At 61.6% G+C, this 115,343-nt stretch carries 99 protein-coding genes and 1 pseudogene (2 of these 100 only partly in view); 55 read left to right on the forward strand and 45 right to left on the reverse strand.

Going from position 1 to position 115,343, the window contains the following annotated elements:
* The 4 genes from NWI_RS04705 to NWI_RS04720 form a co-directional block, all read right to left on the reverse strand.
* Positions 1–1,836 carry the 5' portion of an AAA family ATPase gene (locus NWI_RS04705; protein WP_011314210.1) on the reverse strand. The gene continues 786 nt to the left of window position 1, outside the view, so only the first 1,836 of its 2,622 coding nucleotides appear in the window; it begins with the start codon at positions 1,834–1,836; its stop codon lies off the left edge, out of view.
* Positions 1,833–2,957, reverse strand: coding sequence for a metallophosphoesterase family protein (locus NWI_RS04710; protein ID WP_011314211.1), 1,125 nt, complete (start codon positions 2,955–2,957; stop codon positions 1,833–1,835). Before NWI_RS04710 ends, NWI_RS04705 begins: the two co-directional genes overlap by 4 nt.
* Before the next feature lie 2 nt (positions 2,958–2,959).
* Positions 2,960–8,968 (reverse strand): DUF3320 domain-containing protein, encoded by a 6,009-nt coding sequence (locus tag NWI_RS04715; protein WP_011314212.1) that lies wholly within the window; start codon positions 8,966–8,968, stop codon positions 2,960–2,962.
* A 263-nt stretch (positions 8,969–9,231) separates the two neighbouring features.
* Positions 9,232–9,507, reverse strand: a complete 276-nt coding sequence (locus NWI_RS04720; RefSeq protein WP_011314213.1) for a metal-sensitive transcriptional regulator — start codon at positions 9,505–9,507, stop codon at positions 9,232–9,234.
* A gap of 54 nt (positions 9,508–9,561) precedes the next feature.
* Here NWI_RS04720 and NWI_RS04725 point away from each other — a divergent pair, with 54 nt between their 5' ends.
* Positions 9,562–12,057 carry a heavy metal translocating P-type ATPase gene (locus NWI_RS04725; RefSeq protein ID WP_011314214.1) on the forward strand — a complete coding sequence of 832 codons (2,496 nt, stop codon included), beginning with the start codon at positions 9,562–9,564 and terminating at the stop codon, positions 12,055–12,057.
* A 57-nt stretch (positions 12,058–12,114) separates the two neighbouring features.
* Here NWI_RS04725 and NWI_RS04730 read toward each other — a convergent pair whose 3' ends face one another.
* A complete protein-coding gene (locus NWI_RS04730; protein WP_011314215.1) occupies positions 12,115–12,552 on the reverse strand; it encodes a DUF2147 domain-containing protein in 438 nt (145 codons plus the stop codon).
* A 532-nt stretch (positions 12,553–13,084) separates the two neighbouring features.
* On the opposite strand from NWI_RS04730, the gene NWI_RS04735 reads away from it, so the two are divergent.
* From NWI_RS04735 to NWI_RS04775, 7 genes are all read left to right on the forward strand, one after another.
* A complete protein-coding gene (locus tag NWI_RS04735) occupies positions 13,085–13,690 on the forward strand; it encodes a superoxide dismutase (RefSeq protein ID WP_011314216.1) in 606 nt (201 codons plus the stop codon).
* A 360-nt stretch (positions 13,691–14,050) separates the two neighbouring features.
* Positions 14,051–14,806 (forward strand): metal ABC transporter ATP-binding protein, encoded by a 756-nt coding sequence (locus tag NWI_RS04745; protein ID WP_011314217.1) that lies wholly within the window; start codon positions 14,051–14,053, stop codon positions 14,804–14,806.
* Positions 14,807–14,812: 6 nt separating this feature from the next.
* Positions 14,813–15,682, forward strand: coding sequence for a metal ABC transporter permease (locus NWI_RS04750; RefSeq protein ID WP_011314218.1), 870 nt, complete (start codon positions 14,813–14,815; stop codon positions 15,680–15,682).
* A 10-nt stretch (positions 15,683–15,692) separates the two neighbouring features.
* Complete coding sequence (locus NWI_RS04755) at positions 15,693–16,619, forward strand: metal ABC transporter solute-binding protein, Zn/Mn family (protein WP_041345387.1); 927 nt, start codon at positions 15,693–15,695, stop codon at positions 16,617–16,619.
* Between the two features lie 124 nt (positions 16,620–16,743).
* The gene (locus NWI_RS04760) at positions 16,744–17,796 is read left to right on the forward strand and encodes a CobW family GTP-binding protein (RefSeq protein WP_011314220.1); all 1,053 of its coding nucleotides are present in this window, start codon (positions 16,744–16,746) and stop codon (positions 17,794–17,796) included.
* Positions 17,796–18,809: a WD40 repeat domain-containing protein gene (locus tag NWI_RS04765; protein WP_011314221.1), complete on the forward strand. Its 1,014-nt coding sequence runs from the start codon at positions 17,796–17,798 to the stop codon at positions 18,807–18,809. The genes NWI_RS04760 and NWI_RS04765 overlap by 1 nt, the downstream gene beginning before the upstream one ends.
* Before the next feature lie 222 nt (positions 18,810–19,031).
* Entirely contained in the window at positions 19,032–19,391 is a 360-nt protein-coding gene (locus NWI_RS04775; RefSeq protein ID WP_187148013.1) for a hypothetical protein, read from the forward strand.
* Positions 19,392–19,751: 360 nt separating this feature from the next.
* Here the strand turns inward: NWI_RS04775 and NWI_RS04780 are convergent, their stop codons facing one another.
* The 5 genes from NWI_RS04780 to NWI_RS04800 all read right to left on the reverse strand — a co-directional run bounded on the left by NWI_RS04780 (position 19,752) and on the right by NWI_RS04800 (position 25,354).
* Entirely contained in the window at positions 19,752–21,188 is a 1,437-nt protein-coding gene (locus NWI_RS04780) for a homospermidine synthase (RefSeq protein WP_011314224.1), read from the reverse strand.
* 551 nt (positions 21,189–21,739) lie between these two features.
* On the reverse strand, positions 21,740–22,195 hold the full coding sequence (gene rnk / locus NWI_RS04785; RefSeq protein ID WP_011314225.1) for a nucleoside diphosphate kinase regulator: 456 nt from the start codon (positions 22,193–22,195) through the stop codon (positions 21,740–21,742).
* A gap of 348 nt (positions 22,196–22,543) precedes the next feature.
* Positions 22,544–23,143 carry a GNAT family N-acetyltransferase gene (locus NWI_RS04790; protein WP_011314226.1) on the reverse strand — a complete coding sequence of 200 codons (600 nt, stop codon included), beginning with the start codon at positions 23,141–23,143 and terminating at the stop codon, positions 22,544–22,546.
* A gap of 134 nt (positions 23,144–23,277) precedes the next feature.
* Positions 23,278–24,420 carry a type III PLP-dependent enzyme gene (locus tag NWI_RS04795; protein WP_011314227.1) on the reverse strand — a complete coding sequence of 381 codons (1,143 nt, stop codon included), beginning with the start codon at positions 24,418–24,420 and terminating at the stop codon, positions 23,278–23,280.
* 673 nt (positions 24,421–25,093) lie between these two features.
* On the reverse strand, positions 25,094–25,354 hold the full coding sequence (locus NWI_RS04800) for a hypothetical protein (protein ID WP_011314228.1): 261 nt from the start codon (positions 25,352–25,354) through the stop codon (positions 25,094–25,096).
* A 184-nt stretch (positions 25,355–25,538) separates the two neighbouring features.
* Between NWI_RS04800 and NWI_RS04805 the strand changes: the two genes are divergently transcribed.
* Positions 25,539–27,617 carry a M3 family metallopeptidase gene (locus NWI_RS04805; protein ID WP_011314229.1) on the forward strand — a complete coding sequence of 693 codons (2,079 nt, stop codon included), beginning with the start codon at positions 25,539–25,541 and terminating at the stop codon, positions 27,615–27,617.
* A 151-nt stretch (positions 27,618–27,768) separates the two neighbouring features.
* Here the strand turns inward: NWI_RS04805 and NWI_RS04810 are convergent, their stop codons facing one another.
* On the reverse strand, positions 27,769–28,167 hold the full coding sequence (locus NWI_RS04810) for an MAPEG family protein (RefSeq protein ID WP_011314230.1): 399 nt from the start codon (positions 28,165–28,167) through the stop codon (positions 27,769–27,771).
* A gap of 87 nt (positions 28,168–28,254) precedes the next feature.
* On the opposite strand from NWI_RS04810, the gene hemH reads away from it, so the two are divergent.
* From hemH to NWI_RS04825, 3 genes are all read left to right on the forward strand, one after another.
* Positions 28,255–29,292 (forward strand): ferrochelatase, encoded by a 1,038-nt coding sequence (hemH, locus tag NWI_RS04815; protein ID WP_041345393.1) that lies wholly within the window; start codon positions 28,255–28,257, stop codon positions 29,290–29,292.
* A gap of 219 nt (positions 29,293–29,511) precedes the next feature.
* Positions 29,512–30,510 (forward strand): SPFH domain-containing protein, encoded by a 999-nt coding sequence (locus NWI_RS04820; protein ID WP_011314232.1) that lies wholly within the window; start codon positions 29,512–29,514, stop codon positions 30,508–30,510.
* A gap of 23 nt (positions 30,511–30,533) precedes the next feature.
* Complete coding sequence (locus NWI_RS04825) at positions 30,534–30,980, forward strand: NfeD family protein (RefSeq protein ID WP_011314233.1); 447 nt, start codon at positions 30,534–30,536, stop codon at positions 30,978–30,980.
* 16 nt (positions 30,981–30,996) lie between these two features.
* Here the strand turns inward: NWI_RS04825 and NWI_RS04830 are convergent, their stop codons facing one another.
* On the reverse strand, positions 30,997–32,010 hold the full coding sequence (locus NWI_RS04830; protein WP_041344792.1) for a KpsF/GutQ family sugar-phosphate isomerase: 1,014 nt from the start codon (positions 32,008–32,010) through the stop codon (positions 30,997–30,999).
* A 292-nt stretch (positions 32,011–32,302) separates the two neighbouring features.
* On the opposite strand from NWI_RS04830, the gene NWI_RS04835 reads away from it, so the two are divergent.
* Entirely contained in the window at positions 32,303–33,994 is a 1,692-nt protein-coding gene (locus NWI_RS04835; RefSeq protein ID WP_011314235.1) for an outer membrane beta-barrel protein, read from the forward strand.
* Positions 33,995–34,060: 66 nt separating this feature from the next.
* On the opposite strand, the gene NWI_RS04840 is transcribed toward NWI_RS04835, so the two are convergent.
* From NWI_RS04840 to NWI_RS04850, 3 genes are all read right to left on the reverse strand, one after another.
* Positions 34,061–34,624, reverse strand: coding sequence for a DUF2478 domain-containing protein (locus NWI_RS04840; protein ID WP_011314236.1), 564 nt, complete (start codon positions 34,622–34,624; stop codon positions 34,061–34,063).
* A 259-nt stretch (positions 34,625–34,883) separates the two neighbouring features.
* Positions 34,884–35,288: a winged helix-turn-helix domain-containing protein gene (locus NWI_RS04845; RefSeq protein ID WP_011314237.1), complete on the reverse strand. Its 405-nt coding sequence runs from the start codon at positions 35,286–35,288 to the stop codon at positions 34,884–34,886.
* Positions 35,289–35,355: 67 nt separating this feature from the next.
* Positions 35,356–37,893, reverse strand: coding sequence for a DUF3772 domain-containing protein (locus tag NWI_RS04850; RefSeq protein WP_011314238.1), 2,538 nt, complete (start codon positions 37,891–37,893; stop codon positions 35,356–35,358).
* A 479-nt stretch (positions 37,894–38,372) separates the two neighbouring features.
* Between NWI_RS04850 and NWI_RS04855 the strand changes: the two genes are divergently transcribed.
* From NWI_RS04855 to NWI_RS04890, 8 genes are all read left to right on the forward strand, one after another.
* Entirely contained in the window at positions 38,373–38,648 is a 276-nt protein-coding gene (locus NWI_RS04855; RefSeq protein ID WP_011314239.1) for a hypothetical protein, read from the forward strand.
* 128 nt (positions 38,649–38,776) lie between these two features.
* Positions 38,777–40,006, forward strand: a complete 1,230-nt coding sequence (locus tag NWI_RS04860) for an acyl-CoA dehydrogenase family protein (protein WP_011314240.1) — start codon at positions 38,777–38,779, stop codon at positions 40,004–40,006.
* 8 nt (positions 40,007–40,014) lie between these two features.
* Complete coding sequence (locus NWI_RS04865) at positions 40,015–40,557, forward strand: flavin reductase family protein (protein WP_011314241.1); 543 nt, start codon at positions 40,015–40,017, stop codon at positions 40,555–40,557.
* Between the two features lie 164 nt (positions 40,558–40,721).
* On the forward strand, positions 40,722–41,942 hold the full coding sequence (locus tag NWI_RS04870; protein WP_011314242.1) for a citrate transporter: 1,221 nt from the start codon (positions 40,722–40,724) through the stop codon (positions 41,940–41,942).
* Positions 41,943–42,115: 173 nt separating this feature from the next.
* Positions 42,116–43,168 carry a hypothetical protein gene (locus NWI_RS04875; RefSeq protein WP_011314243.1) on the forward strand — a complete coding sequence of 351 codons (1,053 nt, stop codon included), beginning with the start codon at positions 42,116–42,118 and terminating at the stop codon, positions 43,166–43,168.
* Positions 43,169–43,534: 366 nt separating this feature from the next.
* The gene (locus NWI_RS04880) at positions 43,535–45,664 is read left to right on the forward strand and encodes a TonB-dependent receptor plug domain-containing protein (RefSeq protein WP_244374985.1); all 2,130 of its coding nucleotides are present in this window, start codon (positions 43,535–43,537) and stop codon (positions 45,662–45,664) included.
* A gap of 185 nt (positions 45,665–45,849) precedes the next feature.
* On the forward strand, positions 45,850–46,383 hold the full coding sequence (locus NWI_RS04885) for a hypothetical protein (RefSeq protein WP_011314245.1): 534 nt from the start codon (positions 45,850–45,852) through the stop codon (positions 46,381–46,383).
* Positions 46,384–46,387: 4 nt separating this feature from the next.
* Positions 46,388–47,392 carry a cytochrome-c peroxidase gene (locus NWI_RS04890; RefSeq protein WP_041344796.1) on the forward strand — a complete coding sequence of 335 codons (1,005 nt, stop codon included), beginning with the start codon at positions 46,388–46,390 and terminating at the stop codon, positions 47,390–47,392.
* Positions 47,393–47,558: 166 nt separating this feature from the next.
* Here NWI_RS04890 and NWI_RS04895 read toward each other — a convergent pair whose 3' ends face one another.
* Positions 47,559–47,999, reverse strand: coding sequence for a hypothetical protein (locus NWI_RS04895; RefSeq protein WP_011314247.1), 441 nt, complete (start codon positions 47,997–47,999; stop codon positions 47,559–47,561).
* 158 nt (positions 48,000–48,157) lie between these two features.
* Between NWI_RS04895 and NWI_RS04900 the strand changes: the two genes are divergently transcribed.
* The 5 genes from NWI_RS04900 to NWI_RS04920 all read left to right on the forward strand — a co-directional run bounded on the left by NWI_RS04900 (position 48,158) and on the right by NWI_RS04920 (position 55,429).
* Positions 48,158–49,675, forward strand: coding sequence for a protein adenylyltransferase SelO (locus NWI_RS04900; protein ID WP_011314248.1), 1,518 nt, complete (start codon positions 48,158–48,160; stop codon positions 49,673–49,675).
* Between the two features lie 205 nt (positions 49,676–49,880).
* Positions 49,881–52,727 (forward strand): malto-oligosyltrehalose synthase, encoded by a 2,847-nt coding sequence (treY, locus tag NWI_RS04905; RefSeq protein WP_011314249.1) that lies wholly within the window; start codon positions 49,881–49,883, stop codon positions 52,725–52,727.
* Between the two features lie 160 nt (positions 52,728–52,887).
* Positions 52,888–53,109, forward strand: coding sequence for a hypothetical protein (locus NWI_RS04910; RefSeq protein WP_011314250.1), 222 nt, complete (start codon positions 52,888–52,890; stop codon positions 53,107–53,109).
* Positions 53,110–53,773: 664 nt separating this feature from the next.
* A complete protein-coding gene (locus NWI_RS04915) occupies positions 53,774–54,583 on the forward strand; it encodes a uridine monophosphate kinase (RefSeq protein ID WP_011314252.1) in 810 nt (269 codons plus the stop codon).
* Positions 54,584–54,595: 12 nt separating this feature from the next.
* Positions 54,596–55,429, forward strand: coding sequence for a molybdenum storage protein subunit alpha (locus tag NWI_RS04920; protein WP_011314253.1), 834 nt, complete (start codon positions 54,596–54,598; stop codon positions 55,427–55,429).
* 91 nt (positions 55,430–55,520) lie between these two features.
* Here the strand turns inward: NWI_RS04920 and pabB are convergent, their stop codons facing one another.
* Positions 55,521–57,638: an aminodeoxychorismate synthase component I gene (gene pabB / locus NWI_RS04925; protein ID WP_011314254.1), complete on the reverse strand. Its 2,118-nt coding sequence runs from the start codon at positions 57,636–57,638 to the stop codon at positions 55,521–55,523.
* A 323-nt stretch (positions 57,639–57,961) separates the two neighbouring features.
* Here pabB and NWI_RS04930 point away from each other — a divergent pair, with 323 nt between their 5' ends.
* Positions 57,962–58,756 carry a universal stress protein gene (locus NWI_RS04930; RefSeq protein ID WP_011314255.1) on the forward strand — a complete coding sequence of 265 codons (795 nt, stop codon included), beginning with the start codon at positions 57,962–57,964 and terminating at the stop codon, positions 58,754–58,756.
* A gap of 203 nt (positions 58,757–58,959) precedes the next feature.
* On the opposite strand, the gene cas2 is transcribed toward NWI_RS04930, so the two are convergent.
* Positions 58,960–59,265, reverse strand: a complete 306-nt coding sequence (gene cas2, locus NWI_RS04935) for a CRISPR-associated endonuclease Cas2 (RefSeq protein ID WP_011314256.1) — start codon at positions 59,263–59,265, stop codon at positions 58,960–58,962.
* A 59-nt stretch (positions 59,266–59,324) separates the two neighbouring features.
* A complete protein-coding gene (locus tag NWI_RS17865) occupies positions 59,325–59,468 on the reverse strand; it encodes a hypothetical protein (RefSeq protein ID WP_187148014.1) in 144 nt (47 codons plus the stop codon).
* Positions 59,469–59,615: 147 nt separating this feature from the next.
* On the opposite strand from NWI_RS17865, the gene NWI_RS16735 reads away from it, so the two are divergent.
* A protein-coding gene (locus NWI_RS16735) for an IS630 family transposase (RefSeq protein WP_148203782.1) occupies positions 59,616–60,552 on the forward strand; the annotation gives its coding sequence in 2 pieces (ribosomal slippage) (positions 59,616–59,951 and positions 59,953–60,552; 936 coding nt in all).
* A gap of 2 nt (positions 60,553–60,554) precedes the next feature.
* On the opposite strand, the gene cas1 is transcribed toward NWI_RS16735, so the two are convergent.
* From cas1 to NWI_RS04965, 4 genes are all read right to left on the reverse strand, one after another.
* Entirely contained in the window at positions 60,555–61,271 is a 717-nt protein-coding gene (gene cas1, locus NWI_RS04945) for a type II CRISPR-associated endonuclease Cas1 (RefSeq protein ID WP_011314258.1), read from the reverse strand.
* 205 nt (positions 61,272–61,476) lie between these two features.
* Positions 61,477–61,761, reverse strand: coding sequence for a hypothetical protein (locus NWI_RS04950; protein ID WP_011314259.1), 285 nt, complete (start codon positions 61,759–61,761; stop codon positions 61,477–61,479).
* A 742-nt stretch (positions 61,762–62,503) separates the two neighbouring features.
* On the reverse strand, positions 62,504–63,532 hold the full coding sequence (locus NWI_RS04960) for a LuxR C-terminal-related transcriptional regulator (RefSeq protein ID WP_011314260.1): 1,029 nt from the start codon (positions 63,530–63,532) through the stop codon (positions 62,504–62,506).
* Positions 63,533–63,745: 213 nt separating this feature from the next.
* The gene (locus tag NWI_RS04965; protein ID WP_011314261.1) at positions 63,746–64,285 is read right to left on the reverse strand and encodes a hypothetical protein; all 540 of its coding nucleotides are present in this window, start codon (positions 64,283–64,285) and stop codon (positions 63,746–63,748) included.
* 186 nt (positions 64,286–64,471) lie between these two features.
* Here NWI_RS04965 and NWI_RS04970 point away from each other — a divergent pair, with 186 nt between their 5' ends.
* The 6 genes from NWI_RS04970 to NWI_RS04995 all read left to right on the forward strand — a co-directional run bounded on the left by NWI_RS04970 (position 64,472) and on the right by NWI_RS04995 (position 73,240).
* Complete coding sequence (locus NWI_RS04970) at positions 64,472–65,056, forward strand: hypothetical protein (RefSeq protein ID WP_011314262.1); 585 nt, start codon at positions 64,472–64,474, stop codon at positions 65,054–65,056.
* A gap of 198 nt (positions 65,057–65,254) precedes the next feature.
* Positions 65,255–66,175, forward strand: a complete 921-nt coding sequence (locus NWI_RS04975; RefSeq protein WP_244374986.1) for a hypothetical protein — start codon at positions 65,255–65,257, stop codon at positions 66,173–66,175.
* Positions 66,176–66,307: 132 nt separating this feature from the next.
* Positions 66,308–68,230, forward strand: a complete 1,923-nt coding sequence (locus NWI_RS04980) for a hypothetical protein (RefSeq protein ID WP_011314264.1) — start codon at positions 66,308–66,310, stop codon at positions 68,228–68,230.
* 44 nt (positions 68,231–68,274) lie between these two features.
* A complete protein-coding gene (locus tag NWI_RS04985; RefSeq protein ID WP_011314265.1) occupies positions 68,275–70,281 on the forward strand; it encodes a type I secretion system permease/ATPase in 2,007 nt (668 codons plus the stop codon).
* A 37-nt stretch (positions 70,282–70,318) separates the two neighbouring features.
* A complete protein-coding gene (locus tag NWI_RS04990; RefSeq protein ID WP_011314266.1) occupies positions 70,319–71,662 on the forward strand; it encodes an HlyD family type I secretion periplasmic adaptor subunit in 1,344 nt (447 codons plus the stop codon).
* Between the two features lie 57 nt (positions 71,663–71,719).
* Positions 71,720–73,240 (forward strand): GNAT family N-acetyltransferase, encoded by a 1,521-nt coding sequence (locus tag NWI_RS04995; RefSeq protein ID WP_011314267.1) that lies wholly within the window; start codon positions 71,720–71,722, stop codon positions 73,238–73,240.
* 241 nt (positions 73,241–73,481) lie between these two features.
* Here the strand turns inward: NWI_RS04995 and narH are convergent, their stop codons facing one another.
* The 4 genes from narH to NWI_RS05020 all read right to left on the reverse strand — a co-directional run bounded on the left by narH (position 73,482) and on the right by NWI_RS05020 (position 78,386).
* Complete coding sequence (gene narH / locus NWI_RS05000; protein WP_011314268.1) at positions 73,482–75,023, reverse strand: nitrate reductase subunit beta; 1,542 nt, start codon at positions 75,021–75,023, stop codon at positions 73,482–73,484.
* A gap of 299 nt (positions 75,024–75,322) precedes the next feature.
* Complete coding sequence (locus NWI_RS05010) at positions 75,323–76,105, reverse strand: hypothetical protein (protein WP_011314269.1); 783 nt, start codon at positions 76,103–76,105, stop codon at positions 75,323–75,325.
* Between the two features lie 254 nt (positions 76,106–76,359).
* Positions 76,360–76,734 (reverse strand): hypothetical protein, encoded by a 375-nt coding sequence (locus NWI_RS17490; RefSeq protein WP_148203783.1) that lies wholly within the window; start codon positions 76,732–76,734, stop codon positions 76,360–76,362.
* 107 nt (positions 76,735–76,841) lie between these two features.
* Positions 76,842–78,386 carry a tyrosinase family protein gene (locus tag NWI_RS05020; RefSeq protein ID WP_011314271.1) on the reverse strand — a complete coding sequence of 515 codons (1,545 nt, stop codon included), beginning with the start codon at positions 78,384–78,386 and terminating at the stop codon, positions 76,842–76,844.
* Positions 78,387–78,650: 264 nt separating this feature from the next.
* Here NWI_RS05020 and NWI_RS17495 point away from each other — a divergent pair, with 264 nt between their 5' ends.
* Complete coding sequence (locus tag NWI_RS17495; RefSeq protein ID WP_011314272.1) at positions 78,651–79,361, forward strand: hypothetical protein; 711 nt, start codon at positions 78,651–78,653, stop codon at positions 79,359–79,361.
* Between the two features lie 191 nt (positions 79,362–79,552).
* On the opposite strand, the gene NWI_RS05030 is transcribed toward NWI_RS17495, so the two are convergent.
* Positions 79,553–79,783: a hypothetical protein gene (locus NWI_RS05030; protein ID WP_011314273.1), complete on the reverse strand. Its 231-nt coding sequence runs from the start codon at positions 79,781–79,783 to the stop codon at positions 79,553–79,555.
* Positions 79,784–80,182: 399 nt separating this feature from the next.
* On the opposite strand from NWI_RS05030, the gene msrA reads away from it, so the two are divergent.
* Positions 80,183–80,722, forward strand: a complete 540-nt coding sequence (gene msrA / locus NWI_RS05035; protein ID WP_011314274.1) for a peptide-methionine (S)-S-oxide reductase MsrA — start codon at positions 80,183–80,185, stop codon at positions 80,720–80,722.
* 110 nt (positions 80,723–80,832) lie between these two features.
* Positions 80,833–81,590: pseudogene (locus NWI_RS16740) on the forward strand (IS5 family transposase).
* A 116-nt stretch (positions 81,591–81,706) separates the two neighbouring features.
* Here NWI_RS16740 and mobA read toward each other — a convergent pair.
* Positions 81,707–82,363 (reverse strand): molybdenum cofactor guanylyltransferase MobA, encoded by a 657-nt coding sequence (gene mobA / locus NWI_RS05050; RefSeq protein ID WP_011314276.1) that lies wholly within the window; start codon positions 82,361–82,363, stop codon positions 81,707–81,709.
* A gap of 129 nt (positions 82,364–82,492) precedes the next feature.
* Between mobA and NWI_RS05055 the strand changes: the two genes are divergently transcribed.
* A complete protein-coding gene (locus NWI_RS05055) occupies positions 82,493–82,798 on the forward strand; it encodes a sulfurtransferase TusA family protein (protein ID WP_011314277.1) in 306 nt (101 codons plus the stop codon).
* A gap of 189 nt (positions 82,799–82,987) precedes the next feature.
* Here the strand turns inward: NWI_RS05055 and NWI_RS16745 are convergent.
* From NWI_RS16745 to NWI_RS05080, 4 genes are all read right to left on the reverse strand, one after another.
* A protein-coding gene (locus NWI_RS16745; protein ID WP_148203782.1) for an IS630 family transposase occupies positions 82,988–83,924 on the reverse strand; the annotation gives its coding sequence in 2 pieces (ribosomal slippage) (positions 82,988–83,587 and positions 83,589–83,924; 936 coding nt in all).
* A gap of 88 nt (positions 83,925–84,012) precedes the next feature.
* Positions 84,013–84,990: a uroporphyrinogen decarboxylase gene (gene hemE, locus NWI_RS05070; protein WP_011314278.1), complete on the reverse strand. Its 978-nt coding sequence runs from the start codon at positions 84,988–84,990 to the stop codon at positions 84,013–84,015.
* A 237-nt stretch (positions 84,991–85,227) separates the two neighbouring features.
* A complete protein-coding gene (gene wrbA / locus NWI_RS05075) occupies positions 85,228–85,827 on the reverse strand; it encodes an NAD(P)H:quinone oxidoreductase (protein WP_011314279.1) in 600 nt (199 codons plus the stop codon).
* Positions 85,828–85,901: 74 nt separating this feature from the next.
* Complete coding sequence (locus NWI_RS05080) at positions 85,902–86,600, reverse strand: pirin family protein (RefSeq protein ID WP_011314280.1); 699 nt, start codon at positions 86,598–86,600, stop codon at positions 85,902–85,904.
* 162 nt (positions 86,601–86,762) lie between these two features.
* On the opposite strand from NWI_RS05080, the gene NWI_RS05085 reads away from it, so the two are divergent.
* Positions 86,763–87,677, forward strand: a complete 915-nt coding sequence (locus NWI_RS05085; RefSeq protein ID WP_011314281.1) for a LysR family transcriptional regulator — start codon at positions 86,763–86,765, stop codon at positions 87,675–87,677.
* Positions 87,678–87,886: 209 nt separating this feature from the next.
* Positions 87,887–88,171 carry a hypothetical protein gene (locus NWI_RS05090; protein WP_011314282.1) on the forward strand — a complete coding sequence of 95 codons (285 nt, stop codon included), beginning with the start codon at positions 87,887–87,889 and terminating at the stop codon, positions 88,169–88,171.
* Between the two features lie 30 nt (positions 88,172–88,201).
* Here the strand turns inward: NWI_RS05090 and NWI_RS05095 are convergent, their stop codons facing one another.
* Positions 88,202–89,416, reverse strand: a complete 1,215-nt coding sequence (locus tag NWI_RS05095; protein ID WP_011314283.1) for an EAL domain-containing response regulator — start codon at positions 89,414–89,416, stop codon at positions 88,202–88,204.
* Between the two features lie 337 nt (positions 89,417–89,753).
* Here NWI_RS05095 and ykgO point away from each other — a divergent pair, with 337 nt between their 5' ends.
* Together ykgO and NWI_RS05100 are read left to right on the forward strand one after the other, a co-directional pair.
* Positions 89,754–89,879 (forward strand): type B 50S ribosomal protein L36, encoded by a 126-nt coding sequence (ykgO, locus tag NWI_RS16750; protein WP_011314284.1) that lies wholly within the window; start codon positions 89,754–89,756, stop codon positions 89,877–89,879.
* Between the two features lie 330 nt (positions 89,880–90,209).
* Positions 90,210–90,875 carry a tetratricopeptide repeat protein gene (locus tag NWI_RS05100; protein ID WP_011314285.1) on the forward strand — a complete coding sequence of 222 codons (666 nt, stop codon included), beginning with the start codon at positions 90,210–90,212 and terminating at the stop codon, positions 90,873–90,875.
* 271 nt (positions 90,876–91,146) lie between these two features.
* Here the strand turns inward: NWI_RS05100 and NWI_RS17870 are convergent, their stop codons facing one another.
* The 3 genes from NWI_RS17870 to NWI_RS05110 form a co-directional block, all read right to left on the reverse strand.
* Positions 91,147–91,308, reverse strand: coding sequence for a hypothetical protein (locus NWI_RS17870; RefSeq protein WP_187148015.1), 162 nt, complete (start codon positions 91,306–91,308; stop codon positions 91,147–91,149).
* 360 nt (positions 91,309–91,668) lie between these two features.
* Positions 91,669–93,105: a pyruvate kinase gene (gene pyk, locus NWI_RS05105; protein ID WP_011314287.1), complete on the reverse strand. Its 1,437-nt coding sequence runs from the start codon at positions 93,103–93,105 to the stop codon at positions 91,669–91,671.
* Entirely contained in the window at positions 93,102–93,686 is a 585-nt protein-coding gene (locus NWI_RS05110) for a DUF1036 domain-containing protein (protein WP_011314288.1), read from the reverse strand. The genes pyk and NWI_RS05110 overlap by 4 nt, the downstream gene beginning before the upstream one ends.
* 182 nt (positions 93,687–93,868) lie before the next feature.
* On the opposite strand from NWI_RS05110, the gene NWI_RS05115 reads away from it, so the two are divergent.
* Positions 93,869–94,171, forward strand: a complete 303-nt coding sequence (locus NWI_RS05115; RefSeq protein ID WP_011314289.1) for a DUF1244 domain-containing protein — start codon at positions 93,869–93,871, stop codon at positions 94,169–94,171.
* 172 nt (positions 94,172–94,343) lie between these two features.
* Positions 94,344–94,613 (forward strand): DUF2312 domain-containing protein, encoded by a 270-nt coding sequence (locus NWI_RS05120; protein ID WP_011314290.1) that lies wholly within the window; start codon positions 94,344–94,346, stop codon positions 94,611–94,613.
* 298 nt (positions 94,614–94,911) lie between these two features.
* Here NWI_RS05120 and NWI_RS05125 read toward each other — a convergent pair whose 3' ends face one another.
* From NWI_RS05125 to NWI_RS05135, 3 genes are all read right to left on the reverse strand, one after another.
* Positions 94,912–96,501, reverse strand: a complete 1,590-nt coding sequence (locus tag NWI_RS05125) for a DUF882 domain-containing protein (RefSeq protein ID WP_011314291.1) — start codon at positions 96,499–96,501, stop codon at positions 94,912–94,914.
* Between the two features lie 277 nt (positions 96,502–96,778).
* On the reverse strand, positions 96,779–99,214 hold the full coding sequence (locus tag NWI_RS05130; RefSeq protein ID WP_011314292.1) for a L,D-transpeptidase family protein: 2,436 nt from the start codon (positions 99,212–99,214) through the stop codon (positions 96,779–96,781).
* 292 nt (positions 99,215–99,506) lie between these two features.
* Entirely contained in the window at positions 99,507–101,003 is a 1,497-nt protein-coding gene (locus tag NWI_RS05135; protein WP_011314293.1) for a sigma-54-dependent transcriptional regulator, read from the reverse strand.
* A gap of 179 nt (positions 101,004–101,182) precedes the next feature.
* Here NWI_RS05135 and NWI_RS05140 point away from each other — a divergent pair, with 179 nt between their 5' ends.
* From NWI_RS05140 to NWI_RS05160, 6 genes are all read left to right on the forward strand, one after another.
* Positions 101,183–103,060 carry a M3 family oligoendopeptidase gene (locus tag NWI_RS05140; protein ID WP_011314294.1) on the forward strand — a complete coding sequence of 626 codons (1,878 nt, stop codon included), beginning with the start codon at positions 101,183–101,185 and terminating at the stop codon, positions 103,058–103,060.
* A gap of 399 nt (positions 103,061–103,459) precedes the next feature.
* Entirely contained in the window at positions 103,460–103,612 is a 153-nt protein-coding gene (locus NWI_RS16755; RefSeq protein ID WP_011314295.1) for an aa3-type cytochrome c oxidase subunit IV, read from the forward strand.
* 95 nt (positions 103,613–103,707) lie between these two features.
* Positions 103,708–104,838: a Re/Si-specific NAD(P)(+) transhydrogenase subunit alpha gene (locus NWI_RS05145; RefSeq protein WP_011314296.1), complete on the forward strand. Its 1,131-nt coding sequence runs from the start codon at positions 103,708–103,710 to the stop codon at positions 104,836–104,838.
* Between the two features lie 117 nt (positions 104,839–104,955).
* Positions 104,956–105,273 (forward strand): proton-translocating transhydrogenase family protein, encoded by a 318-nt coding sequence (locus NWI_RS05150; protein ID WP_011314297.1) that lies wholly within the window; start codon positions 104,956–104,958, stop codon positions 105,271–105,273.
* Positions 105,274–105,431: 158 nt separating this feature from the next.
* A complete protein-coding gene (locus NWI_RS05155) occupies positions 105,432–106,829 on the forward strand; it encodes an NAD(P)(+) transhydrogenase (Re/Si-specific) subunit beta (RefSeq protein WP_011314298.1) in 1,398 nt (465 codons plus the stop codon).
* Positions 106,830–106,858: 29 nt separating this feature from the next.
* Positions 106,859–107,326, forward strand: a complete 468-nt coding sequence (locus tag NWI_RS05160) for a DUF3606 domain-containing protein (RefSeq protein WP_011314299.1) — start codon at positions 106,859–106,861, stop codon at positions 107,324–107,326.
* Between the two features lie 363 nt (positions 107,327–107,689).
* On the opposite strand, the gene rpsU is transcribed toward NWI_RS05160, so the two are convergent.
* Entirely contained in the window at positions 107,690–107,977 is a 288-nt protein-coding gene (rpsU, locus tag NWI_RS05165; protein ID WP_009799172.1) for a 30S ribosomal protein S21, read from the reverse strand.
* A 264-nt stretch (positions 107,978–108,241) separates the two neighbouring features.
* Here rpsU and aqpZ point away from each other — a divergent pair, with 264 nt between their 5' ends.
* The gene (gene aqpZ / locus NWI_RS05170) at positions 108,242–108,958 is read left to right on the forward strand and encodes an aquaporin Z (protein WP_011314300.1); all 717 of its coding nucleotides are present in this window, start codon (positions 108,242–108,244) and stop codon (positions 108,956–108,958) included.
* A gap of 113 nt (positions 108,959–109,071) precedes the next feature.
* Here the strand turns inward: aqpZ and NWI_RS05175 are convergent, their stop codons facing one another.
* The 3 genes from NWI_RS05175 to NWI_RS16760 all read right to left on the reverse strand — a co-directional run bounded on the left by NWI_RS05175 (position 109,072) and on the right by NWI_RS16760 (position 111,064).
* The gene (locus NWI_RS05175) at positions 109,072–110,184 is read right to left on the reverse strand and encodes a 5-(carboxyamino)imidazole ribonucleotide synthase (RefSeq protein ID WP_011314301.1); all 1,113 of its coding nucleotides are present in this window, start codon (positions 110,182–110,184) and stop codon (positions 109,072–109,074) included.
* Positions 110,181–110,669: a 5-(carboxyamino)imidazole ribonucleotide mutase gene (purE, locus tag NWI_RS05180; RefSeq protein ID WP_011314302.1), complete on the reverse strand. Its 489-nt coding sequence runs from the start codon at positions 110,667–110,669 to the stop codon at positions 110,181–110,183. The genes NWI_RS05175 and purE overlap by 4 nt, the downstream gene beginning before the upstream one ends.
* A 188-nt stretch (positions 110,670–110,857) precedes the next feature.
* On the reverse strand, positions 110,858–111,064 hold the full coding sequence (locus NWI_RS16760) for a YdcH family protein (RefSeq protein WP_081431762.1): 207 nt from the start codon (positions 111,062–111,064) through the stop codon (positions 110,858–110,860).
* Positions 111,065–111,299: 235 nt separating this feature from the next.
* On the opposite strand from NWI_RS16760, the gene NWI_RS16765 reads away from it, so the two are divergent.
* Positions 111,300–111,485: a YdcH family protein gene (locus NWI_RS16765; protein ID WP_011314304.1), complete on the forward strand. Its 186-nt coding sequence runs from the start codon at positions 111,300–111,302 to the stop codon at positions 111,483–111,485.
* Between the two features lie 108 nt (positions 111,486–111,593).
* On the opposite strand, the gene NWI_RS05195 is transcribed toward NWI_RS16765, so the two are convergent.
* Positions 111,594–112,700, reverse strand: coding sequence for an NAD(P)/FAD-dependent oxidoreductase (locus NWI_RS05195; RefSeq protein WP_011314305.1), 1,107 nt, complete (start codon positions 112,698–112,700; stop codon positions 111,594–111,596).
* A 432-nt stretch (positions 112,701–113,132) separates the two neighbouring features.
* Here NWI_RS05195 and NWI_RS05200 point away from each other — a divergent pair, with 432 nt between their 5' ends.
* The 3 genes in view from NWI_RS05200 to NWI_RS05210 are tightly spaced (each overlapping or abutting the next) and all read left to right on the forward strand, a layout consistent with a single transcriptional unit that may run on beyond the window.
* A complete protein-coding gene (locus NWI_RS05200; protein ID WP_011314306.1) occupies positions 113,133–114,281 on the forward strand; it encodes an ABC transporter ATP-binding protein in 1,149 nt (382 codons plus the stop codon).
* The gene (locus tag NWI_RS05205) at positions 114,278–115,192 is read left to right on the forward strand and encodes an ABC transporter permease (RefSeq protein ID WP_011314307.1); all 915 of its coding nucleotides are present in this window, start codon (positions 114,278–114,280) and stop codon (positions 115,190–115,192) included. Before NWI_RS05200 ends, NWI_RS05205 begins: the two co-directional genes overlap by 4 nt.
* A protein-coding gene (locus tag NWI_RS05210; RefSeq protein ID WP_187148016.1) for an ABC transporter permease crosses the window boundary here: on the forward strand, positions 115,192–115,343 show its 5' end (the start). It continues 667 nt past the right edge of the window; 152 of the gene's 819 nt are visible here — the first part of the coding sequence; its start codon is at positions 115,192–115,194; its stop codon lies beyond the right edge, outside the window. Before NWI_RS05205 ends, NWI_RS05210 begins: the two co-directional genes overlap by 1 nt.

Here is a 115,343-nt window from a genome sequence, read left to right on the forward strand (position 1 = left end):
TGAATCGATCTGCGCCTGCTCGGCATTCAGCTTCGCCAGCTTCGTTTCGGCTGCGACAAAGGCTTCCTCGGCTCTGCCGCGCAGCGGCTCGGTCTCTCGCAGGGCCAGCCGGGCGGCCTTCAGCCGTTCCCCGGCTTCGGCCAGAGTCGCCCGAACCTGCGCCGGGTCCGCTTTCAGTTCGAGATCCCCGGAATCGACCGCGCTTTGTGCGGCGACGTCCTCCCGCAGCCTTGTCAAGCCATCCGGCGCAAGCTGGGATAGCCGGCCTCGCAATTCGCGCAGCTCTGCGTCCATCTTTTGGGCCTCGACTTGCCGCTTCCGTGCGGCGGCAAGGTCGTCAACACCCATTGAAGATAGGAGCGTGCGCCGCTCTGCCTGGGCTCGTTCAAGGCGACCATCGCTCAAGGACGGCCGGTTCGATCGCAGCGTTACCGTGCCGATTCCTGGAATCGTAAGCCGCGCCTGTCCGTCATAGGTGCGCTCCTGCCTGTCCGACAGCGGATCGCCATTCATCGTCACGAGACCGATCGCATCCGGCTGATAGTCGACGGCAACGGAAGGACGTGCGGCTTCCTCGACGGCGTGAAGCTTTGCGATCTCGATTTCGAGATCCTGAAGCTCGTCCACGGCGTTCGATGGCAGTTTGAGAAGCGAAAGTTCTGCTTCGCCGCGTTCCAGCTCTTCACGGGTTGCTTCCGCGCTGGCGAGTTGATCCTTGAGTTGGGCGAGGCGCTCGAATGCTTCGCGCGCTCTCAACGCCGCGTCCAGGCGCGCGAGCAGGTCGCGCGTCTCCCTCTCGCCAGCCTCCGCCGCCTCAGACTCTGCCGTTGCCTTTGCGATCGCCTCGCGGGCCTCACGACGGTTTTCCACGGCCCGGCGGCGTCGATCTTCAGCCGCAAGCCGCTCTTGACGCAACTCCCTTGCTGTTTCCATAGCGGTGCGGAAGGCCAGAAGCTCTTTCTCTGCAACGCCCCGGCGCTCGAGCGCAAGCCTGAGTTCGGCTTCGGCCGTCCTCAGCTTCTCGCGTTGGGACTTGGCGGCGTCGAAGGCGGCTTGCGCCGCCTCCACGGCCTTGCGTCGTTGCTGCCTGTCGTCGGCCCTGTCGAGTTCGGCAAGGCTCTTTGTGGCCGAGGCGCGTTGATCCAGCGCCTCGCGCAGGGCCGCGACTTCGTCCGAAAGCTCTTTTTCGTCTGCGATCAGTTTGTCACGCTCGTCAAGGGCGGATGCGTATCGCCCGCCGGCCTTGGGCCTGCCGGTGGCGGTGACCAGTTCCGAAAGAGCCTGTTGCGTGGCGGAAAGGATCTCGGTCATGCGCCGCCCGCCGGTGACTTCCTCGACCTCGCCTTGCACGGATTCGAGCAGGGAGCGGCGAACTTCGCGTTCTCCGTCGTCGGATTTGCTGCGTCTTTCGATCGCGGTCACCCCCTGGCGCACCCAGAGAAGCCCCGCCGGACCGGCGGTGCCTCCCTTGACCAGGTTGGCGATGAAATTCTCCGCTTCGTCCGCCTGCGCCACCAGTTGCCCCGTGGCGAGATCGGTCACCCGCGCGGACCGGCCGACGAAATACTGCTTCGTAATGCGGAAACGGCCTTCGCCGGTCGCGATATCGGCCTGGACCAGCGGACTGCCGCCGCTATAGGGCCTGAGGGTCCTGACATCGCCGGAAGCGCTCGAATGCGGCTGGAAGAACAGTGCATGCAGCGCCTCGAAACTCGTCGACTTGCCGAATTCGTTGGCGGCGCAGAGCACATTGACGCCGTCGTCGATCCCCTCGATGGCGACACCGCGGCCGGCGAAGCGCTTCACGTTGAACAGGCGCAGCGCCGAGATCTTCATGACGCGACCACCTGCGCATAGGAATAGAGACGGGCGAGGGCGGCGCGCGCGGTCTCGCGCTCGGTGGCGGAACGGCTTTCATCTCCGGCTTCGGCCAGCAGCGCGTTCGCGGCTTCACGAAGCGCTCCGGCGCGATCGATCCGGTCGAGGTCTTCCACCTCGCATTCCGTCACAAGGCCAGCCTCGTCAAGCTCCAGGAAGGAAAAATCCGGCGTCGCGCTTTCGATGGCGCGCGTCAGCGCCGCGCGTGCCGGCAGGCGGCTGCGGCCCGTCGCCATGACGCGCGCGAGTGTCTGTCGGCGGAGCCGCGCCTCCGGCAACAGCGCCTGCAGCGCCGACGCGGGATCTTCTCCGTCGAGCACATGCAGTTTCAGCGTGCGCCAGGCGAAGCCGGCCGTGGCCAGCGGCGTCACCTCGGGCAGGGCGGAGGGGCCGGCGATGCTGACCAGCGAGGCTTCGCCGGGATGGTCATGCTTGAACCGGTCCGGCTCGGGCGTACCGCTGTAGCGGGTGCGCGGGCCGACCTCCATCGCGCCGTGCCAGTCGCCGAGCGCCAGATAGGCGAGGCCGGCGCGCCGGGCCCGGTCCGGCGCGATCACGTCGGACGCGACCGCCTCCTCGGAAAAACTCTGGATCGCGCCGTGGGCGAGGCCGAGGCGGATGGTGCCTTCCGGCGTCGCCTCGCTGTCCATCCATTCAGTGAGATCGCGGCCGGGACGGCGCGTCGTGCAGGGCGCGGGCAGGAGCACGACATCCGCCGCCAGTTCGATCGGGCGTGGCTCCACCGCGAGAATGATGTTGTCGGGCGCTTCCGCTCCCAGCGTGGTCCAGAGCTGCGTCGCCTGCAGCGAATCGTGGTTGCCGGGCAGGATCACCCATCGGATCGGGGCGTGATGCGCCATTTCGGTCAGCGCCTGACGGCGGACATCCGAAGCGGGCGTCTCGGTATCGAACACATCGCCCGCGAGCAGGATCGTGGCCGCGCTTTGCTCGCGTGCATGTTGCGCGAGCCGGCCGATCACCGCATGCCGCGCCTCACGCAGCCGGCTCGGCAGGTCGCCGGAGAAGTTGCCAAAGCGCTTGCCGAGATGCAGGTCGCTCGAATGGATGAAACGGAACATACCTATCCGGATGGCTGAACGGTCGTGATATGCTGGCGGGCTCTTGTGATCGCTTCGTCGAGGCGGGCGCGGGATACCGCCGCAAGGCGTTCGACGCCGAGGAGACGCGCCAGATAGCGCACGGGGTCCGTGTCGTCCAGCAGGTCAGGATTGTCGAGCGCCACGGAGGCCAGTTCGGCAAGTGGAATATCCGCGACCGCCCTCCGCGCATCCTCGTCGACTGGCTGCCGATAGGCCAGAACGTCGACCACGGCTCCCTTTTTCCAGATGAACTCGCCGCTCGATTCGTGCGTCGTGTCGTAACCGCGCAGGTGCAGATCGATCTGCTCCCTGATGCGCCCGCCTGTGCGCAGCCAGCCATACGCCCGTGAAATTCTTTTGGCGAGAATGTCCGTGCGCAAAGGGCTTTCGGTTTCGATGACGGCCTCGATCATGCCTCGCAGCGTGTCGCGATAGCCGAATTCGAAGAACTGATCCGGATCCGCTTTGAAGCTGGAGAGATCGGTGACGTGGTATTGCCGTTTGTCCGGAATGTCGGCCGGCATCGGATGAACATCCGGTTGCGCCGTGGTCGCTTTGACCTTGCAAGACTCTGCCGGCGACTCCACCGATACGCGTTCGGTTTCAGCGGGCGCCGGAGGCGGCATCACCTCGTCAACGATGGCTGCGGCCTCGTCGTCGCGAATCTCGTCGATCCCCTCCACGTTGTGTCCCATGTCCCAATGGGTCGCGATCTCTTCCTGCTCGGCGGCGCGGCGCGCTCGGCTTTGGTCCAGCAGGCTTGTGAGGCCGGCGTGCAACCGCCCGGCGCAGCCCGCGGCATCGAACCACCAGTCCGTCGACCACACGCGGAGGATATTCCAGCCCAGCCCTCTCAACACTTGCTCACGAACCTTGTCGCGGTCCCTTGCGGTGGCCGATCCGTGATAGGTGGCGCCGTCACATTCAACGCCTGCGAGATAGGCTCCGGCCAGATCAGGATGGCGAATGCCGAGGTCGATGCGAAAGCCGGAAATCCCGACCTGCGGCACGACCATCCAGCCGCGTCGCTCCAGTTGTGCAGCGACCGCTTCCTCGAAGGGGGAATCGAAGCCGCCGACAGACCCGTCATCCTGGGCGGGCAGGGCGATCGCGCCGCGTTCGGCGTAGTTGAGGAATGTCTTGAGGTGCTGCACGGCGATCGCCTTGGTCCGGGACGTGTCGATCTGGTCGGCCGTGAAGCCCGAAAACACGATGAGTTCCTGCCGCGCGCGGGTCACGGCGACGTTGAGGCGCCGCTCGCCGCCGTCGCGGTTGAGCGCGCCGAAATCCATCTTGAGTATGCCGGCGGCATCCTTCCAGAAAGTGATCGAGAAAAGGATCACGTCCCGCTCGTCGCCCTGCACGTTTTCGAGATTCTTGACGATGGCCGGCTCGACCCGCTCCTCGGCAAAGAACCACTCAATCTCGGCATCGTCACGGCGCGCGGCATCGAGACGATCGAGAATCAGCGACTGCTGCTGTGCGTTGAATGTGATCACGCCGAGCGTCGGCCGCTCTTTTTCGGGAAGCCTCAGCCAGGCCTTCATGCGCGCCACGGCTTCCTTGACGACCGCTTCGGCCTCGATCTTGTTGGTCCGGCTCTTGCCGCGGTCGTAGACACCATGCGGCACCTTGCGCAGTTGCACCGCCCGGTCTTCGACGGACGGCGAGGGAAAGGTCACCAGGCGGTTCTGGTAATAGTGATGGTTTGAGAAGGCGATCAGGGATTCGCTTCGGCTGCGATAATGCCATCTCAAATCGCGGACCGGTATGCCGGCGGCTTTGGCCTCGTCGAGAATGCTCTCCAGATCCTTCTCGTAGTCGGCGATCTCCTCGTCGTCATCTTCGTTGCGTCCAAAGAAGTTTGTCGGCGGCAACTGCTTGGGGTCGCCGACGATGATGGTCTGGCGCGCTCGCGCGATGGCGCCAACCGCGTCCCAGGTCGTGATCTGCGAGGCCTCGTCGAAGATCACGACGTCAAAGAGCGCCTGATTGGGCGGAAGATACTGTGCGATGGAGAGCGGCGACATCAGCATGCAGGGCGCGAGCCGGGAAAAGCTCTGCGGCATCCTGCCGATCATGTCGCGTATAGACTGGCTGGGGCGCTGCAACTCCATCTGGTGGCGGAGCAGCCCGAGCTCGGAATTGCGCGGGACGCTCTGCACGGGCGGCAAACCATGCGCGATCGCGCCGATCACGCGACGGGTGGCGTGCGCGCGCACGAGATCGTCGATCTCACGGAATTCCTTGATGGTGTTCTCGTGCTGGAAACGCCGGAAATTCCGCAGGACCGGATCGGCATCGAGAACTTTGGGAAGCCACCACCGGGCATAACCGAGGCGAAACGCAACGCGCGCTTCACCGGGCCGGACCTCTCCCTTCTCGATCCGCTCGACCAGCGAAGCAAGGCTGGACGCCAGCGCCCGGCTCCTGACGCGGCACCAGGCCGCCCAGTCGCGCAACAGATGCTGCGTGTTCGCGAGGGCCGCAAGTTTCTCCCGCACTGTCGAGAGGTCGCTTCCGTTCTGTCCGGGCTGAATGTCGCGGCCCGACAGGTCCGAGAAACGCCGGCCCGCGCTCTCCAGGCCCTGGATTGCAGCGAGAAGCCTGTCCCCGGCTCGCCGCACCCTGTCGTCTTCCGCCGCGCCGCGCAGGCAGGCGGCGACGGAGCGGCCGATCGAACGAAGGTCGTCTTGCTCTATATTCGGCAAGCACAAGGCATCCCGAAGCTCCCGCGCAAGTTCAATGATGTTCGCGACCGATTCAAGATCGGTGTCCAGACCATTGACCGGCAACGGCTTCGTCACCAGCAGGTTTTCGTCGATTGCCGAAAGGCATTTCTTCATGCGCCGGAGCAACGGAAGATCCCTTTCAGGATCGGCGGTGCCACCGGCGGCATAGGCTTGCAGCAGCTTCTGGATCTTGCGCTTGCCGAGCATCGCGCCGGGCCAGAAGGAAGCATTTGCCTCACGCCACTGCCGCTGCAAGTCCGCCGGGTCGAGATCGCGAATGGCGGAGGCGCCATAGGAAGCGCTGAGGCCTCGCTCCGCTTCGCGGTAATCGCTGATGGACCTGCCTAAACCGTCTAATGCTTGGGCGCACAGGGCAAACTCCCGATCGGAAGCGATCGTGATGTCGCGGTCGCGACTTTTCTGAAGTGCCGTTGCAAGGGCCGCCAGATCCTGAAGCTCGGTTTGTGACAGCCGTTCCCGAGGCTTCAGACCAAGGACGGCGGCATAGCCTTCGAACGAACTGGCCAGCAGATCGATCGCGTTCCGCAGGGATGTTGCCGCCGTCAGCAGGCTGTCCTGCCAGCCCGAGCTCCAGTCGGCGACGTCGACGAGATCCAGCGACGGCTGCCGTTCGATCGACGCGAAGACAAGGCCGAGTTCGGCGGCGAGTTCTTCAAGATCGCGCAGAGTCTGCGCGTCATGAGCATCCCGTTCCGGCCATGAAAAGGCCGGCGCCGGAGCGTCCGCGGCATTGAGCGCGATTCCCAGCGCATGATAGGGCGTCCATCCGTTCGGATAGCGCTTGTGCAGGGCTTCGACATAAGCATTCAGCTCGTCGCGGCGCAGTCGAAGACGCTCGTTGATCTCCACCCATTCGGACGCATCGGTTCGGCCTCCATGCTCCCAGGCCGCCTTGAGCTGTCCGAGGAAATGCCTGCGGTCAGCCTTGTTCGAGTGCAATTCGATGCAGTGATTTCCGAGGCCATGTTCGCGCAGCCGTCGATAGACGACGTCGAGCGCGGCGGTCTTTTCGGCCACGAACAGCACCGTCTTTCCGACCGCGAGGCAGTTCGCGATCATGTTGGCGATGGTCTGGCTCTTGCCCGTGCCGGGCGGGCCGACGATGACGAAATCGCGTCCCTCGGCCGCCGCGAGGCTCGCCGCCGTCTGCGACGAATCCGCGGGAAGAAGGCAGATGATGTTCGCCGGCGCATAAACGCGATCGAGCTCGCGTTCGTCGGGGAATGTCGTTTGTCCGTCGCCTTCCGAAAAGGCCTGCTCAGGCGTGTCGATCAGGTGGCGGACCACCCGGTTCTCGCGAAGCGCCTCGGTGCGTTCGACCAGATCCTTCCACATGAGGAATTTCGCAAAGGAGAAGGTCGACAAAGCCGTCTCGTCGACCACCTCCATGCCCGGCACATCGCGGATGGCCTGGCGCATCATGGCGAGAAGGCGCGGCACATCCACACCGTTATCGTCGAGCGGCAGGTCGCCGCCGAACTGGGGGAGCGTCAGGTCGAAAACCCGCTCCAGGAATTGCAGCAGGGTCGCGTTGAAGCGTGGCTCATCCTCATGGAAGCGAATGGTGAAACGCGAACTCGCGCTGCGGCGTTCGAGCTTCACCGGGACCAGCAGAAGCGGCGCGCGATAGCTGCGCTCATCTTCCGGCTTCTTCTTCCAGCGCAGGAAACCGACGGCGAGAAAGAGAGTGTTCGCTCCACCTTCGGCAAAATCGTTGCGGACCTGCCGATAGAGATCGATCAGCCGCGCCTCGAGTTGTTGCGCCTCCAGCGGTGAGGGAAGCTCGTCCCTGAGCAGCGCTTCGGCCGCGAAGCCGCGCTGAAGATCGCGTCCGTGAACCTCACGATAGATCGTCGCGTCGCGTTCGCCGAGCGGGTTCTGCTCCGGCAACGATATGATCCGGATGGCGGCGCCGTTCGCGAGCCGGTCTTCAAGATAGGCGATATCGGTGCAGAGAAACGGGATCGTCTTCTTAGTGTCCGGAAAATTGAGAAGCCGGTTGCGGAGGGTCAGGTCGAGCAGCTTCTTCTGCCAGCGGTCGATGCGGCCGGCGGCGGTGGTCGGCTTCACCTCGATCGCTTCGACCGGCAGCTCGCCGAAAGTCGGGGCTGCGGGAAGCGGTAGAGCCGGGACGGGAGCCGTATCGTCATCGACGGTACTATCCGCGATCGGCTCATGCGAGGCGAGCGGCGTGATTCCACCGCTTCGGGATCGCCTGATGTCGATCGCCGCGACAAAAGCGTGGGCTTCTTCCTCCGCGAGACGGCGATCCAGCGCCTGCTGCGCACTGTCGAAGGTCGAAGCAGGGCGATGGGTCACGCCGGTGGTCTCGAAGACGACCAGTTCGCGCGACGCCAGCGCCTTGCGAACCTCCATCTGGTCGGTCTCGATCGCCTGGGCGAAGGTCCTTTTGGTCAACCACACGCCGGCTGCCGCGTGTCCACGGAACATCAGGATGACCGGGTGCAATCCGGCGGCTTCCAGCGCGGCGGCGAAAAGCAGCGTGGTGTCGAGGCAGGTCGCCAGCCGTTGCTCGGCGATCGTGCCGGGACGCCGGATCTTCTGGCCAAGGTTCTCAAAGCTCGCGGGTGGCTCGGCATAGTGCAGCCCCATCCCGGCAATCGCTGAATAGGCGGCCGCCGTCAGCATATAGGCACGCTTGGGGTCCTGCGATTGGTACCCATCCAGTCCGCTCGGATGGCCATGCGCGGCAAGCCGTTCCGCCGCGGCCAGCAGGATCGGGGCCACAGCCGGGTCGTTCGGCATCGCGAAGGCCGGCAGCAGTTGCGCCATATCGGCGACGCCGCCCCATTCATCACGCGCAAGCAGCCTGACGGGAAGGCGCCGCTCGTCAAGGACCTCTTCTCTCAAGGAAAGGCGTAGCGTGATCTCGCCGCGTTCCGCCTCGTTGAGACCCGCAAGATAACCGGCATCCAGTTCGACCTTCCGGTCGCTCAAGGGAATCTTGTCCCCGGGCAGCAGCCGATCGATGGTCCACGTTTTCGGTCTCAGAAACGAAGGCGAAGAGGACAGGTCAAGCGTGCAGTTCTCGAAATGCCGGTCGCTTACGTTCTCGATCAGCAGGGATCGGATAACCGGAATCGCATTCTGGTAGGATGCGTATGTAAAGCTGGCTGCGACATCCGCAACGATTACAGGGGCCTTGGTATCTTCCGCAGTATCCTCCGCAACATCGACCCCGACATCTTGTCGATCATCGCAATTTGCGCTGTGCATTGGCGTGCCCCCCTGAAGGAGCCTAGCCAGATTTGGCGTGCTTAAGAAGTCCCATTATCATTCGTACGTAGAATCGCTGGGGAAGGCCGTGTGCGGCATCCGTCGCTGCCGCGCCAGAGCATGATCCCGACCCGGAGGGCCGCGCCAGCGCAAAGTGAGAACCGGTTCTCGGAAAAGATCATGCTCAAACAAAAAGATACGTGGCGAGTCTGATGTAACGTGGTTGAATCGGATTCAACGCAGTTGAAACAGGCTCCAGCCCGCTACCGGCTCGCCCGTTCGATGACGGCCATCAGCTCGGATATCTTGCGTCGCTGATCGGTCTTGTTGCCGCTGGTGATCGCGTGCTCGACGCAATGCGCGACATGATCCTTCAGCACTTCTTCCTCGACGCGCCGGAGCGCGGCGCGGACCGCCGATATCTGCGTCACGATGTCGATACAATAACGGTCTTCTTCCACCATCCGGGACAGTCCGCGAACCTGGCCTTCGATCCGGCTGAGGCGCTTGCGGCAGGATATCTTGATATTGTCGCGCATGCCGGATATATACCCCCACAGGGTATGTACCGCAAGAGGACTGCGGAGGTCCGGATGAACACAGCAGGGCGACCAGGGTCCAAAAGCGGGAACGGCTGCGGCTGCTCCGGGGAAAAGCAGGCTGCATCACCCGCCGCTGCATCGCCCGAGTCCAGCTGCTGCGGCGACAGGGAAGCGACTCATGACCACCATGCGCATGACCACGACTCGGATAACCATCACGAGCAGCACCACGGTCATGCCGATGCGATGACCGATGGAAAAGCTGTCGATCCGGTCTGCGGCATGACGGTCGATCCGCGGACCAGCAAGCATCGCTTCGATTATCAGGATACGACGTATCACTTCTGCTGCGCCGGCTGCCGGACCAAGTTCGCCGCCGCGCCGCGGTCCTATCTCGACAAGTCCAGGGCGCCGCCGCCGGCGGACCTGCCGGAAGGCACGATCTACATTTGCCCGATGGATCCGGAGGTTCGCCAGGTTGGCCCCGGCGCCTGTCCGATCTGCGGCATGGCGCTGGAGCCCGAGCTTGTGTCGCTGGACGACGCGCCCAACCCTGAACTCGCAAATATGTCGCGCCGGTTCTGGATCGGGTTGATTCTCGCGCTGCCTGTAATCACGCTGGACATGGGCGCGCATATCGCCGGAGCGCACGGCTGGATAGATCAAACGCTGTCGAACTGGATTCAACTGGCGTTCGCGACGCCGGTGGTGTTCTGGGCCGGCTGGCCTTTTTTCGTACGCGGCTGGCAATCGCTGACGACGCGCAACCTGAACATGTTCACGCTGATCGCGATGGGTACCGGTGTGGCTTATCTCTACAGCCTTGCCGCCACCATGACGCCTGCGATTTTCCCGCCCGCCTTTCGCGGGGCTGATGGCGCGGTCGCGGTGTATTTCGAGGCGGCGGCTGTCATCACGATCCTGGTGCTGCTCGGGCAGGTGCTTGAGTTGCGCGCGCGCGAGGCAACTTCCGGCGCTATCAAGGCGCTGCTTGATCTTGCGCCGAAGACCGCGCGCCGGGTCGATGAGCAAGGCGCGGACCACGACGTGGCGCTCGGCGAGGTGGCTGTCGGCGACCGGCTCCGGGTTCGTCCCGGTGAGAAGGTGGCGGTGGACGGCCTGATCATCGAGGGGCGCTCCTCCCTCGATGAATCGATGGTGACCGGTGAATCCATGCCGGTTGCCAGGGAAGCGGGCTCAAAAGTGATCGCCGGCGCCATCAACCGGTCCGGCAGTTTCATCATGCGGGCGGAGAAGGTCGGACGCGACACGCTGTTGTCGCGGATCGTGCAGATGGTGGCGCAGGCGCAGCGGTCCCGCGCTCCGATCCAGCGGCTGGCCGATCGGGTGGCTGGCTGGTTCGTGCCCGCCGTCATCGCCGCGGCCGTCGTGGCGTTTGCGGTCTGGTCCTTCGTCGGCCCCGAGCCGCGCCTGGCCTTCGGCCTGGTCGCCGCGGTGAGCGTGCTGATCATCGCCTGCCCATGCGCGCTCGGGCTCGCCACGCCGATGTCGATCATGGTGGGCGTCGGACGCGGCGCGCAGGCCGGTGTGCTGATCAGGAACGCCGAAGCGCTCGAGCGCATGGAGAAAGTCGACACGCTGGTGGTCGACAAGACCGGCACCCTGACCGAGGGCAAGCCCAAGGTTGTCGCCGTCGAGGCTGTGGAAGGTATCGAAAAAGATGATCTGCTGCGCCTTGCCGCAACCGTCGAGCGATCCAGCGAGCATCCGCTGGCGGACGCCATCGTAGCCGCGGCGACGGAGCGCGGTCTGGCGCTGGGCGAGGTGCAGGAGTTCGATGCTCCGGCCGGAAAGGGCGTGATCGGAAAGGTCGCGGGAAAGACCGTGCTGGTCGGCTCGGCCGCGTTTCTCGAATCCCGGAATGTCGCTGTTCGGGACATGGCCCCATTAGCCGATGACCTGCGCGATGACGGAGCCACCGTCGTCAATGTCGCGTTTGACGGCAGGCTGGCAGGTCTGCTCGCGATCGCTGATCCCGTGAAAGCCTCAACGCGAGCGGCCCTGAAAGCGCTGGCGGGCGACGGCATCAGGGTCATCATGCTGACCGGCGACAACCGCACCACCGCTAACGCGATCGCCAGGCAGCTTGGTATTGCCGATGTCGAGGCCGATGTTCTTCCCGAACAGAAGAGCGCCGTCGTCGCCCGGCTTCAGAATGAGGGGCGCGTCGTGGCGATGGCTGGAGACGGCATCAATGATGCGCCGGCGCTGGCCGCCGCCGATGTCGGAATCGCCATGGGCACCGGGACCGATATCGCCATGGAGAGCGCCGGCGTGACGCTGCTCGGCGGAGATCTGACGGGCCTGGTTCGCGCCCGCCGCCTTTCCGAGGCGACCATGCGCAATATCCGGCAGAATCTGTTCTTTGCTTTTATGTACAATGCCGCCGGGATTCCGATCGCGGCCGGTGTGCTCTATCCGGTCTTTGGCCTACTGCTATCGCCGATCGTGGCCGCCGCCGCCATGGCGTTGTCGTCGGTAAGCGTCGTCGGCAACGCGTTGCGGCTGCGCGCCACGCGACTGTGAAGACGAGAGACTGTGAAGACGAGAGACCGGGAAGACGAGAGACCGGCGACTTGTTCTTCAGCGGCGAGACCGCGTCCAGACCTCTCCGCTGCACAGCGCGCCGACGCAGCCTTCCACGCGCAGCGCGCCGGGGCCCGCGACGGAGACGTTGCTGGCATAGGTATTGCCATCATCGGCATTGTAGATCGATCCTGACCATTTGTTGGGACCGGTCGGCGACATGCCCCGGAACAGCGGCAGTCCGATCATCGGTCGCCTGGACAGTGCGGGATTGTGATTTTTATCGTCGACGGCGGGTCTTCCTGTCGCGGGATCGATCGGGTTGCGCAACCAGACGATGACGCCGCAAAGGCCGCCGCCGCATCTGCTGACGCGAACCTTGGCGTCACCCGCTTGTGTCAACCAGACGCCGGTGGGGTCGGCCGCTGTCTGTGCGTCGGCGACGGATAACATGGCGGCAAGAACTGCAATAACAAATCCGGATCGCACGAGCATGATAACCACCTCCAGAGCCCCCAGATCACGATGGTTTTGGATCGAATTAATCCAAAGCCATCGTGATCGATTCCAATATTTTGAGACGCGGGATGCGGGCGAAAACCGCCACACACACTTTTCCTCATCCCGCTCTATAGCGTTTTCGAGCGTTCATGTCCTCGGGCTGACCCGAGAATGGTGACTGTTCGCGTGAAGAAAACGCATCAAAACAGTCATAGAGCCGCGCTTCTGATTCAATCAGAAGCGGAAAGGCTCCAGGGTGCATAACAAAAAAACCGCGTCATGCAACATCATATGTGCGGCGGTAGCCTGGTTATGTCGGGGGAGCCATGTGGGCTTCCGCGACCGGAAAGCATGCGGCAGCGAGCCGCGCGTCTTATGAATAGGAAGTCTGCAACAGCGGCATACCCGGCGTTGACCCTTCTCAAGTTATGGTATGTAACGGCAGGTGTCGTACTGGCGACGGAAACCCCTGACCGGGTTTCGCCGGGGCCCCTTACAAACTCCCAACAATTCGGACAAACAACCCATGACCTTTACGCTTCCGAACCTGCCATATTCCCATGACGCGCTCGCGCCCCATATGTCCAAGGAAACCTTGGAATATCATCATGATAAGCACCATCAGGCTTACGTGACCAACGGTAATAACGCGATCAAGGGGACCGAGTTCGAGGGCAAGTCGCTCGAGGATATCGTGAGAAGCTCGTACGGCAAGAGCGCGTCCGTGGGCGTGTTCAACAACGCCGGCCAGCACTACAATCACCTGCATTTCTGGAACTGGATGAAGCCCAACGGCGGCGGCGACAAGCTTCCCGGTCGCCTCGAGAAGAAGATCATCGAGGATTTCGGCAGCCTAGAGAAATTCAAAGCTGATTTCGCCGCAGCCGGCGCCGGACAGTTCGGTTCGGGCTGGGCATGGCTTCAGGTGAAGAACGGCAAGCTGGAAGTATCCAAGACTCCGAACGCCGAAAACCCGCTGATTCACAACGCGACCCCCATTCTCGGCTGCGACGTCTGGGAGCACTCCTACTACATCGACTATCGCAACCGCCGTCCGGACTATCTCAAGGCGTTCCTCGATCATCTCGTGAACTGGGATTACGTGGATCAACTTTACTCCAAGGTCGCCTGACCGGCGGTCAGGTCGACTCCTGGAAGGACTCCAGAAGGCGGCACGGCGGTGCCGCCTTTTTTGCGCGCGTGTGATTCCCGAAGCCATTGTCTTGTTCACTGGACATCTGTGATGTTATAATATAACGGTCGTGACAATCTGAGTTCGGAAAGCGTTTCAGGTGCTGCATTCTCACTCTCGCGTCCAGGATCAAGCTCACGAAGATGGACATTCGAACGGACATGCCCATACGCTGTCCTCGCCGCATCCGGCCCAGGCAGTACCATGGTCGATCCTGCGGATGGCGCTGGCTGTGCGCGTGGGAACGGCGCTTGCGGTCAGCGTCGTGCTTTGGGCCGCCGTATTGCTGACAACCGTGGGATGGTAGCGCAACTGCAATTTCGTGACGTCACGCTGGGCTATGAGCGGCATCCGGCCGTGCACCACCTGAGCGGGGAGGTCGCGTCCGGCGCGCTGCTGGCGGTGGTCGGGCCGAACGGCGCGGGCAAATCGACTCTGTTTCGCGGCATCACGGGCATCCTCAAACCGCTGGCCGGATCGATCGCCCTGGGCGACCTCGACATTCGTGACATCGCTTATTTGCCACAGAGCGCGGAGATCGATCGCAGCTTTCCGATTTCGGTGTTTGATTTCACCGGCTCCGGGTTGTGGCGAACCACCGGGGCGTTCGGCCGACTCGGCAGGCATGAATGTCGGCGGATCGCGGAAGCTCTCGCGGCTGTCGGCCTCAACGGATTCGAAAACCGTTCCATCGGCACGTTGTCCGGCGGGCAGATGCAGCGCATGCTCTTCGCCCGGGTGCTGTTGCAGGATGCCGGCGTGATCGTCCTGGATGAGCCGTTCAACGCCATTGACGCCAAGACCTCGGACGATTTGCTCGCTCTGGTGCGGCGCTGGCACGAGGAGAAGCGCACCGTGCTGGCGGCGCTGCACGACATGGAAATGGTGCGCGCGAATTTTCCGGAGACGTTGCTGCTGGCGCGCGGCGCGGTGGCGTGGGGCCCGACCGGGCAGGTGTTGACGGCCGGCAACCTGTCGCGAGCCCGGCAGATGTGCGAAGCTTTCGACGATAGCGCTGCCGCTTGCGCGGTCCGCGTTCCGCCGCGCGTGGCCTGAGGCATCATGATCTACGACGCGCTGGTCGCCCCCTTCGCCGATTTCGAATTCATGCGCCGCGCGCTGGCGGCGGCGGCGGCTCTCGCGCTCGGGGCCGCGCCGATCGGCGTGTTCCTGATGTTGAGGGGGATGAGTCTTGTCGGCGATGCGATGGCGCATGCGATCCTGCCGGGAGCGGCGGTCGGTTTCCTGCTGTCGGGCCTCAATCTGTTCGCGATGACCGTTGGCGGATTAATCGCCGGATTCGCGGTGGCGATTCTGGCGGGGGTGGTGTCGCGCGTCACCGAACTGAAAGAAGACTCGTCGCTGGCGACCTTCTATCTCGCCTCGCTGGCGCTGGGCGTCACCATCGTGTCGGTCAAGGGCACCAACATCGATCTGCTTCATGTGCTGTTCGGCAACATCCTTGCGATGGACGACCAGACACTCATGGTCATCGCGATCAACGCCACCGTGACTCTTGTGGTGCTCGCGGTGATCTACCGCCCGCTGGTGTTCGAATGCGTCGATCCACTGTTTCTGCGCACGGTGAGCCGCGCCGGCGCGCCGGCGCACCTGGCGTTTCTTGGACTGGTCGTCGTGAACCTCGTCAACGGCTTCCATGCGATGGGCACCTTGCTGGCGGTCGGGTTGATGATCCTGCCGGCGGGCATCGCGCGATTCTGGTCGCGCGACATCACCGGCATGATGATGATCGCCGTGGTCAGCGCGCTTTTGTCCGGTTACGCCGGACTGGTGTTGTCGTTTCACAGCAAGGTGCCTTCTGGACCGGCGATCATTCTGGTCGCGTCGGTATTCTATGTCCTGTCTGTGCTGTTCGGGCGCGCCGGCGGGATTGTTCGACGGTTTTTTCCCGCGCCCCATCTCGAAGCGTAGAGTGGAGGTCATGGTGCGGTATGGTTCCGTCATATGGGTGATCGCGATCCTGTTGGCCGCGCTTGCGCCCGCCAGCGCCCAGGAGACCGCCGAAGACCGCGCCGACGAGCGGATCGTCGTGGTCGCGAGTTTCTCGATTCTCGGCGATTTCGCGCAGGCCGTCGGAGGCGCGCGAACCGACGTTACGACGCTGGTCGGAACGGATGGCGACGCGCATGTGTTCACGCCGACGCCAGCGGATGCCAGGAAGGTCGCGGCCGCGAGGCTGGTCATCGTCAACGGCCTCGGCCTCGAAGGCTGGTTGCCGCGGCTGGTGCAGGCATCGGGCGGTCATGCGGCGATCGTCGTCGCGGCCACGGGTGTGCCATTGCGCGGGGCCGAGGCTGGTCAAACGCTGCGCGGTGAAGATTCGGCGGATCCTCATGCCTGGCAGTCCGTCGCCAATGCCAAAATTTACGTCGCCAATATTCGGGACGCGCTGATCGCGGCCGACCCCGCGGGCGAGGCGGTCTATCGCGGCAACGCCGCCGACTATCTCGCGAAACTGGACGCGCTGGATCGGGAGGTTCGCGAGGGCGTGGCCCGGATTCCACCGGAGCGTCGCAAGGTGATCTCGACCCATGATGCCTTCGGCTATTTCGAGGCGGCTTATGGCATCGCTTTCATTGCTCCGCAGGGCGTATCGACCGATAGTGAGGCGAGCGCGCGCGATATCGCCGCCACGATCACGCAGATCCGGACCGCGAAAATCCCGGCCGTGTTTCTGGAAGACCTCGGCGATCCGCGGCTGATCCGTCAGATCGCCACTGAGGCCGGGGCCCGAGTGGGTGGCACGCTCTATTCCGACAGTTTGAGCGATGAAAAGGGTGACGCCCCCACTTACATTGCCATGGTCCGGCATAATATAAAGGCATTGACGAGCGCGCTGGCGGAATAGTCGCGCCTTCTGCCTTTCCCCGCAGGAAGGATCGCGAGGCGGCTCTTGTGGTCGCCGAACGCCGCATGTGCTATTGAATCCTCATTCTCTCCGCGAGGAGAGCAAAACAGCCCCGAGTTCATTGATGTCTGATGTAAACGCCTCCGCCTCGACGAAAATCCCCGTAACCGTGCTGACAGGCTATCTCGGCGCCGGCAAGACCACGCTTTTGAACCGCATCCTGTCGGAAAATCACGGCAAGAAGTATGCCGTGATCGTCAACGAATTCGGCGAGGTCGGCATCGACAACGACCTGATCATCGGCGCCGACGAGGAAGTGTTCGAAATGAACAACGGCTGCGTGTGCTGCACAGTGCGCGGCGACCTGGTGCGTATTCTCGAAGGACTGATGAAGCGCAAGGGCAAGTTCGACGCCATCATCGTGGAGACCACGGGCCTAGCCGATCCGGCCCCGGTGGCGCAGACGTTCTTCGTCGACGAGGATGTGCAGAACAATGCGCGCCTCGATGCGGTGGTGACGGTGGCCGACGCCAAGTGGCTGAGCGAGCGGCTGAAGGATGCGCCCGAGGCGAAGAACCAGATCGCCTTCGCCGACGTCATCGTCCTGAACAAGACCGATCTGGTGTCGCAGCCCGAACTGGCCGAGGTGGAAGCGCGGATTCGCGGCATCAATCCCTACGCGAAACTGCACCGCACCGAGCGCTGCCAGGTGGCGCTCTCGGATGTTCTGGAACGCGGCGCGTTCGATCTCGACCGCATCCTCGAGATCGAGCCGGATTTCCTCGAGAATGACGGCCACGATCATGACCACCACGATCATCACGGTCACGATCATCACGACCATGATCATGGCCACGGCCCGAAGCACTATCACGATGAGGAGATGCAGTCGCTGTCGCTGCGTTCGGACAAGCCGCTCGATCAGGAAAAGTTCATGCCGTGGCTGCAGGAGCTTCTGGCGGCGGAGGGACAGAAGATTCTGCGCTCGAAGGGACTCATGGCGTTCAGCGGCGATGACGATCGCTACGTGTTTCAGGGCGTTCATATGATGCTGGAGGGCAGCCGCCAGCGTGCATGGAAGCCTGACGAGAAGCGGGAAAGCCGTCTCGTCTTCATTGGCCGCGAATTGCCGGAAGCCTTGATCCGCGAAGGCTTCCAGAACTGCATCGCCGCGTGATGAAAGACACCGCTCCGAAGCAGCACGCCATGGCCTCGATCGGCGAGCGCGTGCGTCCCGTCACCATCGGCTCGCCGGTGGCAGCTCTTCACTTCATCGGCGATCGCGCCGCATTCGTCGGCGACGAGGAAACCGTCACGCTGGTTTCCGGCGATGGCGAGAAGGCCGCGGTGACCGTCCATGGCGGCGCGATCCTGTCGGCGGTATCCGACGGCAAGCGGATCGTCACCGGCGGCGACGACGGCAAGGTCGTCGCGCTCGACATGAAGGGCGAGAGTTCGGTTCTTGTGACCGACGCGAAACGCCGCTGGATCGACAATATCGCGGTCCATCCCGATGGCACGCTCGCATGGTCCGCCGGCAAGACCGCATATGTGCGCGGGATCAAAGGTGAGGAAAAGTCGATCGACGCTCCGTCGAGCGTCGGCGGACTCGCGTTCGCGCCGAAGGGCATGCGGCTCGCGCTGGCGCACTACAACGGCGTGTCGCTGTGGTTTCCGAACATGAAGGCTGCGCCGGAGCGGCTGGAATGGGCCGGCTCGCATCTCGGCGTCACGTTCAGTCCCGACGGCAGGTTCCTCATCACCTCCATGCATGAGCCGGCGCTGCACGGCTGGCGGCTGGTTGACGTCCAACATATGCAAATGACCGGCTATCCCAGCCGGGTGAAGTCGCTATCCTGGGGCATGGGTGGCAAACTGCTGGCGACTTCCGGCGCGGACCGGGTCGTGGTGTGGCCGTTCGCCAGCAAGGACGGTCCGATGGACAAGGAGCCGGCGATGCTGGCGCCCTTGCAAGCCCGCGTCACCGCGGTCGCTTGCCATCCGACTCAGGATTTCCTTGCGGCCGGATACGAGAACGGCACCATCTTGATGGTGCGGCTCACCAACGGCGCCAAGGTTGTGGTTCGCCGTGAGGGCGAGGCGTCTGTCGCCGCGCTGGCGTGGAATGCGAATGGCTCGATGCTGGCGTTCGCCCTGCAGAACGGAGACGCGGGGCTGGTCGATCTTTAGATAGGGTCTCCGCTTCTGATGGAATCAGAAGCGAGGTTCCTTGATCTCGATTTGACCTGACGCGGCATCTTCCGGCGAACTGATCCATCGTCGGTCACGACCGAGGATATGCTTTTGCTCGAAAGCTTTCCTCGAAAATCCGGAGTGCTGCTCCTGAAGGGCTTGAGAAGGAACTTTGCCGGCTTCGAGCTGTTGATCTCTTGAAGATTGACGGAGGGACTTATGGCGGCCAACAAACGCAGCGGCGATACCAGGGACAACAATAAAGCAAGAACGGGCCTGTCGGCCGCGCTGATTGTCGCGACCGCTATGATCATCTCCGGTCTCTCGCTGTCGTTTCTCTCGCTGTCGTTCGCACAGGATTCGATGGTGATCGCGCAGGCGACGCAGCCGCATACCTCGCCTGTCCCCTCCGGCAAACAGGATGGACCGGCCGAATCCAAGCCGGGGGGCACCCGCCCGACCACACCCGCGCCGGAACCCGCACGGCCCGATGCTGATGACGCGAGGCGCGCAAATCCTGAACCGGCGCTGCCGCCCGCGCCGCCGGAGAAGGTCGCTCCACCGATCAAGGGCCATTAGGATCAAGGGCCATTAGAGCATTTTCCGGCTAAGTGGATACCGGTTCGCCGCAAGAAAATGCGACCAGACAACCATTTCCAGAGCATGGTCCGGTTCAGCTTGATCGGACCATGCTCTAGAGCCTCGCTTCTAATGGAATTTAGAGGCGAGGCTCCATGATCTTTTCCTGACGCGTTTTCTTCCAGCGAACAGGTCATTCTCGGGTCAAGCCCGCGGACATGCTTCGCTCGAAAATGCTGTAGAATACTTTCCGCGTCTGATCGTGTCAGAAGCGGAAAGGGATGTTGAGCGGAATGAGGACAAGCGCGGCGCGGACTTTCCCTAAGAATATGGGAGTCGGATCTCCGCGTCTCTCTCGGATCATCGAACCAGAACGTTCCTGAACTGCCACGGATCGGATGTGTCGATGTCCTCCGGAAAGAGTCCGGGACGATCGGTCAGCGGTGTCCAGTCGGTGTAATAGCCTTTCACAGGACCGAGATAGGGACGCTGGATTTCCAGACAGCGGCGGAAGTCCATTTCGTCGGCCTCGACGATGCCGGCTTCCGGATTTTCCAGCGCCCAGACCATGCCGGCCAGCACCGCTGATGACACCTGCAGGCCGGTGGCGTTCTGATATGGCGCAACGCGGCGGGTTTCCTCGATCGAAAGCTGCGAGCCGTACCAGTAGGCGTTCTTGCCGTGGCCGTAGATCAGCACGCCGAGCTCGTCGATGCCGTCGACGATTTCGGTTTCCTCCAGAATGTGAAACTTCGGCTGCGCCTTGCCTTCCGCGCCGAACATCTCGTGCAGCGACAGCACGGCGTCGTTGGCGGGATGATAGGCGTAGTGGCAGGTCGGACGATAGATCACGCTCTGGCCGTCGCGAACGGTGAGGTAGTCGGCGATCGAGATCGCTTCGTTGTGGGTGACCAGAAAGCCGTACTGCGCTCCCGGCGTCGGACACCATGTGCGCACGCGGGTATTGGCTCCTGGTTGCAGCAGATAGATCGCGGCCTGACATCCGGTGTCGTGCTTGCGGCCGTTTTCCGGCATCCACTTTTCATGGGTGCCCCAGCCGAGTTCGGAAGGTTGCAGGCCTTCCGAAACGAATCCTTCCACCGACCAGGTGTTGACGAACACGTTCATCGGCTTCGGCGTCCTGGCGCGCTGGGTGTCGCGCTCGGCGATGTGGATGCCCTTGACGCCGAGCTTGTGCGCGAGCTGAGCCCAGCCCTCGCGGCTCTTCGGTTCGTTGAACTCGGTGCCGGTATCGCGCGCGATGTCGAGCAGCGCCTGCTTCACGAACCAGGAGACCATGCCGGGGTTGGCGCCGCAGGTTGAAACCGCGGTGGTGCCGCCTTCGCTCTTCCGCTTGGCTGCGAGCAACGTTTCGCGCAGCGCGTAATTGGAACGCTTTTCGGGGCCGGCGCTCTTGTCGAAATAAAACCCGAGCCACGGCTCGACCACGGTGTCGATGTAGAGGGATCCGATCTCGCGGCACATGGTCATGAGATCGACCGAACCGGTGTCGACCGAGAGGTTGACGCAGAAGCCCCGGCCGCCGCCTTCCGTCAGCAGCGGAACGAGGACGTCACGATAGTTGTCGCGGGTGATGGCTTGCCTGATGAATTTGACGCCGTGTTTTTTTGCCAGCGTGTCATCCGCATGAGGATCGATGATGACAAAGCGCGCTATATCGAACTCGAAATGCTTCTCGATCAGCGGAAGGGCGCCTTTTCCGATCGAACCGAATCCGATCATGACGATCGGCCCGGTGATGCGTGCGTGCACGGATGAAGCATTCGACGACATCATATATCTCCAAAGTTGTCGGGGAATTACAGCTCGGACAAGCAACCGCTGACTACCCCAGAACGATAAAACGCCGATGAAATCAAGATCTGCAGCGCTTGTTTTGAAAGGATAAGAAGTGACGCTCTTGTATCGGCGGGTTTTCTTGATGCGAACCGGGGTTCGCTTTGCGTGAAAGTGCTATGATGCGCTGTCGCGCTTCACTCTCCCGTCATACGACATGATCAGGCGCGTGCGCGCAAGCGAGGCCGGTGGATGTTTTGGTTTGCAGCGTGGCAGGGCCGATTCCAGATCGATACCGCAACTTAAGGTGTGTTTCGATCACGCAGGTATTGCCTGTTTCAAACCGATGATGGGGTGAGCATTGATCGCCTGATTTTCATAACGCAGCGCGCCTGTATCCACGGTGCGGAGACAGGCGCATCGAGCGTTTTCGAGCGAAGCATGTCCTCGGGCTTGACCCGAGGACGACCGGTTCGCGTGAAGAAAACGCGTCAGAACAATATCGTAGAGCCCCGCTTCTGATTCAATCAGAAGCGGAAAGGCTCTGGCTGCTACTTGCGCTCCGGCCTCGGCCAGTACGACCAGACAGCGATCACGGTCAGCGAGCGCCATCCGCCGGAGGGAGTTTGAAACTCGATGCTCTGCCCCGCGGACAGGCCGATAAGGGCCGCGCCGATGGGAGAGAGAATCGAGATCTTGCCAGCATCGACATCGGCGTCCTCCGGATAAACCAGAGTGACCCTCCGCTTCTGGCCGCTGACGTCGTCTATGAACGTCACCTCGGACTGCATCGTCACGAGATTGACTTTCCACCGCTGGTCCCTGGTATCGTCAAGGAGGGAACCATCGGCGGGAATGATCTCGGCGCGGTCAATTTCACGAGCGAGAAATTCGGCCGTCGCCGGATATTTTTCTATCGCAGCCTCGGCAAGGTGCCGCAAGCGGTCGATATCGTGCGCGCTGATGGCGATGGCCGGGAGGTGTGTCTTCTTCAGATTATCGAGCATGTCTTTCACCGCGGGTTAGCCCTGGCGAGCGATCGCTCGTTGAGCGATCACCGGCGAGGGCGGCACAACCCGCGATGACAAGGCGTCGCGCGATGTGCCAAAGAAACAATGGTCAGTTGGAAGTGAGATCGAATTTGATAAACCCCGGACGGTACGGACGCGCGTCCGTCCGGGTCACCATCCTGCTTTGAGGTGACCGGCGCGCAGCAACAAACGGCTATTGCGAGCATTCGACATCATCATCTGAAGGTAGGATGACCCGCGCGGAAGTCAATGCTCCAGCATCTGGAACAGCTTCCCCTGCCTGCCGCGTCCGCTCTCAAGACAAATTTCCTCTGCCGCCGCTGTTCAAGCCGCGCGCGGCATCGGCCGCGCAACTTCCTGGCCGTGATGCCGCCGTGCTCTCGATACCCGAGCGCCCGTCGGTACGATCAGGCCAGAGGTGCCTTCAAGCGCAGCCTCGCGTAACTCGACCGCCAGCAGCCGGTCGCGTTCGAACGGGCCGGGCAGGAGAAGGTTGGCGCTTCTCACCGCCGAGAAGCCGAAGCGCGCGTAGTAAGGCGCGTCGCCGAGCAGGATGACCGCGCCATGGCCGCGCGCCTGCGCAAGTTGGAGCGCGCGCTTCATCAATGCGGCGCCGACCCCGAGCTTGCGCTGGGACGCTGCGACCGCGAGAGGGCCGAGCGCCAGCGCAGGCACGCCCCCGGCGCTGACGTGCCAAAGCCGCACGGTTCCGATCAGCTTGCGTTCGGCAACCGCGGCCAACGCCAGGCCTTCGGCCGGTTTCCGTCCGTCACGCAGCCGCTGGCAGGTCCGCGCAAAGCGGCCGGTGCCGAAGCTTGCATCGAGCAACGCTTCGCGCGCGGCGACATCGGAAGCACGTTCGGCGCGGATCGCGAAGGGAGAAATCCCGCAGCGGGTGTCGATTGTTTCGAGAACAGCATTCATGGCGCATCATCCCCCTCCGGCAACTCGATCAGTCGCACGGCGTGTCATCAGCCAGGATTGTGACAGGGAGGAAGCCGGCGAACCGGCTTCCGGCTCTCTTCCAGCTCACCGCGAACGGGGAGGAAGAGCTTGCGTCAGATGTGATACGTCCTCAACGGCGGAAAGCCGTTGAAGGCCACCGACGAGTAGGTTGACGTATAAGCGCCGGTGCCCTCGATCAGCAGCTTGTCGCCGATCTCGAGCGTGACCGGCAGCGGATACGGCTGCTTCTCGTAGAGCACGTCGGCCGAGTCGCAGGTCGGGCCGGCCAGCACGCAGGGCGTCATCTCGGCGCCGTCGTGTGGCGTCCTGATCGCGTAGCGGATGGACTCGTCCATGGTCTCCGCGAGGCCGCCGAACTTGCCGATGTCGAGATAGACCCAGCGGCTCTCTTCGTTGTCGCTCTTCCTGGAGATCAGAACGACTTCCGCCTCGATCACGCCGGCGTTGCCGACCATGCCGCGGCCCGGCTCGATGATGGTCTCCGGGATCTGATTGCCGAAGTGCTTGCGCAGCGCGCGGAAGATCGACCGGCCGTACTGCACGACCGGCGGAACGTCCTTCAGGTACCTCGTCGGAAAACCCCCGCCCATGTTGACCATGGTCAGGTTGATTCCACGTTCGGCGCAGTCGCGGAACACTTGCGAGACCATCGCCAGGGCACGATCCCAGGCTTTCACCTTGCGCTGCTGCGAACCGACATGGAACGAAATGCCGATCGGCTCGAGGCTGAGGCGCTTGGCGAGGTCGAGCACCTCGACCGCCATTTCCGGGTCGCAGCCGAACTTGCGCGACAGCGGCCACTCGGCGCCCGCGCAGTCGTAGAGGATGCGGCAGAACACCTTCGCTCCCGGCGCGGCGCGGGCGATCTTCTCGACTTCCGCATGGCAGTCCACGGCGAACAGGCGAATGCCGAGCGCGTAGGCGCGCGCGATATCGCGCTCCTTCTTGATGGTGTTGCCGAAGGAGATGCGGTCCGGCGTCGCGCCGGCGGCAAGCGCCATTTCAATCTCGGCGACGGTCGCGGTGTCGAAGCACGAACCGAGCGAGGCAAGCAGGCTCAGCACCTCGGGCGCGGGGTTCGCCTTCACGGCGTAGAACACGCGCGAGTCCGGCAACGCCTTCGCGAAGGCCTGATAGTTGTCGCGCACGATGTCGAGATCGACCACGAGGCAGGGCTCGGTGTCGTTGCCTTTGTTGCGGCGGTCGCGCAGGAATTCCCGAATGCGTTCGGTCATAGCACCCTCCAAACGGTCCAGCGACGGACTCGCTCAAAATGACGTCGGACTGAACGTTCCGGAGCCGTCGCACGATGGAGACGCGACGACGCCTTGCGTTCAGATCAACTGTGCTGCCGTGGATTGGTTGGGATGAATCCCGCCCGCACACCTGGCAATGAAGGACAAGCCTTTTCAGTAGCCCGCGCCGGCGGTGGAAGGCCGGTAGAGACCAAAAAAGCCCGATCCGTCGTTGCTTTAAGTCGCGTCCCCCGTTGAGAGCGGGGTGCGCCGGTTCGCCTCCGGCTGCCAGTCACGGTTGCAAGAAGTAAAGCGCCTTCATTGGCATCCCTGGAGAGAGATGCTGGCCTCTCATCTTCAATCGATTTGAGTCTCGATCGATCTGAGCGACCCTCGGCTGCTTCACCCTTGGCGGCTGTCCGGCCTCTTGTCCGGATACCTACCGACTGACACACGACCACAGGCACGTGCGAAATTGGGCAGTAGCGGAGATAAGTCTTTTGGCCCGGCTTCGCAACAACTTTCTTCGAGCGAGGCGCGGTTTCTCCACGCCGTTGTCGATATGTCGCAATCGCGCGCCGATGATGAACGAGAGTTTAAAATTGTTTTAATGAAACGGCCGGTGACGCGCGCACGAAGAATGCAGGTTAGCCCTGCGCCGCAGCGGTTTGTCTCAGGCGCGCCGTATGAAGGGTTCAATGCGCTGAGCGGCGCGTATGAAATTGATCATGACGAACACGCCTATGACGAACAGCACCGCTTGCAGGATGTGACTTTCCATTTCGCTCAGTCCGAACAGGATCGCGAGCGCCCAGCCGCCGGCGAACGCCGCGCCGAAGACTTCCGCGCCAATCAGGATCGCCGCCGAAATGACGGTGATGACGCTGGGCCAGGCGATCTTGCGCGAGGCGGAAGAGGCAGGTTGAGAACTCATGTCCAGGGATTCCGTTCGTCCAAGTATTCGTTCGTCCAAGTATCCGGTTGAGGGCGGCAATCTCTCTGAAAATGCCGGTCGCGGCAAGCGTCAAAGGCACCAAAGGGTTCTGTCGCGTGTTATAAGTTCCAGTGCCGCTGGATCGCGGCAAAAATGTGCAGCAGCGGGCGAAAGCAAAAATATTATGTCAGACACGTCTCAATCGTCGCCTGTCGTTTCCGGCTCCGGTACGGACAACCCGCTGCTGATGCCGTGGCGGACGCCTTTCCAGGCCCCGCCGTTCGGGGAGATCGCGCCTGACCACTTCCTGCCCGCCTTTGAGCGAGCGTTCATCGATCATGCCGCCGAGATCGCCGCCATCGCCCATGATCCGTCGGCGCCGGACTTCGCCAACACCATCACCGCGCTGGAACGCTGCGGCAGGCTGCTCGCGAAGGTCTCGGCCGTGTTTTACAATCTGGTGTCGGCGCACTCCAATCCGGCGCTGCTCGAGATCGACAAGGATGTCTCCTCGCGCATGGCGCGGCACTGGAATCCGATCCTGATGAACGCGGTGTTGTTCGGCCGCGTCGCGCAGCTCCACGAGAATCGCGCAACGCTCGGACTGACCGCCGAACAGTCCCGGCTGCTGGAACGCACCTACACGCGCTTCCACCGGGCCGGCGCGGGTCTCGACGAGACCGCGAAGGCGCGGATGGCCACGATCAACGAACGGTTGGCCGATCTCGGCACCACCTTCGGCCATCATCTCCTCGGCGACGAGCAGGAGTGGTTCCTCGAACTCGGCGAGGACGACATGGACGGCCTGCCGGACAGCTTCGTTGCCGCGGCGCGCGCCGCGGCGGAGGAGCGCGCGCTGCCCGGCAAGGCCATCGTGACCACCTCGCGCTCATCAGTGGAGACCTTTCTCAAGAGCTCGCGCCGCCGCGATCTGCGCGAGAAGGTTTACAAGGCGTTCACCGCCCGCGGCGACAACGGCAACGCCAACGACAACAACGCGGCCATCGTGGAGATCCTCGCGCTTCGCGAGGAGGCTGCACGGCTTCTGGGCTATCCCGCTTTCGCCGCCTATCGTCTGGAAGACTCGATGGCCAAGACGCCGGAAGCCGCGCGCGGCCTGCTGGAGCGGGTGTGGACGCCGGCCCGCGCGCGGGCGCTCGCCGATCGCGATGCCTTGCAGGGGCTGATCGCGGAGGAGGGCGGCAACTTCACCCTCGCGCCCTGGGACTGGCGCTACTACGCCGAAAAACTGCGGCAGATCCGTGCCGATTTCGACGACGCGGCGATCAAGCCGTATCTGACGCTGGAGGGGATGATCGCCGCGGCCTTCGACTGCGCGCACCGGCTGTTCGGACTCACCTTCTCCGAGCGCAAGGACATCCCGGTCTGGCATCCGGACGTCCGCGTCTTTGAGGTGAAGGATGAGGCCGGCGCGCATCGGGCGCTGTTCTACGGCGACTACTTCGCCCGCGCATCGAAACGGTCCGGCGCATGGATGACCTCGCTGCGCGACCAGCAGACGCTCGACGGTGAGATCGCGCCGCTGGTCGTGAACGTCTGCAATTTCGCCAAAGGCGCGGACGGCCAGCCCGCGCTGCTGTCTCCGGACGATGCGCGCACGCTGTTCCATGAGTTCGGACATGGTCTGCACGGCATGCTGTCGAACGTCACCTATCCTTCGTTGTCGGGGACCAGCGTGTTTACCGATTTCGTCGAACTGCCCTCGCAACTCTACGAGCACTGGCAGGAACAGCCGCAGGTGCTGCGACAGTTCGCAAGGCACTACCAGACCGGAGAACCGCCGCCGGACGATCTGCTGGAGCGTTTCCTTGCGGCGCGACAGTTCAACCAGGGTTTCGCCACCGTCGAATTCGTCGCTTCGGCGCTGATGGATCTGGAATTTCACAGCCAACCCGCCGCGGCGATCCGCGATGTCAGGGCTTTCGAACGCGCCACCATGGGAAAGATCGGGATGCCGGCGGAAATCGCGATGCGGCACCGGCCGACTCAGTTCGGCCACATCTTCTCCGGCGATCACTATGCGGCCGGCTATTACAGCTACATGTGGTCGGAGGTGATGGACGCCGATGCGTTCGGGGCTTTCGAGGAGACCGGCGATATTTTCGATCCGGAGACCGCAAGGCGGCTGCACGATGATATTTACTCGTCGGGCGGATCGCGCGATCCGGAAGAAGCCTACATCGCCTTCCGCGGCCGCGGGCCGAAGCCGGAGGCGCTGTTGCGGCGACGTGGATTGCTATAGCGTTTTCGAGCGAAGTGGAAACCGGTTCGCGTGAAGAAACGCGTCAGAACAAGATCATAGAGCCTCGCTTCTGATTCCATCAGAAGCGAAAAGGCTCTAGAAACGCCGTAGGCGGCGTAGAGGAGTTGACGGCTCCCTTTCTCCTCGCGTGTCAGGAAGGCAGCCAGTGCCGGATCGCGGGCAGGAAGAAGATCGTGGTGTTGATGGCGAAGCCGACGCCCCAGAGGATCGACCTCAGCGTCGGACGGTCGCCGATATAGGTCACGACATAGGCGGCGCGGACGATCAGGTAAAGGATGGCCAGTTCGTCGATCAGACGCTGGGGCGCGTCACGAAACTCCGCGAGCAGAACGGCGGCGGCAAAAAAAGGAAAGGCTTCGATGCCGTTCAGATGCGCTCCGAGCGCGCGGGCACGCAGCGGGTCGCCGTAGAATTCGGGATCGCGCGGTCGGGCGTTGTCGAAGCGTGGTAACCTCAGCGCCTTGAACGGCACGATCGTCAGCAGGTACAGAATAACCGCACCGAAGACACACCATTCAGCGATCGTCATCGCAACTCCCTCAGCCCCCGGTTCGCAAACCTATCGGCAGATGCACGGGCTTGACAAGAACGGACCGGCGCGCGAAGCCAGATGGACATGACTGTCGCCATTCCTATCGACAAGGCTGGAACCGCGGCGTGCGCGCCGCGCGAGCGCGTCGGCGTTCTGCTCGTCAATCTTGGCACCCCGGATACGGCCGATGCTCGCGGCGTGCGGGTGTATCTGAAGGAGTTTCTGTCGGATCCGCGCGTCATCGAGAAGCAGAGCCTGGGCTGGAAGCTGGTGCTGAACGGCATCATCCTGAACACCCGTCCGCGCCGCAAGGCGCTCGATTACCTGAAGATCTGGAATACCGAGCTCGACGAGTCACCGCTCAAGACGATCACCCGCTCGCAGTCGGACAAGCTTACCGCCGCGCTTGAAGGTCACGACCATGTCGTCGTCGATTGGGCGATGCGCTATGGCAATCCGTCGATGCAATCGCGTATCGCGGCGATGGCGGCTCAGGGCTGCGACAGGCTGCTGGTGGTGCCGCTCTATCCGCAATACTCTGCGACGACATCCGCCACGGTATGTGACGAGGCATTTCGCATTCTCAGCGAGATGCGTGCGCAGCCGACGTTGCGGGTGACGCCGCCCTACTACGACGATCCCGATTATATCGATGCGCTGGCGGTTTCGATCGAGACTCATCTCGCCTCGCTGTCGTTCACGCCCGAGATCATCATGGCGTCGTTCCACGGCATGCCGCAGGCCTATGTCGCCAAGGGCGATCCGTATCAGGGGCATTGCGTCGCGACCACCGAGGCGTTGCGCAAGCGGATGGGGCTTGATGCGTCGAAGCTGATGCTGACGTTCCAGTCGCGCTTCGGCTTCGATGAGTGGTTGCAGCCCTACACCGACAAGACCGTCGAGAAACTCGCGAAGGACGGCGTGAAGCGTCTCGCTGTCGTCACCCCCGGATTCTCCGCCGATTGCTTGGAGACGCTGGAGGAAATCGCGCAGGAAAACGCGCATATCTTCCGCCAGAACGGGGGCGAGGAGTTCACCGCGATACCATGCCTGAACGATAGCGATCCCGGCATGGACGTGATCCGAAAGCTGGTGCTGCGCGAGCTTCAGGGCTGGATTTAGGCGGACTTCCTTTTAGCTATTCTAGAGCATTCGCGCTTTTTGTTGAATCAGAAGCGAAAGCTCCAGGTTTTTGCCAGATTCTCTGCGCGTTTTGCTTTCGGTCGATCGAACCTTACATGTTCCGGTGGCGACTAACCGGCAGTTCACAATCTTGCATTATGCGGATGGCGGCGAGCGCATGGCGTTCCTGAAGGGATGGCGCCTCGCAGGGAGAGTTTTATGACCGGGTTCGATATTTTTGCGATTGCTGTTGTGGGACTCGTGATCCTGACGCTGCTGGCCGGCGTCAAGACCGTGCCGCAAGGCCACGACTGGACCATCGAACGGTTTGGCAAGTACACGCGAACGCTCGGTCCTGGCCTCAATCTCATCATTCCCTATATCGACCGCGTCGGCCGCAAGATGAACATGATGGAGCAGGTGATCGAAATTCCCCAGCAGGAGGTCATCACCAAGGACAACGCGACTGTCACGGTGGACGGCGTCGCCTTCTATCAGGTGTTCGATGCGGCCAAGGCGAGCTACGAGGTGGCGAACCTCACCCAATCCATCGTGACCCTGACAATGACCAATATCCGTTCGGTCATGGGCTCGATGGACCTCGACCAGGTGCTGTCGCATCGTGACGAAATCAACGAGCGGCTGCTTCGCGTCGTGGACGCCGCGGTGACTCCGTGGGGTTTGAAGGTCAACCGTATCGAGATCAAGGACATCGTGCCGCCTGCCGACCTCGTGCAGGCGATGGGCCGCCAGATGAAGGCCGAGCGCGAAAAACGCGCCGACATCCTTCAGGCCGAAGGCCAGCGCCAGTCGGCCATTCTTAAGGCCGAGGGCCAGAAGCAGTCGCAGATTCTCGAAGCCGAAGGCCGAAAGGAGGCCGCTTTCCGTGATGCCGAGGCGCGCGAACGGTCAGCGGAAGCCGAGGCCGAGGCGACGCGCATGGTGAGCGAGGCGATCGCGAAGGGCGATGTGGCGTCCCTCAACTACTTTATTGCTGACAAGTACATCAAGGCGTTCGGGCAGCTCGCAAACTCGCCGAACCAGAAGGTCGTGATGCTGCCGATGGAGGCCACCAGCATGCTGGCGTCGCTGGCGGGCATCGGCGAGATCGCCAAAGCCACCTTCGGCGACAGCACGGCGCCAGCTTCTGCCGCGCGACGGGGAGCGGTGCCGAATGCCGGTTCAAAGGTGCCGCCGCCGGTGCCGCCGCAGGGATAGATCATCGGGCGAGGGAGGGTTTTATGATCGACCTGTTGGCGTCGCTGGGAAACTGGAACTGGCTGATCCTGGGTCTCGTTCTGGTGGGTCTTGAACTGCTGACGCCGGGTGTCTTCCTGTTCTGGCTCGGACTGGCGGCATTTCTGGTCGGCGCGCTGTCGTTCGTGGTGGATCCGACGTGGCAAACGCAACTCCTGATGTTTGCCGTGTTCGCGGCCGCTGCGGTGCCGTTATGGCGTCGGATGGCGCGTCGGGAGTCGAGCGGCGCCGCCAGCCCGTTCCTCAACCGGCGCGCCGAAGCGTTGGTTGGCCGCGTGTTCACGCTGGAGAGGCCGATCGTGGACGGGACGGGCACGGTGCGGATCGACGACACGATCTGGCGGGTCGCGGGACCGGATGCGCCAGCGGGGAGCCGGGTGAAAGTCGTGAAGGCGGACGGCGCGAGCCTCACCGTGGCCACGGAGCCGTAGCAGGCTTGAACGCCGGTCAGGCCACGCCCGCGCGCAGCAGGTCGTGCAGATGCACGATGCCGACCGGCTTTTTCCCCTCGGTCACGATCAGCGCCGTGATTTTCGACGAGTTGAGGATTTCGAGCGCTTCGCCCGCCAGAAGGTCGCGTCCGATCGTCTTCGGATGGGGCGTCATGACATCGTCGACGCGGGCCGTCATCAGATCGGGCCTCATGTGACGGCGCAGATCGCCGTCGGTGACGATCCCGACCAGATTTCCCTGGCCGTCAGTGACGCCGACGCAACCGAATCCCTTTGACGTCATCTCGACCAGCGCCTCCGACATCTTCGTCCCGAGCGGCTTCAAGGGGATGGCGTCGCCGCTGTGCATGAGGTCACGGGTGTATTTCAACAGCGCGCCGAGCTTGCCTCCGGGGTGCAGCACGCTGAAGTCGACCGAAGTGAAGCCGCGGCCCTCCAGCAACGCGATCGCGAGTCCATCGCCGAGCGCGAGTTGCATCAGCGAGGATGTGGTCGGCGCGAGGTTGTGCGGGCAGGCTTCGCGCGCCTTGGGCTGCACCAGCGCGACATCGGCGGCCTTGCCCAGCGTGGAGTCGCGCTCGGCGGTCATGGCGATCAGGGGGATGCGAAAGCGTTTGGCGTAGGTGATGAGATTCTTCATCTCCGGCTGCTCGCCCGACCAGGACAGCGCCATGATGACATCATCGGCGGTGATCATGCCAAGATCGCCATGACTGGCTTCCGCGGCGTGGACGAAGAACGCGGGCGTTCCGGTCGAGGCGAAAGTCGCGGCGATCTTGCGGCCGATGTGGCCGGACTTGCCGAGACCGGTGACGATCAGCCGCCCCTTGGCGTTGCGGATCAGGTCCGTTGCGGCCGCGAATGCGAGGCCGAGATCGGATTTGAGCGCCGCGGCAAGCGCCGACACGCCGCCAGCCTCCGCCTCGAAGGTCCGCAACGCGGACTCGATCGCGATGTTGGCCTGATCGATCATGGCGGATGTCACCGTGCCTGATTTGAATGAGGTCATGCTGGTTCCAGCTATAGCGTTTTCGAGCGAGGTGAATACCGGTCCGCGTGAAGAAAGCGCGTGAAATCAAGATCCGAGAGCCTCGCTTCTTGTCTGTCGGAAGCTGAAAGGCTGGGGACGCGAAGCAATGCTCCGTCCGAGCGCTGTGCTTAGCACGCCTGCTTGTGCGATGCGATGCAACTCCGCGTCCTCAACGGCCCGTTAACCATAATTGTTTTAACTCCATTAACGATGGCGCACCCGCGTCGGGCGGGTACCACAAGTGTATATTTTTCTTGGAGTTTTCGGGATCGTGTCTTCCGGTCCAGCGACGGGCTTTTGCCGGAGCGTACCGATCTGGCGCGCGGTTTTGGCGTGCCTCGCTTTCATCGGTCCGGGATGCGCGACTGCCGGGGCGCAGACGCTGAGCGGCGACCAGATCACGCCGCTTCGGGGCGGACTGTTTCAGCCGCGGGAGTCTTCCTTGCGCCGGTCTGGTGAGCCCGCTGGCGATGTGGCGTCGGTATCCTCCACCATGGCTCCCTCCCGCATCGGCAGGACTCCCACCTACGACATCCCGGCCGCGACCGGCGCGGCCGACACGGGGTATGATTCGCTCAATCGCCGGCGCAAGGAGAAGAAACTTTATCCCGGCGCGCCGAAACCGAAGCAGCCGCCGGGGCCGGGCAACTTCGTCCCCGTTCCACCGCCCCCGCCGCTATCGGTCCCGCCGTCATCGACCGCCCATACGACGCCGATTGCTCCGGCGATGGCCGGAAGGGTCGAGGGGCAGCCAGCGCGCCGCCGCCTGAAGCGCGATGACGATCCGTTCGGCGCCGCGGGCAATTATGTCGGCAGTTTTTTCGTGAAGTCCGCGGTGGAGTTGTGGGGCGGCTACAATACCAATCCCGGTCGATTCAATCAGCCGAAGGGATCGGCGTTCTATATGGTCGCGCCGGAATTCGTGGCGGCGTCGGATTGGACGCGGCACTCCCTCCTCGTCGATCTGCGCGGATCGTTCACCGGTTTCGACAGAACCTTTCCGCTGGGGGCAGATAATCCGCCTCAGTCGGTCATCTCGGTGCCGACGGTGGTGGATCGGCCTGATTTCCTCGGCAGGGCAGTTGGACGTCTCGACGTCAGGCGCGATACCCGCATCAATTCGGAACTGCGGATGCGGATCGGCATCGACAACCCCGGCAGCCCGAACGTCCAGGCCGGTCTCGCCAGGTATCCGATCTTCGCTGTAACCGGCGGGACGGCCGGCATCGAACACGACATCAACCGGCTGCAGGTTTCGCTGCATGGATTCGCGGACCGCACCATGTATCAGAACTCGCTACTGACGGATGGCACATCGGCGTCCAATGCGGACCGCAACTTCAACCAATACGGCGCCGTGGGGCGCGTCAGCTACGATCTTCTGCCCGGCTTCAAGCCCTTTGGCGAAGTCGAGGCGGACGCGCGCAACCGCGACACGCGGGTCGATCGCGATGGCTTTCAACGCGACTCCCATGGCGGCTATGCGAAGGTCGGGACCAGCTTTGAACTGACACGCTTGCTGATCGGTGAAGCCTCTATCGGCTATACCGCCCGCAACTATGCGGACCCGCGTCTCGACCAGTTGACCGGCCTGCTCACCAGCGGGTCGCTGATCTGGTCGGCGTCGGCGCTGACCACGGCGAGATTCACCTCGGTGACTTTCGTCGATGAATCCTTTGTGCCCGGTGTCGCCGGCGTGCTGACCCGTTCCCACACCATCGAGATCGATCACGATTTTCGCCGCTGGCTGACGGGGATCGGCAGGTTCACCTACGCGACGCAGGAGTATCGGGGCTCGGAACGCTCCGACCAGATCTACTCGATCTCCGGCGATCTCATTTACAGGCTGAACCGGGAATTCCAGATCAAGGCGCAGGTGCGCCACGATGTGCTGAGTACGAATATTCCGGGCGCAAACTCGGCGGCGACCGTGGTGATGCTCGGCGTCCGGCTGCAACGCTAAAAAATCTGCCTTGGCGTTTGTCTTGGCGTTCTTTTGGCGTTTCTTTTGGCGATTGAGCAACGACGCCTATTTCATCACCTCGCAAACCGTCGAATGATCAGGGCGGCGCAGGCTGCCGGCGGGCGTGGACACCAGGCTCCACCACGCATCCAGCGATTCGTAATCGCAATGTAATTTGACGGTCATGCCGCCGGCGAATTTGATCAGGTCGTCAAAATGATGATGAGGCACCGCGATCACGACAGGAATGTCGTCGCCGAGCGCGCGCTCGATTAGGCGGGAGAAGCCTTTGCCCTTGCGTTCCTGCCGGCCAAACCGGTTGACGATCAGGATGTCCGCGCCTGCGTCGAGTGTTGTTGCAATCCGTTCACCGGCGGTCGTCAACTGGCCGACATCCAGCCGGCATCCCGCCGACTCCTGATCGAGGCGTTGATGGAGCTGAAGCTGCTCGCCCGTCGGCATCAGCATCGCCGACAGGCCGGCATCGATGCAGTGGCGGCCCAGCTGGACAATGCCCACGGCGCGGTAGCCGCTCGCGTTCAGACCGGAAGCGAACTCATAAAGGACATTATCGGGATCTTCTCCCGCCGTATAGACCAGAGCGGCAAGGTCGCATTGGGCGTCGAACATGGTCCGCCTCCTTCAAGGGCGCCGTCGCGCTCGTCATGATCCGCCGGCGGTGTGGAGGCCCGAAGCCATGTATTCGGCTTCTCTCCCGCCACCGGCCCCAATCGATGTATTCGATTATATATCACGAAGAAAAGAATGAGGCCAGCGCGCTGCGCGGGCGAGGTGGTGTGACAGGAATGGCGCGAGGGTCCGGGTCCGGCCCGGCATGACGCCGTCGACCGCCCGATACATGATCGCTCTGGATCAATCGCGCCCCGGATCAACGAGACTTGGCGTTCCTGTCTCGTTCGGTGCTTTTTTTCGGGTGCCGGATATCGTTTCGCAGCGCCTCAAGCTCCTTGTGGACCGCGCTGGCGGCGTCGCGTTCGATCTTGCGATAGCGGGCGACCAGCGACACTCCGAACGGGGTGAGGACCGCGCCGCCGCCGTTCTTGCCGCCGGTCTGCCGCGCGACCGCCGCCTGCCGGCAGATGCGATTTATTTCATCGACGAGATCCCACGCGCGCTTGTAGGACATGTCCATGGCGCGTCCGGCGGCCGAAATCGAGCCGCAGGTCTGTATGCTCTCGAGCAGCTCAATTTTACCCGGTCCGATGCGGCCCTTGGGATCGAGATCGATCCGTAAACTCAGTGAGGGAAGTGATCTGTTGGACGAAGCCTGCATTTCATGCTCGGTGTTTCACGATCCAAGCCATCTGGAAACCGGACTATACATCATTCGACGGTGAACGTCAGCTTTCTATTGATCTTATCCGCCGCCGTGATGCTCCGGAACGCTCGCTGTCGGCAAGGTCGCGCACCAGGGTTTCGATACGATCGAGGTTATGCACGTGCAGGTCCCGCTTCGCGTTCGGAAGCTCGATTCCTTCCTTACGGAAGCGCTTGAGAATTTCGAGCCTCACCTCGTTGGCGGCGCCTGCGTCGATGCCGATGTGAGCGACGTGAAAGAACACCGAGAATTCCAGCGCGTCGGGGCCGAAATTATTGAGAATTGCGAACGGTTCAGGTGACTTCAGGGCGCGCGGGTGGCGCGAGACGATGTCGAGCAGGATTGCAAGAACCTTGTCCGGGTCCGCATTGCTGGAGGTGCTGACCGCCACGGACAGACGGGCCGAATAGCTGCCATGCATCCAGTTGACCACCTGACCGCTGATCAGTTCCGCGTTTGGCACGATCACCGAGACGTTATCATAGGTGGCGATCTCGGTGGCGCGGACGTTGATGCGCTTCACGACGCCCATGCGGGTGCCGACCTCGATGCGGTCTCCGACCTTGATCGGTCGCTCCACAAGCAGAATCAGGCCGGAGACGAAGTTGTTGATGATGGATTGCAGTCCGAAGCCGATGCCGACCGACAGCGCGCCGGCCACGATAGCGACGTTCTGCAAGTTAAGTCCGACATATGACAGCGCGATCAGGGTGGCTAGAATAACCCCCGCATAGCCAGCCCCGGTGCCGATCGAACTGCGAACGCCGACATCGAGATTCGTTTCCGGGAGGAAACGCTCCTCCAGCCATCGCTTGAGCGCGCGCGTGGCGACGACGCCGATGGTGAGCACCGCAAGCGCGCCGAGAATCTGGGACGGCGAAATGGTGATGTTGCCGATTTGAAAGCTGAAGAACGCCGACGACATCGAGGTGACGACGTCGTCGGAGCGAATTCCCCACGTTGTGAGGATGAAGAAGGCTGTAAGTCCGATCAGGGACAGCTGGATGAGGCCGCCGAGCACCGCGGCGATCTGGCGGACCGCGCCGCTCCCCAGGCCAGCGGTTTGCCGCAGAAAACGGCCGATCGCGCCATTGAAGGCGAACGTCGTATTGACGAGAACCGCCGAGAACCGGCTCAGGAGGATGAAACTCATGAGCGCGACGACCATCACCACCATTTCGATCGTGATGAAGCGGCCTAACGCGACATATCCTGCGAGGGGTCCGATAACGGCGGCCATGGCCATCACCCAGCCGACCGGAATCAGCAGGCGCCACGCGGATCTTTGGGCGGAGGAAGGGGCGGCGGATTCCTCCTCGGCTTCGGTGGCGGCCGCAACGCGCAGCGCGCCCATGAAGAGAAGCGCTTTCGTGATCGCAAGAGTCGCCTGGCTCGCGATCGTAAGCTCGATTGGCGGGGCGATCGCCAGACTGAGCGCGTCGAGAACGATGCCGACCGCGGTGACCATGGCGAGCAGCACCGAGTAGGAGATCAGGCCGTCGGCCGCGGCATTGTCCAGTTCGATCAGGCGCCATGATGGGCGGCCGGGTGCGAGGACCGCGCTGGTCAGCCGGATAAAAAAGAACCCGAAGGTGATGCCGAGAAACAGGGCCCGAACGATCGGCGTCACGTCGCCTGGAAGAACCTCGAGCGTCAGGAGCGCCTGGTAAAGCACCAGCAGCGCGACGGCCGTCAGCGCGGTGTCGGTGAAGACGATCGCGGCCGCGGAACCCGTCTTCCGCAGCGCGCTGGGATTGGCGATCTCGGGATCCCTCGTCGTCCATCGTGACCACCAGCGCCTGCCCGGTGACAGGAAGAATCCGAGCACGACGATGGCGGCGATAACAAAGCCGGACGCGGCGCGAAGCGGCTGTGACGACAGCACGCGCCCCCACTTGGCGAGCAGGTCGACCAGGCGGCCGGCGGCAATCGGAGCCGCGTTCGCGGCCGTGAGCCAGAACGTGGGATTGACGAGGCTTGCGGAGCGCTGCAGCACGGATTCATTGAATACCGCGCGCCGCCGATCGGAGATCGCGTCGATCGTCTGCTGGGCTCGCACGTTGATGAGCTTGGCCTGCTGGATGACGCCTTGCCTTGCGGCGATCTCGGCCAACAGCTTGGCCCGTTCGAGCTTGACGTCGTCGGGCTGTGGAGCGGTGGCCTCGGGGCTCGGCGCTAGTTCGGCGGCGCGCGCGCTGGCCGCCTCGAGGCGGGGCGTGATTCTCGATACCAGTTCGCGTGCTTCGCGCTGCGCGGTCGCGGATCGATCCCGAAGATCGTTCAGCACGGTGTCGTGAATCACTCGGGCGCGCAGCATCGCCTCGACCTGATCGAGCGTCTGCTTCCACTCATCGAGTTTCGACTGTGCTCGCGGAAACTCCGGCGCGGGGACAGACGGCAGATCCTCAGCGGGAGCAGGAGGCGCGGCGGGTGCGGCGGCCGGGCTTGCCGGCTTGCCGTTCCCGGCTGCCGGCGCCGTCGCAGTTGCTGCTGAAGCGGCATTCAGTGGCAGCCAGGATAAAAAGATGATGAAGAAAATGGCCGCGCGGATTGTCTTCATGCTCTTTGCCTATCGAAACCGCAGAGGATTGACGATGCAGCATTCCAGAACGGAATGGCGGAGCGGGCCGTAACGGCTTTCCGGTGCTGTCCGACCGTGTAATGCGCGTGAAAGCGCACAGTTCATTTTCGGGGTACAATAGGTAGAAATCCGCCTATTGTGTGTAGGATGGTTCAGTCGCCGCTGACTCTAGCGAAATGATCCGGTATCCGGCCTCTCGTCAATGCTTGTCGGGGCAGGTCGGCGGCCAGGTTAAAGGCGAATGCCGGCCGCAGCCTTCAGGCCAATCCGTCAGGCCAATCCGTCGCGGCCGGTCGGGGTGTCGCCGTCGGCTCATATCGGCACATTCTGTCTATATGATTGATAAAATTATCATATTTCATTGAGTGATCCACCTCACGGTTTCTCCCGGCTCAATGGCTCAGGGTAGCGCATCGAAACCGGCCCGCAAGTTTACGGCCAGCCCGAGGAGCCTCACGATGACCGCCATTCACGCTGAAACTGCCCGTCAAGTCTCCGCGATCCTGGCGGTCGCGGCCATTCTGACCACGCTGGCCAGCCCGAGCTTTGCTTTCACGGCTGAAGCGCAACGACAGTGCACCGGCGACGCATTTCGCCTGTGCAGCTCCGAGATCCCGAATATCGGCCGGATCACCGCCTGCATGGTCAAAAACCGCTCCAGCCTCAGCTCGGGCTGCCGTGTCGAACTCGACAAAGGGCTATCCGCACGAACTCACAGGGTCGCCGCGCAGTAGAACGGCTGAATTTATCAGGTGTCATCTGTTGTTGCTCCCCCTTTTGCTCCCTTGTAGTTAGGGAGGTGCGCCTCACAACGTCCGCTGTATGGGCGAAGTCGGCCAGCCTAATTTCAGGGGATTGTCGAATGGCAGGTAACGATCCTGGCGCGCCTGCAAATCCGGCAGAGTCCGACGCAGGCGATCATGCCTACGCAGCCGTGATGGCGCGGGCGAGGGCGCTGGTGCCGGAGCTACGTGATCGGGCTGCCAGAAGCGAGGAGTTGCGGCGTCTGCCGCCGGAGACCGAGAAGGAATTTCATGACGCCGGATTATTCAAGATCCTGCAGCCGAGGCGGGTCGGCGGCCTTGAACTCGACTACGTTGCTCTGGTTGACCTTGCCGAGGCGATTGCCGTCGCCGACGCATCCGCGGCCTGGACGCTGGCCAACCTTGCGAGTCATCACTGGATGCTCGGCATGTTCGACCGTCGGGCCCAGGACGCCGTCTGGGCGAAAGATCCAAATGCTTTGATCGCGTCGTCCTTCGTGTTTCCTTCCGGTCGCGCCACCAAGGTCGAGGGTGGGTATCGCTTGCAGGGGCGCTGGCCGTTCTCCTCGGGAGTGGACTGCTGCACGTGGAACATGCTCGCCGGGCACGTTTCATCCGATGATGAAGCAGATGGCATCGAGTACAGGATTTTCCTGGTCCCTCGCGAGCGCTATCGGATCATCGATATGTGGAACGCCGCGGGCCTGAAAGGAACGGGCTCGAACGACGTTGCAGCCGACGACCTCTTCGTCGAGGAGGCGATGACCCTGTCGGTCGCGGATATCGCCGGAGGTCCGTCACCCGGCAGCGCCGTCAATCCGAATCCGCTTTATGCGCTGCCGGTCTTCGCGCTGTTTCCGTTCGTGCTGTCCGGGGTGGCGCTCGGCAACGCCCAGGGGTGTCTCAATGACTACATCGAGATCGCGCGGCACCGCGCAACCACTTTCAACCGCGCCAGGCTCGGCGATCTCCAGTCCACGCAGATCAAGATCGCCGAAGCGTCCGCGAAGATCGACGCCGCTCGCCTGGTCATGCGCTCGATCTGCATCAGGGCGATTTCCGATGCGAAACGCGGGCTTGTCCCCGACATGGCGGTGAAAACCGGGTGGCGGCGCGATGGCGCTTATGCCGTGACCTTGTGCACGGAAGCGGTGTCGTTGCTGTTTGCGTCAAGCGGCGCGCGCGGATTGTTCGCCGCCGCTCCGCTGCAGCGCCAGTTCCGCGATGCGGTCGCGATCAACTCCCATATCGCATTCAGCTTCGATGCTGCGGGCACGGATTACGGCCGGGTCGCCCTCGGGCTGCCGTCGCAGAATCTGACGTTGTGAGGCGTCTGATGACTGACGGTTCTGAACTTCCCGACACGCCGGATCCGGCTCGTGAACTGGCGAGCGGGGAGTCGACTCTCGATCCGCGCGACTTCCGCAATGCGCTCGGAACCTATGCGACGGGCGTCACCATCATCACGGCTGTCGACGAGGAAGGAACGCCGCACGGGTTAACGTGCAACTCGTTCGCGTCGGTCTCGCTGAATCCGCCGCTGGTGCTGTGGAGCCTCGTGATCTATTCGCGGAACATGAGCGTCTTTCAAAACGCCAGCCATTTCGCCGTCAATGTGCTCGGGGCTTCACAACAAGGGCTCGCGACCAAATTCGCGCAGCCGTCGAGCCGGAAGTTCGAGGGGGTCGGCTGGAAACCGGGTCTCGGCGGCGCTCCGCTTCTGGCGGGCAGCGTTGCGAGCTTTGAATGTCGAGCCGTCGATCGTTATTACGGCGGAGATCACGTCATCTTCCTCGGCGCCGTGGAAGCCTATAGCTACAACCGGGACGAGGCGCTGTTGTTTTCCCGCGGCAAGTATGGCCGCTTCGTCGGCGAATGACGGCCTGCTGGCCCTGATGCGCAAGCAGCCTGAATTCCGGCGATGTCTCGCAAGCCGGCATGTCGGATGCCCTTGCCGCGGCGCTTCCAGCCCGACTTTCCTCCACCTCCGGGGCGGGTTCGCCACCGCCCGCATCCTGCCGCGATTGAATGTTTGGGAGCACGATGGCCGATCCGATTCTGATTGTTGGAGTACCCCTCGATTTCATCTTCTTTGCGTTCATCCTGCTCGGCATTGCGCTGTTCCACCGGCATACGCTTCCGATCGCGCTGACCGGTCTCGCTGTGATCATCGCTTACAAGACAGGCTTCACGGGGTTCAAGTCCGGCGCGGGATTGAACGGCTTCGCCCACCACATGGCGCACGAGTGGGTCACGCTGGCCAACCTGTTCCTGCTTCTGATGGGATTTGCCCTGCTGTCGCGGCACTTCGAGGAGAGCCGGATTCCCGACGCGATGCCAGCCCTGTTGCCCGATGACTGGAAAGGTGGCGTCGTCCTTCTCGTCATCGTTTTCATTCTGTCGAGCTTCCTCGACAATATCGCAGGCGCGCTGATCGGAGGAACGGTGGCGCGCCACGTCTTTCGGGGGAAAGTGCATATCGGTTATCTGGCTGCGATCGTCGCGGCCTCCAATGCGGGTGGCGCCGGAAGCGTGGTCGGCGATACGACGACGACGATGATGTGGATCGACGGCGTCAGTCCGCTCAGCGTGCTGGAGGCGTATATAGCGGCCATCGTGGCGCTCGCGATCTTCGCGGTGCCGGCCGCGATGCGGCAGCATCGCTTTTCACCGATCGTGAAGGATCCGCGGCGCGGTGTGCGTGTGGACGGCGCGCGAGTCTTCGTCGTTGCGGTCATCCTCATCGCGGCGCTGGCGGCGAATGTGACCGCCAATCTGAAATTCCCGGCGCTGCTCGATACGCTTCCCGTGCTCGGGCTCGCCGTCTGGGCGGCGATTTTGCTGACGGCCTTCTTGCGAAGGCCGGACTGGAAGGTGATGCCCGAAACGTTCAAAGGCACGGTCTTTCTTCTGGCGCTCGTGACCGCCGCCTCCATGATGCCGGTCGAGACACTGCCGGCGGCATCGTGGCAGACGACGCTCGGCCTTGGCTTTGTTTCCTCGGTCTTCGATAACATCCCGCTCACCGAGCTGGCTCTCAAGCAGGGCGGCTATGATTGGGGATTTCTCGCCTATGCCGTCGGCTTCGGCGGATCGATGATCTGGTTCGGCTCTTCGGCGGGCGTGGCGCTTTCGAACATGTATCCCGAGGCGAAATCCGTGGGACTTTGGGTCAGGAACGGCTGGACTATCGCGGTCGCCTATGTTGTCGGCTTTTTCGTGATGCTGGCCATCCTCGGCTGGCATCCCGACGCGCCTCATTGAAGGCGTATCAGATCGGCAGCGTTGCGTAGCGCATGCGGCGCGTTTCACCAGTCCGGGTTAAGCCGGTTTTCCGGCCGGGAACATCCTAAAATTTCCGCAATGATGTTCAAGGTAACGATTTTGCAAGTCATTGAAAGTTACCGATTAGTTCAACGTGTACTGGAGTTATTAACGTGAGCGACCATTCGTCTGATCGGACTGCCGGTGAGCGCGATAACAAACTCCCTGAGATGGGGGGCAAGCCGTCGCGCGGCGAGCCTCCGAAACTTGCGCCGGAGCAGGAGTTGTCCGCCCCGTCGCCCGACGACAACAAGCCGGTAGCAGATCAGGTTGACCTCGCGATCGAAGCTGAAACCGAAGCGGAGGCTCCGGCGATCAAGGCGCTTCGGGGCGAGGCTGAGGCTCCTGCGGTGGAAATCTCTCCGGTCGAGCCCGAGGTTGAAGTCGAACATTCCAGGTCTGGCCTGCCGCGAGAACTCGGCAAGGCCATGGTCGTGACGCCGTTCCATGAAAGGGCCTGGGATCATGAGGCCGGTGATCACGGCCCGGCGGCAGCCGATGGCGCGCGGACATCGAGCCGGTTCGGCAAAAGGCGTTTCGCCGCCGTTGCGGCGATGGCGGCATTGGCCGCGATCACCGGTGCGATCGGCGGCTCGCTTGCCACCTCCGCCCTTCGCCACGGCATTGCGGATCAACAGTCGTCAGCGGTTGCGGACCGCACCCAGGCGCTGGAAGCCACGATCAAGCAACTCGAATCAGAAATCGCCTCGTTGAAGACAGGCGTCGATCGCTCGGCCAGGAATGATGCAAGCCGGTTCGCCAAGGTCAACGATCGCCTGGACAAGATCGAGAAGGCGCAGGCTGACTCGGCGGCCAGGCTGACGAAGCTCCATGAGACGCTGGACAAGCCGCATTCGGCTGCGGCGCCGGCAGCACCACCCGCGCCAGCGGCGGTGACCGCTGCGGCGAACGTGACAGGCTCGATTCCAGTTGCGGAGCCGGTGCCGCTGCCGTCGCCCAAGCCGGGCATCGCGCGTCTTCCGACGGTCCAGGGCTGGGTCCTGCACGACGTCATGGACGGCATCGCCTTGATTGAAGGCCGTAGCGGTGTCTTCGAGGTTCGCTCCGGCGATCCGGTGCCGGGACTCGGCCGCGTTGACGCCATCCGCAAGCAGGACGGTCGCTGGGTCGTCGTGACCAGCCGAGGCCTGATTGGAGCACGCTGACGCGATCTCCACGTCTTGCGAGCGGTCTGTCGCTTCAGACCTGACGAGCGGGCTCTGAGGTGGGATGAGAGGGCAGCGAGGCGTTGTATCGGAGACGTCTGTGGCGAGATGCGGCATTTGGTTCAATGCCGTGTCTTCGAACTGTTCTTGCAAGATGTAACGCGGTCATAGCCGTGTAGCTTTAACAGGGCGGTGGTCCGCTACGCGCGCGCCGGGTGAGGAATCCGGGGGCGGGATTTCATTGACCATATCGCTATATATGCGTCAATATGTAGCTACGTTCCTTACCTTTACTCCCGGTATCGATATATTCTAAGGAATATATCGTATTCTCCGGGGGTGATTATGATATTGTCAATGAATTGCATGAGCAGGGGCGCGCTCCTGTCGTCGGTCGCGATTTTTGCGATGACGGCCGGTGCGGAGGCGCAGGATCGCGACCAGAGTCGTGACAGTGTTTATCAACTTGGCGAGATCTATGTTTCCGGCGGAGGGCGCAGCGGCAGCGGGAGCGGAGGTGGCGTCGGCGGCTCGACGGTGACGCGCGAGCAAACATGGACCTTCGAAAAGCAGACGCTCGATCAAGCCGTGAACCTCGTGCCTGGCGTCAACGGCACGCAGTCGGCCAATGGCCAGCGTAACGAGACCGACATTTTCGTGCGCGGTTTCGGTCGCTGGCAAGTCCCGCTGATGATCGATGGCGTGCGCGTCTATCTTCCCGCCGACAACCGGCTGGATTTCAGCCGCTTCCTCACCGGCGACATCGCCGAAATCCAGATTCAGAAGGGGTATGCCTCGGTGCTCGACGGGCCGGGCGGGATGGGCGGGGCCATCAACCTGGTGTCGATTAAACCGGTCAAGGCGTTCGAGTCTGAACTCAACGCCGGTACGATGTTCGACAATCGGGGAGCATTCCAGGGCTGGAACAGCTATGCGAGAGTCGGATCGCGCCAGGAGAAATTCTACGTTCAGGGCAGCGTCAACCAGCTCGACCAGGATTTCTGGTCGCTGTCGCGCGGCTATTCGCCATATCCGGCGCAAGGCCCTTACGCCGGCTCGCTCGAGGATGGCGGACGGCGCAACGGTTCGGATACCCGCGACTGGCGAATTAACCTCAAGGCAGGCTACACGCCGAACGAAACCGACGAATACAGCATCAACTATATCAAGCAGTCCGGCGCCAAGGGCGCGCCGCTGAACGTCTACAACAATCCGCCGTCGAGCCAGAACAGCTTCTGGCTGTGGCCGAAATGGGATGTCGAGAACCTGTCCTTCCTGTCGAACACCCAGCTCGGCGACGCCTCCTACGTCAGGACCAAGCTTTACTACAACACGTTCTACAATCTGCTTTCGGCGTATGACGACATCACCTACTCGTCGCAGTCGAATAACGGCCGCTTCAATAGCTATTATGACGACAGCGCGCGTGGCGGCTCGGTCGAGGCCGGCACCGAGTTGATCCCGATGAACACGCTGAAGACGGCGTTCCATTATCGACAGGATTTCCACGCCGAGTGGAATCACAACCGGCCGACCCATCCGACGATGGCTATGCTCGAACCGAGGCAGAACCAGGCGCAGACGACCTGGTCGATCGCCGGGGAAGATACCTTCCACGTCACTCCCGACTTCGATCTGGTGGCGGGCATCAGCTACGACAAATATTCGATCAACAGAGCCGAGGAGTGGGACAGCGGCGGCGGGTTCATCTATGAATATCCGAAGGGGGGCTCCGATGCCCTGAACTGGCAGACGGCGGCGATCTGGCGCTACAACGAGACCGGCCAGGTTCATTTCAGCGTATCCGACCGTACGCGTTTTCCCACCATCTTCGAGCTTTACAGCCAGCGTTTCGGTACCGCGATTCCGAATCCCAATCTCGGTCCCGAGCGCGCCACCAACTACGAACTTGGCTGGAAGGGTCAGATCGCTTCTAACGTGAAGGGAACGGCGGCGATCTTCTACAGCGACGTGCGCGACCTGATACAGGCGGTTCGCGTCAGCCCGACTCAGTCGCAAACGCAGAATATCAATCAAGGACACTTCTACGGATTTGAGGCATCGTTCGAAGCGCAACTCTCCGCGCAGTTCATGATCGGCGGCAACTACACTTTTATAGAGCGAAACGTCAGCGACGTATCCGTGCCCGGATTCCAGCCGGTCGGCGTGCCGACCCAGAAGGCGTTCCTCTATGCAACGTGGCGGCCAATCGAGCCGCTTGCGATCACGCCAAATCTCGAGGTCACGAGCGACCGCTGGAGCGACGTCCTTGTCGGCACGCAGGGACCGAACGCGCCGATCCGCGCCGCGTTTCCTGATCTCTATATCCGCACCGGGGCCTATACGCTCGCCAACATCAACGTGAACTACAAGTTCACTGAGAATGTTGAGGTGGCGGGCGGTGTAAGGAACCTGCTCGACCAGAACTACGAGCTTGCGTGGGGATTACCGCAGCCGGGACGCACCTTCTACCTGAAGGCGCGTGCCAGATTTTAGCTTATAAGACCCCAGTGCGGTGGTCACGGCGAGGAGATGCACGTCCGCCCTCCGGCGTGCATCTCCCAACGCGCTGCGCTGATTGTGTCTGCCTGAATGTGCTTCCTCTGATGTGCGGTTGCTGCGCGGACAGATACGTTATATTCATAAGAATATAGATTGGGTCATGGGACGGGGAGGAGTTCATGCGCGGGAAGAAGATGTCATGGGGTCCGGTGCTGGGTGCGCTGGCCGTCGCCATTGTCGCAGTGGGATCGTCCGAAGCGCAGGAGGCCGCCCAACCTGCCTGCACGGCGCCGGTCGCGCCGACGGGCGAACTGGCGCCCTGGACCGCGCCATCCCCGTTGCAGGCGGCCGGCAGCGAGGCGGGCATTTCAAGCCTGCCGGTCGGCCGGGCCGTACGCCTGACTTTGCTGCAGACGCCTGAGGTGCGTTATCCGCTGCGTCCCGAGAAGCCGGGCGGCTCTGTCAGCCATGGCGGTCTTGTACGGATCGATGTGCGCGAAGCCGGCACCTACCGGGTGGCGCTTGATTCCGCCGCCTGGATCGACGTCGTGCGTGACAAGCAGGCGTTGCGATCGACTGCGCACGGACATGGGCCGAACTGCACCGGGATCCGCAAGATGGTGGATTACTCTCTCACGCCAGGTCCTTACATCCTGCAGATATCGGCCAATGGCCAGCCGCAGATGACGGTCTTGCTCGCGCGCGTGCCCTGATCCCGTGCAGGTCCGGCGTTTCTCGCGTCCGTTGCTGTCAGCCGGGCTGCTGCTGATCATATCGTCGCCAGCCGGGCTGCCGATGGGAGAAGCCTCGACATGGCGGTGGACGCTGCCGGCCGGCGTTTCGGCTCCGCCTGTTCCGGCCGACAATCCCATGACCGCCGCCAAGGTCGAGCTCGGGAGGCGTCTGTTCTACGACGCCGATCTGTCGGTTGACGGCACCATGTCCTGCGCCACCTGCCACGTGCAGAAGCACGCTTTCGCCGATAGCACCCGAACCCGTCCCGGCGTGACGGATGAGCCGGGGCGACGCAACGTTCCCGGTCTGGCAAATGTCGCATGGTTCACGCCGCTGAACTTCGCGGACCCGGCAGCGACGACGCTTGAGATGCAGGCGGCGACCCCGGTATTCGGCACTCATCCGGTCGAGATGGGCATGGCGGGGCGTGAAGCCGAGATCGGCAGGCGGTTCGGACGCGATAGTTGCTACCAGACGATGTTCGCCCGCGCCTTTCCCGAAGATGGCGGTCGCATCGACTTTTCCAATGTGGCGCGCGCACTGGCGAGCTTCGAACGCACGCTGATCTCCCATGGCAGCGCCTGGGACCGGCAGCGGCTTGGTCCCGAAGCACAAGCTGGTTCCGCGCTGTTCGCCCGCGATTGCGCGAGCTGTCATTCAGGGTCGAACTTCACGGATTTGACCATGCACCGTCTCGGCCCGGCCGATCCCGCGCTGGCCGATCAGGGGCTGTTCGAAAAGACGGGGATCGATGCCGATCGCGGCAAGTTTCGTACGCCCTCGCTGCGCAACATCGCGCTGACCGGCCCCTGGTGGCACGATGGATCGGCGTGGACGCTCGATGAGGCTATCGCCAGGCACGGGCTGACGCACGGCGCGGCCGATGTGGCGCAGCTGATCGCTTTCCTTGGGGCTCTATCTGACACCGAGTTCACCCAGCGCAAATCGCTCGCCATGCCTGAAGATGCCTGCGGCAAGCGCCTGTGAATATAGCGTTTTCGAGCGAAGTGGAATCCGGTTCGCGTGAAGAAAACGCGTCAAATCAAGAAGCTGGAGTCTTTCATCGCTTCCACGAAACGGTGAAAGGCTCTAGCCGCGCGCGAATGATCCGCGCCGTTGATCGCCGTGATCAGTGATGATCGCCGGCCGCGCTTTATGATGAGTTCTTGCTGCCACGCCGCGGCGGCTGAGGATTGTTTTCGGGATTCGTGTCGTACTTGGATATTCGCGTAATGAGCCCGCCAGCGGCGAGCGGTTGCAGATCGGACTCCAGACTGTCGGCGATCTCCTTGGCATAGACCTCCTGGTCATCCACATAGAGCGTGAAGGATTTCAGATATTTTTCCTTCTTCGCCGGATCCTCGATCGTCGCCTTAGTCCACTGGTATAGCGGATAGCCATCGACGCCGCGCTCTTCCGCCGTGGTGACGTACTCCGAAAAGGCGTCGAACTGCGATTTCGGCACGGCGCGGTGTCTGGCGAGGATCTCGAAGAGACGTGTCAGCGCCGGGTCTTGCGCCTTTCTTCGTATCGATTCCGAGATCGCCGCATCGACGACATCGAATCGAACCTGATACTGCCATTGAGGAACCATGTGCTTCCACGCTCCCTGATCGAGCCCTCGCCATAAAGCCTAATGTTCGCTCCTCGTGATGTCCAGCAGCCGATCCACCTGCGATCGATCCACGCGGCCGTTGAAGAGGTTCAGCGCCCGACCTTGCTTTTTCGGAACGGAGGAACGACTTTAAGCGCATGAGCCAGCTTGCAGAGAAGTCGTGTGTCACGCCCGCGGATGCGGCCGCGCCCATTCCGTTCGACAACACCTATGCGCGGATGCCCGAGGCGTTCTATGAGCGCGTGAAACCGGCGGCGGTGGCGGCGCCGAGGCTCCTGCGCGTGAACGACGCGCTGGCTCGCCAGTTGCGCATCGATCCGGCGTTCCTCAAGAGCCCCCAAGGCGTTGCTGTTCTTTCCGGCAATGAGATCGCGCCTGGATCTGACCCCATCGCGCAGGCTTACGCGGGGCACCAGTTCGGAAGCTTCGTGCCTCAGCTCGGCGACGGCCGGGCCATCCTGCTCGGTGAGGTCGTGGACGCTGCGGGCAAAAGATTCGACATCCAGCTCAAAGGCTCTGGCAGGACCCGGTTCTCCCGACGCGGCGATGGCCGCGCCGCGATCGGTCCCGTGATCCGCGAATACATCGTCAGCGAGGCCATGGCCGCGCTCGGCATTCCGACGACGCGCTCGCTCGCCGTGGTGTTGACCGGCGAACAGGTCATGCGTGAGCGCGTACTGCCGGGCGGCATCCTGACCCGTGTTGCGTCGAGCCACCTGCGTGTCGGCACGTTTCAGTATTTCGCCGCGCGTGGCGACGTCGAAAACCTTCGCGCTCTGGCCGATTATGCCATCGCCCGGCACTACCCGGATGTATGCTCGGCCGGGGACCCGTATCTGGCTTTCTTCGACGCGGTCGTCGCAACGCTGGCCCGGCTGTCGGCACGATGGATGCTTGTCGGTTTCATCCATGGCGTTCTGAACACCGACAACACCGCGATCGCGGGCGAGACGATCGATTACGGGCCGTGCGCGTTCATCGACGCCTATCGGCCTGACAAGGTTTTCAGTTCGATCGATCAGTTCGGACGCTATGCGTTTGAAAACCAGCCCGCCGCCGTGGCATGGAATCTGGCGCGGTTCGCCGAGGCCTTGCTGCCGCTGATAGCGGATGGCGGCGCCAAGGCGATTGAATGCGCGAATGCCTCGATCGCCGCCTTCGATGATCACTTCAATGCCGCGTATCTCTCGGGCATGCGCCGGAAGCTTGGCCTTGTCCGCGAGATGGAAGGCGATCTCGAACTCGCGTCCGACCTCCTGACCCGGATGTCGGAGAATGGAGCGGACTTCACGTTGACGTTCCGCGCTCTGTGCGGGGCCGCCGACGATACGAAAGGCGATGCGGAGGTGAGGGGGCTATTCGCAGACCCGTCCGCTTTCGACCAATGGACTGAACGGTGGCGGCAGCGCCTGTCGCTTGAAGGGCAGTCGGCGGAGGTGAGACGCACCGACATGCTCTCCGTCAACCCGATGTTCATTCCGCGCAATCATCGCATCGAGGCTGCCATTCGCGACGCGGAAGCAGGACGCTTCGAGACGTTCCACGAACTTGTCGAAGTGCTGTCGCATCCCTTCGATGACCAGCCGAAGTTTGCCGGCTATGCGAAGCCGCCCCGGCCGGAAGAGGAAGTCCGGCAGACTTTCTGCGGGACATAGCGGGCGGGCCTCGTACAGGAATCGCGCCTCAATTCCTGTCGGCGCGACTTGTTCAAGTCGGCACGTCGCGATCACTCAGCCGCTGGAACTCCCGCCACGTTCAAAAGTTGAAAGAGACTTTCTCCCACCGCACGGCAGCCCTCGTGGATTCGGGTCAACGTATCGGCGACCTCTTTGATAGCATCAATCGGCGGCGGACATACGGATGACCCTTGATCGATCGGACCAGCCTGACCGCAAGCCGATCCCGCGCGCCACCTACCGGTTGCAACTTAACAAGGACTTCGGCTTCGACCAGGCCGCGGCGCTTGCGCCTTATCTCGCCAGGCTAGGAATAAGCCATGTCTATTGCTCGCCCTATCTGCGGGCACGCCCCGGCAGCACCCATGGCTACGACATCGTCAGCCACACCGAGCTGAATCCGGAGTTGGGCGACACCGCGGCCTTCGAGCGGATGGTTGCCGCGTTCCGGACGAACGGTCTCGGCCAGATTCTTGATTTCGTCCCGAACCACATGGGGGTGGGCGGCGCGGACAACCCGTGGTGGCTGGACGTGCTCGAATGGGGACCGGATTCGCAATTCGCGGGCTGGTTCGATATCGACTGGGAGTCGGATCGCCGTTACCTGCTAGGCAAGCTGCTTGTGCCGTTTCTGGGCGATCAGTACGGCGCCGAGTTGCAGTCGGGCGCGCTCCGCCTGAGGTTCGATGCCGAAGCCGGATCCCTCGCCGTATGGGCATATGAAACCCACAAGCTGCCCATTAGCCCGCTTCATTACGAACGCATTCTCGGCGATCGTCATCCGGACCTTGAACGCATCGGCGATGCGTTTGCCCATCTCTCGACATGGCGGCCGCATATCGACCGCCGGGCTGCCGATCTCAAACTGGAACTGGCCGAGTCCGTTCGGTGCAATCCCGATCTGGCGGTCGCGATCGAGGCCGCGGTGGACCGGTTCAACGGCGAGGCTGGCGACCTGCAAAGCTGGTCGAAGCTGGACGCGCTGATCCGCGACCAGCACTGGCGCGCGGCCCACTTCCGCGTCGCGGCCGACGACATCAACTACCGGCGTTTCTTCAACATCAATGACCTGGCCGGGGTCCGGATGGAGTTGCCCCAGCTTTTCGACCACGCGCATTCGCTGGTGTTCCGGTTGCTCGAGCAGGGCGTGCTCGACGGAATCCGGCTGGACCACGTCGACGGACTTCTCGATCCGAAGGGATACTTTTCACGCCTGCGGGAGAAGGCCCCGCGTCCATTTTATCTCGTTGTCGAGAAGATCCTCGCCTCTCATGAAAACCTTCGGGATGACTGGGATGTCGAGGGGACGACCGGTTACGAGTTCACGAACCTTGTGACCGGTCTTCTGAACGACCCCGCAGGTCAGGAGAATCTCACTCGCCTCTACGCCGACTTCACCGGTGAGCGGGCGTCGTTCAGCGACATCGTCCGCGATTCGAAAATGCGGATCATGGAAAACGAGATGGCGAGCGAACTGAACGTGCTGGCCAGGGAGGCGGCGCGGGTGGCGCGCTCGAACCCGCGGACCGCCGATTTCACCAACAACGTCCTGCAGCGGGCGCTGAAGGAAATCATCGCGGTCTTCCCCGTCTACCGCACCTATGTTGACGGGTGCGGCGCGCCGACCCCTGCCGACCGCCGCGATATTGATTGGGCCATGGCGCAGGCCCGCCGCAATGGCGCCGCCCTGGACCCCAGCGTTTTCGATTTCCTCCACCAGCTACTGACCTGCGACCTCGTCGCCGGGCCGCGCAGCGGCTTCAGCCGGGTGGAGGTGGTCCGTGTCGCCATGCGCGCACAGCAATACAGCGGCCCCGTGATGGCCAAGGGGCTCGAGGATACCGCCTTCTATCGCTACAACCGGATGCTGGCGCTGAACGAGGTCGGCGGCCACCCCGACCAGTTCAGCGTAAGCATATCCGCCTTTCATCATGCCAACGCGCAGCGGGCGAAACGAACGCCGCATGCCATGCTGAGCACCGCCACGCACGACACCAAGCGCGGCGAGGATACGCGCGCGCGGCTGGCGGTGCTGTCGGAGATACCGGACGACTGGGCTCAGCACGTTGCGCTGTGGAGCCGGATGCTGCGGGCGCGCAACGCAGGAAATGCCGACGAAGTGCCGCCCGATCGCAATGACGAATATGCGTTCTATCAACTCCTGCTTGGGGTATGGCCGGCCCGACTCTCGGCGGGCCAGCTTGATCCGGGGGAAGTGGACGCATTTCGCCAGCGGATCGAAGGCGCCATGACGAAAGCCATGCGCGAAGCCAAGGTCCATACGACCTGGGCCGCGCCAAACGCCGCATACGAAGACGCCGTGCTGGAGTTCATTGGCTATGCGCTGGACACCTCGCGCACCAATCCCTTCCTTGAGTCCTTTTCTGCGTTTCAGCAGCGCGTGGCCACCCTTGGCGCTTTGAACAGTCTCATTCAGGTTGTGCTGAAACTCACGGCGCCCGGCGTGCCGGATATCTATCAGGGCACGGAGCTCTGGGACTTCAGCATGGTCGATCCGGATAATCGTCGCGCCGTCGATTACGACACCCGGAGAACATCACTGGCATCCCTGGAATCCGGCGAGGGTGATCTTGCGGAGCTTCTTGAAAACTGGCGTGACGGCCGTTTGAAACTCCGCCTCATTGCCGAGACGTTGGCGCTGCGCCGGCGCGAACCCGAACTGTTCGTGGACGGCTCCTATGAAGCGCTCCCTGCCACAGGGCCGCAGGCCGACCGTCTCTGCGCATTCATGCGCGCGGGCGAACATAGCGCGCTGGTGACCGCGGTAGCTCTGTACCCGTCCCGTGGGCATCAGGCTGAGACGTGGGGTGACTGCAACCTCGCTCTGCCGTCCGAGGCCGCTCCGCAGCGATGGACTGAACTGTTCAGCGGACGTGAACTCACGCTTTCGCAAGGATCGCTTCTGGCCCGCGACCTGTTCGCCAGCCTCCCTGTGGCGCTGCTTACGCCTTCCGCCTCGGATTCCACCAGAAGCGGAAAGGCTCTGGCGGCGGAGCCCGTGATAGTCTAAGAAACCATTACAGTAATAGAAGCCGAAGCCATCCCCACGAATAGACATCAGCCCTATCAGTCTTGAACGGAAGGCGCCGCGACAGCGGCTCTCCTTTCTTGTCCGTTGTGAACTCCTCGCTTTCCTCAACAACAACGAACCCACGCGGTACTCGCTTATCATGCCTATTTTCAGCTACTTCATCACAGATCTGGCCGAGCGCAAATCGAAACCCATCAAGGTCCCCCTGCAAAACCACGAGGAGGCCGTGATGTACGGGACCCTTCTGGCTCGCGAGATGCTGGGTGATACGCCCGAACTCCCTGATAACGGGATGTGCATCACCATTCTTAACGACGAGGGCGAAACCGTTTCCATCCTGCCTTTTGGTTCCGTGAACTGACCACACCATGAAAGTCCTGGGCGTTCGTTCATCGAACGTCAGGATCGTTTGACAGCGGATGGCATGCCGATGCGCCGAGAGCATAACCGCATGTTCTTTTCGTAAGCCGCCGCTTCTCGATCTCCCGCTTGCATTGATGTGTTGCGGGTCGGTTTATTAAAACAGTTCCAGAGTCTTTCACCGTTTCATGGAAACGGTGAAAGACTCTTTTTATGTTTTGAAGCGTTTCCTTTACGCGAACCGGATTCACTTCGCTCGAAAACGCTATAAAATTATCTTGAGTCTGTTCCGAGAACGCGGACGGCTGGGAGCCGGCACGGGCCAATGGTTGTCGATCGTGCCGGCCTGAGGCGTGATCATCTTTTCCTTTGCGGTGGCAGTTTCCGCCGCTGCGCGGTCGAGGAGCGTGATCCGTGTCGCTCGCCTCATCGTGGATACCAACGCCGGAGGCGGGTTGCCGCCACAAAAAAAAGCGGCGATGGGCCTTTCAATTGCACCGTCTTGAGACGCTCCGCATCGACATGATTCCTTCCGTGCCGGATTTCGATTGACGGGAATTGAAGGAATGGATCAAGCTGTTCGGGCAGGACGAGCCTGCCGGGTGAGGGCGTCGATAAGAAAGCTGATCGTCGACAGCGCGACCGCATGACGAAAGGAAGCCCCAATGGCCACCACCTCGGAACTTGAGCAACTCCTGATGCAGCGTTCGCTGACCGACGCGCAGCTTCTGGCTGCCGCGGACGCTTCGGCGAATTTTCGAATCCTGCCTGACGCGACGGTCCTCAAGATCGGCGGACAGAGCGTGATCGACCGCGGCCGCGCCGCGGTCTATCCGCTCGTGGATGAGATCGTCGCCGCCCGCAAGGACCACAAGCTGCTGATCGGCACGGGCGCAGGCACCAGGGCCCGGCATCTTTACTCGATCTCGGCCGGGCTCGGCTTGCCGGCTGGTGTGCTCTCGCAACTCGGAGCATCGGTGGCCAGCCAGAACGCGATAATGCTGGGGCAGCTTCTCGCCAAGCACGGAATATCAGCGGTCGACGGCGCCGGTCTCTCGGCTGTACCGTTATATCTGTCCGAAGTTAACGTGGTCATCTTCAGCGGCATGCCGCCTTACGGCCTGTGGATGCGTCCCGACTCCGAGGGCGTCATCCCGCCGTACCGCACGGATGCGGGATGTTTTCTGATTGCCGAACAGTTTGGATGCAAGGCGATGATCTTCGTGAAGGACGAAGACGGCCTTTACACCGCCAATCCCAAGACCTCGAAGGGCGCCACCCTGATTCCAAAGATATCGGTCGCCGAAATGAAGGCGAAGGGCTTGCAGGACTCGATCCTCGAATTCCGGATGCTCGACCTGCTTGAGTCGGCGCGCAATGTCCGCGAGGTGCAGGTTGTGAATGGCCTCGTCCCCGGCAACCTGACCCGCGCGCTCTCCGGCGAGCACGTTGGAACCATTATCACCGCGAGCTGAAGGGAGGTCACGATGGCCGACACCAACGACAAGATCAAGCACGTCGCTTCGCCGCTCGCGCGCCAGACGCTGCTCGACGGAGCGCTTACCGCTCCCGTCGCCGGCAAGCGGCCGATCCGGTTGCTGCCGTGGCTGCAGGTGGTGAAGATCGGTGGCCGCTCCATCATGGATCGCGGCCGGGACGCAATTCTTCCGATCGTGGACGAGATCCGGAAACTCCTGCCCGAGCATCGCCTGCTCATTTTGACCGGCGCGGGAATCCGCGCGCGGCATGTCTACGGCGTCGGCCTCGATCTCGGCCTTCCGGTCGGCTCGCTTGCGCCGCTTGCCGCGAGCGAGGCGGGGCAGAATGGTCACATTCTCGGGGCGTTGCTCGCCCCCGACGGCGTTTCCTATATCGAGCATCCGACCATCGCGAGCCAGTTGGCGATTCACCTTTCGGCGGCCCGCGCGGTGGTGGGAAGCGCGTTCCCTCCCTATCACCATCACGAGTTTCCGGGCTCCCGTATTCCTCCGCACCGGGCGGATACCGGCGCGTTTCTGCTCGCCGACGCGCTCGGCGCGGCCGGTGTCACCATCGTGGAGGACGTGGACGGGGTGTATACGGCGGACCCCAGCGGTCCCGACGGAAAGAAAGCGGAATTGCTTCGCGAGACCAGCGCCGCCGATCTCGCAAAGTTCAAGGGTACGTTGCCGATCGATACCGCCTTGGTCGAGGTCATGGCGACGGCTCGTCACATCGAGCGCGTGCAGGTCGTGAACGGGCTTGTGCCGGGACGGCTGACCGCCGCGCTACGCGGCGAGCATGTCGGAACGATCATTCATACCGGTGCGCATCAGGGCTGAGCCAAACTCCCGTCATATACCGGAGAACCCAGCGGTTCTCCGGTCGTCGATCGCGCGGGAGCCGCTCACGCATCTGGGCCTCGGATATGGCTCAGCCTTCAGCCATGCGATCGCCGGATTCCACCAGGCGATACTGACTTTCGCTGAAGCTTCCAAAGGTGGCGAGGACGATCGATTTGATCGAAGCCTCGGCCTTCAGGAGCATCTCCTCAAATTCTCCCTCGGGCGTGGATTCCGCGACCACGCCGCCTCCCACGCCGATGGAGAGCCGCCCATCAGCCAGTACGATGGATCGGATCACGATGCTTAGATCAGCAGCGCCGTCGTCGCCGAGCCAGCCAAGTGAGCCGGAATAGATGCCTCGGGCGCGCTGCTCCAACTGATCGATAAGTTCCACAGTGCGGAATTTCGGCGCTCCCGTCATTGATCCGCCCGGAAACGCGCCGCCGCGCAGCACATCGATGAGCGTATGCCCCGGCTTCAGAACGCCGCGTATCGTACTCACCAGTTGGTGGACGGTCTGATATGTTTCGACGTCAAACAGGCGCGAGACTGATACGGTTCCGGTCTCGCAACAGCGCGACAGATCGTGGCGCAGGAGATCGACGATCATTCCGTTCTCGGCCCGGTTCTTCCGATCGGCCCGCAGCATTTCGGCCAGCTTCTTGTCCTCCACCGGATCGGTGGCGCGCCGGATCGTTCCCTTGATCGGCTTTGCTTCGATGTTGCCCTCGGTATCGACCGCAAGGAATCGCTCCGGCGAGGCGCTGAGGATGGCTCCGCCGGGCCATTTGATGAAAGCAGCAAACGGGGCGGGATTGACGCTCCTCATTGCGCGATAAACCCGCAGCGGTTCGACCGTGGCAGAGCAGGACAACTCGCTGGTCAAACAGACCTGATAAGTCTCCCCTTGCGCGATCAGGTCGAGACAACGGGTGACCTTGGAAAGATAGTCCGATCTTCCATCCTTCATGAGGAACGAGAGTGGGTTAGGGTCGATCGCGTCGGGAGAATTCATGGGCGGGCGTCTCGCCGATTCGATCCGCTTGAGCGTGGAGCGAATCCAGTGCTGCGCGCGAGCGGCTTCCTCAGGACTGTCGATCGCGCATAGGTAACTTGTCCCATCACGATGGTTGACGGCGATGAACCTGTCCGGGCGGATCCATAAGGCGTCGGGTGTTGCAGCCCGCCGCGTGGTCGGCGAACCGCAATCATGTCGTAGCTCGTAACTAAACCATCCGACATGACCGCCAGCGAAAGGACAGGGCGGCGCCGATTGCGGCCGGCCCAGTTGCTCCCTTTGAAGGTACTCGAATAGATCGGCGTTCTCTGTTCGGCGGCCGTGAGCATCCTCGATAATGATCTGCCGGTCGATGCTGCGATACTGCGCCGTCGCCGCATGGGGTCCTGATGCGTCTCCCATGTATGACCATTGCGGCAGCGGGGATCCGGCAAGATTGCTGTCGAGCCAGAAGGCGAAGGGCTGATCAGCAAAGAGTGAACAGAAAACCGCCTCGGTGTCGATCGCGCGCGGGATCTCGAACCAGAATGCTTTGCGGGCCGTCGCAACAGGCGGCGCGGCGCGCCGCTTGTTCGTCCGTGGTGGCGGCGGTGTTGAGGTTCTTCCTGTGAAGCGTAACGAAAGATCGCGAAAGTTTCGTAGCAGGACCTTGCCGCCCTCGGTGAGAAATGATTCCGGATGAAATTGAACGCCCCATTGCGGGCGGCCGTGACGGGCGATGCCCATGATGAGGCCATCCTCGGTCCAGGCGATTTCCTCAAGAGTGGAGGGAAGGGGGCGCTGGACTACAAAAGAGTGATAGCGGGCCGCGTTGAACCAGGGCGGCATGTTGGCGAAAAGGCCGGATCCCTGATGCGCAATTCTGGATGTGTGCCCGTGGATGAGCGAGGGAGCCCGCGCCAACGACGCGCCTGCCGCGAGGGCGAGACCCTGATGTCCTAAACACACGCCAAGCAAGGGAGCAGTGGCCGATTCGATCGCAGCCTTCGATAAGCCGAAATCCGCTGCCCGGTCGGGTCGTCCCGGACCAGGCGAGATAACGATATTATCGAATCGTTCTCCGGAGAGCTCGTCCCATGACAAGGCATCGTTGCGGACGACCAGGGGATCTTCCTGGTTTATATCTGCGATCAAGTGCACCAAGTTGTAGGTGAATGAATCGTAGTTGTCGATTATCAGCGTCCTCACCACATGACCTCGGCATGCATTGGTTCCCGCCCGAAGGGATGGCGGGAATTGATCGATCGGAAATGATCGCAGGAAGAGTCAAGTACGATACATTTATCCCCGAAGTCTCGCATTCGCTACAGACGTCGAGCTCCTGAGAGCCTCATATATCGCGTATATAGCGCTTCCGCCTTTGCAATGAACCATTGTGTCGTTGGGAAGACCGATCAGGTACGAAAGGACACCACGCGCGCTGGAGCGCTACCAGGTTTGGAGCTTTGAGATCGGCTTGATTTTCGATATCATGGTGCTGCGGCGGATGTTTGGATTGAGGAGAGAACTGCATGTTCAAGGACATCATTCTTCATCTGGAGCGCGACCCCTCGCGGGATATCGCCCGAGATTTCGGCGTCTCGATAGCCGAAGCTTTCTCCGCCCACTTGACGGCGCTGATATTTAACTTCGAGGCGAATATTCCCGCGGATGCTCTTGGCGATCTCTTTGCCGAGAGTGAGGCAGAGGCGCGCGGCGCAATTGAGCGTTTTGAGCTGGCTACGAAACTCGGCGCTCTCTCGGCTGAACCGCGTCTTGTTTCAGGAACACCTAAGACGTTCTCGGAAATAGCGCGCTGTTTTGATCTCAGTATCGTCATGCAGTCCGATGATCATAAGGGCATCAACAATAGCATTCTTATCGAAACGACGCTGTTTGATTCCGGCCGGCCGCTCATTATCGTTCCCAGCACTCAGCGGGAAACTCTGAAGCTCGAAAAAGTCGTGTGCTGTTGGGATGGAAGCCGCACTGCTGCGCGCGCCATCAATGATGCGCTGCCGTTTCTGAAAAAAGCCAGCGCTGTCGAGTTGCTCATTGTTGAAGATGAGAAGACCGCGAATGAGAAGGTTCATGGGACTGAAATCGGACGGCATCTCGCTCGACATGATATCAAGGTTGGGGTGGAAACGATACCAGCGGCTGATATGGACATTGCGAATGCGATTCTATCGCATGTTGCGGGCAGTCCGACGAGTCTGCTTGTCATGGGTGGCTATGGACACTCTCGCCTGCGTGAGTTTGTATTCGGGGGAGCCACGCGCGGAATGCTCTCGGCGATGACCGTTCCCGTTTTCATGTCGCATTGAAGTGGGATGGCGATGCTGAAAGGATCATTGCGCTAAAGCGCCTTCAATTACCGGTCCGCTAGAATATCCGCGAGTTCCTTTTGCCTGTCAGTAAGGTTGCGGTTGGCCCTCAATCACCAGTCCGCTAGAATACAAGTCGGATCAAGGCCCTGGAAACAGGGCCTTTTTCCTTGCTTTGGAGAAGGGCGATCCACGTGAATCCCTCAGAATAGAACGAACTGATTCGGATTTTCCGGGCTTCGTTCGCGTTTTCTTCCCCGATAGGTCCGGATGTTTTCGTACTGCTTGTCGGTGATCGCCATAATGTGGATCTTTCCGGACGCCGGCATGAACTGTTCGATCTTGCGTTCGTAAGCCGCGGCCTGTTCCTTGCCCGCGCAGAACCGCAAATATACAGAAAACTGGCTCATCTCGAAGCCCAGATCGAGAAGCTTCAGTCGAAAGCCGCTGGCCGCTTTTCGTTCTTTCTTGGTGCCGACCGGCAGGTCGAACAGGACGACAAGCCACATGATCCGATATCCTGAAAGTGCTGGCGGTGATCTCGATCTGGTCGGGGCGCCCGCCATGTTCACAAGCCCAGAGGCAGGCCCGGCTGCGGCAAGGCCAGTCGATTGATCTCGCCGGCGTAGGCCTTCGCCAGTGAGCTCGCCAGGCGCTCGAGGCAAACCATCATCGGGCTCAATCCCTCGCTCGTGGGGAGGTCGATGACCATCGTGCGAGCCAGCGCCGCCTTGGCATCGGTTGTGACATCGACGACTCCCTCGATCTTAGAGTCTTTTTGGGTTGATCTGACTCGTTTGAGGATTCACGGAGGGGTTTTTCTGGGCCAGGGTTTGGCTGTCTTGATTCGGAGGCAGCGATGACACGGGCCTATTCGTCTGATTTGCGCGAGCGGGTGATTGGTGCGGTTGCGGGCGGGCTTTCGGCAACCTCGGCGGCCAAGGTTTTTTCGGTGAGTGCCAGCAGCGCGATCAAATGGGTCCGTCAGTGGCGGCTTGACGGACGAACGGCGCCGAGCGGCCTTCGCGGTCATCGTCGCGCGGTTCTTGAGCCGCATGCCGCGTGGCTGCTCGACCTGATTGGGGCACAGTCGGATATCACGCTTGAAGAAGTCCGGGTCCTGCTGCGCGAGCGCGGCATTACGGTCAGCGTGGCAACGGTGTGGAGCTTCTACGACCGGCGCGGCATCAGCTTCAAAAAAAAGCGTTTACGCGACCGAGCAGGATCGGCCCGACGTGGCGATGGCCCGCGAGGTCTGGAAAGCGCAACAAGGGCTGCTTGATCCAGCCCGCCTCGTCTTCATCGATGAGACCGGCACCTCGACCAACATGGCGCGATTGCGTGGCCGCTGCCGCCGTGGCCAACGCCTGGTCGGCAAGATTCCACACGGTCACTGGAAGATCACCACCTTCGTCGCGGCACTGCGCCACGACGCTATCACCGCTCCCTTTGTCATCAACGAGCCGATGAATGGCGAGATCTTTCGCGTCTACCTGCAACGATGCCTGGTCCCGACCCTGAAGCCAGGCGACATCGTGGTGATGGACAATCTGCCCGCCCACAAGAACGACGATGTTCGACAAATCATCGAGGCCGCTGGCGCGCAGTTGCGCTATCTGCCGCCGTACTCGCCCGACCTCAACCCGATCGAGATGGCGTTCGCAAAGCTCAAGGCCCATCTGCGAAAGGCCGCCGAGCGATCGATCCCCGCACTCTGGAACAGGATCGGTTCTATCCTCGATCTCTTCTCTCCAGACCAATGCATCAACTTCTTCAATCACGCCGGTTATGCGTAATCTCAATCCAAAATGGCTCTAAGTCGATGAACTTCGCGGTCCACCGCCGGGCGGAACGGCTCCATCAGGTCATCGACCAGGACAAGCGCATTGCCTCGGTTCGAGTGTTTCAGCCCAAGGCTGGGATGAAGGCCCGCAGCCATGACAGCGCGCGCGGTGGCGGCGCGCAGCACCGCGTAGCCGTAGTTGAGCAGGCCATTGATGCCGCCGCCGTCCTGATCTCGTCGAAAGTCAGATCCGAGCAGAAGCCGCCAATAGCGCCGCGCCGCTTCGGCTTCGACATTGTCCGGATCGCCGGTCCGCACCTTGCGGGCCAGCAGCCTGAATCCTCCAGCCTCTGCTCCAACCGCGGCAAGCGTGGCGCCTTGCGCAAGGATCTTGGCCTGAACGATCTGCTGCCAGAGCCGCTTTTTCAGCGGAGCCGACGCATTGGCCTGATCGCTCATGCGGCCGGCCTGCGCATGATGGCCGTCGACCGGCCACACCACGGCCGCGGGACGGTGATTGGCTCCGCAAAGAACCACCGGCACGCCGCGAGCCGCCAGATTGACAAGCAGGTTGTTCGAGTAGGTTAGGCCATGCGCGTTCGCGATCACCGCCGCGACATCGTCCAGCGGCACCCGGCCGATTTCGCCGGCTTTCTCGGACACGATCATGAAGCCGCGTTCGGTCGCGAGATGACGACCGTCGCCGGCGACTTCCACTACGCGTCCCACCATGTGGTGAACCTCCTGCGGGCGAGCTTTCGCGTCGCAGGATTATGAGGCAGTGCTGCGAATGCTCGCAACACGTGTGTTAAGAAAGGGTTAATTGGACGCGATGCGCCATACCCGGCCGAGTTCGTCCACGCGCACCGGCGCGGCGTTCAGCTTCTTCAGCGTATTGTAGGACGCCATCAGCCAGCGGAAGGGGTCGACCTCGTTGTCAATGGCATGACGCTTGTCGAGATTTCGTTTCGTTATGCTCGGCAAGCTTGAAACGTCCCGCCGCCGCATCGAGCCGATGGACGACCATGATCCGGGTTCGGCCGTCATGATCGAGCCTGATCAGATCTCCTTTGTGGATTCGCATCACCAGCTTCGCGCCGTCGTTGACGCTACGCCATAGCGGCGTATGCGATATTCTCGGGCCGGCGTTTTTCTTGTTGGCATCGAAACGGCGCACCGCCTCGCCGTTCCATTTGCCGTCGACCGTCTCGAAAACTTCCACGCAGAAATTCTCGCCCGCACTGTATGCTTTGTATACGGCGCCGGTGGTTCGGTTGGTGATCGGAACGAGGTACTCCTTCGCAGCCGTGGTGAAGTGGGAGAGGTGAGGCTGGTCAGTTCACGTCGCTTTTGCCCGTCAGAGCATTTTCCGGCTAAAGCGGAATCCGGTTAGCGCGTGAAGAAATGCTCTCAATCAAAAACTTGCGCGTATTCTGATCGCAAAACCGGTATCCACTTTCGCGGAATACGCGTTAGAGCGGATTTGGTTTAGGTGACGGGGAATCGGTCTTCGTTATGCCCGGCTTTATGCCGGGCATCCACGTCTTAAGAATTTCAACGAAGAAAGACGTGGATGGCCGGGGCCATAGGCGAGCGGAAGCGACGCCGTTCTTCGAACGGCTATGCCTGGCGATGACGGATCGGTTTGTTTCCACCAAAAACAATCATACCCTAAACAAATTGCTCGCCCGGACGAGCTTGCCCTTTTTGTTTACGCCGCTGATCTCTATCGCCTGCTGCTTCCAGGCATGGGTCTGAAAAGGCGGCCAGAGCATTTTCGTTTCTGATTCAATCAGAAGCGATATGCTCTGGAGGCTCTCATGGCCCGTCGTGTCACGGGACGCGCAATCATCCGTCCCGTCAAAATCACACGCCTGCAAACATAGGTCGGGATAAAAATTCTGGAGCTATTCTAATCGATCTCAAGCAAGGTAGCTGCCTTGAATCATCTTTCCTTAATGGAATTAATCAGCCCGGTCGTGTTCCAGCCTTTCAAACAAGCTGCTCACCATCATCGCGACCTCCGTACGGTTCCGGGCCTTGAGCTTGCGCATGATGTGACGGATGTGGGCTTTCACGGTGCTTTCACACATGCCGAGTTCGTAGGCGATCTGCTTGTTCGCCTTGCCGCGGCGCAACGCCTCGATGACCATGATCTGACGCGAGGTGAATAGCTGGCTTTCATCATGACCGGCGTTCTGGAAAGACGACATCACGCTGATGGGGACAAACGTGCCGCCGGCTTCTACCAATCGCACCGCTTCCAGGGCGATGCCGAGGGTCATGCTTGTTGGAATATAACCCCGCGCGCCGCTCTCGATCGCGCGCATGACCCGTGATCCGTCCTCGACATCCGATACGATGATCAAGGGCGCGCTCACGGCGACGCGAGCGAGGCTCTCGATGTCATCGATATCATTCAGCGTCTTCTTTTGGGGAGTCCGAGCGTAGAGAAGGATAACCGAGGGAGCAGGAAAATCGCCCGCTACCTTCATCCAGTCTGACAAAGTCGCGAACGAAAAGACCGCATGACTGACATACCTGGCTTGCAAACAATACACCAGGCAATCGCGGACAAGGGCTCTTTCATCGATAATGATAATCGAGTTCTGCGCGGGCTTTGGCCCGGCGTCGAACGAATCTTTCGTTCCGCTGACGCATTGCGCGGTCCGGCTGTTGTGATCGAGGTCTGCAGCTTGTGTTGATGGTGGTGGTGAGGAGGGCCTGGCTGCGGGGTTCTTTGGACGCGCCTGCCAGGGCGAGTCTACATTAACAATAGCAGCGTTCTGCAATCGCGCTTGTCGGTGTCGGCGCGTCGGAGGCGATGCACCGCATGAGGCGCTTCCGACATTCAGTTGTGGCCGAGGGTCGAGAGGAGGACGTGGATAAGCTACTCGGACCGGGGCGGATGTCTTGCGGACTCTCTGGTCAGTCGGTGTGAAATGATGAGAAAAATGGCTTCCGTCAGAACAACGATATTCATTCGCGCTCATAGGTACCCCTACTCAATCCATTCTGAACGCTGTGACGGACGGTCGGTCCACTCCTAACCGCTCAAACCTTTCCGCCTCAGCCTCCCTATGCAATAAACTCAAACGCGGTTCAGAGTGTCCCTGTCTGACCCTCGTAAACTCTAGTTCAATTTTAGCAGCCGGACTATAGCCCTTTCATAACAGGCCGGCAGAAATCCGGTTCCCCTCCGGGCTTCAGGTCGGTTTCGCCAGGGGAAGCCCGGCAATATAAGCGTCGAAGGCGTCGACCCAGTTGCCCGTGGCCGGGCTCAGCGCCGTGCCGATGTTATGGGCATCGCCCATTAGTCCATCCGCCTCCGGCAAAGCTTCCGTTATCTGCCACGGTTCATAGCCGATCGAAGCGACGGCGCCCGGGTCGCATAAACGCGTGGCCACCATCATCGCGGTGTAGCATCCATGCTGGAACTCCCGCGGATGTGAACTGCTCAGCGTTAACGCGTCTTCTCCGATCAGATCAGCATCCATGCCCGTTATCGCTCCCCACGCCTGCGATTGAACGAGGCTTAGATCGTGGTCCTGCAAGTCACGACACCCAATTCGGGCGACGATGGTAATGAGCGTCAACATGAATCCGGCGAGGTAGGGATCACGCCAGGCGGTGTCGGGAATGCCGTTCAGGGAGGCGCGACTTCGTTCAACCAGCGGACCGATCGTCGTCACAGCCGCTCGCCGTCCTCTCCTGACTTCCGCCATAGCAACCGCCCAGCGCAGCATTCCGGTCTCCTGATCACATGATCGCGGGCTTCTCCGAGCGATGGAGGCTTGTCTTCTTTCCTATCCTACGGGACGATGGCTCCGCGGGACAGAGCGCTTATCGCTCCGCCGTCGCCATCGACCCCGTCTCTGGCGTCTTCTGAACGTTGCGGGCCAAGCGCCGCTTTAATAGATGTGATGGCCGATATGACCGCCAGCCACCTTCCTCAAAAACCCGATTTCGCCGCGCTTGAGGCGGCCGCGCCGGAAACGGCGGATCGCCGGACGACCGTTCTGTCCCTGATCGGGAGCCTGGTCTTCAACTGGTCTAACAACGAAAGCCTGTTTATCTATGTTCTAATGCTGCTTTTGAAGGTCGATCAGGTGTCGGCTGCTATCGTGTTCGCGACGCTGAACACCACCCGGGCAAGGCTCGATCTCATCCAGCGGCTGGCGCGCGTCAAGATCAGGGACAAGGCGCTTAGTAAGGAACTCGATCGCGTGATCGACCGGTTCAACGACGGCACCCACATCCGAAACGAGTTCAATCACTGCATGTATACGGTCGATAACACCGGGGTGATATCGCATACGCAGTCGATGCGTCTGGTTCAGACTCGCAGCGCCCTTCGTTTCGGTGAAGTCAAGCCGCTGGATGATGCCCGCATTCACGAGATATCGGAAGCCGTGCGTGAAATGGCGCGGATCAACAGGGAGATCTGGGATTTTCTCCCGCGGCTGGAGGATCACTTGCGGGATCGCGAGCCGACCAGCAATGACCTTAAGCCTTAGGCGACTACTCCTTTCGGTCAATGATCGTTCGCCTCAAGGCGGTTGTAAATCTACCTAAGGGCAGCTAGCGGCGAACACGCTGTTAGGAGAGCTTTGCAGCGCGAAATAGGCCAACGGCCGATTTCGTCGCCGGAAGAACCGGCGTAGCAACCGGCATCGCTTCCCGGCTAGGCCGCTGACGTAGAAGATTGGCGCGCTTTGGTCGCGACGATGCTCCTCCAACAGGAGCCTGACATGTCTAGAGATAATCGCCGTCACGATCACAAGGACGATCACAACAACGACCCGACGCAGAACCAGGGCCAGGCGCAAGCCAATCTGCAGGCTCAGCTGCAGGGACAGGCCAATCTGCAGGGGCAGGGTCAAGGCCAGGGGCAGGGCCAAGGTCAAGGCCAGGATCAGACCCAGATCGCCGCTCAGTCGCTCTATTCATCCAGCGACAATACCAATCTGAACGGCAATGGAAACCTGAACGGCAACTGGAACTCGAACGACAACAAGATCGACAACGATCTCGACAACAAGATCGAGAATGCCGTCGACAACAAGCTCGACAACAACGTTGACAACAAGCTGGACAACAGCATCGACAACAAGATCGAGAACACCGTTGAGAATACTGTCGAGACGAAGGTCGACGTCGACGTCAAGGTTGACCTGGACCTGGATGGCAGCAGCTTCGCCAATCCGGTCATCGATCTCAGCGGGATCCACGGCATCGAAGACTCGCTGATCATGCCTGACGTGGTCAACCAGACGCTGAACGGTGGTGGTAACCAGTTCAACATCGATCAGGTCAACAGCCTGGTGGATAACGATCACCTCAGCAATCCGTCGGTGAACTTCAACGGCGGCGGCGGAAGCGGGTACGATTGGTGCGATCCGTGCGATCCGAGCAGCGGCGGCGGGTTCAACATGGAGGCGCATGTCAATGGCGCCACGGCGACGATCAATGGCGCGATGGGCAGCCTCGATCACGGCAGCGTAGGCGTCAGCGCCGACTCCGTGGTGGATCAGTCTGCCTTCAACCAGACGATCACGTTGGGTGCGAACATCCAGTTCAACAGCCAGACGATCACCGCTGGCCTCGACTCCATTGACGATCATTCCATGGCCTAGTTTGCCTTTCGGCCTGCGCGGCAATCGTCGCGCAGGTCTTTTTCCGGTTACCATTGCTGATTTCAAATTCTGAGACTGCGCGGGCGCTCGCGGAGTAGGGACGTTTTGCGTGCCTGAAGGCAGGAGGCTCCCATGATTTCCGGCGGGATAACCGAGATCATCTGGCATTTCGCGGGATACCTTAGAATCTTCGATGACATCGCCCGCTTCCGGATCGCGCATGACGAGGGCGCGTATCGGTCCCACACCGAAGATTATACGACGAACCGGCCTCAATTTGCGTTCACGCCGATCGACGATGAAATGAGCAGCAGGCCCGTCGCCATCCAGAACCCTTCGGTCATGGGAGGGGCGGGGCATCATGCGCCCACGTCGCATCTCAGTCCCGTGCCGGATGTTGGTCCGGATAAAATCAATCCAATTCACGCTTCAGGCTTCCTTCCGCCGATGAGTCCCGGTGCAGGCGGCGGCGTCGGCGGAAGCGATGTCATCAAGGTCGTCTATCAGGAGGAGGGTGCGCAAAGCGAGGTTCAAACCCGCCAGTTCAACCACATGTACGACAACGATGCATTGGTTGGAACGCAGGATAGCAACCTTCTGATCGCGTTGCGTGCGGAGTCCGATCATGCGATCGCAACGATGATCGACGGTGCGGACTCGGCCATTCCGGTCGATTGGCGCGTTCCCAGCAATACCGCCGACCTTCCGGCTTTCGTCGTGAAACATCATCAGGCTTTAGCCGATCGCGACGGCGCGCCCGATCCGCATTCGGTCCAGCAAGGCTATTATGTGAACGGTGTCCTGCAGGATCCCGCGCTAAGGCCGCCTGACCAGCTTTCGGCTTCCGATCCTGCTCCCGTGCCTGACTTCGGATCCGGTCCGGGTCAATGGGCGCTCGACGGTGGAAATACGGCCACCAACGGCGCTTACATCGTCGATCTGACCGGCTCGGCGCGGACGATGCTGGTGGTGGGCGACTACTACAAGACCAATGCGATCGTCCAGACCAACTCGTACATGGACAACGACCATGTAACGGTCGGAGGCTCTGGAGCCGGTATCACGACCGGCGGTAACCAGGCCACCAACGTCGCCGACTTTGTCCAGAATCCCGGCGTCTATGAATCAATGCCAAGCTCCTTCGCTGGCCCGAACTGGTCTGTCGATGTGGTGAAGGGGGATTATTTCAACATCCGGATTTTGCTCCAGAGCAACTACCTGTCCGACAACGACGTCACGATGCAGAGCAGTTCAAGCACGCATTACGAAGTTCATGCAGGCCAGAATGAACTCGAAAACTTCGTGCTGATCAATGACGGAAACTTCAATTACGACGTTATCGTTGTCGGCGGAAGCTATCACGGCATGAACGTGATCTTCCAGAACAACATCCTCTACAATAACGATATGGTCATGATGACGGGCGACGGAGTCGAACCGGGTCAGACGGTGTCCACGGGTGGTAATCAACTTACCAACACCGCAACGATCGAGAGTTACGGCGGCGCCGATACCCAGCCCTGGAATTCGGATCTGGATAGCCTGATCCACAATATCTCGGGCGGCGCGACCGAGCTCGACCCTTCATTCGGGGAGCTTATCGCTGGAAACGGTGGCACTCTCAACATTCTTTACATCACGGGCGACTACTATGACGTGAACGCGATCTGGCAGACAAACATCGTCGCGGACGCGAACATGGCGATTCAACTTCAGGGCTCGCCGTCGGAAGTAACGGCCGGCTACTACGGCGACAGCATGACGACCCAGAACGTTGCGACGGGAGGCAACGTACTCAGCAACGATGCCGTTATTGTCGATGTTGGAAGCACTAACATACATGTCAACGGGCAGGTCTATGGCGACTCCATCCTGATCCAGGCCAATCTCGTGGAAGAGGATTCGGATCAGGTGACTCAGACGGATCCCCAGGCTCTCGTTCCCGAGGTGATCGCCTTCATCGGCCCAAACGACACAAACGATAACTCCGATACGCAGCCACACGCGACGACGTCGATTCCTCACGACGACCCCATGGCCAATATCCTCCACTAGATCTCGGACCAGAAAATCGAAACTGTCGGTTGAGGAGAGAGGCGATGAGTCTGGACGATAACAGAGGAAATTCCAATTCGTCCTCGGGTTCAGAAGATCGAGCCGAACCTGTCATCTCGCCGGCGGAGCGAGATTCAAACGATCAGTCGGACCTCGCTTCGCCCGTAAAGCCTTCCGAGACGCTTGATGGACGAGCGGAGGAAGTGTCACCTCCCGTCGCCGCGGACGGCAAGGGAGCGGATGCGCCCTTGCCTACTGCGGGTGGTGATCATCGTGGCGGAAAGGGAAATCTGAACGGCGGCGGCGGTCGTGGTCCACAGCTGCACAAGCGCTCCGGCGACAATGAATTCCGCGATGTTCTCGGCAAGGGATTGGCGGCCGCACGACAAAACCTTGTCACCGTCGGAATCTTTTCGATTGTCGTGAACCTTCTGGTTCTTTCGATTCCCATCTATCTCTTCAACATGTCGGATCGCGTGCTGACCAGCCGAAGCGTCGACACGCTGATCATGCTGTCGTCGATCGTGGTTATGGCGATCGCGGCTCATGTTCTGATGGATATGCTGCGCCGCTTCATCCTGATGAGGGTCGCCGTTGAAACCGAAGCGCGATTGGGCGGTCCCGTCCTGAGCGCCGCAGCGAAGGCGGCGCAAAGCGGATCCAGCCGGGAGTTTCAGACCCTCGCGGACTTGCAGCACCTGCGTGCGTTCATCACGGGCCCGGTTCTGCTGACGATCTTCGATGCACCGGTGGCCCCGGCCTATCTCGCCGTTGTCTTTCTGATCAATCCTCAGCTGGGCTTGATCGTGCTCGCTTCGAGCGCTTCTTTGATCGGAGTCGCGCTCATCAACCAGCGTGTCACCGCGGTGCCGTTCACGCGGGCGAATGCATTTGGAACCCGTGCGAATCTGCAGGCGGAAGCGATGGCGCGCAACGCCCAGGTGATCAATGCGATGGGCATGATTCCGGAAGGCGTCCAGATCTGGGGACAGGAAACGGTGGAATCGCTCAAGGCTCAGGTTGCCGGCCACGACCTCAACATCATCATGACCGGCATTTCAAAGTTCCTGCGCCTCGGTACCCAGATCGGCATACTCGGTTGGGGCGCTTATCTCGCGCTCGAAAGCGAGCTGACCGGTGGCATGATCATCGCGGCGTCGATTGTCGCCAGCCGCGCCCTGGCTCCGCTGGAAGGCACGATCGAGGGTTGGCGGCAGTTCGTCCAGGCTCGCTCGGCCTATAGCCGCATCAAGAGTCTGCTTCAGAGTTCGCCGCTTAACCTCGAGCGGTTGCGGCTGCCGCGTCCGGAGGGCCGCCTTAGCGTTGAGCGCATCCTCTACGTTCCCCCTCCGAACAAGAAGGTGATCCTCAACGGCATCAGCTTTCAGCTCGAGCCAGGCGAGTCGCTCGCGATCGTGGGGCCGTCCGGAACGGGAAAGACCATGCTGGCGCGAATGCTGGTGGGATCGATTATTCCGACCGCCGGGAATGTTCGTCTGGATATGATGGATCTGCGCAACTGGGATCCGCGCCAGTTTGGCGAAAGCGTCGGCTACCTGCCCCAGGAGGTTCAACTGTTTCCGGCGTCGATCAAGGCGAATATCGCGCGAATGCGCGCGGACGCGGTCGATGAAGACATCTTCGATGCGGCGGAAACGGCGGATGTTCACGAGATGATTTCGGAGATGGCTCAGGGCTACGAGACGGTGATCGGTATGGATGGCAGCCCGCTGTCGGGCGGGCAGCGGCAGCGGATCGGGCTCGCGCGCGCCTTCTACGGCAATCCCAGGTTGATCGTGCTTGATGAGCCAAACGCCAATCTGGATGCGAGCGGCGAGCGGGCGCTGGCGAAGGCATTGGTGCGCGCGAAGGAGAAGCGGATGACGGTGGTGACCATCACGCAGCGGCCGGCGCTGCTACAGAGCGTCGACAAGATCATGATCTTGCGGAACGGCGCCGTGCAGGCGTTCGGAGCGCGCGACGAAGTGATTCCGCTGATGTCAGGCCGCAAACGACCCAGCCCTTCCGCCGCGCCAATGCTCGACGCATGATCAGGGGCCAGACAGACGCGAGCCTGGAGAGACGAGCATGAGCATGACAGCGACCGGCGATCAGCCCTGGCACGTCGACCTTCCACGCTCGACACGAGGCCTCACCCTTGCAGGCGTGGTGATCGTCGCTGTGACGGTGCTGGGATTCGGTGTCTGGGGCAACACAGCGCCGATTGCCGGCGCCGTCGTGGCGTCCGGCGTGTTCGTGGCCACAGGCCAGAACAAGATCATTCAGCATCTTGAAGGCGGCATGATCGACGAGATCAAGGTTCGCGAAGGTGACACCGTGGAACCCGGACAGATCCTCGTTGAACTGGACCGGACTTCGGCGAAAGCCGAAATGCAGCGGCTCTTCCTTCGCAACGCGCGGCTCACGGCCCTCGATGCGCGCTTGCAGGCACAGGTTCGCGAGGAAACGGAAGTCCACTTTCCGCCGGAACTGGCATCCGATTCAAAGGATCCGCAGATACGCAGCATCGTCAACGCTCAACTGCTTTCTTTTACGGCCCAACGCAACAATGCCAACAGCGATATTGCCGGGATTGAGGATAGCATCAAGGCCCTGAACGAGCGCATCGCGGGTTCCAAGGTTCAACTCGACGGCGTGCGGCGACAGATCGCGCTGATCGAAGAAGATATCAAGACCAAGGAGCACCTTTTGGCGGCGGGGCTCGTGCGCAAGCCCGAGGTTCTTCTTCTGCAACGCAATCAGGCCAATCTGGAAGGCGAGGTCGGCCGCATCATGGGCGACATCGGTGACGCCAAGGAGCGGATATCCCGCGCGGTCGAGCAGATCAACGGCGTGCGGAAGGTCGCCATCAAGACCGCCGTCGAACAGATGCACGAAGTGCGTGGTGAACTGGCCGATGTCCGCGAGCGGATGCAGAGCGCAAAGGGCGTCCTTGACCGGACCACGATCCGCGCGCCGGTCAAGGGCGTCGTCGTCAAGCTGCGATTTCATACGCGCGGCGGCGTGGTGGAGCCGGGAAAGCCCATCATGGAGTTGCTGCCGCTTGATGAGCCGTTGATCATCGAAGCCAGGGTGAGGCCCCAGGATATCGACTCGGTCAAGCACGGCCAGGAAGCGATGGTTCGGCTGACGGCGCTCAGCCAGCGGATTACGCCGATGGTTTCCGGAGACGTTATCTATCTCTCGGCCGATACGGTCGCCGACGAAAAGAAGTCGCAACAGACCGGACCGAGCGACATCTATGTCATTCGCGTGCGGCTGAACAACGCCGAAGTTGTCGCGATCCACGGCTTCCATCCGACGCCGGGCATGCCGGCTGAAGTCTTCATCAAGACCAGCGAACGAACCTTCTTCCAGTACATCATGAAGCCGATCGATGACAGCATGTCACGGGCGTTTCGCGAGCGATAGGAGCACGGCGGGGGGACGCAAAAGAGCAGACAACATGAGCGCGCAAAGAGGGCTCCAATGCACATCGACCTCATAGAGGATATGGATACTTTCAGCCGGTTGAGAGAGAACTGGGACGAGGTCTATGATTCCGATCCCTATGCAACGCTGTTCCTGTCCTGGACCTGGCTCCTTTCCTGGCTGGAAAAGCTTTCCACGCCATGGATCGTTCTCGCGGCCAAAAGAAGCGGATCAGATGCTCACTATGTCGCGTTCTTTCCACTTCGGATCGACACCAGGATCGATGGAGAGGGGCGTCTTTCCAACGATCTTCGAATGGCCGGTAGCCACGCCGCAGACTATTGCGGGTTGATCTCGATTCCCGATTTCGAATCAGACGCGATCACCGCGTTCGCCCAACAGATCAAGCGCTTGAACTGGACCGACTTTGTTCTCGGAAACTTTAGTGGATCTGACGCCAGGTTCACAAAGCTCGTATCATGCTTTTCCCAATCAAAGTTCACCATCAGCCAGATGGATCGCGTCAACAAGACAGATCAGGTTGACAATGCGTTATGTCCGTATGTGGAACTGCCGGACGACTGGGATACGTATCTTGAAACCCTCAGCGCCAATACGCGGCAGAAGCTGCGCCGCCTGCTGCGCGTGGTCGATGCCAATAGCGATTACCGCATCACTCACGCGACCGCCGATACGGTGGCGACGGATCTGGATACGCTTCTGCGTTTCTGGGAGATCAAATGGCGGCCCAGAAAGGGAAAGCTTACAGACAGCCTCGTTCGCGCGCATCGCGCCATGCTTTCTCGCAGCTTCGATCGCGGCTTGCTTTTTCTGCCGACGCTCTGGGCGGGCGACCGTCCCCTTGCCGCTCTGGCCATCCTGGTGGATGAACGGAAGAAGTCATTCCTGTTTTATATCACGGGACGGGACGAGGAATTCGCGGGTCCTCAGCCCGGGCTTATCCTGCACGGCCACAGTATTCGCTACGCCATCTCATGCGGGATGAAGCGTTATGATTTTCTGCGAGGAAACGAGCGTTACAAGTACTCATTCGGCGTCAATGAGCGTCGGCTTCATTGCTACGTTGTCGCGACGCGAAGCGGTCGCAATCTGGGTGGACGACTTGACGTACGGGCGATCGCAGACGCCTTGAAGGAAGCGACGGATCTGCATCAGGAAGGGAAGATCGATCAGGCGGCGCGGGCCTATCGTCAGATACTCGAAACGGATCCGCGAAATGAAGGGGCGCTCCATCGCTACGGTCAGCTTCTTGCCAGAAGAGGCGATCACGTTGCTGCAAAACGCATGTTCAAGCTGCTCACCCGAATGAGAACCGACACCTACAAGCCATGGCTTCTGCTCGGGCAATCCTGCGAAGCCATGGGCCAGTTTCTCGAAGCGGCGAACGCTTATCGCGAGGTGATCCGGTTGCAGCCGGCCGTGCCGGACATTTTCAGCAAGCTCGTCAACGTTCTTTTCAAGGCCGGCCGCATTGAGGATGCGAGGCAGGCACTCATGACCAGCTATGGAGTCGGATCGACGGGTGCGGAAGGTGGTGCATCGTTCAGCATTCACTGAACGGAATGCCTGAACGGATGACGCCGATCCTGTTATGGGTGGGCTGATGTTGTGTTTTGATGGATGCTCGCGCGAACCGGTCTGCTCTGCGCGGCTTCGACGTTCCTCTTCTTCACGCGGTTCGGCATCCATCCTTAGGGCTTAATCCTGAGGAGATGCTTCGTTCGAAAACACTATAAGATCCGCGAGACGGATCCGGATGCATGATCCGAAAACCGTCTCGCGCCTTTCAGCAAGGGGTCTATGGTCCTCTTGCCGGGTCGGTGTGGAAGCCGACGCCGACCGCGCCTCTGCGGATCGGATAGTTATGAGAGACCGGATCAAGCTGCGGGAACAGGGCGTCGACCGCCGTCTCACGCTCCATCGGCGGAACCACGAAGCGCTCCTCGAAGGTCGGCATCGATGTCAGACGCCAGATCGCCTCGACTTCCGCCGCGGTGGTCTTGCCTTCCGACAGCGCCCGCTGCACCTCCTCGTCCGGAATGTCCTTGACCTTCCGCGAACGCATGTAGACGCGCACCGCAACCAGCTTCTTGTAGACGTCGCGGATGATCTCCTCATTGCCGCCCGACAGCAGACTCGCCATGTAGCGAAGCGATACGCGTGATCGCTCAAGCGAACTCATCAACGGTCCGAGCCGCGCTTCATGAGAGATGTTGTTGTAAACGCCGTTCTCCACCTTGGCCAGAACCGGCCCCAGCGGCGGCACATAGAACAGCATCGGCAACGTGCGGAACTCCGGATGCAGCGGTAGCGCGATGCCCCACTTCTTCACGAACTGGTAGACCGGTGATTGTTGCGCAGCCTGGATTTTCGCAGCCGGAATCCCGTTGGCTCGCGCGGCGGCGATGATCTCCGGATCGAACGGATCCTTGATGATGTTGCGCTGGGCCATCACCAGCTGATCCTGCGGCGACTTCGCCGTCTCCTCGATCGCGTCCGCATCGTAAAGCACGAGGCCGATGTAGCGGATGCGTCCCACGCAGGAGTGGAAGCACGCCGGCGGCTGGCCGCTCTCAAGACGCGGATAGCACAGGATGCACTTCTCGGCCTTGCCGGTCGACCAGTTGAAGTAGGTCTTCTTGTAGGGGCAGCCCGAGACACACATGCGCCAGGCCCGGCAGCGTTCCTGGCTCACCAGCACGACGCCGTCCTCACCACGCTTGTAGAGCGCGCCCTGCGGGCAGGCCGCAACGCATCCCGGATTGAGGCAATGGTTGCAGATGCGCGGCAGATAGAAGAACACCGTGCTGTTGATCTCGTTGATCTGGCGCATTTCCTCGTCGGAGGCGCCGTCGAAGTTCGGGTCGTTGTTGGCGTAAACCTGCGAACCGCCGAGGTCGTCGTCCCAGTTCGGACCCGCCTCAATCGTGTCCATGTATTTGCCGGTCACCATCGAAATCGCCCGCGCGGTCGGCTGCTCGTCAGCCAGAGGCGCAGTGATCAGGTTCTGGTAGTCGTAGGTCCACGGCTCGAAATAGTCGTCGAGCGTCGGCAGATAGGGATTGTAGAAGATGTTCGTCAGCGTTCCCCACTTGCCCTGCAGCCGAAGCCGAAGGCTCTTCTGCCTCTGACCGTCAACCACCCAGCCGCCACGATACTTGGTCTGGTCTTCCCAACGTGTCGGGTAACCCGTACCCGGCTTGGTCTCCACGTTGTTCCAGTACATGTACTCGGTGCCCTTGCGATCGGTCCAGATGTTCTTGCACGCGATGCTGCAGGTGTGGCAACCGATGCACTTGTCCAGGTGAAAGACCATCGAAACTTGAGCTCGGATGTCCATGTGTCTACTCCTTCGTTCCTATGGCTCGTTCTTGTCGTTGTTATTCGAGCTTGTTGGCCTGGGATCGTGCTTGTGTTTTTCGTCTTCAATGCCGCGAACGCGACGCATCTCGCCGGGAGATGCGTCATGGTTATCCTTCTCGTGGCCGGCACCACGGGTTTGCTATGGCTGTATCGGCGCAGCTCAAACGACAGTCGTCTCGCTGCGAATCCTGCGATTTCTTACTGCGTGAGTATCTTCGGGCCGCAGGTTCACCACGAAGATGATGTTCGTGCCTCAGGCCGGCTTCCTGGCGCCGACTAAGCCGAAGGCAACTCAGCAGACGCTTTAACCGCGGTCTTGCTAACCGACTTATCCGATGTCGGATTCGCGGATGTCCGCGGTGATGCGATCACGGGCACGATGCTATGAGAATCCGTGACTGGCAGAGCCGAGTGAAGATCAGGCTTGCGAGCCGTCAAGCGCCGGAACGCCTGCATCAACGAGACACGTAAACTGACGGCCATGCCGCGCAAAGCGTCCCATAATGTCGCCACGCCTAGATTCGGTACAAGGATCGACGCTGCTCCGGATTCAGGCAGCCCACGGTTCAGAACGAGACGTGAAGCGTGCAGGGGAGCAATGGATCCGGCGTGAGCATGCTCATGGTCGAGATCGTTGCCAGGCAAAACCGCCGGCAATTGAAGAACGGTAGCCGTTTGACCTTCTATCAGACGGTTGATCTTTACGATTTCCCCATTGGGAAACTCCAGCGCATCATGCTGGACGTAGGGATCATCCAGGTTGACCTGACGGAAGCTCGCGACCGTATAATTCACGCGCGCCTTGCCAAAAACTCGTACGCCGAAAACTTTGGGGCTTAGGGCGCGATCATATTCGACGGCGGCGTCAAAGGCGAGTTCCGTTCCCGGAAGCAGGCAGACCGCCATCTGCGGCGCGTCATCGTGAACGACGAGCCGGGCTCCGATTTCACCAACGGCAGCAAAACCACGCGCGCTGGATCGCGCAAGTTCCATCGTGACCAGTTGGTCGCCTACCTGGGCGGGTCGCGAGGAGACGTGATGCAGGCTATAATCGCACATGAAAGGCTCCTCAAATTCGCATCACACATTTGCGGCCTTAACATCAGCGTGCACACTTCGTTCCTTCAGTGTCTCGCTACACCTCCATCAATGCCAATCAATTTTCCGGCATGGATCAAAATCGCCTTGGAGCGATGCAGATCGTGCGGATGAAATGAACTCTTTTCAGGTTTGATTGGCTCGTCTAATCGAACGTCGTTCATTAATGAGGGAAGAGCGACGCGACCATGTTGCAGCGCGGGTTTCGTCTGATCCTATCTGACGGCGACTTCGCCGATGACGAGTTCAGCGCCGATGCCGTCACCAGCGCTCGGTTCAACCCGCACGGCGACTTGCGATGGCTTGCAACCAGCGGGCAAAGCAAAACCGAAGTGCTGAGGTTTGGTTTCGCTACCGGCGGTGAAGGACTGTTGTGGGAAGATGCCGAACCGCCCGATCTCACGTTCCTCGGTTCCGCAAGGGATCAGGACGACGCCTTCGACCGTGCCGGTTATCGCGGGCTTGAAACCCGTGACCGTGACGACCAGCCGTCCGGCGTCGTCTTGTGGCGGCTCGCGCGCCGGCACGATCGCGACCCGCGCCGGCGCGTTGACGCGCGCGCGCGCGTCATTCTCTTCTGCTGCCGCCATTTCGAGGGCCGATAACGCCAACACAGCGAAGACGGCTCGAATCGCGCAACCTTTTGTTCGCTTCATCGACGCCGTCTTCCTTCATGCCGCAAGGCTATCCTGAAACGCTACCCTGAAACGAGAACGACCTCGACGCGCTGCGGCGTCGCGCTGCCCGCCTTGCCGCTACCGGTCTCATTGCTCACGACGAGTTGCAACCCGATGGCGCCTGGAATGGTTCCGGCTGAACCGTAAACCTTCTGAAGGGCATCGGTAAGATCGAGGACGAAAGATGGACGTTCGTGGTCGCCGTGCGCACCATGGCCGCCGCCACCGTGATCGAGCATGGCGAAACTACCCACGTAGCGGCGATCCGAGGGTGAGGCGTCGGCTGGAACAGGCTCATCGCCCAGATAAATCTGCATCGTCGTCGTGCTCGGATCGGTGATGGCGACATTCCGGATAATGGCCAGAGCGCGGCTTCCGCGCGCCGACGCCTCGCGGGCCGCAGCAAAGTCCATGGTGTCGAATCCGGAGCCCACGGGCGCGCTCCGCACGACGCCCTGCAAGGCCGCCTGCGGCACCTCGATTTTGAGAGCCAGCGCGGCGCCGGGCGTCGCGCTCTTGTTGTTTTCAACCACCGCGGTTTCGACCTTGCCGGCCTCAACTTTAGAGGCAGCCTTCGCGCCGAGAACGGCGTTGAGCGAGCGCTCCAGGGTCATTGTTCGGGCGCTGCTGGCGACGACCGGAGTCTGCGTGAAGCCATAGCTGTAACCAAGCTTTTCGGGCACATAGAGGTCGGACACTTTGGGAGACCAGAACGACCCGTCCGGATTGAGGAAGTTTTCCTTGAACGGCATGTCGGTCCAGAGCGGATCTGTGCTGTTCTGATGCTTGAGATTCCACAGCGCCCAGATGCGGTCGATATTGCCGTGGTGCATGAAGAATATCGGGTCGCGCGGCGATGCGGCGGTCGGCATCCAGCCACCGATGTTGTTGTGGACCTGGTTGTGCGGCGTCGCTTCGAGCGTGCCTTGCACGCCGCCTCCGCCGGTGATCCAGGAAGGATCGAGCGAGTTCTGGCCCGCGGGGCGGCTGGTCCCGAAAACCTCGTAAGGTGACGCGTTGAGAATCGTACTGAGAACCGCGGGCCCCACGATGTTCGCCGGCATCGGCTGTGTCGGCGGCCACGTCCGTTTCCTGCCGTCCTCATTCACGCACAGCCAGTTGGTCTTTCCGTCCGGGGTCTTCTCCGGCAGGAACACCTCGGGCATTGTCGGGCTCGCCGTCCAGTCCCAGTAGGGCATGGCGAAGTCCTGATTCTTCGTCAGGCTCCGAACGATACGTTCGTACATCGCGGTATAGGCGCGGTGCCACGGCAGGAAGTACCAGTCGCCATGCGGGCAATAGCGGAAGCCTGTGCTGATGTTGCCGTGAAAATTCGCGAGTTGCACCCAGTTGAACTTATCATTGGCGGGCTTCTGTTTCATGATGCCGACCGCATCGCGATAAGTCGCGACGATGGGATCGTTCCAGGCAAGCCCCTGCAATGAACGACGGACAGGAGTCGTCTTCGTCGCCGCAAGCGCACGCACCGCGGATACGTTCGCGGCGATGAGGCCGGCGCCGATCGCTCCTCCCTGCAGAAGAACCGTCCGTCGTGTCGTTGTCATGTCACTACCCCCATGTTGCGGCGTGATCGCCGGTGTCGAACATACGCTTGCGGAAGAATACTGATTCGGAATGGTCAATCGTGATACGAACGCCGTGGCCTGGAGCCATCACCGCGTGACGACTCTGGCGGAAACTATCGGCTGATCTCGTCGGACGCGCCGTGCATGTTAAGTCGATACATTCGCGTGCATCTTTTCGAAGCCGCTTGGTCGAGAAAGAGCTGATCGAGAAAGAAGATCTGATCGAGAGAGAAAGACACGTCGTTGCAGCTGGAGCATGATCCCGACACGAAGGGCCGCGCCAGCGCAAAGTGGAAACCGGTCTCGGAAAAAGATCATGCTCGATCAAAAATCGATGTAGAGTCTGACTTCAACGCAATGAACCCGACTCTATTGCCAGTCATGGTAGAGAAGTTTGCGCGCGACTACCGATGTCGTCAACAAGGTTCAGAGAACGATGAGTTGATTATCCGGGGGCCTTCCGCTCCGGCAGAGTCGGAAGCGTGGCTCTATGATTTTGATCTGACGCGTTTTCTTCACTGTGAACCGGTATCCACTTCACTCGAAAACGGTCTGCAGCTTGCTGTCTGTTTGATGAACGCTGAGTTAAGCCAATCCAGCGAACTCAAATTCGAATGTCTGCGTGTTTTAGAATCGCTCGATAAATCATCGACGTGGCGTGCACGGACGGACGATGAGGACGCCTTGTTTTTTGCGATTGTTTTCTGCGAGCGGTTGGTTCCGCGCGATGACGCGTTTCCCTCACGCGAACCGGTGTCCATCCCCGGGTCAAGCCCGAGGACATGCTTCGCTCGAAAACGCTATGACGTTCGAGACGAATGCAAGCTGGCATTGATGCAATGCTGGCGTGGCTGCTTCGGCGACGCGGTGTTCCGGAGCCCTTCGATGACAGCCGGATGGTCGACATCCGGGCTGCTGGAGGATTGTCCGGTCAATGCAAAAAGGAAGGGCTGAACGCGTTCTTCGGAAGCGCCGGCAGAACCGCTGGATTCAGGCGAGAGGTTGCGTTGCCCGAACGCGCTAGGCATTCGGGCAATGCGGGGCGCCGCATTCCGTTGAGGCTGATTGTCGAAGATCATCCGCGCTTAGCGAAACGCCGGGGCGCGCTTCAGGCGGAGTGTCCGTTCAGCGGAGGAGTAGGTGAGTTACAGTTGCTCTGCGACCTGGGTCAGCAGCTTCTTGGCTTCGTCACGGGCCAGCTTTTCATACTGGAGAAAATTGGTCCTATCACCCTTGTCGAGAAGAACCTCGAGGTGCACGGTCTGTCTGATGTCGGTTTCCTTATCCACGACCTCGATCAACAGTCTGCCCCACAGCTTCCCGAAAGGTGCGTGATCGTCGAGGGCAAACTTCGTTTCGTCCAGCTTGATCGGCATTCCAGTCCTCATTTTGCTTCGAAAATTGGTCTCGGGTGACCCTCCGAATAGCTCGGTATCGTGCTGTGATGCAACTGGCGAATCCGGTTGCGAGGATTGTTTGAATATGCAATGGGCAGGATAATTGACCCGACGTCGTTTCGCGGTGTAACTCGCGGTGGCTTTATAGTGTTTTCGAGCGAGGCATGTCGTCGGGCTTGAGCCCCAAGGACGGGTGCCGGTTCGCATGAAGAAGACGCGTCAAATCAAGATCATATAGCGTTTTCGAGCGAAGCATGTCCTTCGGGCTTGAGCCCCCAGGATGGATGCCCCGGTTGGCGTGAAGAAACGCGTCAGAACAACAATCTGGAGCTTCGCTCCTAATTCTGTCAGAAGCGAAGCTCCAGGAGAGAGGTGGGTATGACGGTTTCTACGGAACGTGCGGTTCTTGCCGGCGGTTGCTTCTGGGGTATGCAGGCTCTGTTGCGCCGGTATCCCGGCGTGATCTCCACCCGGGTCGGCTACACCGGCGGCGACGTGCCGGACGCCACGTACCGCAATCACGGCGATCATGCCGAGGCCATCGAAGTCAATTTCGATCCGACGGTGACCAGCTATCGGCAGCTGCTGGAGTTCTTTTTCCAGATTCATGATCCGACCACGGAGGACCGTCAGGGTTACGATCAGGGCCTAAGCTACCGGTCGGCGATCTTCTACACGAACGAGGAGCAGAAGCGGATCGCGGAGGAAACCATCGCCGAGATCGACGCGTCCGGTCTTTGGCCCGGCTATGTCGTCACCGATGTCGAGCCGGCCGGACCATTCTGGGAGGCCGAGCCCGAGCATCAGGATTACCTGGAGCGGGTTCCGAACGGTTACACCTGCCATTTCGTCCGGCCGAACTGGAAGCTGCCACGCAAGCAGGACGCCGGTCAGACGGCGGCCGGCGGGGATCGCTGAAGGCGTTGGAACCGCCGATTTGCGGGCCTAGGCCGGATCGACATTCAGGATTCCCAGGCGGTCTGATCGCTGATTCATAGGGTTCCGTGATTCTGACACGGAGCTGCACGATGGGGATCAAGCGGTATGAGCTGAGCGATCATCAGTGGGCGAAGATTGCACCGTTGCTGCCAGGCAAGGCCTCTGATCCGGGACGGACGGGATCGGATAATCGGTTGTTTGTGAACGGCTGCCTGTGGGTGCTGCGATCCGGCGCGCACTGGTGTGACCTGCCGGAGCGCTATGGCCGCTGGAAGACGGTGCATCGGCGGTTCAGCAGGTGGTGCCATGCTGGTGTGTGGGAACGGGTGTTCTCCACCCTGACAGCCGATCGCGACAACCAGTATCTGATGCTCGACTCAACCATCGTTCGAGCCCATCAGCAGGCGGCTACCGGAAAAGGGGGGCCAAGGATCAGGCGCTGGGGCGTTCCCGAGGTGGACTGACCACCAAGGTCCACATGCTCGCCGATGCGCTGGGCCGACCCTTGCGTTTCATCGTCACCGCCGGGCAGGTCGGAGACATCACACAAGCCCCCGCGCTGCTCGAAGCCCAGGCCGGGGACGCCGTGCTGGCCGACAAGGCTTATGACAGCAACGCCTTGCGTGCACTCATCGCCGGCATGGGCGCCGAAGCGGTGATCCCCTCAAACAGGACGCGCAAAATCATCATCCCGCATGACGCCGGTCTCTACAAGCACCGCAACCGCATCGAGCGCTGCTTCAACCGTCTCAAGCACTTCCGCCGTTTCGCCACCCGCTACGACAGGCGCACCGTTCACTTCACGGGCTTCGTTCACCTGGCCGCAGCCCTGATCTGGCTGCCGTGAATGTCGATCCGGCCTAGAGCATGATCCGATCACGTTGAATCGGACCATGCTCTCAAAATGGTTGTCTGGTCGCATTTTCGTGCGGCGAATCGGTATCCACTTCGCCGGAAAATGCTCTAAGCGCCGTCGTTGTCCTGCGCCACCAGCCGTTCGGCTTCGGCGAGATCGTCGGTGGTGTTGATGTTGAAGAACGGATCGAACGGCGCGGTCGGCCATGAAACCGCGGCAAGCCGGTAGCGCGCGGTCCAGCGATCGACCTTTCTCAGGCCTTCGGTGGTCAGCGCCCGGCGCAGTTCGTCGCGCAGCCTCACATTCCACAGCCCGATCACGGGATGCGTCCTCCCGCCCGAAACAGCGACCGCAAGCTCGGCATCCTGCTGGTCACGCACCTCATGCAGCCGGGCCGCCAGATCGCGCGGCAGGAAAGGGCAATCGCCCGGAGCGCTTACGATCCATTGGATGCCTGATCGCTGCTCCGCTACCCAGTCGAGAGCAGCGAGGATTCCGGCGAGCGGCCCGGGAAAATCCGCCACGCTATCGGCGACCACGGGCAGGCCGAACCCTGAGAAGCGCGCCGGATCGCCGTTGGCGTTGAGGATGAGGCCGCTGCATTGGGATGCCAGTCGCGCGATCACGCGGTTCAGGATCGTCTGCCCGCCGATTTCGCGCATCGGCTTGTCGCCGCCCCCGATGCGCCGCGCAAGCCCGCCGGCGAGAATGACGGCGGGAGTTGGCGGATAATCCGGAGGAGAGGCTGCGTCGGTGCTGTTCATGGGGCGTCCGGTTGCCCATCAAAATAGGACGTGATCGGCCGGAACAACATCCCCCGAAGCCGGTGCTGATTGGAGGCAATGTAAGCGGGTCCCGTCGTCCACCGGTTGACGGTCTCATCGGGATTCGCCATGTTTGTCCCCATGCTGATATCGAAACTCGATCTGACCGGGCTGAAGTGCCCGATGCCAGCGCTCAAGACCCGCAAGGCCTTGAAATCGTTGACGCCTGGCGAGCGGCTTGAGGTGCATTGCACCGACCCGCTCTCAGTGATCGATATTCCGAACCTGATCCGGGAGACCGGCGATTCCGTGGAAATCACCGAACGCGCGGAGCGACGGATCGTTTTCCTCATCAAAAAAGCGGGAGCGCCCTCGTCGTTCGAGGACCGCTTCGGTTCGTTGTCGCTGCGGTCCTTGTGCCCTTACACCAAGTGATTGCCGGCCGTTTGGCGGTCGCGTCCACGATGGATGCGTCTGATTCAACGCAGTTAAGCAGACTCTATAGCGTTTTCGAGCGAAGTGGAAACCGGTTCGCGTGAAGAAAACGCGTCAGAACAACAATCTAGAGCTTCGCTTCTGATTCAATCAGAAGCGATAATGCTCTAGAGCCATTTTGGATTGAGATTACGCATAACCGGCGTGATTGAAGAAGTTGATGCATTGGTCTGGAGAGAAGAGATCGAGGATAGAACCGATCCTGTTCCAGAGTGCGGGGATCGATCGCTCGGCGGCCTTTCGCAGATGGGCCTTGAGCTTTGCGAACGCCATCTCGATCGGGTTGAGGTCGGGCGAGTACGGCGGCAGATAGCGCAACTGCGCGCCAGCGGCCTCGATGATTTGTCGAACATCGTCGTTCTTGTGGGCGGGCAGATTGTCCATCACCACGATGTCGCCTGGCTTCAGGGTCGGGACCAGGCATCGTTGCAGGTAGACGCGAAAGATCTCGCCATTCATCGGCTCGTTGATGACAAAGGGAGCGGTGATAGCGTCGTGGCGCAGTGCCGCGACGAAGGTGGTGATCTTCCAGTGACCGTGTGGAATCTTGCCGACCAGGCGTTGGCCACGGCGGCAGCGGCCACGCAATCGCGCCATGTTGGTCGAGGTGCCGGTCTCATCGATGAAGACGAGGCGGGCTGGATCAAGCAGCCCTTGTTGCGCTTTCCAGACCTCGCGGGCCATCGCCACGTCGGGCCGATCCTGCTCGGTCGCGTAAACGCTTTTTTTTGAAGCTGATGCCGCGCCGGTCGTAGAAGCTCCACACCGTTGCCACGCTGACCGTAATGCCGCGCTCGCGCAGCAGGACCCGGACTTCTTCAAGCGTGATATCCGACTGTGCCCCAATCAGGTCGAGCAGCCACGCGGCATGCGGCTCAAGAACCGCGCGACGATGACCGCGAAGGCCGCTCGGCGCCGTTCGTCCGTCAAGCCGCCACTGACGGACCCATTTGATCGCGCTGCTGGCACTCACCGAAAAAACCTTGGCCGCCGAGGTTGCCGAAAGCCCGCCCGCAACCGCACCAATCACCCGCTCGCGCAAATCAGACGAATAGGCCCGTGTCATCGCTGCCTCCGAATCAAGACAGCCAAACCCTGGCCCAGAAAAACCCCTCCGTGAATCCTCAAACGAGTCAGATCAACCCAAAAAGACTCTAGTTGCGTATGCCGTTACCGCGCACGCGCCGGATCATCTGTTCGACGTGCGGGATCGGCGTTTCCGGTTGAATGCCGTGGCCGAGATTGAAGATCAGCCGGCCGCCCGCGAAATTCGTCAGCACGTCATCGACCGCGCGGTTGAGCGCCGCGCCACCGGCGATCAGCGCCAGCGGATCGAGATTGCCCTGCACGGCCACGCGATTTTGCACCTTGTCCCGGATAAGGAACGGTTCCGCGGCCCAGTCGATACTGACGGCGTCGACGCCGGTCGCCTCGATATAGGACGGCAGCAGGGCTCCCGCGCCGCGGGGAAAACCGATGATCTTTGCGTCCGGAACCTGCCTGCGCACGCCTGCGACGATGCGTTTGGTGGGTTCGATCGACCACTGCGCGAACTCGCGCGGCGGCAACACCCCCGCCCAGGTGTCGAAGATTTGCAGCGCATCGGCGCCTGCCTTGAGCTGGCCGAGCAGATAGCGGATCGAGTTGTCGACGATGGCGTCGATGACCTTCGCGAAGGCGTCGGGGTGGCGATAGGCCATCATCCGCGCCGGCGCCTGATCGGGCGTGCCTTGTCCGGCAACCATGTAGGTGGCGACTGTCCATGGCGCGCCGCAGAATCCGATCAGAGCTGTTTTTGGGTCGAGTTCGCTCTTGACGCGGCGCAGCGCCTCGAACACCGGCTCAAGCTTCGTCATGTCGGCCTCGCTTGAAAGCGCGGCTATCTTGTCCGGCGTATCCAGCGGATCGAGGCGCGGACCTTCGCCCGCCTCGAAGCGCACCGAACGTCCGAGAGCGTAGGGAATGACGAGAATGTCGGAGAAGATGATCGCGGCGTCGAACCCGAAGCGGCGGATCGGCTGCAATGTCACCTCGGCGGCGAATTCCGGCGTGAAGCAGAGGTCGAGAAAGCCGCCGGCTTTCGCGCGCAACTCGCGATATTCCGGCAGATAGCGGCCCGCCTGCCGCATCATCCAGATCGGCGGCACGGCCTGGCGACGGCCTGATAGCACCTCGAGAAATGGCTTGTTCGTCGGATCCTGGACCAAGGCGTATTCCGTAATGGCTGTGGGTTCTCACGGTCTGATACACGACCGGCAGGGTCTTGGCCACGGCATCGGCATCTCTTGCCGGCCGTTCAGCGTGAAGGAGCCGCAAACCAGAGCATTTCGCTTCTGATTGAATCAGAAGCGAAGCTCTGGATTGTTGTTCTAGCCATGCAGCTTCGCCGCCGTCTCGGCGATCATCCTGCCCTGATAGCGCGCGCCCGCGAGTTCGTTCTCGCTCGGTGGGCGGCTGCCGTCGCCGTCGGCGATGGTGGTCGCGCCATAGGGCGCGCCGCCGGTAACCTCCTTGACGCCCATCTGCCCGGCGAAGCCGTAGTTCAGGCCCACGATGGTCATGCCGAAGTGCAGAAGGTTGGTGATGATCGAGAACAGCGTGGTTTCCTGGCCGCCATGCTGGGTCGCGCTCGATGAGAATGCGCCGCCGACCTTGCCGTGCAAGGCTCCCCTGGCCCACAGGCCGCCCGCCTGATCGAGGAAGCTCGCCATCTGCGACGACATCCGTCCGAACCGCGTGCCGGTGCCGACGACGATCGCGTCATAGTCGGCGAGGTCGTCGACTTTCGCCAGCGGCGCGGCCTGATCGAGCTTGAAATATTTTGCCTTCGCAACCGCTTCGGGCACGAGTTCGGGCACCCGCTTGACGTCGACCGTGGCTCCGGCTTGCCGGGCGCCGTCCGCGACGGCGTTCGCCATCGCCTCGATATGCCCGTAGGCGGAATAATAGAGAACGAGAACCTTTGCCATTTTGGCCTCCGCGTTTGAGGGAAGATGCGCGGCGGCCAGGCCGCGCATCGCTTTCGCCGTGTCGGGTGGACGGCTTACGCCGCGTCGACCAGCACCACTTCGGAATCCTCCAGCGCGGTGATGCTCACCGTCGCCTCGTCACGGATGGCCGCGCCGTCGCGGGCGTTGACGCGCACGCCGTTGACTTCGACCGCGCCCACGGCGGGGACGAGGTACAGATTCCGCGTCTTGCCCGCCGCGTAGCTTGCGCTCTCGCCGGCTTTCAGCGTCGTGGCGAGCACGCGCGCATCGGCGCGGATCGGCAGCGCGTCGCTATCGGCCTTGAATCCGCTGGCGAGGGTGACCAGCCTGCCCGAGCGATCGCCTTTCGGGAAAGGCTTTGCGCCCCAGGCGGGTTCGCCGCCATCCTTCGTGGGCTCGATCCAGATCTGGAACAGCGTGGTTTTCACCGGCTCCAGATTGTATTCGGAATGCCGCACACCGGAGCCCGCACTCATCACCTGCACGTCGCCTGCTTCGGTGCGGCCTTTGTTGCCCATGCTGTCCTGATGGGTGATCGCGCCTTCGCGAACGTAAGTGATGATCTCCATGTTGGCGTGGGGGTGGGGCGGAAATCCGCTGTTCGGCGCGATCTCGTCGTCGTTCCAGACGCGCAGGCTGCCATGTCCCACATTGCCGGGGTCGTAGTAGCTGGCGAACGAGAAGTGATGTTTTGCTTTCAGCCAGCCGTGATCAGCGCCACCGAGTTTATTGAAGGGTCTGAGTTCGATCATGACCTGTCCTTTCCGATTGTCCGTATGCCGTCGCGGCTGCCGGCTCGATTGGCGTTCGGCCGCCGGTTGCGGTTGACGGATGGATATGTCTTTCGAGTATGTGTATAAATAGAAACTATCGAAACGCATTGTTTCTAAATATTACCAATTGCGGGACAGGGAATGGCGAAGCTTCCGGATTTCGAGGCGCTGGCGATCTTCGCCAAGGTTGTCGAGCTGCGCTCCTTCGCCGGCGCGGCGGCTGATCTGGGCCTGTCGAAAGCAACGGTTTCCAAAGCCGTCAGCCGGCTAGAGGACCGGCTCGGCGCCCGTCTCTTCAACAGAACATCGCGCCGCCTGGCGCTGACGGATGCGGGCAAGAACCTGTCGGAACGCGCCGCGCGTCTGCTCGCGGACGGCGAGGCGGCCGAGAACGAGGCGCTGGCGCGATCGACGGTGCCGCGCGGCCTGGTGCGGCTTGCGGTTCCCATGACGTTCGGTGTCAACGTGATCGCGCCGCTACTGCCCGGCTTCCTCGCGATGTATCCCGAGGTGTCGGTGGATCTTCATTTCAGCGACGCGATGGTCGATCTGATCGGCGAGGGGTTTGACGTAGGCGTGCGGATTGCCAGCCTGCCGGATTCGTCATTGCTGGCGCGGCGGCTCTGCCCGATGCCGCGTCATACCGTTGCGTCGCCGGCCTATCTCAAGGCGCACGGCAGGCCGACGCACCCGATGCATCTCGCCCAGCACAGTTGCCTGGGCTACGCTTATCTGTCGACGCCGGGCGTATGGCGTTACGTCAATGCGCGCGGCGAACAGGCTGCCGTGCGGCCATCGGGCCGACTGCGCGTCAATAACGGCGAGGCGCTGCTGCCCGCCATCATCGCCGGACTTGGGATAGCGGACCTGCCGGAATTCATCATCGGCGACGCCATCGCCGCGAAACAGGTCGAGGTTCTCCTGAAGGGTTGGAAACAGGTGGAAGGCGCGGTTCATCTGGTGATGCCGCCGGGCGGACCGCGACCGGCGCGCATCGAGGTGCTGATCGATTACCTCGCCCATCAACTCGCGCATCAAGGGCGGCGCGGAGGATGAGAGTTTCTTCGCGCGACATAGCGCAGCGTATGCGGGGTGCGGGTGGGACCGGACGAGGGGCGGGCCCGCCGCGAAAAGCCACACAAACCCTCATTGTATGGCCTGAAACGAACCTTGCTGCCGCCCCAATGGTTTGAGGAGGTGCCATAGCGTTTTCAAGCGAAGCATGTCCTCGGGCTTGACCCGAGCGCATTGGGACGAGGTGGCACATGCTCAGGCACGGAGTTGTCCTGTTTTCCGGAATTCTGGCGGGGGCCTGCATCGTCTCCACCGCCTATGCGGAAGAATATCGCGGGACGTTCGCCCAACGGATGGCCTGCACGCCGGATGTTTTCAGGCTGTGCCGCAGCGAGATTCCGGACGTCGGCCGTATCGTCGCCTGCCTGCGGAAGAACCAGCCTCGGCTCGGCGGGCCGTGCCGCGCGGTGTTCGAGGCCAATGCCGATGCGGGCGGCGATGATGTCGTGGCGAAGGCAACCGGAAGTCACCGGTAAGTCATTGGCCGAGCGGGACAGATGCCGCTTTCAGGCATCGGCTGCGAAGGTCGGACGTTGACGGCTGCTGTGTGCGAATTTCCGGGTGGTCATCGGCTTGCCGAACAGGAACCCCTGGATGAAGTCGACGCCGATGCCATGCATCGCCAGGAAATCGTCGCGGGTCTCGACGCCTTCGGCCACTGTCTTGACGCCATGGCTTTTGGCGAGGTCGACGATCTGGCGGCAGACGGAGCGCTTGAGCCGCGCGGAAGAACTGCCGTCCACGAATTTGCGGTCGAGCTTGATCTCGGCGAATGGAAAATCTTTCAGCGCGGCCAGTGTCGGCCATTCGGTGCCCACATCATCGATCGACAGGCCGATATTGTGAAAGCGCAGCCGGTGCGCAGCCTCGACCGCGAGCGACAGGTTCTGCACGACTTCGCTGCCGTCGACTTCCACGGTCAAGCCGTCGAACGCGGGATGATTCGGGAACTGCATCCGCAGGTCGTCGACGGCATTGGTGTCGGTGAAGAAGGCGAGGGGGAGATTGATGGAGATATGGATGCTGCCCGATTTGGCGACGAGGTAGCGCCAGTCCTGAAAAACCCGGCCGATGACGAAGTCCGACAGGGCGCGGAAATGAGGATCGCCCTCATCGGGAATGAAGCGCGCCGGCGGCACGATCCCCCAGTTCGGATGACGCATCCGGATCAGCGCTTCAGCGCCGCTCAGCGAAAGGCTTCGCGCGTTGATCTTCGGTTGATACCAGAGTTCGAGCCAGCCGGCGCCGAGCGCCTCGGCCACATCGACCGGGGGGGATGGCGGCTCGGCCGGCACCAGGGCGGCGACGCGTGCGCGCAGATCCCTGTCGCTGAAGGGCGTCGATAGCACCGGCAGCAAGTCGAGCGCGAGATTTTCCCCGAGTTGCCGCGCTGCCTTGACGGCGGGCGCATCCGGCGGTCCGATCAGCAGCACTTTCGCGGCGCAGATCCGCGTCGCGAGCAGGTTCAGGATGCCGGGAACCGACAGGCCGTTCATCGAGAAGCTGATGACAATGATGTCGGGAAAATCGGAACGCAAAGACGCATCAAGGTCCTCCAGCGTGGCGCAGGCGAGAGGAATGAAACCCTGTTCCTCGAGTGCTTCGCTGAGCATGGACCGAACGTGATGCTTGCTTTCAACGATGCAGGCGCGGGGCTTCACCCTTCGCTTGCCGAAAGGCGTTTCCGCGATTCGATCGTCCTGCCTGGCTGTGTCGGTCATGCTTTGAGTCCTCGCTGGGCGAAATACCAACGTGAACCCCTTCTTATGGCTCCATCAGGGTCGGTTTTCGTAATGCTCCACTCGTGCACCGGAGAATGTCGGCGCATCGTTAACCTTGATAAACCTATTTAAAATTGAATCATGCGGAACCTGTCCTAAGGGCGGGTGAGGCTGAGATCGATATGCCCGGACATGGCCGGAAATTCAGGCCCGTTTGGATTGACAGTCGGGGCCGGGATAGCCTAGAAACCGCGCGTCTGGCGCGGTTCTCCGCGAGCCCTGCGTTTTGCTGTTCGGCCTTTCGTAACACGGGCTTTGAAAGATCAGGAACGTCCCCATGAAAGTCCGTAACTCATTGAAATCTCTACGCTCTCGGCATCGCGATAACCGTCTGGTTCGTCGTAAGGGCCGGGTTTATGTGATCAACAAGACCCAGCGCCGTTTCAAGGCTCGCCAGGGCTGATTCCGCGCGTCGGTTCGGGGCGATCGCCTGTAACCCGCTCTCCTGTAATCCGCTATAATATGCTTCTTGATGCGCCCCGGCTTTGCCGGGGTTTGTTGTGTTTGTAGCGTTTTCGAGCAAAGCATGTCCTCGGGCTTGACCCGAGGATGATGGATTATCTGATCGCGCGAGGGAAACGCGTCAAAAGATCATAGAGCCTCGCTTCTGATTTTATCGGAAGCGAAAAGGCTCCAGGTCCTGTCGGATTGACGCCGGGCGGGATCGATTCGTGGAACGGAGAGCCGCTGTCGTGTAAGCTCCGGAAGCTCGCATGATGTCCGGAGCTTCTGAATGCAACCGACAACCTCCTCGGCCGGGCGGCTTTGTCTGCCAATGCTGTTCGTCCTCGCTGGGACTCTGGCGCCAACTCTCGTGTCCGCGCAGTCGTCATCGCGCAGCCCTCCGCAGGCTACGCCGCCTGAGGCCACCCAGCCCAGCGATCCGCCACGGACGCTGCCGAGAAGTCCGAAAGAGAGGGGTCGCGGTCTCGATTTCCTGTTCGGCGCCCTCAAGGCCGCGCCGGATGAGGCGAGTGCGAGGCATGTCGAGTCGCGGATCCTGACGCTTTGGAGCCAAACCTCAAGCGACACGATCTCGCTTTTGATGCAACGCGTGAAGACAGCGACGGACGCCAAACAAAGCGACGTCGCGCTCAAACTGCTTGATGCGGTTTTGAAGCTGCGTCCCGAATACATCGAGGGATGGAGCCGGCGCGCGACTTTGCACTATGTGCGCAACGACTATCAGCGTTCGCTAGAGGATATCGAGCAGGTGCTGATCCGCGAGCCGCGCCACTTTGGAGCGCTGGCGGGTCTCGGCGTGATCATGCAGGAGCTTGGCGATGACAAGCGCGCGCTTGACGCTTTCCGCAAGGCGCTCGCGGTCAATCCCCATCTCGAGAGAGTGCGGGAGCTGGTCAAAACCCTGACTGAAAAAGTCGAAGGCCGCGATATCTGACCGACGATGAGAGAGTAATCCGCAACGGCCGCGCGTTCACGTTCACGATCCTCGGTCATTTCGATTCAAGGTCATCCTGATCCAAGGCATTATCGCTTTTGATTGAATCAGAAGCCGGACCTCCGGCTTGTTGTTTTGACGCGTTTCTTCACGCGAACCGGTATCCATCCTTAGGGCTCACGCCCGAGGACATGCTTCGCTCGAAAACGCTCCAAATTGTTGTCTGACGCGTTTTCTTCACGCGAACCGGTGTCCACTTCGCTCGAAAACGCTAATGCAGCGTATTGCCGTCGCGTACTGCCGCATAAAGCCGTTGCAACTCATTCTCCAGCCGTTCGTTGACCATCAGGAGCGCCATCAGCGCGCCGCGAAGGTCGCCGTCGCATGACGCTACGATCTCATCTATGACGGCTTCGCCAGCTTCAAAACTCATCTGAGATACTCCCGTTGAAGTCGCCTCACTTTCTCCTACGAACGTGAACAATGTCTGCAGGACGATTTGCAGCGCCCGTGGATAACGAGGATAAGTGGGTGGACGGGTTTGAAGCATGCCGTCTCGACCCTGATCGATCGACACCCGGGCAGAAAGAGCATGGTCCCGAGAAGTGGAAACCGGTTCTCGGATAAGATCATGCTCGATCAGAAAATTAAGCTTGGGGTCTGATTCAACGCAGTTGGATCAGACCGTGAAACATCGTCCGGCGGAGTGGATGAGCTGTTCGCGTGGAAGAAAACGCGTCAGAGCAACAATCCAGGACCTCGCGTTCTGATTCCCATACAAAGCGAAGAGCTTCTAAACCCCCGTTTCGCCGTTCGGGCCGACGAAAGCGATGCGCACCATGTTCGTCGCGCCTGGCGTGCCGAGCGGTACGCCGGCCACGATGATGATGCGCTCGCCTGCCTTGGCAAATCCGTCGCGGAAAGCGATGGAGCCGGCACGGTCGACCATGTCGTCCTGGTCATGGGCGTCTTCCGCCACCACGCAATGGACACCCCACGCCACGGCCAGCTTGCGTCCCGTCGCGAGGTTAGGGGTGATGGCGACCACCGGCGGCTTCGGGCGCTCGCGCGCCATGCGCAGCGCTGTCGAGCCTGAACTGGTCCAGCATATGATCGCGGAGAGATCGAGCGTCTCTGCGATCTGCCGGGCGGCGTCGGCGATGGCGTCGCCGACGGTAGGCTCCGGCTCGGCACGCTGCGCGTTGAGCACGCCGCGATAGATCGGGTCGCGCTCCACCTCTTCGCCGATTCGGTTCATGGTCGAGATGGCTTCCACCGGATATTTTCCAGCCGCCGATTCGGCGGAAAGCATGATGGCGTCCGCGCCTTCGTAAACCGCGGTGGCGACGTCGGAGACCTCGGCGCGGGTCGGCACCGGCGACAGGATCATGGATTCCAGCATTTGCGTCGCGATCACCACGGGCTTGCCGGCACGCCGCGCCATGCGCGTCATCTGCTTTTGCAGGCTGGGTACCTGCTCGAGGGGCAATTCGACGCCGAGGTCGCCGCGCGCGACCATCAGGGCGTCGGCCATTTCGATGATTTCGGGCAGCCGGTCGATCGCTTGCGGCTTTTCGATCTTGGCCATCACCGATGCTCGGCCGCGGATCACCTTCTTGGCTTCGGCGACATCGTCCGCTCGCTGCACGAAGGACAACGCAATCCAGTCAACGCCGGTTTCCAGCGCGGCATCGAGATCGGAGCGATCCTTGGGGGTCATCGCCGATACCGGCAAATCGGTATCGGGCAGGCTCACTCCCTTGCGGTCGGACATCCTGCCGCCGACGACGACGCGCGTCACGGTGCGCTCGGGCGAGGTTTCCTCGGCGATCAGCCGCACCTTGCCGTCATCGAGCAGCAGGGTGTGACCGGGACGCAGCGCCGCCAGGATTTCGGGATGCGGCAGGTGAACCCGGGTTTTGTCGCCGGGAGTGTTGTCGGAATCCAGAACGAAGGTCTCGCCGTTGCTCAACTGGACAGGACCATCGGCGAATGAGCCGAGACGGAGCTTTGGACCCTGAAGGTCGACAAGAATCCCGATCGGACGACCATAGCTGGCTTCGACGTTGCGAATCGTCGCTACCAGTTCGCGCATCTTGTCATGCGAGGTATGGCTCATGTTGATGCGGAAAACGTCCGCGCCAGCCTCGAACAGGCGGCGCACCATCGTGCTGTCGGATGAGGCGGGCCCGAGGGTGGCGAGTATCTTGATGCGGCGCAGACGTCTCATGGCTTGCGCCCGGGCAACGCGTCTGGCGTCAGACCAGACCCGGGAGGCGTTCCGCCCGTGGAATCGGACCCGCCCGGAATTCCATCTTGCCCGGGCATTCCGGGTACGCGCTGCGGTCCATGTTCGCCGGACTCCGTCAGCTGCACGGTCCATGCGCGCTGGTCGCCGGTATCGATCTCAAAGAAGCCGGTGCGATCGAAGCCCCGCGCGAGACAATTCTCGGTGCCTTTGATTGTGAATTCTTTATCGCGTGAACACATGAAAGCCTGTCCCGACCATTCGCCGCCATGGTCGTAATCTAGAGCATAAATATAATAATAACGTGCGATGAGCGTGCCTCGCAGCAAGGTCTCGCAGGCATGCGATGAGATATTCCACCAGCCCTCGGTGGTCCAGCCGTCCGCGCTCTTGTAGCCAAGGGCGATGCCGACGCGGCTGGAAGTATTGTTGCAGAGCCGGAAGTCCGCGGCAGCGGGCGCGGACCACAGGCAGACGACAACGAGGCCGAGGGCAGGCAAGAAGCCCGCGATGCTCGCGCGGCGCGAGAGGGTGAGAAAGAGGAGGTGGTCTGGTTTGGTCATTTAGCCGGGCAAATCGTTTCGCGTGATTTCGCGTGACCCGCCGCGCCTGTCAACGGCTGGAGCCGGCTTTTCACGTCAAGGTGCTCATTTTCCGGCCTGTGAACTGCTATTTGCCCTGCGATGTGGTAAAATCCGTGACACGCTCCAACTCAACCTCCGACAGGCGATGGCGAGATCAGTCCATGACGATTGATGACAGAACACGAACCGAACTGGAAGCTGCGGTATTCCGTCGGCTGGTCAGGCATCTGCAGTCCCGGAGCGATGTCCAGAACATCGAGCTCATGAACCTGGCGGGCTTCTGCCGCAACTGCCTCTCGAACTGGCTCAAGGAGGCCGCTGACGAACAAGGCGCCGGCATGACTAAGGACGAAAGCCGCGAAGCGGTGTACGGCATGACTTATGAGGCCTGGAAGGCGAAACATCAGAGCGAGGCGACGCCGGAGCAACTCGCGGCGATGAAGAAGAACGCGGGCGGTCACTGATTTCGCGCCCGCGGTCTGTGGGCCGCTGTGGATGAGCGCGATGCCGCCTTGACGCCGGGCGCGCCGCTCGGGAGTGTCGGCCTTCAAAATGTGACAGGCGGCGAGCGCGTCCGAGCTACATTCCCAACGTCATCTTTCATATCCGTCATCATTCATATTCAGGAGTAGCAGGATGGTCACCGCCGTCGCCGCCAAGGAAGAGCCCGTGACCAGTTTCGCGAAGGATCAGCTCAGGGCCATCATCGAGCGTATCGAGCGGCTGGAAGAAGAGAAGAAGACCATTTCCGATGATATTCGTGATGTCTACGCCGAGGCCAAGGGCAACGGGTATGACGTCAAGGCGTTGCGAACGATCGTGCGGATGCGCAAGCAGGACGCCAACGAGCGTCAGGAGCAGGAAACGATTCTGGAAACCTATATGCACGCGCTCGGAATGCTGTGAGGCGCGGGCGCGGCTTTGCATCCATCAAAGCCCGGAATCAAACACCCTGAGCATGATACCGACCCGAAGCGCCGCGCCGGCGCAAAGTGGAAACCGGTGTTCGGAAAAAGATCACGCTCAAACAAAGAAGATAAGCGGCGAGTCTGGTTCAAGGGAATTGAACCCAGACTCCAGGCTTTTTCGGTTGGGGCGATCAGAGCATTTTACGGTGAGGGTGGACCTCTGTTCTCGCGAAGAAAACGCGTCCCAAATAAGATCATAGAGCTTCGCTTCTGATTCATCAGAAGCGGAAAGGCGACTACCGCAGCGAGGCTGCCTGCACCGCGAGCGCGGTCGTCGTCAACCGGGCGACGGCCGATCCGGTAAATCGATCGCAGACCATGCCCATTTGCGGATCGCCGGAGAAAGCCATGGCGATCGTCCGGTCCGGCTTGGTGAAATAAGCCTGCATCAGGGTCATGTCCTGTTCGCCCATGACCGTCGCCAGCATTGTGCGGCTGGCGCTCGGGGAAAGGATCATCGCACGCATCCAGGCAGTGCTGTCGCGTGAGGCCGCTGGCGCCAAACGGCGCGAGATCGACACCGTGGACTTTCGGCCCTGAGCGCTTTTGGCGACGACCGTGGTCACACCGTCCACCGCCATCGGGTTGCGCGCGGGGAGGGGCGCCGGCCGGACGGGCGGGATCGATGCTGTCGCCGCGAAGATTCGCGCGCGCCGGACGTCCTTCTCCGGCGCATAGGCCAGCGCCTGCAAGGGATCAGAAATGCTGCCGGTCGCGGTGTGTCGGTCGGCTGCCGAGGCGACCGCCCGCCGTGCGCTGACGGCCGCCGCGATCTGCTTCTGCGTGGCCTGGTTCGGGGCCGGCGGGATATCGTCCCAGAAACCGCGGGAATTGATGATGTCGGCGGGGGTCTGAGGTTTGCTCCCCTCCGCCTGTCTCGCGGAAAGCGGCGTCGGGGCGGGGCGCACGTCGGCGGCGGCCAGCCTGAAAGCCCCCGGCTTCGCCCGCGGCAGCGGCACCGCATCTGCCGAGGTAGCAGCGGGCGCGGGTGCGGGTGCTTGATCCGGCCGAGCAGCCGGCGCGCCGTCAGACTCGTCATCCTCATCGGCCGACTTGCCGCGGAATAGCGCCAGCAGGAAGTTCGACGGCTTGCTGCTTGCGGTTCCTTCCTCACCCGCGTGGCGGCGGCGCTTCTCGATGTCGGCCATCGCCACCTGATAGCCCGCCAGCGGGTTGCCGTCCGAGGGAATGTGCACGGTGCGGCCGTCCGGGAAGACGCGCGCCAACTGATCGTGGGTCATGCGCGGCCAGTGCCGCACATGTCCGGTATCGAGATGGACGAATGGCGAGCCCGATTTGGGATAGAAGCCGACGCCGCCGCGCTGGAGGCGAAGTCCAGCGAAGCGGATTTTTTCGAGCTGCACGCCGGGAATATAGAAGTCCATCGCGTGGCCGAGCGTGTGCTGGCTGAATCGCGCCACGCCGCTGTTCTTGGACCTGCGGCGAAGCATGGCGTTGGTGGCGGGAGAGCGGTAGGCGGAGATGATGTTGATCGGCTGCCTTCCGTCGACGTCGCGATAGACCTCCCAGAGGATGTCGAAGAGATGACGATCCATGGTGGTCTGCTCCTGGCTGCGCCAGTCGCGGAGAAAATGATTGAGCTGTTTCAGCGCGCCTTCGTCGTAGCGGCCGTTGCGCTTGAAGGTGACGGTGAGGTTCTCGCTGGAATGGGTATGATGAAAGGACAGGGTGCGCGTTTCGTTCAGCGCGGCGGCATTATGCACCGATCCCGCGCCCGCGAGCAGAAGAAGCGACGACAGGCCGATGCGAGAACCGGTCCGTGAAATCGACAACGATTTCAAGCCGCGTGCAAAACCAGCAAGCACTATGAGCCCACCCGGAAGACGAACAAGTCGGAAGGCCCTTCCACACAACAGACCCCAGTGAAAGGGCGTAAAGCCAAGTCGTAGGGCAGCAGGGTTAACACCGATTTACGTTAACCTTGCCCGCCTGGAACGGTAATTAGCCCGCCGACTGTGGCAGAAAAGAGCCATGCCGTTGAGGGGGGTGGATGATGGTTAACGAAAAAAGGACTTCATCCTGTGATGAAGCCCTTGTTTTCATTAAAACAATCGACTTTTCGACAGTCCGCCGAAAGGCGGGTTAGCGCCTGTATATCGGCCGGCGGCGGTCGTCATACTGCGGAGGCGGGGTCTGGACACCGAACAGCCGCTCGAAAAACGATGGGCCGCCGTTGTCGAAACCGCCTCCAAACCCGCGGTTTTCATTGAAGGCCATCCCCTGCTGCGGAATATTGCCTCGGGGGCGGGAATAGTTCGGCTGGGCATGAGCGACAACCGTTTCAAGATCGCGCCCATTGGAGTTTCGGAGGAGAGTCAGCATCTTGGCGTCGCGGCCGTAGACGTCCCCGCGAAGCTGCAATTTACCGGCCTGATCCACAAACGCGGTTTGATAGGTGATGTGCACCGGAAACGGAGTCGGGAAATTGATGTTGAACTCGTTCCGGCCATACATGCTCCGGACTTTCTCAGGCGTATAATGCTCCTGCGGAAGAACGATGTTGAGCAATGTGGCGGCGTACTGGTCCGGGTTCTGAACCCGCATGCAGCCGTGGCTGAAGGCGCGCTTCTCCTTCGCAAACAGGTGTTTGTCCGGCGTGTCGTGCTGGTACACCAGAAACTTGTTCGGAAAATTGAAGCGGATGCGGCCCAGCGCGTTACGTTCGCCCGGCGGCTGCGAAATGTGGATGCCGCCGTTGCGGTCGCGCTCCAGCTTGAGGCCCATGCGTGACAGCACGGTCGGATCCTGTTGCAGGGCGGGAAGGTATTCCTTGTAGATGATCGAGGGAGGCACGTTCCAGGTCGGATTGACGGTGATGTACTTCATCGTTTCCGTCAGCAGCGGCGTCGCATGGAGACCCGGCTTGCCCACGACGACGCGGGTGCTCCAGATCGGCGCGCCATGCTGCATCACCTTGAGCGAATAATCCGGAATGTTCAGGATGGCATAGGCGTCGCCCAGCGACGGAGCGCCAAGCTCGCGCGGCAGCCAGCGCCAGCGTTCCATGTTGGCGATGATGGTGTCGATCGTGTGATCCTTCTTCGGACCGTTTAGAGCGCGGATGGTGTTGTTGCCCAGGATGCCGTCGGGCTTGAGATGATGGCGAGCCTGGAATTCCCGTACGGCGGCGGCGACGTCGGCATCGAAACGGGTGTCGTCAGGATTTTGTGTCACGCCCAGTCTTGCGCGAATCTGGGGTACGCGCGGATCCTCGATCACGGCATTCTTGCGGAACACCAGACCTGGACCTTCCGCGATTTCGATGACAGGCCCTTCCGAATCCTTGCGCAATTCGGCGAGCTTCCGCTTCAGCGCCTGGAAAAGCTTATGCGGCGGATTGTAGCTGTCGAGCGCTGCGGAGGAATCCTTGGCGGTGGTGACGTTCGTCAGAACCTGCTCTGGATCGACAGGGTGCTCGGGATACTGGATATCCGCGCTGACCTGGGTCCAATGCATCCGGCCGCTCTGCGCCTGGCGTGCATAGTCCATCATGCTCGCGGTCAGCTTCAGATCAGCTTCCGCAAGCTGCTCCGGCGATGAGGCCGCCGCAAAATCCGGTACAGGGTAATCGGAGGGATTGAGGCCATCGGCCGCGGCGTCCCTGAGGCGCGCGATCACGCCCTGAGCCTGCGTGTTCAGCGTGCCGCCTTCCGTCCAGAGCGGCGCGTAGCTCCGCGCGGTATAGAATTTTTCAACCGCCGCCCGCTCAGCCTTCCGGGAAAACAACTTCGTTGCATTGGCATCGAGCAGTCCATGCAGCTTTTCGGCCGTCGGTTGATCCGCAGGAGGGACGTTGATTACGGTCTTGACGGGTTCGCCGGGCTGTTCGGAGTTTGCCGCGGCGCCAGCCTCCGGGCGAGGCGTCACATCGGGACGGATTGTTGCCGTCGCGTCCTTTGTTGCTTCGGTTGCCTTGCCTGTCTCCTGGTCCGTTTCTTGGCCTGTCTTGATGCCGTCCGGCGAAGCCGCCGTGACATCCTTCGATCCGGTCTCCTTCGACCCCACCTCAGTGTCCGACTTGGCGTCAGTGATTTTCGGCTTGGCAGGCTTCGTTTCGGCGGTTCCTGCGTTTGAGCCTGGCTCGGGCTCGACGCCCGATGGCTCCGCATCGGAAGAGGCTGTTTCGTCTGGCGGCGTCGGTGCGTACGAAGGCGTATCGGAGTTCGATGCGGCCGCGCCGGCGGGCTTCGTGTCCACGGCCGTTGTATCCGCAGGCTTTGGATCGGATACGCTGGAATCAGTTTCGCCGTTGTCGGCCTTCTGCTGGTCCGGCTTCGATTCGCCAACGACCTGCGCAGCGGGCTGCTGACCCTCCGCCTTGAAATCGGCCGCGGTGGGTGGCGGAACGTTGGCGGGCTCCGGCGATGGAATTGCTGCGTCGATTGCGAGTTCCGAGGCGCTTTTCTTCACGGTATCCGCTTGAGCAAATGCGGCAGAGGTGGAAACCGCCAGAAAGGTGGCTGCAAGCACCGTCAGAATCCGATCGAATCCTGTCCGGCTAGTCGGGTCGTCTCGCATTCTCGCACCCCTCGGGTGAAACTGTCCCCACGGAACAATTCTCTGGTAAATTTCTATCCGGCGTCCGCCGAGGCTTCTGATTCGGCCTCCACGCACGAATGCTATACGCGCGCCTGATTCGGGCAGCCAGCGCCGCAAGGGGCCACTCACGACAAACTGACCTCAAAACACGCCGTTGGCAACGCGAAGCGTTGTTCTGACGCGCGTTTTCCGTTGGTCTGTCACTGCGCCGCAACGGTTCATTTTCACGCCCGCACACTCGCGTGATGCGTTTCGAACGCAATCGAGGCTGTTACTGTTCCTCCTTCGCGGCGATGTCATCGAGCTTGCGGTAGAGTGTGGATCGTCCGATTTTCAATCGGCGCGCGACTTCGGACATCTGTCCGCGATAATGCGAGACGGCGAAGCGAATGATGTCGGCTTCCAGCTCATCGAGCGGGCGGACCTCGCCGTCCTGCGCGAACAATGGCAGGCTGCCCGCATCTGGCGCAGGCGCAAGGGGTATTTCATTACCGGGTATAGCCTGCGATGCTGTTTGCTGCGCGATCGATTCCATGATCAGCGGTTCACTTGCCGGGGCGTGCGTTTCCGCGTGGGTGGTGGCTGCGGTCTGCTGAGCGATTGAAGGAAAATCCGGGAGGCCAAGTTGTGGGTCCTCGCTCATGACGACAGCGCGGTAAACAGCGTTTTCGAGCTGACGGATGTTGCCTGGCCAGTCGAGTTGCGACAGGGCGGTCATCGCCTCGCCGCTGATGCCCTTGATCAACCGGTTTTCCTCAGCGCAGAAGCGCGCCAGAAAGTGCCGGAGCAGGTTCGGGATATCCTCGCGGCGTTTTCGAAGCGGCGGAATGGTCAGCGGCAGCACGTGCAGGCGGTAGAACAGATCTTCCCTGAACAATCCGGCCTTGACGCGATCGAGCAGGCGGCGATTGGTGGCCGAGATGATGCGGACGTCCACCTTGACCGGCTTGTGGCCGCCGACCGCTTCGACAGCGCCTTCCTGCAGCGCGCGCAATAGCTTGACTTGCGTGGCGAGCGGCAACTCGCTCACTTCATCCAGAAACAGCGTGCCGCCGGAAGCATCCACGAACTTGCCGGCGTGGCGGTCGGTCGCGCCGGTGAACGATCCTTTCTCGTGACCGAACAGGATCGATTCGACCAGGTTGTCGGGGATCGCGCCGCAATTGACGGTGACAAACGGCTTGGCGCTGCGATCGCTTGTGCCGTGAATGGCGCGCGCGAACAGCTCCTTGCCGACACCGGACTCGCCTTCGATCAGCACCGGGATGGAAGATCCCGCCGCCTTTTTCGCCGCCTTCATCACGTCGGCCATGGCCTCGCTGCGGGTGATGATGTCGCCGAAGGTGAGGCGGCCTTCGCGGCTGTGGCGCACCCGCTGCAATTCGTTCTTGAGCGCGCTGGCGTTGAGCGCGTTGCGCAGGCTGACCTGGAGACGCTCGATGCCGACCGGCTTGACCACGAAGTCATGGGCCCCGGCGCGCATGGCCGAGACCACATTGTCGATGCCCCCATGCGCGGTCTGGACAATGACGGGGATGCTGAGGCCTGCCTCGCGGATTTCCGCCAGCACGCCCATGCCGTCGAGGCCGGGCATCACGAGGTCGAGGACAACGGCATCGATCACCGGACCGTCGCCTGCCGTCATCGCGGCGACGGCAGCGTCGCCGCTTTCGACGACGATGGTTTCATAGCCGCACCGCCGCACCATGTTCTCGACGAGACGACGCTGCACCGCGTCATCGTCGGCGATCAAAATGGTGGCAGTCATGGCATTCCCCGCACTACAACTTATCTGTATTGAATCGGGGCACTTTGGCGGACGGGGATTAATGCGCTCTTAAGGTTTGCCGCCGCGCCGTGTCGTCATAACTGCTCTCCTGCTGATCGGTGTTCATCCTGATCGGTGTTCATAGAGCTTGGTGTTCATAGAGAAAGTCTGGATCGATAATGGCTGCGCGTTCGTCCTCCGCCTCCCGCAAATCCGCGACCGCTCGCAAACCCGTCTCCCGCCGCAAGCCGGCCAGGAAAGCGTCCGCCGCGAAATCGGGCGCGGGGAGGCTGCCGGAGTGGAATCTCGCGGATCTCTATGCCGGGATTGACGCGCCCGAGATCGCGCGCGATCTCGACCGGATCGACGCTGAATGCAGGGCGTTCGAGGCGGATTACAAGGGCAGGCTCGCGACCGAAACGTCGGGCCCGGAGGGCGGCGCCTGGCTCGCGGGAGCCGTGCGGCGCTATGAGGCGATCGATGATCTCGCGGGCCGGCTCGCCTCCTTCGCGGGTTTGATTCATGCCGGCGACAGCGTTGATCCCGCGATCTCGAAATTCTATGGCGACGTTTCGGAACGTCTGACGGCGGCGTCACTGCACCTGCTGTTTTTTCCGCTGGAGCTCAACCGTCTCGACGACGACGTGATCGAGCGCGCCATGCAGACGCCGGAACTCGGGCATTATCGCCCCTGGATCGAGGACAGCCGCAAGGACAAGCCGTACCAGCTTGAGGATCGTCTGGAGCAGCTCTTTCATGAGAAGTCGCAGACCGGCTACTCGGCATGGAACAGGTTGTTCGACCAGACCATTGCAGGGCTGCGCTTCAAGGTCGGAGCAAAAGAGCTTGCGATCGAACCGGCGCTGAACCTGTTGCAGGATCGCTCGCCGGAGAAACGCAAGGCGGCGGGGCAGGCGCTGGCGAAGACGTTCAAGGCCAACGAGCGAACCTTCGCGCTCATCACCAATACGCTCGCGAAGGACAAGGATATTTCCGACCGCTGGCGCGGTTTTCAGGACGTGGCGGACTCACGCCATCTCAACAATCGCGTCGAGCGCGAGGTGGTGGACGCGCTTGTGGCTTCGGTGCGTGCGGCCTATCCCCGGCTGTCGCATCGTTACTACGCGCTGAAGGCGCGCTGGTTCAAAAAGAAAAAGCTCGCGCACTGGGACCGCAACGCGCCGCTGCCGTTCGCCGCCACCGGAGTCATTCCCTGGGGCGATGCGCGCAAGATGGTTCTGAGTGCCTATGGCGAATTCTCGCCCGAGATGGCCGGCATCGCCGAGCGATTCTTTACCGACCGGTGGATCGACGCGCCGGTGCGTCCCGGCAAGGCGCCGGGAGCGTTCTCGCACCCGACCACGCCATCCGCGCATCCCTACGTGCTGATGAATTACCAGGGCAAGCCGCGCGATGTGATGACCCTCGCGCATGAGCTGGGGCATGGCGTTCATCAGGTGCTTGCCGCGAAGAATGGCGCGCTGATGGCGCCGACGCCGCTGACGCTCGCGGAAACCGCTTCGGTCTTTGGTGAGATGCTGACCTTCAAGCGGCTGCTGGCGCAAACGAAGAACGCGAAGCAGCGGCAGGCGCTTCTGGCCGGCAAGGTCGAGGACATGATCAACACCGTGGTGCGGCAGATCGCCTTCTATACGTTCGAGCGCGCGGTTCATACCGAGCGCAAGGACGGCGAACTCACCGCGGAGCGCCTCGGTCAGCTCTGGCTCAGCGTGCAGGGGGAGAGTCTTGGGCCGGCGATCGAGATCAAGCCGGGGTACGAGACGTTCTGGATGTACATTCCTCACTTCATCCATTCGCCGTTCTATGTCTATGCCTACGCGTTCGGCGATTGCCTCGTGAATTCGCTCTATGCGGTTTATGAACACGCGTCCGAGGGTTTCGCGGAGCGTTATCTGGCGATGCTCGCCGCCGGCGGCACCAAGCACTATTCCGAACTGTTGAAGCCGTTCGAGCTCGACGCCAGGGATCCGAAATTCTGGGATGGCGGGTTATCGGTCATTGCCGGCATGATCGACGAACTGGAGGGGACGGGATAGAGCGGCCCATCACCGCCAAGCGGCGTGGCAAATTGGCGCAGGCTCGTATGGCGAGCCTGCGAAAAACTAAACCCACAACTCCAACGTGCATTTCTCAGGCGTCGAACAGTTTGTTCGGCGCGGGCGTGGCCTGATGACGTGGCTGGGTAAGGCAACCGGAATGAGGCCCCGATTCCGGCCGGGACGCGGCGCTCAGCCCTCATCCGGTCAAACATTACGCCAAAGGAGCCTGCCGTGAGCCAGAGAACTCGGCGTCAGCCGGGCTCAAATGGGCGGGATTCGCCGGTTTTATACATTTAGGCGCGGTGACCTCACCAAGGTAGTCGTCATACCGTTGCTCTGTCCGCGCGATTGCGCTAATTCCTCAAGGGCAAGATCAACCCTGGCTGGAGACTCGACGTGTCAGATCATAGCGAAATCGTTTACTCGACGGCGGACGGCATGGATTACCCGGCGCACGAGAATACGTACAATGCCTTCATCAAATTCGGGACGATCGGTTCGGTGGCTGTGATCATCGTCGTCTCGTTGATGGCGATCTTCCTCACCTGATTGTCAGTTCGTCGTTCCGGCCGTCCTGGATTTCCGCTCGCTAGCAATGTGGGTGGTGCTTTAGTCATGCGTGGCCGTCGGCTGCGGGAGGCATCATGAAGATTGCCATAGCGAAAGAAATCGATGAGTCGGAACCGCGGGTCGCCGCGTCACCCGATACAGTGAAGAAGTTCAAGGCGCTCGGCGCGGATGTCGCAATCGAGCCGGGCGCCGGAACCAAATCGGGCGTGCCCGATTCGGACTTCACGGCCGCCGGAGCGCTGGTAAGCCCGGAAGCCGTTAAAGACGCCGATATCATCATCAAGGTGAGGCGGCCCGAGGCATCCGAACTGGCGCGCTACAAGCGTGGCGCGCTGGTGATCGCGATCATGGATCCTTACGGCAATGAGGCGGCGCTGAAGAAGATCGCGGATGCCGGCGTATCGGCCTTCGCCATGGAGTTGATGCCGCGAATTACGCGCGCGCAGGTGATGGACGTGCTGTCGAGCCAGGCGAACCTGGCCGGCTACCGGGCCGTCATCGAGGCGGCCGAGGCGTTCGGCCGCGCCTTTCCAATGATGATGACGGCCGCCGGTACCGTGCCCGCTGCAAAGGTCTTCGTCATGGGGGTCGGCGTTGCCGGCCTTCAGGCGATCGCCACCGCGCGTCGCCTCGGTGCCGCCGTCACCGCGACGGACGTGCGTCCCGCTACCAAGGAGCAGGTGGAAAGCCTCGGCGCCAAATTCCTTGCTGTCGAGGACGAGGAGTTCAAGAACGCGCAGACCGCTGGCGGCTACGCCAAGGAAATGTCGAAAGAGTATCAGGCCAAGCAGGCGGCGCTCACCGCTGAGCACATCAAGAAGCAGGACATCATCATCACCACGGCGCTGATTCCCGGACGGCCTGCGCCAAGGCTCGTGACGGCGGAGATGGTGCGCTCGATGAAGCCGGGTTCGGTGCTGGTCGATCTCGCGGTCGAGCGAGGCGGTAACATCGAGGGCGTCCAGGCGGGGAAGGTCGTCGATCTCAACGGCGTGAAGATCATCGGCTTTACCAATGTCGCCGGCCGCGTCGCGGCCTCGGCGTCCAGCCTGTATGCCCGCAACCTGTTTTCCTTCATCGAAACGCTGGTCGACAAGACGACCAAGGCGCTGGCGGTGAACTGGGACGACGAACTGGTCAAGGCTACCGCGCTGACCCGGGATGGCGCGGTCATTCATCCGAACTTCCAGCCGAAAAGCGCATGACGATCATGAGCCCAGCCGGTCAGCGGATTGTTCCGGACAGCACGACGCGCGCGTTGATTTGCGGATTTGCCGGTCACGCGTCTCGCACGCCCGGAAACGACGAATAGGAATGCGTCCATGGAACATGTCGTGCAGGCCGTCGATCCCTTTGTTTTTCGGCTGTCGATTTTCGTTCTGGCCGTCTTCGTCGGCTATTTCGTGGTGTGGTCGGTGACGCCCGCGCTGCATACTCCGCTGATGTCGGTTACCAATGCGATTTCGTCGGTGATCGTCGTCGGCGCGCTGCTCGCCGTCGGCGTCGGCATGATTTCGGAAGGTTCGGGCTGGGCGCGGGCCTTCGGATTCGTCGCTCTGGTTTTCGCCTGCGTGAATATCTTCGGCGGCTTTCTCGTCACCCAGCGAATGCTGGCGATGTACAAGAAGAAGCAGAAGTAGATTTTCTCCATGCAGGGTTACTTCCAGTGTCCCGGATGCGAGGCGGCGCGCCGTGCTGCATCGCCGATCCGGGATCGCCATAGTTTGGGACGGTTCCGGTTCCGCGCCGCATCGCTTTGCGCTGCGCCGCGCCCGGGACGAGACGCCGGGGCTCCGCCATGAATGCCGATCTTGCCGCGCTGCTTTACCTCGTCGCAGGTGTCTTGTTCATCCTGTCGCTGCGCGGACTGTCGAGTCCGGCGTCGAGCCGCCGGGGCAATTTCCTCGGCATGGCCGGCATGGCGATCGCGGTCGCGACCACGCTCGCGGCGCATCCGCCCGCTGACGCCGTGGCGTGGGTGCTGGTGATCCTCGGTGTTGCGATCGGCGGCGGCATCGGCGCGGTGATCGCGCGCCGGGTGCCGATGACGTCGATGCCGGAACTGGTCGCGGCGTTTCACTCGCTGGTCGGCATGGCGGCGGTGCTGGTGGCCGCCGGCGCGTTCTATGCGCCCGAAGCCTTCGAGATCGGAACGCCCGGCAACATCCATGCGCAGAGCCTGATCGAGATGTCGCTCGGCGTGGCCATCGGCGCGCTGACGTTCACAGGCTCGGTGATCGCATTCCTCAAACTGTCCGGCCGGATGAGCGGCGCGCCGATCATCCTTCCCGCCCGTCACATCATAAACATCGCGCTCGCCCTCGCGCTGGTCTTCTTCATGTACGGGCTGGTGGTGTCGGGCAGCGCGCTCGATTTCTGGCTGATCACCATTTTGGCTCTGGTGATCGGCGTGCTGCTGATCATTCCGATCGGCGGCGCCGACATGCCGGTCGTGATCTCGATGCTGAACTCCTATTCCGGCTGGGCGGCGGCCGGCATCGGCTTCACGCTCGGTAACTCCGCGCTGATCATCACGGGGGCGCTGGTCGGCTCCTCCGGCGCGATCCTGTCCTACATCATGTGCCACGCCATGAACCGGTCGTTCATCTCGGTGATCCTCGGCGGCTTCGGCGGCGAGACGGCGGCGGCGGGCGGCGCCGGGGGTGAGCAGAAGCCGGCAAAGCTTGGCTCGGCGGACGACGCCGCTTTCATCATGAAGAATGCCTCGAAGGTCATCATCGTGCCGGGCTACGGCATGGCGGTCGCGCAGGCGCAGCATGCGCTGCGCGAATTGGCGGACTCACTGAAGAAGGAAGGCGTCGAGGTCAAATACGCGATCCATCCGGTCGCGGGCCGAATGCCCGGCCATATGAATGTGCTGCTGGCGGAAGCCAATGTGCCTTACGACGAAGTTTTTGAGCTCGAGGATATCAATTCGGAGTTCGCTCAGGCCGACGTGGCATTCGTCATCGGCGCCAACGACGTCACCAACCCCGCGGCGGAGGACGACAAGTCTTCGCCGATCTATGGCATGCCGGTGTTGCAAGTCTGGAAGGCCGGCACGGTGATGTTCATCAAGCGTTCGCTGGCATCGGGTTATGCCGGTATCGATAATCCACTGTTCTATCGGGATAACACCATGATGCTGCTTGGCGACGCCAAGAAGATGACGGAGAATATCGTCAAGGGAATGTAACGCGTCGTAATTCAACAGCGGAGGCCGGCATGGCGGATGATAAGGCGAAGCGCGGCGGAAGCGATGGTCGATTGATCGCGCTGCGTGAGGCTTACGAGGTCCGTTACTGGTCCAAAAAATTCAACGTCACGCCGTCGAAGCTAAAGGCCGCGGTCAAGGCTGTCGGCCGTTCCGCCAAGACAGTCGAAGGCTATCTCAAGCTGCAAAAGCGTGCGACCAACGACCGGGCGCTGATCGCGCTGACCCAGCCCTATGAGGTCAGATACTGGGCGAAGAAGTTCAAGGTGACGCCGGCAAGGCTTCGCACCGCGGTCGGGGAAGTTGGACGCTCCGCGAAGAAGGTCGGTGCCTTTCTCGCCGCCAGGAAGACCGTCAAAAAGAAAACCGCCGTCAAAAAGAAGACAGCGGCCAAGAAAGTAAAAACGAAGAAGGTAAAAACGAAGACGCCAAAGGCGACGAAGGCGAAAAAGAGCGCCGGTAAGCGCGCCAGAGCATGATCCCGACCCGAAAGGCCGCGCCAGCGCAAAGTGGAAACCGGTTTTCGGAAAAGATCATGCCCAAACAGAAAGATAAACGACGAGCCTGATTCAACACGGTTGAATCGGATTCAACGCAGTTGAAACAGACTCTATAGCGTTTTCGAGCGAAGCATGTCCTCGGGCACGAACCCTAAGGATGGGCAGGGGATCGCGTGGAAGAGGCCTCGAATCTAGATCATGGTGCCGCGCTTCTGACTCCATCAGAAGCGGAAAGCTGTCGTCGCGAAATATCCATATGAGGACGCAACAGCTTCAGCGCGGGCGTAAAATCCGCGCTTAACTCATGTCGATGCAGGTGATGTCGAGATGGCGCGTGAGGGCTCAGCGCGGTCCACGAGGACCGGCGGCTGGACCACCCCGCCCGGCTCCAGGTCCGGCGCCAAACACCGGCTTCGGTTTCATCGGCAGCAGGCCCTCGCGCTGCATCTTCTTGCGCGCGAGCTTGCGGGCGCGGCGCACGGCCTCGGCCTTTTCGCGCGCTTTCTTCTCGGAGGGCTTTTCGTAATGGCCGCGGAGCTTCATTTCGCGGAAAATTCCCTCACGCTGCATCTTCTTCTTCAGCGCCTTGAGGGCTTGATCGACATTATTATCGCGAACGAGAACCTGCACGCGGCATCCTCTTTTCAGTTGAACAGTGTGAGATTTGTCAGACAGCGAAGGGCCGACAAAAGCGAAGCCCTCAGCGTCAAGGCCGCCCATATATCAGTTTAAGGCGCGGATGTCCAATGTCGGACGATAATTTGGTTCGCCGGAGCCGCCGAAATTCGGGTGGAATTCCCCCAAAGATGCGTGATTGGGGTTCAGCAAGGCCTCACATCGGGGTTTTATAGGCTTGCTCGGGGTGATTGATTCTTCAACAAAGGAAGGCGTGTCATGGACCTCAGGAAATACGCGGCCGAACTGATTGGCACTTTTTGGCTGACTTTTATGGGATGCGGCAGCGCCGTCATCGCGGCGGCGTTTCCCGAGGTCGGCATCGGGCTGCTGGGCGTTGCTCTCACCTTCGGCTTGAGCGTCGTCACCATGGCCTACGCGATCGGCCATATTTCGGGCTGTCATCTCAATCCGGCGGTCACCCTGGGTCTGACCGCGGGCGGGCGGTTTCCGGCGGCGCAGGTGGTTCCCTACATCATTGCGCAGGTGATCGGGGCGATTGCCGCCGCCGCGCTGCTCTATGTGATCGCCAGCGGAGCGGCGGGCTTCGATGTCGCCAAGGGTTTCGCATCGAACGGCTACGGTGAGCACTCGCCGGGGCACTACAACCTCACGGTGTCCTTCATCACCGAGGTGACGATGACGGCCATGTTCCTGTTCGTCATCATGGGATCGACCCACGGCAAGGCCCCGGCGGGTTTCGCGCCGCTGGCGATCGGGCTCGCGCTGGTGATGATTCATCTTGTCAGCATTCCCGTCACCAACACGTCGGTGAATCCGGCGCGCAGCACCGGTCCGGCGCTTTTCGTCGGCGGCTGGGCTCTGGAGCAGCTCTGGCTGTTCTGGGTAGCGCCGCTGATCGGCGGTGTTATCGGCGGCGTGGTCTATCGCGGACTCAGCAGTGAGCCGGAAGGCGTCGTCGCGGGGAAAAAGTAGCGTCACAGGCGAGCGATTGCCGGGCTTGATCCGGCAATCCTTTTTCTGTGAGAAATCTTTCTCTGGCCAGACGCGCTTTCGGCGTCGGTGCCATTATCAGTCGGGCTTTGTTATCAGTCGCGGCCCTTGACGTCGGTCACATGCACCTCGGTCACATGGCCCATCTTGCGACCGGGGAGCGGGGGCCCCTTGCCGTAGATATGAACGGCGGCGCCGGGCACGGTGAGCCACTTCCGGTAATCCAGCACGTCCTTGCCGATCAGGTTGGTCATGACGGCGCTGCCCTGCCGCACCGGCTTGCCGAGCGGCCAGCCGGCGACGGCGCGAATGTGCTGCTCGAACTGCGAGACGGAGGCGCCGTCCAGCGTCCAGTGGCCGGAGTTGTGGACTCGTGGCGCGATCTCGTTGACGAGGAGCGTCGGCCCGCTCGCGCCGCCCACCACGAACATCTCCACGGCCAGCACGCCGATATAGTCGAGCGCAGCGGCAATTTTCCCGGCCATGTCGCGAGCCTGCGCGGCGAGCGCATCGGGAATCGCGGCCGGCGCGCGCGAATACTTCAGGATGTGATCGTGATGCTCGTTCTCGGTCACGTCGAAACATTCGACACGGCCATCGGCGCCACGCGCGGCGATAACGGAAATCTCGCGCTCGAACGGCACGAAGGCCTCCACGACCGCCGACTTGGTGCAGAGATCGTCCCAGACCTGATCAACGTTGTCGCCCGCGCGAATGATTGCCTGTCCCTTGCCGTCGTAGCCGAACCGGCGGGTCTTGATCACGGCGGGCAGGCCGATGACCTTGATGGCCTCGCGAAGCGCCTGCGCCGACGCCACGTCGGCATAGGCGGCGGTGCCGATTCCCAGGCCGGTGACGAAATTCTTTTCAAGCAGGCGGTCCTGCACCGTTTCCAGGATACGATGATCCGGCAGCACCGGCCGGCGTGCGGCCAGCACCATCGCGGTCGCCGCCGGGACATTCTCGAATTCATAGGTGATCACGTCGACGTCGGTTGCGAACAGTTCCAGCGCCTCGACGTCGGCGTATTCGGCGCAGGTGGCGTTCTGCACAACGTCGAACGCTGGGGAGTCCGGGTCCGGCGAGAACACCTGGCACTTGAGGCCGAGGTGCGCGGCCGCCAGCACCAGCATCCGGCCGAGCTGACCGCCACCGAGAATTCCGATGGTGCCGCCCGGTTTAAGCGTCGGCCGCCGGGAACCGGTCACGCCGATTCCTCCGGATGCTCGGCCACCGCATCCGTCTGCCGCTTGCGCCATGCTTCGAGGCGGCCGGCGAGCGGCGGGTCATTGAGCGCCAGCACGCTTGCCGCCAGCAGCGCCGCATTGATGGCGCCCGCCTTGCCGATCGCGAGCGTCCCCACCGGAACGCCGGCCGGCATCTGCACGATGGAATAGAGCGAATCGACTCCGGCAAGCGCCCTGGACTCCACGGGCACACCCAGCACCGGAAGTTCCGTCAGCGCCGCCGTCATGCCGGGCAGGTGCGCCGCGCCGCCCGCGCCCGCGATGATGACCTTGAACCCTTCGGCCTTGGCGCCCCTGGCGAACGCAAACAGTCTTTCAGGGGTACGGTGCGCGGAGACGATCCGGTTCTCGCTCGTGACGCCGAGCGCGGCCAGCGTTTCAGCGGCGTGACGCATGGTCTCCCAGTCCGACTGGCTTCCCATGATGATGGCGACAACGGCGGTCATTTATCTGTTGTTTCTTCGGGAATCCGGAAACTGATCGGGGTTACAGGAAGGCACCTTGACGAGGCAAGCGGTCGGGCATGAACTATCCCTTCTTGGTGAACGGCGGCAAGCCTCGCGACGATCAAGACGATGAAAAAGTCACCTATAGGCGCGGGCGAGTCGTTCGAACGCAGGCCGCCGCCCGGCGTTCAGGCGATGATGTCCGGGGTGATCTGGTCTTCGATGAAGGAGATGCGATCGCGCAACTGCAGCTTTCGCTTCTTCAGCCGCTGTAGCCGCAGCAGATCAGGCGCGGGCGATTGATGCAGCGCATCTATGGCGGCATCGAGGTCGCGGTGTTCCTGTTGCAGGCGGGCGAGCTCAGCTCCGAGTTCGCGATCTTCTTCGTCGGCCATAATGACGTACTGACTTGAATCGCGAAGAGCGGTGCGAAGGGTTGGAATATCAGCTTCGCGAATTATCTCCCTTGCCCGCGCCGCGCGCAAGTCGCGGGTTCCATGCGAGCGGTTCATTCTGGAATCCCGCAAAAATGATTGGCGCCCCCTTCAGTCCCCATCGACAGTCTTCATAGTTCATGTAGACTTTAGGGTTCGGGGCGAATCTGAGGTTCATCTCACCGAGGAGGTTCGAATGGCAATTCAGGCGCATCTCGCTGAACTGGAACGGAAACATCGCGTTCTGGAAAGCGAATTGCACGATGCTCTCAGGCACCTTTCCAGTGACGACCTGAGGATTGCCGAGTTGAAGCGCCGAAAATTGATGCTCAAGGACGAGATCGAAAGACTTAAATTCTCCACGGCCGGGACCGTCCACTAAATCCCAACTACTCGCTTTAAAGGGTCACGGAGGCAGTAGCCGTTGACTGCTGCAGGCTCGCTGCGAGCCTGCCTTCAACCGGCTGGGTTCGTTGTTTCCGCGCCCGGTTCACCGTTGAGCGGCGAGGGCGGCGACGTGATCGGCGATCGCAAGTGATGCGGTCAGGCCGGGCGACTCAATTCCGAACAGGTTGATCAGCCCGGACAGGCCGTGGTCCGCGGGCCCCTGGATCATGAAGTCCTGCGCCGCCACCGCCGGCGGCACGATTTTGGGCCGAATGCCGGAATAGGCGGGAATCAGGGTGTCGTCAGGCAGGTCAGGCCAGTAGCGCCGGATCGCGGGGTAGAACCGGGTCGCGCGCGCCGGATCGACGTCATAGTTCGGTGTTTCGATCCATTCCACGTCGGGGCCGAACCGAGGCTGGCCCGCGAGGTCGAGCGTGAGATGCACGCCAAGGCCGCCGGGCTCGGGGACAGGATAGATCAGGCGCGAAAACGGCGCACGGACGCTGCAACTAAAATAGCTTCCCTTGGCGAGGTAGGCCGGTGGAATCCGTTCCACGGGCATGCCGTCGATGCGGCGCGCCACTGCCGGAGCATCAAGGCCGGCGGCATTGACCAGCAGGTCACAGACGAGCGTCATCGGCGCGTCGCCGCCGGTTTTGATCTCAAGCCCATGAGGCGTCGCCCTGGCGCCCGACAGGGGAGTATGAAATGCGAACGCCGCGCCGTCCCGCTCGGCGTCACCGCGCAAGGCCAGCATGAAGGCGTGACTGTCGATGATGCCGGTCGAGGGAGACAGCAGCCCGGCCACGCAGCGCAGCGCCGGCTCAAGCGCGCGGGCCTCGTCGCCGTTCAGGAACCGGATGTCTTCAACGCCATTGGCCTCCGCTTGGGCTCTGATGATTTGCAGCCTGTCGACCTCGCCTTCGGTGGCCGCGACGATCAGCTTGCCGCACATGCTGTGTGGAATGCTGTGCTCCCGGCAGTAAGCGTAGAGGGCCGGGCGACCGCTGACGCAGGTTCGCGCCATCAGGCTGCCGGAGGGATAGTAGATGCCGGCGTGTATCACCTCGCTGTTGCGCGACGATGTTCCCGTTCCGATGTTCTCCGCAGCCTCGAGAACGATCACTTCCCGGCCGGCGCGTGCGAGCCGCCGCGCGACCGCGAGCCCGATCACGCCAGCGCCCACGACAACGCACTCGATCCTGTCCATTTGTAATCCGGACTGTTTTCCGATCAACGCGGCGCAATTCGCGCCCGCCCGTCATTGAAAGCCCGATTCAACGGCGTTGAATCAAACTCTACTTCATTCCCTCAATCGAGGATGATCCTGTCCGAAACCGGTTTCCGCTTTGCGCTGGGGGCCGTCCGTGGGTTGGGATCATGTTTTGGCGGGGGCCATTAATCATGAGAGATCGATTGTGGCAATCCGGATCACATTTGCCAGTCAATCTCAACCACGCGTGTTGAATAGGAGTTGAGGCCGCCGGGCCCGAATGCCGCATCCAAAGTTCTGCCGGCAACGTGTATTGCCGATGATTGTTTGATTTCGATAGTCGCAAGATCACACGATGGAATGGATGTGATGTATCCCAGGAGGCCAGGATCATGCTCTGGTCTTCATCGCGAAACGAGACGGGATGAAATGACGGACGAGGCGAGACTTGGTTCCGAAGCGACGGCACAGGCCGACAAGCCATTGTTGCAGGTCGATGCGGCCGTCAAGCGCTTTGGCGGATTTACCGCGGTGGATCATCTGTCGCTCGACATCAGGACGGGGGAGTTCTTTGCGCTGCTGGGGCCGAGCGGCTGCGGCAAGACCACGCTGCTCCGGATGCTGGGAGGGTTCGAGACGCCTGATGGCGGGCGCATCCTTCTCGACGGTCAGGACATATCCGGCGTTCCGCCGCATCGGCGACCGGTCAACATGATGTTCCAGAACTACGCGCTGTTTCCGCATCTGTCGGTGCGGGACAACATCGCGTTCGGGCTGAGGCGGGCGGGCATGCCGCGCGCCGACATCGAAGCGCGGGTCGCGGAGATGGTGGCGCTGGTGAGTCTGGAGGGCATGGAGAAGCGCAAGCCGGAGCAACTATCGGGCGGCCAGAGGCAGCGCGTGGCGCTGGCGCGCGCGCTCGCCCGGCGTCCGCGGCTGTTGCTGCTCGATGAACCGATGGCCGCGCTCGACAAGAAGCTGCGCGAGAACACGCAAGCCGAATTGATGCGGCTGCAGCGCCAGCTCGGCATGACCTTCATCATCGTCACCCATGACCAGGAGGAGGCGATGATGATGGCGGATCGCATCGGCGTCATGAATGCGGGGCGTCTGCAACAGGTGGCGACGCCGCGTGAGCTCTATGAGGTGCCGAACTCCCGCTGGATCGCCGAGTTCGTCGGCGGAATCAACATCATCGATGGCGCGGTGGAGTCGAGCGGCGGCGGCCGCATCACGGTCGCGACGCAGGCCGCCGGTTCGGTGACGGTGGCGACGCCCTTGCAGGCGCTGACGACGGATCAGGTGTGCGTTGCGATACGCCCGGAGAAGATTCGCCTGTCGAGCGGCGAGGCGGCACCCGATGCGGGAGATGCGGCCGGGACCAACCGCGTGGAAGGCGTCATTGCCGGCGTTAGCTATCTTGGCGGCCAGACCCGCTATCAGGTCAGGCTCGATCGCGGCGCGCTGCTGCATGCGTCGGTCGCCAACACCGTTCGGCGGGAGGCCGAAGCCTTCGATACGGCGCAGCGCGTGGTGGCGTGTTTCGCGCCGGACGATTGCATGGTGCTTGACCGATGAGCGGGCGGCGTCTTTTCTCCGCTCCCGCGCGCAGGGCGGCGATCGCGCCGTTTCTGTGGATGCTGCTGTTTTTCCTGCTGCCGTTCGGCTTCGTGCTGAAGATCAGCCTGTCGCACGCGGTGATGGCGCAGCCGCCTTATCTTCCCGTGTTCGATCCGGCCGAGGGCATTGCTGCTCCCAAGGCGGCCATCGCGGCGTTTTCGCTCGACAATTTCAGGCTGCTTGCGTCCGATCATTTTTACGTCCTGTCCTACCTGCGGAGCGTCGTGGTCGCCCTGGTCTCGACCTCGATCCTGCTCGCGGTCGGCTATCCCATCGCCTACGGCATGTCGCGCCTGCCGGCACGCTGGCAGCCGATTGCGATGATCCTGGTGATCGTGCCGTTCTGGACCTCGTTCTTGATCCGCGTGTACGCCTGGATCAATATTCTCCAGCACGACGGCATCCTGAACAACGTGCTGATGGCGCTGCGCCTCATCAGCGCGCCCGTCGTCTGGCTGTCCACCGACGCGGCGATGTATATCGGGCTGGTCTATTCCTACCTGCCTTTCATGATCCTGCCGCTCTACGCGACATTGGCGAAAATCGATCCCGCGCTTCTTGAGGCTTCCGCCGACCTCGGCGGCTCGCGCCTGACCACTTTCTGGCTGGTGACGGTGCCGCTGTCGCTGCCGGGGATCGGCGCGGGCGCGCTGCTGTGCTTCATTCCGATCGTCGGCGAGTTCGTGATTCCGGATCTGCTCGCGGGGTCGGCGTCGCCGATGATCGGGCAGACGCTGTGGCTGGAATTCTTCAACAACCACGATTGGCCGGTGGCGTCGTCGATCGCCGTCGTGCTGCTGGTGCTGCTGCTGGCGCCGCTTCTTGTTTACGAGCGCGTGCAGCGTCGCCGGTTGGAAGGGACGCGATGATGGCGAGGCCGGCGCTCGCCAGACTGTCGCCGTTCAACATTACGTCGCTCGCGCTTGGTCTGGCGTTTCTGTACCTTCCTATCGTCATTCTCGTGATCTATTCGTTCAACGCCTCGCGGCTGGTGACGGTCTGGGGCGGATGGTCGTTGCG

Origin of the sequence: Nitrobacter winogradskyi Nb-255 (assembly GCF_000012725.1) — a bacterium.
Taxonomy (GTDB): domain Bacteria; phylum Pseudomonadota; class Alphaproteobacteria; order Rhizobiales; family Xanthobacteraceae; genus Nitrobacter; species Nitrobacter winogradskyi.

What these genes read in the sequence shown, in the direction of transcription:
- treY (WP_011314249.1), top strand. Translation starts at nt 49,881, where the DNA reads ATGACCCTTGATCGATCGGACCAGCCTGACCGCAAGCCGATCCCGCGC.
- hemE (WP_011314278.1), bottom strand. Translation starts at nt 84,990, where the DNA reads ATGATGCGGCAGGCGGGCCGCTATCTGCCGGAATATCGCGAGTTGCGC.
- hemH (WP_041345393.1), top strand. Translation starts at nt 28,255, where the DNA reads ATGACTGTCGCCATTCCTATCGACAAGGCTGGAACCGCGGCGTGCGCG.
- NWI_RS04715 (WP_011314212.1), bottom strand. Translation starts at nt 8,968, where the DNA reads ATGCACAGCGCAAATTGCGATGATCGACAAGATGTCGGGGTCGATGTT.
- NWI_RS04990 (WP_011314266.1), top strand. Translation starts at nt 70,319, where the DNA reads ATGAGCATGACAGCGACCGGCGATCAGCCCTGGCACGTCGACCTTCCA.
- NWI_RS05150 (WP_011314297.1), top strand. Translation starts at nt 104,956, where the DNA reads ATGGAACATGTCGTGCAGGCCGTCGATCCCTTTGTTTTTCGGCTGTCG.
- ykgO (WP_011314284.1), top strand. Translation starts at nt 89,754, where the DNA reads ATGAAAGTCCGTAACTCATTGAAATCTCTACGCTCTCGGCATCGCGAT.
- aqpZ (WP_011314300.1), top strand. Translation starts at nt 108,242, where the DNA reads ATGGACCTCAGGAAATACGCGGCCGAACTGATTGGCACTTTTTGGCTG.
- NWI_RS16760 (WP_081431762.1), bottom strand. Translation starts at nt 111,064, where the DNA reads ATGGCCGACGAAGAAGATCGCGAACTCGGAGCTGAGCTCGCCCGCCTG.
- narH (WP_011314268.1), bottom strand. Translation starts at nt 75,023, where the DNA reads ATGGACATCCGAGCTCAAGTTTCGATGGTCTTTCACCTGGACAAGTGC.
- NWI_RS04870 (WP_011314242.1), top strand. Translation starts at nt 40,722, where the DNA reads ATGGCCGATCCGATTCTGATTGTTGGAGTACCCCTCGATTTCATCTTC.
- rnk (WP_011314225.1), bottom strand. Translation starts at nt 22,195, where the DNA reads ATGCTCGATAATCTGAAGAAGACACACCTCCCGGCCATCGCCATCAGC.
- NWI_RS04760 (WP_011314220.1), top strand. Translation starts at nt 16,744, where the DNA reads ATGTCTGATGTAAACGCCTCCGCCTCGACGAAAATCCCCGTAACCGTG.
- pyk (WP_011314287.1), bottom strand. Translation starts at nt 93,105, where the DNA reads ATGAGACGTCTGCGCCGCATCAAGATACTCGCCACCCTCGGGCCCGCC.
- NWI_RS05140 (WP_011314294.1), top strand. Translation starts at nt 101,183, where the DNA reads ATGGCTGCGCGTTCGTCCTCCGCCTCCCGCAAATCCGCGACCGCTCGC.
- NWI_RS05110 (WP_011314288.1), bottom strand. Translation starts at nt 93,686, where the DNA reads ATGACCAAACCAGACCACCTCCTCTTTCTCACCCTCTCGCGCCGCGCG.
- NWI_RS05085 (WP_011314281.1), top strand. Translation starts at nt 86,763, where the DNA reads ATGGCGAAGCTTCCGGATTTCGAGGCGCTGGCGATCTTCGCCAAGGTT.
- NWI_RS05020 (WP_011314271.1), bottom strand. Translation starts at nt 78,386, where the DNA reads ATGACAACGACACGACGGACGGTTCTTCTGCAGGGAGGAGCGATCGGC.
- NWI_RS04730 (WP_011314215.1), bottom strand. Translation starts at nt 12,552, where the DNA reads ATGCTCGTGCGATCCGGATTTGTTATTGCAGTTCTTGCCGCCATGTTA.
- NWI_RS05090 (WP_011314282.1), top strand. Translation starts at nt 87,887, where the DNA reads ATGCTCAGGCACGGAGTTGTCCTGTTTTCCGGAATTCTGGCGGGGGCC.
- NWI_RS04780 (WP_011314224.1), bottom strand. Translation starts at nt 21,188, where the DNA reads ATGATGTCGTCGAATGCTTCATCCGTGCACGCACGCATCACCGGGCCG.
- NWI_RS05095 (WP_011314283.1), bottom strand. Translation starts at nt 89,416, where the DNA reads ATGACCGACACAGCCAGGCAGGACGATCGAATCGCGGAAACGCCTTTC.
- NWI_RS04915 (WP_011314252.1), top strand. Translation starts at nt 53,774, where the DNA reads ATGGCCACCACCTCGGAACTTGAGCAACTCCTGATGCAGCGTTCGCTG.
- NWI_RS04825 (WP_011314233.1), top strand. Translation starts at nt 30,534, where the DNA reads ATGATCGACCTGTTGGCGTCGCTGGGAAACTGGAACTGGCTGATCCTG.
- NWI_RS04960 (WP_011314260.1), bottom strand. Translation starts at nt 63,532, where the DNA reads ATGAGCGCGAATGAATATCGTTGTTCTGACGGAAGCCATTTTTCTCAT.
- msrA (WP_011314274.1), top strand. Translation starts at nt 80,183, where the DNA reads ATGACGGTTTCTACGGAACGTGCGGTTCTTGCCGGCGGTTGCTTCTGG.
- NWI_RS04850 (WP_011314238.1), bottom strand. Translation starts at nt 37,893, where the DNA reads ATGAAGACAATCCGCGCGGCCATTTTCTTCATCATCTTTTTATCCTGG.
- NWI_RS05195 (WP_011314305.1), bottom strand. Translation starts at nt 112,700, where the DNA reads ATGGACAGGATCGAGTGCGTTGTCGTGGGCGCTGGCGTGATCGGGCTC.
- NWI_RS05160 (WP_011314299.1), top strand. Translation starts at nt 106,859, where the DNA reads ATGGCGGATGATAAGGCGAAGCGCGGCGGAAGCGATGGTCGATTGATC.
- NWI_RS04840 (WP_011314236.1), bottom strand. Translation starts at nt 34,624, where the DNA reads ATGTTCGACGCCCAATGCGACCTTGCCGCTCTGGTCTATACGGCGGGA.
- NWI_RS04985 (WP_011314265.1), top strand. Translation starts at nt 68,275, where the DNA reads ATGAGTCTGGACGATAACAGAGGAAATTCCAATTCGTCCTCGGGTTCA.
- NWI_RS04710 (WP_011314211.1), bottom strand. Translation starts at nt 2,957, where the DNA reads ATGTTCCGTTTCATCCATTCGAGCGACCTGCATCTCGGCAAGCGCTTT.
- NWI_RS04750 (WP_011314218.1), top strand. Translation starts at nt 14,813, where the DNA reads ATGATCTACGACGCGCTGGTCGCCCCCTTCGCCGATTTCGAATTCATG.
- NWI_RS05080 (WP_011314280.1), bottom strand. Translation starts at nt 86,600, where the DNA reads ATGATCGAACTCAGACCCTTCAATAAACTCGGTGGCGCTGATCACGGC.
- NWI_RS04795 (WP_011314227.1), bottom strand. Translation starts at nt 24,420, where the DNA reads ATGACCGAACGCATTCGGGAATTCCTGCGCGACCGCCGCAACAAAGGC.
- NWI_RS04755 (WP_041345387.1), top strand. Translation starts at nt 15,693, where the DNA reads ATGGTGCGGTATGGTTCCGTCATATGGGTGATCGCGATCCTGTTGGCC.
- NWI_RS04995 (WP_011314267.1), top strand. Translation starts at nt 71,720, where the DNA reads ATGCACATCGACCTCATAGAGGATATGGATACTTTCAGCCGGTTGAGA.
- NWI_RS04775 (WP_187148013.1), top strand. Translation starts at nt 19,032, where the DNA reads ATGGCGGCCAACAAACGCAGCGGCGATACCAGGGACAACAATAAAGCA.
- NWI_RS04860 (WP_011314240.1), top strand. Translation starts at nt 38,777, where the DNA reads ATGGCAGGTAACGATCCTGGCGCGCCTGCAAATCCGGCAGAGTCCGAC.
- NWI_RS04855 (WP_011314239.1), top strand. Translation starts at nt 38,373, where the DNA reads ATGACCGCCATTCACGCTGAAACTGCCCGTCAAGTCTCCGCGATCCTG.
- NWI_RS05200 (WP_011314306.1), top strand. Translation starts at nt 113,133, where the DNA reads ATGACGGACGAGGCGAGACTTGGTTCCGAAGCGACGGCACAGGCCGAC.
- NWI_RS04920 (WP_011314253.1), top strand. Translation starts at nt 54,596, where the DNA reads ATGGCCGACACCAACGACAAGATCAAGCACGTCGCTTCGCCGCTCGCG.
- NWI_RS04900 (WP_011314248.1), top strand. Translation starts at nt 48,158, where the DNA reads ATGAGCCAGCTTGCAGAGAAGTCGTGTGTCACGCCCGCGGATGCGGCC.
- NWI_RS04970 (WP_011314262.1), top strand. Translation starts at nt 64,472, where the DNA reads ATGACCGCCAGCCACCTTCCTCAAAAACCCGATTTCGCCGCGCTTGAG.
- cas1 (WP_011314258.1), bottom strand. Translation starts at nt 61,271, where the DNA reads ATGGTGGGACGCGTAGTGGAAGTCGCCGGCGACGGTCGTCATCTCGCG.
- NWI_RS04800 (WP_011314228.1), bottom strand. Translation starts at nt 25,354, where the DNA reads ATGAGTTCTCAACCTGCCTCTTCCGCCTCGCGCAAGATCGCCTGGCCC.
- wrbA (WP_011314279.1), bottom strand. Translation starts at nt 85,827, where the DNA reads ATGGCAAAGGTTCTCGTTCTCTATTATTCCGCCTACGGGCATATCGAG.
- NWI_RS17870 (WP_187148015.1), bottom strand. Translation starts at nt 91,308, where the DNA reads ATGAGTTTTGAAGCTGGCGAAGCCGTCATAGATGAGATCGTAGCGTCA.
- NWI_RS04745 (WP_011314217.1), top strand. Translation starts at nt 14,051, where the DNA reads ATGGTAGCGCAACTGCAATTTCGTGACGTCACGCTGGGCTATGAGCGG.
- NWI_RS04790 (WP_011314226.1), bottom strand. Translation starts at nt 23,143, where the DNA reads ATGAATGCTGTTCTCGAAACAATCGACACCCGCTGCGGGATTTCTCCC.
- NWI_RS17490 (WP_148203783.1), bottom strand. Translation starts at nt 76,734, where the DNA reads ATGGCGGCAGCAGAAGAGAATGACGCGCGCGCGCGCGTCAACGCGCCG.
- NWI_RS04830 (WP_041344792.1), bottom strand. Translation starts at nt 32,010, where the DNA reads ATGACCTCATTCAAATCAGGCACGGTGACATCCGCCATGATCGATCAG.
- NWI_RS04880 (WP_244374985.1), top strand. Translation starts at nt 43,535, where the DNA reads ATGAGCAGGGGCGCGCTCCTGTCGTCGGTCGCGATTTTTGCGATGACG.
- NWI_RS04820 (WP_011314232.1), top strand. Translation starts at nt 29,512, where the DNA reads ATGACCGGGTTCGATATTTTTGCGATTGCTGTTGTGGGACTCGTGATC.
- NWI_RS04895 (WP_011314247.1), bottom strand. Translation starts at nt 47,999, where the DNA reads ATGGTTCCTCAATGGCAGTATCAGGTTCGATTCGATGTCGTCGATGCG.
- mobA (WP_011314276.1), bottom strand. Translation starts at nt 82,363, where the DNA reads ATGAACAGCACCGACGCAGCCTCTCCTCCGGATTATCCGCCAACTCCC.
- NWI_RS05115 (WP_011314289.1), top strand. Translation starts at nt 93,869, where the DNA reads ATGACGATTGATGACAGAACACGAACCGAACTGGAAGCTGCGGTATTC.
- NWI_RS04845 (WP_011314237.1), bottom strand. Translation starts at nt 35,288, where the DNA reads ATGCAGGCTTCGTCCAACAGATCACTTCCCTCACTGAGTTTACGGATC.
- purE (WP_011314302.1), bottom strand. Translation starts at nt 110,669, where the DNA reads ATGACCGCCGTTGTCGCCATCATCATGGGAAGCCAGTCGGACTGGGAG.
- NWI_RS04735 (WP_011314216.1), top strand. Translation starts at nt 13,085, where the DNA reads ATGACCTTTACGCTTCCGAACCTGCCATATTCCCATGACGCGCTCGCG.
- cas2 (WP_011314256.1), bottom strand. Translation starts at nt 59,265, where the DNA reads ATGTGGCTTGTCGTCCTGTTCGACCTGCCGGTCGGCACCAAGAAAGAA.
- NWI_RS04885 (WP_011314245.1), top strand. Translation starts at nt 45,850, where the DNA reads ATGCGCGGGAAGAAGATGTCATGGGGTCCGGTGCTGGGTGCGCTGGCC.
- NWI_RS04865 (WP_011314241.1), top strand. Translation starts at nt 40,015, where the DNA reads ATGACTGACGGTTCTGAACTTCCCGACACGCCGGATCCGGCTCGTGAA.
- NWI_RS04980 (WP_011314264.1), top strand. Translation starts at nt 66,308, where the DNA reads ATGATTTCCGGCGGGATAACCGAGATCATCTGGCATTTCGCGGGATAC.
- NWI_RS04810 (WP_011314230.1), bottom strand. Translation starts at nt 28,167, where the DNA reads ATGACGATCGCTGAATGGTGTGTCTTCGGTGCGGTTATTCTGTACCTG.
- NWI_RS05055 (WP_011314277.1), top strand. Translation starts at nt 82,493, where the DNA reads ATGTTTGTCCCCATGCTGATATCGAAACTCGATCTGACCGGGCTGAAG.
- NWI_RS05155 (WP_011314298.1), top strand. Translation starts at nt 105,432, where the DNA reads ATGAATGCCGATCTTGCCGCGCTGCTTTACCTCGTCGCAGGTGTCTTG.
- NWI_RS05030 (WP_011314273.1), bottom strand. Translation starts at nt 79,783, where the DNA reads ATGCCGATCAAGCTGGACGAAACGAAGTTTGCCCTCGACGATCACGCA.
- NWI_RS04765 (WP_011314221.1), top strand. Translation starts at nt 17,796, where the DNA reads ATGAAAGACACCGCTCCGAAGCAGCACGCCATGGCCTCGATCGGCGAG.
- NWI_RS04910 (WP_011314250.1), top strand. Translation starts at nt 52,888, where the DNA reads ATGCCTATTTTCAGCTACTTCATCACAGATCTGGCCGAGCGCAAATCG.
- NWI_RS16765 (WP_011314304.1), top strand. Translation starts at nt 111,300, where the DNA reads ATGGCAATTCAGGCGCATCTCGCTGAACTGGAACGGAAACATCGCGTT.
- NWI_RS05205 (WP_011314307.1), top strand. Translation starts at nt 114,278, where the DNA reads ATGAGCGGGCGGCGTCTTTTCTCCGCTCCCGCGCGCAGGGCGGCGATC.
- NWI_RS05130 (WP_011314292.1), bottom strand. Translation starts at nt 99,214, where the DNA reads ATGCGAGACGACCCGACTAGCCGGACAGGATTCGATCGGATTCTGACG.
- NWI_RS05145 (WP_011314296.1), top strand. Translation starts at nt 103,708, where the DNA reads ATGAAGATTGCCATAGCGAAAGAAATCGATGAGTCGGAACCGCGGGTC.
- NWI_RS05010 (WP_011314269.1), bottom strand. Translation starts at nt 76,105, where the DNA reads ATGTGCGATTATAGCCTGCATCACGTCTCCTCGCGACCCGCCCAGGTA.
- NWI_RS04725 (WP_011314214.1), top strand. Translation starts at nt 9,562, where the DNA reads ATGAACACAGCAGGGCGACCAGGGTCCAAAAGCGGGAACGGCTGCGGC.
- NWI_RS05120 (WP_011314290.1), top strand. Translation starts at nt 94,344, where the DNA reads ATGGTCACCGCCGTCGCCGCCAAGGAAGAGCCCGTGACCAGTTTCGCG.
- NWI_RS05100 (WP_011314285.1), top strand. Translation starts at nt 90,210, where the DNA reads ATGCAACCGACAACCTCCTCGGCCGGGCGGCTTTGTCTGCCAATGCTG.
- NWI_RS04805 (WP_011314229.1), top strand. Translation starts at nt 25,539, where the DNA reads ATGTCAGACACGTCTCAATCGTCGCCTGTCGTTTCCGGCTCCGGTACG.
- NWI_RS04930 (WP_011314255.1), top strand. Translation starts at nt 57,962, where the DNA reads ATGTTCAAGGACATCATTCTTCATCTGGAGCGCGACCCCTCGCGGGAT.
- NWI_RS04720 (WP_011314213.1), bottom strand. Translation starts at nt 9,507, where the DNA reads ATGCGCGACAATATCAAGATATCCTGCCGCAAGCGCCTCAGCCGGATC.
- NWI_RS05135 (WP_011314293.1), bottom strand. Translation starts at nt 101,003, where the DNA reads ATGACTGCCACCATTTTGATCGCCGACGATGACGCGGTGCAGCGTCGT.
- NWI_RS04965 (WP_011314261.1), bottom strand. Translation starts at nt 64,285, where the DNA reads ATGCTGCGCTGGGCGGTTGCTATGGCGGAAGTCAGGAGAGGACGGCGA.
- NWI_RS17865 (WP_187148014.1), bottom strand. Translation starts at nt 59,468, where the DNA reads ATGGTCATCGACCTCCCCACGAGCGAGGGATTGAGCCCGATGATGGTT.